The 109233-nt window shown below is 61.4% G+C and carries 122 protein-coding genes and 1 tRNA gene (2 of these 123 only partly in view); 62 read left to right on the plus strand and 61 right to left on the minus strand.

The genetic code is table 11. The features are described from left to right. Positions 1–3021, plus strand: partial view of a tetratricopeptide repeat protein gene (locus ABIE28_RS05000; RefSeq protein ID WP_354060703.1) — the 3' portion only. The gene continues 315 nt to the left of window position 1, outside the view; the window shows 3021 of its 3336 coding nt (coding positions 316–3336); the start codon falls outside the window, past its left edge; the stop codon is at positions 3019–3021. Here the strand turns inward: ABIE28_RS05000 and fliP are convergent, their stop codons facing one another. Further along, a complete protein-coding gene (gene fliP, locus ABIE28_RS05005) occupies positions 3022–3765 on the minus strand; it encodes a flagellar type III secretion system pore protein FliP (protein ID WP_502913361.1) in 744 nt (247 codons plus the stop codon). A 16-nt stretch (positions 3766–3781) separates the two neighbouring features. Beyond that, positions 3782–4456 carry a flagellar biosynthetic protein FliO gene (locus ABIE28_RS05010; protein WP_354060705.1) on the minus strand — a complete coding sequence of 225 codons (675 nt, stop codon included), beginning with the start codon at positions 4454–4456 and terminating at the stop codon, positions 3782–3784. A 181-nt stretch (positions 4457–4637) separates the two neighbouring features. Here ABIE28_RS05010 and flgB point away from each other — a divergent pair, with 181 nt between their 5' ends. The 8 genes from flgB (at position 4638) to ABIE28_RS05050 (ending at position 11295) form a co-directional block, all read left to right on the plus strand. Next, a complete protein-coding gene (gene flgB / locus ABIE28_RS05015) occupies positions 4638–5045 on the plus strand; it encodes a flagellar basal body rod protein FlgB (protein WP_354060707.1) in 408 nt (135 codons plus the stop codon). Between the two features lie 21 nt (positions 5046–5066). Beyond that, positions 5067–5477, plus strand: coding sequence for a flagellar basal body rod protein FlgC (flgC, locus tag ABIE28_RS05020; protein ID WP_354060708.1), 411 nt, complete (start codon positions 5067–5069; stop codon positions 5475–5477). 18 nt (positions 5478–5495) lie between these two features. Continuing rightward, a complete protein-coding gene (gene fliE, locus ABIE28_RS05025; protein ID WP_354060710.1) occupies positions 5496–5831 on the plus strand; it encodes a flagellar hook-basal body complex protein FliE in 336 nt (111 codons plus the stop codon). 253 nt (positions 5832–6084) lie between these two features. Next, positions 6085–6351, plus strand: coding sequence for a flagellar biosynthesis protein FliQ (gene fliQ / locus ABIE28_RS05030; protein WP_354060712.1), 267 nt, complete (start codon positions 6085–6087; stop codon positions 6349–6351). A 2-nt stretch (positions 6352–6353) separates the two neighbouring features. Continuing rightward, on the plus strand, positions 6354–7121 hold the full coding sequence (gene fliR, locus ABIE28_RS05035; protein ID WP_354060714.1) for a flagellar biosynthetic protein FliR: 768 nt from the start codon (positions 6354–6356) through the stop codon (positions 7119–7121). Further along, complete coding sequence (gene flhB, locus ABIE28_RS05040) at positions 7122–8204, plus strand: flagellar biosynthesis protein FlhB (RefSeq protein WP_354060716.1); 1083 nt, start codon at positions 7122–7124, stop codon at positions 8202–8204. It begins immediately after the preceding gene. 125 nt (positions 8205–8329) lie between these two features. Continuing rightward, the gene (gene cckA / locus ABIE28_RS05045) at positions 8330–10903 is read left to right on the plus strand and encodes a cell cycle histidine kinase CckA (protein WP_354060718.1); all 2574 of its coding nucleotides are present in this window, start codon (positions 8330–8332) and stop codon (positions 10901–10903) included. Next, positions 10900–11295 carry a DUF2237 family protein gene (locus ABIE28_RS05050; RefSeq protein ID WP_354060720.1) on the plus strand — a complete coding sequence of 132 codons (396 nt, stop codon included), beginning with the start codon at positions 10900–10902 and terminating at the stop codon, positions 11293–11295. The genes cckA and ABIE28_RS05050 overlap by 4 nt, the downstream gene beginning before the upstream one ends. Before the next feature lie 158 nt (positions 11296–11453). Here ABIE28_RS05050 and ABIE28_RS05055 read toward each other — a convergent pair whose 3' ends face one another. Beyond that, a complete protein-coding gene (locus ABIE28_RS05055; RefSeq protein WP_354060722.1) occupies positions 11454–12473 on the minus strand; it encodes an aldo/keto reductase in 1020 nt (339 codons plus the stop codon). Positions 12474–12529: 56 nt separating this feature from the next. Beyond that, positions 12530–13525 (minus strand): AraD1 family protein, encoded by a 996-nt coding sequence (gene araD1, locus ABIE28_RS05060; protein WP_354060724.1) that lies wholly within the window; start codon positions 13523–13525, stop codon positions 12530–12532. A gap of 264 nt (positions 13526–13789) precedes the next feature. On the opposite strand from araD1, the gene recA reads away from it, so the two are divergent. Both recA and alaS read left to right on the plus strand, forming a co-directional pair. Next, positions 13790–14866 carry a recombinase RecA gene (recA, locus tag ABIE28_RS05065; protein ID WP_354060725.1) on the plus strand — a complete coding sequence of 359 codons (1077 nt, stop codon included), beginning with the start codon at positions 13790–13792 and terminating at the stop codon, positions 14864–14866. A 172-nt stretch (positions 14867–15038) separates the two neighbouring features. Next, positions 15039–17684 carry an alanine--tRNA ligase gene (gene alaS / locus ABIE28_RS05070; protein WP_354060727.1) on the plus strand — a complete coding sequence of 882 codons (2646 nt, stop codon included), beginning with the start codon at positions 15039–15041 and terminating at the stop codon, positions 17682–17684. 45 nt (positions 17685–17729) lie between these two features. On the opposite strand, the gene ABIE28_RS05075 is transcribed toward alaS, so the two are convergent. Both ABIE28_RS05075 and ABIE28_RS05080 read right to left on the minus strand, forming a co-directional pair. Then, positions 17730–18614 (minus strand): DMT family transporter, encoded by an 885-nt coding sequence (locus ABIE28_RS05075; protein ID WP_354060729.1) that lies wholly within the window; start codon positions 18612–18614, stop codon positions 17730–17732. Between the two features lie 76 nt (positions 18615–18690). Continuing rightward, complete coding sequence (locus tag ABIE28_RS05080) at positions 18691–19623, minus strand: DMT family transporter (RefSeq protein ID WP_354060731.1); 933 nt, start codon at positions 19621–19623, stop codon at positions 18691–18693. Positions 19624–19909: 286 nt separating this feature from the next. On the opposite strand from ABIE28_RS05080, the gene ABIE28_RS05085 reads away from it, so the two are divergent. Beyond that, positions 19910–21583 (plus strand): vWA domain-containing protein, encoded by a 1674-nt coding sequence (locus ABIE28_RS05085; RefSeq protein WP_354060733.1) that lies wholly within the window; start codon positions 19910–19912, stop codon positions 21581–21583. A 58-nt stretch (positions 21584–21641) separates the two neighbouring features. Here the strand turns inward: ABIE28_RS05085 and ABIE28_RS05090 are convergent, their stop codons facing one another. Next, positions 21642–22667: an aldo/keto reductase gene (locus ABIE28_RS05090; protein ID WP_354060735.1), complete on the minus strand. Its 1026-nt coding sequence runs from the start codon at positions 22665–22667 to the stop codon at positions 21642–21644. 222 nt (positions 22668–22889) lie between these two features. Continuing rightward, a complete protein-coding gene (locus ABIE28_RS05095) occupies positions 22890–24101 on the minus strand; it encodes an NADP-dependent isocitrate dehydrogenase (protein ID WP_354060737.1) in 1212 nt (403 codons plus the stop codon). 132 nt (positions 24102–24233) lie between these two features. On the opposite strand from ABIE28_RS05095, the gene ABIE28_RS05100 reads away from it, so the two are divergent. Beyond that, a complete protein-coding gene (locus tag ABIE28_RS05100) occupies positions 24234–24671 on the plus strand; it encodes a MarR family winged helix-turn-helix transcriptional regulator (protein ID WP_354060738.1) in 438 nt (145 codons plus the stop codon). 61 nt (positions 24672–24732) lie between these two features. After that, on the plus strand, positions 24733–26013 hold the full coding sequence (fabF, locus tag ABIE28_RS05105) for a beta-ketoacyl-ACP synthase II (RefSeq protein ID WP_354060740.1): 1281 nt from the start codon (positions 24733–24735) through the stop codon (positions 26011–26013). Between the two features lie 41 nt (positions 26014–26054). On the opposite strand, the gene ABIE28_RS05110 is transcribed toward fabF, so the two are convergent. Continuing rightward, the gene (locus ABIE28_RS05110; protein WP_354060742.1) at positions 26055–26390 is read right to left on the minus strand and encodes a TfoX/Sxy family protein; all 336 of its coding nucleotides are present in this window, start codon (positions 26388–26390) and stop codon (positions 26055–26057) included. Next, a complete protein-coding gene (locus ABIE28_RS05115) occupies positions 26387–26827 on the minus strand; it encodes a GFA family protein (protein WP_354060743.1) in 441 nt (146 codons plus the stop codon). The genes ABIE28_RS05110 and ABIE28_RS05115 overlap by 4 nt, the downstream gene beginning before the upstream one ends. A gap of 103 nt (positions 26828–26930) precedes the next feature. Here ABIE28_RS05115 and ABIE28_RS05120 point away from each other — a divergent pair, with 103 nt between their 5' ends. The 5 genes from ABIE28_RS05120 (at position 26931) to rpsD (ending at position 31368) form a co-directional block, all read left to right on the plus strand. Continuing rightward, complete coding sequence (locus ABIE28_RS05120; RefSeq protein WP_354060745.1) at positions 26931–27512, plus strand: GNAT family N-acetyltransferase; 582 nt, start codon at positions 26931–26933, stop codon at positions 27510–27512. 114 nt (positions 27513–27626) lie between these two features. After that, positions 27627–28223 carry a GNAT family N-acetyltransferase gene (locus ABIE28_RS05125; RefSeq protein WP_354060747.1) on the plus strand — a complete coding sequence of 199 codons (597 nt, stop codon included), beginning with the start codon at positions 27627–27629 and terminating at the stop codon, positions 28221–28223. Between the two features lie 57 nt (positions 28224–28280). Then, positions 28281–29096: an RNA methyltransferase gene (locus tag ABIE28_RS05130; RefSeq protein ID WP_354060749.1), complete on the plus strand. Its 816-nt coding sequence runs from the start codon at positions 28281–28283 to the stop codon at positions 29094–29096. 211 nt (positions 29097–29307) lie between these two features. Continuing rightward, a complete protein-coding gene (locus tag ABIE28_RS05135; protein WP_354060751.1) occupies positions 29308–30579 on the plus strand; it encodes an MFS transporter in 1272 nt (423 codons plus the stop codon). A gap of 171 nt (positions 30580–30750) precedes the next feature. After that, the gene (rpsD, locus tag ABIE28_RS05140; RefSeq protein WP_354060753.1) at positions 30751–31368 is read left to right on the plus strand and encodes a 30S ribosomal protein S4; all 618 of its coding nucleotides are present in this window, start codon (positions 30751–30753) and stop codon (positions 31366–31368) included. A 169-nt stretch (positions 31369–31537) separates the two neighbouring features. Here the strand turns inward: rpsD and sbmA are convergent, their stop codons facing one another. Further along, positions 31538–32854 (minus strand): peptide antibiotic transporter SbmA, encoded by a 1317-nt coding sequence (gene sbmA, locus ABIE28_RS05145; protein ID WP_354060755.1) that lies wholly within the window; start codon positions 32852–32854, stop codon positions 31538–31540. A gap of 180 nt (positions 32855–33034) precedes the next feature. Here sbmA and ttcA point away from each other — a divergent pair, with 180 nt between their 5' ends. From ttcA to ABIE28_RS05170, 5 genes are all read left to right on the plus strand, one after another. Then, positions 33035–33892 carry a tRNA 2-thiocytidine(32) synthetase TtcA gene (gene ttcA / locus ABIE28_RS05150; RefSeq protein ID WP_502913427.1) on the plus strand — a complete coding sequence of 286 codons (858 nt, stop codon included), beginning with the start codon at positions 33035–33037 and terminating at the stop codon, positions 33890–33892. Between the two features lie 11 nt (positions 33893–33903). After that, a complete protein-coding gene (locus ABIE28_RS05155; RefSeq protein ID WP_354066403.1) occupies positions 33904–34707 on the plus strand; it encodes an inositol monophosphatase family protein in 804 nt (267 codons plus the stop codon). Positions 34708–35439: 732 nt separating this feature from the next. Continuing rightward, entirely contained in the window at positions 35440–35754 is a 315-nt protein-coding gene (locus ABIE28_RS05160; protein WP_354060759.1) for an ArsR/SmtB family transcription factor, read from the plus strand. Next, positions 35751–36083 (plus strand): SRPBCC domain-containing protein, encoded by a 333-nt coding sequence (locus ABIE28_RS05165; protein WP_354060761.1) that lies wholly within the window; start codon positions 35751–35753, stop codon positions 36081–36083. The genes ABIE28_RS05160 and ABIE28_RS05165 overlap by 4 nt, the downstream gene beginning before the upstream one ends. A gap of 39 nt (positions 36084–36122) precedes the next feature. Next, positions 36123–36752 carry an ATP-dependent Clp protease proteolytic subunit gene (locus tag ABIE28_RS05170; RefSeq protein WP_354060764.1) on the plus strand — a complete coding sequence of 210 codons (630 nt, stop codon included), beginning with the start codon at positions 36123–36125 and terminating at the stop codon, positions 36750–36752. Here ABIE28_RS05170 and ABIE28_RS05175 read toward each other — a convergent pair. The 15 genes from ABIE28_RS05175 to purC all read right to left on the minus strand — a co-directional run bounded on the left by ABIE28_RS05175 (position 36749) and on the right by purC (position 49179). Continuing rightward, positions 36749–38002: a multidrug effflux MFS transporter gene (locus tag ABIE28_RS05175; protein WP_354060766.1), complete on the minus strand. Its 1254-nt coding sequence runs from the start codon at positions 38000–38002 to the stop codon at positions 36749–36751. The genes ABIE28_RS05170 and ABIE28_RS05175 overlap by 4 nt on opposite strands. A gap of 109 nt (positions 38003–38111) precedes the next feature. Then, positions 38112–39335: an MFS transporter gene (locus ABIE28_RS05180; RefSeq protein WP_354060768.1), complete on the minus strand. Its 1224-nt coding sequence runs from the start codon at positions 39333–39335 to the stop codon at positions 38112–38114. A gap of 138 nt (positions 39336–39473) precedes the next feature. Then, positions 39474–39809, minus strand: a complete 336-nt coding sequence (gene grxD / locus ABIE28_RS05185; protein WP_354060770.1) for a Grx4 family monothiol glutaredoxin — start codon at positions 39807–39809, stop codon at positions 39474–39476. A gap of 94 nt (positions 39810–39903) precedes the next feature. Beyond that, positions 39904–40452: a hypothetical protein gene (locus ABIE28_RS05190; protein WP_354060772.1), complete on the minus strand. Its 549-nt coding sequence runs from the start codon at positions 40450–40452 to the stop codon at positions 39904–39906. Positions 40453–40474: 22 nt separating this feature from the next. Next, complete coding sequence (locus ABIE28_RS05195; protein ID WP_354060774.1) at positions 40475–41104, minus strand: HAD family hydrolase; 630 nt, start codon at positions 41102–41104, stop codon at positions 40475–40477. Next, entirely contained in the window at positions 41101–41418 is a 318-nt protein-coding gene (locus tag ABIE28_RS05200) for a DUF6665 family protein (protein ID WP_354060776.1), read from the minus strand. Before ABIE28_RS05200 ends, ABIE28_RS05195 begins: the two co-directional genes overlap by 4 nt. A 3-nt stretch (positions 41419–41421) precedes the next feature. Further along, positions 41422–41655, minus strand: a complete 234-nt coding sequence (locus tag ABIE28_RS05205) for a BolA/IbaG family iron-sulfur metabolism protein (protein ID WP_354060778.1) — start codon at positions 41653–41655, stop codon at positions 41422–41424. 94 nt (positions 41656–41749) lie between these two features. Next, positions 41750–42355 (minus strand): hypothetical protein, encoded by a 606-nt coding sequence (locus ABIE28_RS05210; RefSeq protein ID WP_354060780.1) that lies wholly within the window; start codon positions 42353–42355, stop codon positions 41750–41752. Between the two features lie 78 nt (positions 42356–42433). Beyond that, positions 42434–44671, minus strand: coding sequence for a phosphoribosylformylglycinamidine synthase subunit PurL (gene purL, locus ABIE28_RS05215; protein WP_354060782.1), 2238 nt, complete (start codon positions 44669–44671; stop codon positions 42434–42436). Then, the gene (locus ABIE28_RS05220; protein WP_354060784.1) at positions 44671–45282 is read right to left on the minus strand and encodes a DJ-1/PfpI family protein; all 612 of its coding nucleotides are present in this window, start codon (positions 45280–45282) and stop codon (positions 44671–44673) included. The genes purL and ABIE28_RS05220 overlap by 1 nt, the downstream gene beginning before the upstream one ends. Beyond that, positions 45275–45937 (minus strand): Pr6Pr family membrane protein, encoded by a 663-nt coding sequence (locus tag ABIE28_RS05225; RefSeq protein WP_354060785.1) that lies wholly within the window; start codon positions 45935–45937, stop codon positions 45275–45277. Before ABIE28_RS05225 ends, ABIE28_RS05220 begins: the two co-directional genes overlap by 8 nt. Then, positions 45937–46605: a phosphoribosylformylglycinamidine synthase subunit PurQ gene (gene purQ / locus ABIE28_RS05230; RefSeq protein ID WP_354060787.1), complete on the minus strand. Its 669-nt coding sequence runs from the start codon at positions 46603–46605 to the stop codon at positions 45937–45939. The genes ABIE28_RS05225 and purQ overlap by 1 nt, the downstream gene beginning before the upstream one ends. Positions 46606–46745: 140 nt before the next feature. Further along, complete coding sequence (locus ABIE28_RS05235) at positions 46746–47828, minus strand: acyltransferase family protein (protein WP_354060789.1); 1083 nt, start codon at positions 47826–47828, stop codon at positions 46746–46748. Positions 47829–48151: 323 nt separating this feature from the next. Further along, the gene (gene purS / locus ABIE28_RS05240) at positions 48152–48394 is read right to left on the minus strand and encodes a phosphoribosylformylglycinamidine synthase subunit PurS (protein WP_354060791.1); all 243 of its coding nucleotides are present in this window, start codon (positions 48392–48394) and stop codon (positions 48152–48154) included. Between the two features lie 20 nt (positions 48395–48414). Further along, complete coding sequence (gene purC, locus ABIE28_RS05245; RefSeq protein ID WP_092181251.1) at positions 48415–49179, minus strand: phosphoribosylaminoimidazolesuccinocarboxamide synthase; 765 nt, start codon at positions 49177–49179, stop codon at positions 48415–48417. Positions 49180–49409: 230 nt separating this feature from the next. Here purC and ABIE28_RS05250 point away from each other — a divergent pair, with 230 nt between their 5' ends. Together ABIE28_RS05250 and ABIE28_RS05255 are read left to right on the plus strand one after the other, a co-directional pair. Further along, positions 49410–49733, plus strand: coding sequence for a DUF1476 domain-containing protein (locus tag ABIE28_RS05250; protein ID WP_354060793.1), 324 nt, complete (start codon positions 49410–49412; stop codon positions 49731–49733). A 105-nt stretch (positions 49734–49838) separates the two neighbouring features. Further along, positions 49839–50318 carry a hypothetical protein gene (locus tag ABIE28_RS05255; RefSeq protein WP_354060795.1) on the plus strand — a complete coding sequence of 160 codons (480 nt, stop codon included), beginning with the start codon at positions 49839–49841 and terminating at the stop codon, positions 50316–50318. 36 nt (positions 50319–50354) lie between these two features. On the opposite strand, the gene ABIE28_RS05260 is transcribed toward ABIE28_RS05255, so the two are convergent. From ABIE28_RS05260 to rpe, 7 genes are all read right to left on the minus strand, one after another. Beyond that, positions 50355–51668 (minus strand): O-acetylhomoserine aminocarboxypropyltransferase/cysteine synthase family protein, encoded by a 1314-nt coding sequence (locus tag ABIE28_RS05260; protein ID WP_354060797.1) that lies wholly within the window; start codon positions 51666–51668, stop codon positions 50355–50357. Positions 51669–51889: 221 nt separating this feature from the next. Beyond that, positions 51890–52198, minus strand: a complete 309-nt coding sequence (locus ABIE28_RS05265; RefSeq protein WP_354060799.1) for a DUF1344 domain-containing protein — start codon at positions 52196–52198, stop codon at positions 51890–51892. Between the two features lie 259 nt (positions 52199–52457). Further along, positions 52458–52868, minus strand: coding sequence for a GNAT family N-acetyltransferase (locus ABIE28_RS05270; RefSeq protein ID WP_354060801.1), 411 nt, complete (start codon positions 52866–52868; stop codon positions 52458–52460). Beyond that, a complete protein-coding gene (locus tag ABIE28_RS05275; RefSeq protein ID WP_354060803.1) occupies positions 52865–53416 on the minus strand; it encodes an RBBP9/YdeN family alpha/beta hydrolase in 552 nt (183 codons plus the stop codon). The genes ABIE28_RS05270 and ABIE28_RS05275 overlap by 4 nt, the downstream gene beginning before the upstream one ends. Next, the gene (locus ABIE28_RS05280) at positions 53413–53823 is read right to left on the minus strand and encodes a GNAT family N-acetyltransferase (RefSeq protein WP_354060805.1); all 411 of its coding nucleotides are present in this window, start codon (positions 53821–53823) and stop codon (positions 53413–53415) included. The genes ABIE28_RS05275 and ABIE28_RS05280 overlap by 4 nt, the downstream gene beginning before the upstream one ends. A gap of 4 nt (positions 53824–53827) precedes the next feature. Next, complete coding sequence (purB, locus tag ABIE28_RS05285; RefSeq protein ID WP_354060807.1) at positions 53828–55159, minus strand: adenylosuccinate lyase; 1332 nt, start codon at positions 55157–55159, stop codon at positions 53828–53830. A gap of 30 nt (positions 55160–55189) precedes the next feature. Further along, on the minus strand, positions 55190–55870 hold the full coding sequence (gene rpe / locus ABIE28_RS05290) for a ribulose-phosphate 3-epimerase (protein WP_354060809.1): 681 nt from the start codon (positions 55868–55870) through the stop codon (positions 55190–55192). Positions 55871–56066: 196 nt separating this feature from the next. Between rpe and ABIE28_RS05295 the strand changes: the two genes are divergently transcribed. The 3 genes from ABIE28_RS05295 to ABIE28_RS05305 all read left to right on the plus strand — a co-directional run bounded on the left by ABIE28_RS05295 (position 56067) and on the right by ABIE28_RS05305 (position 59137). Continuing rightward, positions 56067–56909 (plus strand): alpha/beta hydrolase family protein, encoded by an 843-nt coding sequence (locus ABIE28_RS05295; RefSeq protein ID WP_354060811.1) that lies wholly within the window; start codon positions 56067–56069, stop codon positions 56907–56909. Between the two features lie 140 nt (positions 56910–57049). Further along, positions 57050–57784, plus strand: coding sequence for a cytochrome c biogenesis CcdA family protein (locus tag ABIE28_RS05300; protein ID WP_354060813.1), 735 nt, complete (start codon positions 57050–57052; stop codon positions 57782–57784). Positions 57785–57901: 117 nt separating this feature from the next. Next, positions 57902–59137: a GNAT family N-acetyltransferase gene (locus ABIE28_RS05305; protein WP_354060815.1), complete on the plus strand. Its 1236-nt coding sequence runs from the start codon at positions 57902–57904 to the stop codon at positions 59135–59137. On the opposite strand, the gene radC is transcribed toward ABIE28_RS05305, so the two are convergent. Both radC and map read right to left on the minus strand, forming a co-directional pair. Beyond that, entirely contained in the window at positions 59129–59860 is a 732-nt protein-coding gene (gene radC, locus ABIE28_RS05310; protein WP_354060817.1) for a RadC family protein, read from the minus strand. The genes ABIE28_RS05305 and radC overlap by 9 nt on opposite strands. Further along, a complete protein-coding gene (gene map / locus ABIE28_RS05315) occupies positions 59860–60693 on the minus strand; it encodes a type I methionyl aminopeptidase (protein WP_502913362.1) in 834 nt (277 codons plus the stop codon). The genes radC and map overlap by 1 nt, the downstream gene beginning before the upstream one ends. Before the next feature lie 126 nt (positions 60694–60819). On the opposite strand from map, the gene ABIE28_RS05320 reads away from it, so the two are divergent. Further along, positions 60820–61593 carry a competence/damage-inducible protein A gene (locus ABIE28_RS05320; RefSeq protein WP_354060819.1) on the plus strand — a complete coding sequence of 258 codons (774 nt, stop codon included), beginning with the start codon at positions 60820–60822 and terminating at the stop codon, positions 61591–61593. Positions 61594–61701: 108 nt separating this feature from the next. Continuing rightward, positions 61702–62199 (plus strand): xanthine phosphoribosyltransferase, encoded by a 498-nt coding sequence (gene gpt, locus ABIE28_RS05325; RefSeq protein WP_354060821.1) that lies wholly within the window; start codon positions 61702–61704, stop codon positions 62197–62199. A gap of 68 nt (positions 62200–62267) precedes the next feature. Here gpt and ABIE28_RS05330 read toward each other — a convergent pair whose 3' ends face one another. The 3 genes from ABIE28_RS05330 to ABIE28_RS05340 all read right to left on the minus strand — a co-directional run bounded on the left by ABIE28_RS05330 (position 62268) and on the right by ABIE28_RS05340 (position 65064). Then, positions 62268–63149 (minus strand): bifunctional helix-turn-helix transcriptional regulator/GNAT family N-acetyltransferase, encoded by an 882-nt coding sequence (locus tag ABIE28_RS05330; protein WP_354060823.1) that lies wholly within the window; start codon positions 63147–63149, stop codon positions 62268–62270. Between the two features lie 107 nt (positions 63150–63256). Next, complete coding sequence (locus ABIE28_RS05335; protein WP_354060825.1) at positions 63257–64693, minus strand: MFS transporter; 1437 nt, start codon at positions 64691–64693, stop codon at positions 63257–63259. Positions 64694–64980: 287 nt separating this feature from the next. Next, positions 64981–65064 (minus strand) — tRNA-Leu (locus ABIE28_RS05340). 75 nt (positions 65065–65139) lie between these two features. On the opposite strand from ABIE28_RS05340, the gene ABIE28_RS05345 reads away from it, so the two are divergent. Beyond that, a complete protein-coding gene (locus ABIE28_RS05345; protein WP_354060827.1) occupies positions 65140–65520 on the plus strand; it encodes a RidA family protein in 381 nt (126 codons plus the stop codon). After that, entirely contained in the window at positions 65520–65801 is a 282-nt protein-coding gene (locus ABIE28_RS05350; RefSeq protein ID WP_354060829.1) for an ASCH domain-containing protein, read from the plus strand. The genes ABIE28_RS05345 and ABIE28_RS05350 overlap by 1 nt, the downstream gene beginning before the upstream one ends. A gap of 88 nt (positions 65802–65889) precedes the next feature. Here ABIE28_RS05350 and ABIE28_RS05355 read toward each other — a convergent pair whose 3' ends face one another. After that, positions 65890–66561, minus strand: a complete 672-nt coding sequence (locus ABIE28_RS05355) for an RluA family pseudouridine synthase (protein ID WP_354066405.1) — start codon at positions 66559–66561, stop codon at positions 65890–65892. 136 nt (positions 66562–66697) lie between these two features. Between ABIE28_RS05355 and ABIE28_RS05360 the strand changes: the two genes are divergently transcribed. Next, positions 66698–66880, plus strand: coding sequence for a CsbD family protein (locus ABIE28_RS05360; RefSeq protein WP_354060831.1), 183 nt, complete (start codon positions 66698–66700; stop codon positions 66878–66880). Positions 66881–66931: 51 nt separating this feature from the next. On the opposite strand, the gene ABIE28_RS05365 is transcribed toward ABIE28_RS05360, so the two are convergent. After that, positions 66932–67459, minus strand: a complete 528-nt coding sequence (locus tag ABIE28_RS05365) for a dihydrofolate reductase family protein (RefSeq protein ID WP_354060833.1) — start codon at positions 67457–67459, stop codon at positions 66932–66934. A gap of 124 nt (positions 67460–67583) precedes the next feature. Here ABIE28_RS05365 and ABIE28_RS05370 point away from each other — a divergent pair, with 124 nt between their 5' ends. The 4 genes from ABIE28_RS05370 to ABIE28_RS05385 all read left to right on the plus strand — a co-directional run bounded on the left by ABIE28_RS05370 (position 67584) and on the right by ABIE28_RS05385 (position 70185). Next, positions 67584–68120: a methylated-DNA--[protein]-cysteine S-methyltransferase gene (locus ABIE28_RS05370; protein ID WP_354060835.1), complete on the plus strand. Its 537-nt coding sequence runs from the start codon at positions 67584–67586 to the stop codon at positions 68118–68120. A gap of 2 nt (positions 68121–68122) precedes the next feature. After that, positions 68123–68605, plus strand: a complete 483-nt coding sequence (locus ABIE28_RS05375) for a CYTH domain-containing protein (protein WP_354060837.1) — start codon at positions 68123–68125, stop codon at positions 68603–68605. A 66-nt stretch (positions 68606–68671) separates the two neighbouring features. Further along, positions 68672–69607, plus strand: a complete 936-nt coding sequence (locus ABIE28_RS05380) for a DMT family transporter (protein ID WP_354060839.1) — start codon at positions 68672–68674, stop codon at positions 69605–69607. A gap of 2 nt (positions 69608–69609) precedes the next feature. Next, positions 69610–70185: a hypothetical protein gene (locus tag ABIE28_RS05385; protein WP_354060841.1), complete on the plus strand. Its 576-nt coding sequence runs from the start codon at positions 69610–69612 to the stop codon at positions 70183–70185. Here the strand turns inward: ABIE28_RS05385 and ABIE28_RS05390 are convergent. Both ABIE28_RS05390 and ABIE28_RS05395 read right to left on the minus strand, forming a co-directional pair. Then, positions 70169–70732: a gluconokinase gene (locus tag ABIE28_RS05390; RefSeq protein ID WP_354060843.1), complete on the minus strand. Its 564-nt coding sequence runs from the start codon at positions 70730–70732 to the stop codon at positions 70169–70171. The two genes, ABIE28_RS05385 and ABIE28_RS05390, sit on opposite strands and share 17 nt — an antisense overlap. Next, positions 70701–71471, minus strand: a complete 771-nt coding sequence (locus ABIE28_RS05395) for an SDR family oxidoreductase (RefSeq protein ID WP_354060845.1) — start codon at positions 71469–71471, stop codon at positions 70701–70703. The genes ABIE28_RS05390 and ABIE28_RS05395 overlap by 32 nt, the downstream gene beginning before the upstream one ends. A gap of 197 nt (positions 71472–71668) precedes the next feature. Here ABIE28_RS05395 and gnd point away from each other — a divergent pair, with 197 nt between their 5' ends. Beyond that, positions 71669–73087, plus strand: coding sequence for an NADP-dependent phosphogluconate dehydrogenase (gnd, locus tag ABIE28_RS05400; RefSeq protein ID WP_354060847.1), 1419 nt, complete (start codon positions 71669–71671; stop codon positions 73085–73087). Between the two features lie 197 nt (positions 73088–73284). Here the strand turns inward: gnd and ABIE28_RS05405 are convergent, their stop codons facing one another. The 4 genes from ABIE28_RS05405 to ABIE28_RS05420 form a co-directional block, all read right to left on the minus strand. Then, a complete protein-coding gene (locus tag ABIE28_RS05405) occupies positions 73285–73767 on the minus strand; it encodes a GNAT family N-acetyltransferase (protein ID WP_354066406.1) in 483 nt (160 codons plus the stop codon). Then, a complete protein-coding gene (locus tag ABIE28_RS05410; RefSeq protein ID WP_354060849.1) occupies positions 73745–75076 on the minus strand; it encodes a TCR/Tet family MFS transporter in 1332 nt (443 codons plus the stop codon). Before ABIE28_RS05410 ends, ABIE28_RS05405 begins: the two co-directional genes overlap by 23 nt. 123 nt (positions 75077–75199) lie before the next feature. Then, positions 75200–76408 (minus strand): FAD-dependent monooxygenase, encoded by a 1209-nt coding sequence (locus tag ABIE28_RS05415; protein ID WP_354060851.1) that lies wholly within the window; start codon positions 76406–76408, stop codon positions 75200–75202. An 8-nt stretch (positions 76409–76416) separates the two neighbouring features. Continuing rightward, positions 76417–76662 (minus strand): zinc-finger domain-containing protein, encoded by a 246-nt coding sequence (locus ABIE28_RS05420; protein ID WP_354060853.1) that lies wholly within the window; start codon positions 76660–76662, stop codon positions 76417–76419. A gap of 124 nt (positions 76663–76786) precedes the next feature. Between ABIE28_RS05420 and ABIE28_RS05425 the strand changes: the two genes are divergently transcribed. The 3 genes from ABIE28_RS05425 (at position 76787) to ABIE28_RS05435 (ending at position 78858) form a co-directional block, all read left to right on the plus strand. Then, the gene (locus tag ABIE28_RS05425) at positions 76787–77566 is read left to right on the plus strand and encodes an alpha/beta fold hydrolase (RefSeq protein WP_354066407.1); all 780 of its coding nucleotides are present in this window, start codon (positions 76787–76789) and stop codon (positions 77564–77566) included. 86 nt (positions 77567–77652) lie between these two features. Beyond that, the gene (gene cysE / locus ABIE28_RS05430; RefSeq protein ID WP_354060855.1) at positions 77653–78480 is read left to right on the plus strand and encodes a serine O-acetyltransferase; all 828 of its coding nucleotides are present in this window, start codon (positions 77653–77655) and stop codon (positions 78478–78480) included. Positions 78481–78639: 159 nt separating this feature from the next. Continuing rightward, positions 78640–78858: a DUF3126 family protein gene (locus tag ABIE28_RS05435; protein ID WP_354060857.1), complete on the plus strand. Its 219-nt coding sequence runs from the start codon at positions 78640–78642 to the stop codon at positions 78856–78858. A gap of 236 nt (positions 78859–79094) precedes the next feature. Here ABIE28_RS05435 and ABIE28_RS05440 read toward each other — a convergent pair whose 3' ends face one another. After that, positions 79095–79766, minus strand: coding sequence for a hypothetical protein (locus ABIE28_RS05440; protein WP_354060859.1), 672 nt, complete (start codon positions 79764–79766; stop codon positions 79095–79097). A gap of 119 nt (positions 79767–79885) precedes the next feature. Between ABIE28_RS05440 and ABIE28_RS05445 the strand changes: the two genes are divergently transcribed. Then, a complete protein-coding gene (locus ABIE28_RS05445; protein ID WP_354060861.1) occupies positions 79886–80206 on the plus strand; it encodes a DUF6949 family protein in 321 nt (106 codons plus the stop codon). Positions 80207–80346: 140 nt separating this feature from the next. Here ABIE28_RS05445 and ABIE28_RS05450 read toward each other — a convergent pair whose 3' ends face one another. The 3 genes from ABIE28_RS05450 to ABIE28_RS05460 all read right to left on the minus strand — a co-directional run bounded on the left by ABIE28_RS05450 (position 80347) and on the right by ABIE28_RS05460 (position 82666). Further along, positions 80347–80979: a transglutaminase-like cysteine peptidase gene (locus ABIE28_RS05450; protein ID WP_354060863.1), complete on the minus strand. Its 633-nt coding sequence runs from the start codon at positions 80977–80979 to the stop codon at positions 80347–80349. 270 nt (positions 80980–81249) lie between these two features. Continuing rightward, positions 81250–81882, minus strand: coding sequence for a PilZ domain-containing protein (locus ABIE28_RS05455; protein WP_354060865.1), 633 nt, complete (start codon positions 81880–81882; stop codon positions 81250–81252). Positions 81883–82012: 130 nt separating this feature from the next. Next, entirely contained in the window at positions 82013–82666 is a 654-nt protein-coding gene (locus tag ABIE28_RS05460) for a PAS domain-containing protein (protein WP_354060867.1), read from the minus strand. Between the two features lie 180 nt (positions 82667–82846). On the opposite strand from ABIE28_RS05460, the gene ABIE28_RS05465 reads away from it, so the two are divergent. Further along, positions 82847–83581, plus strand: a complete 735-nt coding sequence (locus ABIE28_RS05465; RefSeq protein ID WP_354060869.1) for a rhomboid family intramembrane serine protease — start codon at positions 82847–82849, stop codon at positions 83579–83581. 258 nt (positions 83582–83839) lie between these two features. On the opposite strand, the gene hisI is transcribed toward ABIE28_RS05465, so the two are convergent. Further along, a complete protein-coding gene (gene hisI, locus ABIE28_RS05470) occupies positions 83840–84286 on the minus strand; it encodes a phosphoribosyl-AMP cyclohydrolase (RefSeq protein WP_354060871.1) in 447 nt (148 codons plus the stop codon). Between the two features lie 178 nt (positions 84287–84464). Beyond that, positions 84465–85088 (minus strand): GTP cyclohydrolase I FolE, encoded by a 624-nt coding sequence (gene folE / locus ABIE28_RS05475; protein WP_354060873.1) that lies wholly within the window; start codon positions 85086–85088, stop codon positions 84465–84467. Between the two features lie 145 nt (positions 85089–85233). On the opposite strand from folE, the gene ABIE28_RS05480 reads away from it, so the two are divergent. Then, positions 85234–85686, plus strand: coding sequence for an iron-sulfur cluster assembly scaffold protein (locus ABIE28_RS05480; protein ID WP_354060875.1), 453 nt, complete (start codon positions 85234–85236; stop codon positions 85684–85686). Continuing rightward, positions 85686–85997 (plus strand): membrane protein insertion efficiency factor YidD, encoded by a 312-nt coding sequence (yidD, locus tag ABIE28_RS05485; RefSeq protein WP_354060877.1) that lies wholly within the window; start codon positions 85686–85688, stop codon positions 85995–85997. The genes ABIE28_RS05480 and yidD overlap by 1 nt, the downstream gene beginning before the upstream one ends. A 7-nt stretch (positions 85998–86004) precedes the next feature. On the opposite strand, the gene ABIE28_RS05490 is transcribed toward yidD, so the two are convergent. Beyond that, positions 86005–86787 carry a CPBP family intramembrane glutamic endopeptidase gene (locus ABIE28_RS05490; RefSeq protein WP_354060879.1) on the minus strand — a complete coding sequence of 261 codons (783 nt, stop codon included), beginning with the start codon at positions 86785–86787 and terminating at the stop codon, positions 86005–86007. 166 nt (positions 86788–86953) lie between these two features. Between ABIE28_RS05490 and thrS the strand changes: the two genes are divergently transcribed. The 5 genes from thrS to ABIE28_RS05515 all read left to right on the plus strand — a co-directional run bounded on the left by thrS (position 86954) and on the right by ABIE28_RS05515 (position 92229). Then, positions 86954–88933 carry a threonine--tRNA ligase gene (gene thrS, locus ABIE28_RS05495; RefSeq protein ID WP_354060881.1) on the plus strand — a complete coding sequence of 660 codons (1980 nt, stop codon included), beginning with the start codon at positions 86954–86956 and terminating at the stop codon, positions 88931–88933. Positions 88934–88935: 2 nt separating this feature from the next. Further along, positions 88936–89166 (plus strand): hypothetical protein, encoded by a 231-nt coding sequence (locus tag ABIE28_RS05500; protein ID WP_354060883.1) that lies wholly within the window; start codon positions 88936–88938, stop codon positions 89164–89166. Between the two features lie 155 nt (positions 89167–89321). Continuing rightward, positions 89322–89753: an alternative ribosome rescue aminoacyl-tRNA hydrolase ArfB gene (gene arfB, locus ABIE28_RS05505; protein ID WP_354060885.1), complete on the plus strand. Its 432-nt coding sequence runs from the start codon at positions 89322–89324 to the stop codon at positions 89751–89753. 48 nt (positions 89754–89801) lie between these two features. Next, positions 89802–90803: an NAD-dependent epimerase/dehydratase family protein gene (locus ABIE28_RS05510; RefSeq protein WP_354060887.1), complete on the plus strand. Its 1002-nt coding sequence runs from the start codon at positions 89802–89804 to the stop codon at positions 90801–90803. Beyond that, positions 90796–92229, plus strand: a complete 1434-nt coding sequence (locus ABIE28_RS05515) for a phosphohexomutase domain-containing protein (RefSeq protein WP_354066408.1) — start codon at positions 90796–90798, stop codon at positions 92227–92229. The genes ABIE28_RS05510 and ABIE28_RS05515 overlap by 8 nt, the downstream gene beginning before the upstream one ends. A gap of 5 nt (positions 92230–92234) precedes the next feature. Here the strand turns inward: ABIE28_RS05515 and ABIE28_RS05520 are convergent, their stop codons facing one another. Together ABIE28_RS05520 and ABIE28_RS05525 are read right to left on the minus strand one after the other, a co-directional pair. After that, complete coding sequence (locus ABIE28_RS05520) at positions 92235–94043, minus strand: aq_1923 C-terminal domain (RefSeq protein WP_354060889.1); 1809 nt, start codon at positions 94041–94043, stop codon at positions 92235–92237. A gap of 166 nt (positions 94044–94209) precedes the next feature. After that, positions 94210–95196 carry an RgsD C-terminal domain-containing protein gene (locus ABIE28_RS05525; protein WP_354060890.1) on the minus strand — a complete coding sequence of 329 codons (987 nt, stop codon included), beginning with the start codon at positions 95194–95196 and terminating at the stop codon, positions 94210–94212. Positions 95197–95386: 190 nt separating this feature from the next. Between ABIE28_RS05525 and ABIE28_RS05530 the strand changes: the two genes are divergently transcribed. From ABIE28_RS05530 to ABIE28_RS05545, 4 genes are all read left to right on the plus strand, one after another. Further along, positions 95387–95965, plus strand: a complete 579-nt coding sequence (locus tag ABIE28_RS05530) for a nitroreductase family protein (RefSeq protein ID WP_354060892.1) — start codon at positions 95387–95389, stop codon at positions 95963–95965. Positions 95966–96047: 82 nt separating this feature from the next. Next, a complete protein-coding gene (locus tag ABIE28_RS05535; RefSeq protein ID WP_354060894.1) occupies positions 96048–96860 on the plus strand; it encodes a transglycosylase SLT domain-containing protein in 813 nt (270 codons plus the stop codon). Positions 96861–97036: 176 nt separating this feature from the next. Further along, the gene (locus ABIE28_RS05540; RefSeq protein WP_354060896.1) at positions 97037–97195 is read left to right on the plus strand and encodes a hypothetical protein; all 159 of its coding nucleotides are present in this window, start codon (positions 97037–97039) and stop codon (positions 97193–97195) included. Between the two features lie 75 nt (positions 97196–97270). Then, positions 97271–98470 carry a DUF2336 domain-containing protein gene (locus ABIE28_RS05545; RefSeq protein ID WP_354060898.1) on the plus strand — a complete coding sequence of 400 codons (1200 nt, stop codon included), beginning with the start codon at positions 97271–97273 and terminating at the stop codon, positions 98468–98470. Here ABIE28_RS05545 and ABIE28_RS05550 read toward each other — a convergent pair. From ABIE28_RS05550 to ABIE28_RS05560, 3 genes are all read right to left on the minus strand, one after another. Continuing rightward, positions 98467–99243: an NAD kinase gene (locus tag ABIE28_RS05550; protein WP_354060900.1), complete on the minus strand. Its 777-nt coding sequence runs from the start codon at positions 99241–99243 to the stop codon at positions 98467–98469. The two genes, ABIE28_RS05545 and ABIE28_RS05550, sit on opposite strands and share 4 nt — an antisense overlap. A gap of 106 nt (positions 99244–99349) precedes the next feature. Then, on the minus strand, positions 99350–100078 hold the full coding sequence (locus ABIE28_RS05555) for a sugar transferase (RefSeq protein ID WP_354060902.1): 729 nt from the start codon (positions 100076–100078) through the stop codon (positions 99350–99352). Positions 100079–100231: 153 nt separating this feature from the next. Continuing rightward, positions 100232–102352: a GumC family protein gene (locus tag ABIE28_RS05560; protein ID WP_354060904.1), complete on the minus strand. Its 2121-nt coding sequence runs from the start codon at positions 102350–102352 to the stop codon at positions 100232–100234. Positions 102353–102530: 178 nt separating this feature from the next. On the opposite strand from ABIE28_RS05560, the gene ABIE28_RS05565 reads away from it, so the two are divergent. Genes ABIE28_RS05565 through ABIE28_RS05585 form a run of 5 tightly spaced genes read left to right on the plus strand, consistent with a single transcriptional unit; the run spans position 102531 to position 105576 of the window. Beyond that, the gene (locus tag ABIE28_RS05565) at positions 102531–102857 is read left to right on the plus strand and encodes a hypothetical protein (RefSeq protein WP_354060906.1); all 327 of its coding nucleotides are present in this window, start codon (positions 102531–102533) and stop codon (positions 102855–102857) included. A 30-nt stretch (positions 102858–102887) separates the two neighbouring features. Further along, entirely contained in the window at positions 102888–104108 is a 1221-nt protein-coding gene (locus tag ABIE28_RS05570; RefSeq protein ID WP_354060907.1) for a hypothetical protein, read from the plus strand. Positions 104109–104121: 13 nt separating this feature from the next. Beyond that, positions 104122–104709, plus strand: coding sequence for a hypothetical protein (locus ABIE28_RS05575; protein ID WP_354060908.1), 588 nt, complete (start codon positions 104122–104124; stop codon positions 104707–104709). Continuing rightward, a complete protein-coding gene (locus tag ABIE28_RS05580; protein ID WP_354060909.1) occupies positions 104678–104980 on the plus strand; it encodes a hypothetical protein in 303 nt (100 codons plus the stop codon). The genes ABIE28_RS05575 and ABIE28_RS05580 overlap by 32 nt, the downstream gene beginning before the upstream one ends. Then, positions 104977–105576, plus strand: coding sequence for an LbetaH domain-containing protein (locus ABIE28_RS05585; protein ID WP_354060910.1), 600 nt, complete (start codon positions 104977–104979; stop codon positions 105574–105576). Before ABIE28_RS05580 ends, ABIE28_RS05585 begins: the two co-directional genes overlap by 4 nt. Position 105577: 1 nt before the next feature. Here ABIE28_RS05585 and ABIE28_RS05590 read toward each other — a convergent pair whose 3' ends face one another. The 3 genes from ABIE28_RS05590 to ABIE28_RS05600 are packed head-to-tail and all read right to left on the minus strand — an operon-like array spanning position 105578 to position 107342. After that, positions 105578–106924: an SGNH/GDSL hydrolase family protein gene (locus ABIE28_RS05590; protein ID WP_354060911.1), complete on the minus strand. Its 1347-nt coding sequence runs from the start codon at positions 106922–106924 to the stop codon at positions 105578–105580. Continuing rightward, the gene (locus ABIE28_RS05595; protein WP_354060912.1) at positions 106921–107082 is read right to left on the minus strand and encodes a hypothetical protein; all 162 of its coding nucleotides are present in this window, start codon (positions 107080–107082) and stop codon (positions 106921–106923) included. Before ABIE28_RS05595 ends, ABIE28_RS05590 begins: the two co-directional genes overlap by 4 nt. Continuing rightward, complete coding sequence (locus ABIE28_RS05600; protein ID WP_354060913.1) at positions 107079–107342, minus strand: spike base protein, RCAP_Rcc01079 family; 264 nt, start codon at positions 107340–107342, stop codon at positions 107079–107081. Before ABIE28_RS05600 ends, ABIE28_RS05595 begins: the two co-directional genes overlap by 4 nt. 105 nt (positions 107343–107447) lie before the next feature. Between ABIE28_RS05600 and ABIE28_RS05605 the strand changes: the two genes are divergently transcribed. Next, the gene (locus tag ABIE28_RS05605) at positions 107448–108092 is read left to right on the plus strand and encodes an SGNH/GDSL hydrolase family protein (protein ID WP_354060914.1); all 645 of its coding nucleotides are present in this window, start codon (positions 107448–107450) and stop codon (positions 108090–108092) included. 163 nt (positions 108093–108255) lie between these two features. Then, positions 108256–109233, plus strand: the 5' portion of a protein-coding gene (locus tag ABIE28_RS05610) for an NAD-dependent epimerase/dehydratase family protein (RefSeq protein WP_354060915.1). It continues 6 nt past the right edge of the window; the window shows 978 of its 984 coding nt (coding positions 1–978); its start codon is at positions 108256–108258; its stop codon lies beyond the right edge, outside the window.

Genomic DNA, 109233 nt, shown 5'->3' on the forward strand with positions numbered 1-109233 from the left:
TTGCGCGCGTCTTTCAATTTCAACCGCACCGAAGCGGGCGAAAAGCTCTTTATCGACTTGATGCCGCCGACCTGGCAGGGCTCGCCGCCGAAGCTGCCTCAGGAAGTGGTGGACGAGCTGGCCGAGCGGGCCCGTGTCGATGCCATCGATGCCGAGCGCGAACGCAAGGCGCGGCAATTGGCCGATCTTGATCCGCGCGCCAATCTGCGCGTCGGCCGCAACCCGACTTTCCTGCGCCTGCAGTTTGACTGGACCATTCCCACCAAGGCCGAGTATGTCCAGGAAGGTGAAGCCAGCCACATCGCATTTGAGTGGCCGGTGGCAGTCGATCTGCGCGACGTCGCAATCAATCTGCCGCCCGAAATTATCTCGATGGACAATCTGGTGACGCCGGATGGCTCCATGGTCACGCTCAAGCTGGCCAAAGGCATCACGCCGCGTTTTTACCAGAACACGCCAAACCAGTATGTCGTCGATGTCGACATCGCCGGGCAGGGGCTCCCATCGCTCAACGCCGCCGATATCGCGCAAGGTGTGTCCGAGCAGTTGGCGGCTGAAGAAGTCGCCATTACTGCCGCCGAGCCAAATGTGGGTATGCTTTATCCCGAGAACGGCAGCAAGACCGTCACTCCATTCATCAGCGTGCTCGGCTCGACCGTGCGCGTGGTATTCCCATTCGAGCAGGATACGCCCGCCGCCGTGTTCCGGCGCGGCGACACCGTCTGGATGATGTTTGACACCGTGTCTGGCATTGCTGCGCCGAGCGACACGCGTGAACTCTATGCCCTCGCCAGCGATTTTGCCATCTCCACTTCCGGTGACACGCAGGTGGTTCGCCTCGATCTGACGCAGGATCGCTTGGCCACGCTTGGCTCCGAAGGCATGGCCTGGGTGCTGTCGCTGGGTGACATCATGCTAACCCCGACCGAACCGATCGAACTCACCCGTCGCCGCGATATGGAAGGCGATTTTGAGGTCGTCGCCAATGTGGTGCGGCCGGCACGCGTGCACGACTTCCGCGACCCGATCGTGGGCGACCTGCTCAAGGTTGTGACTGCGTATCCACCGGCGCGTGGCGTGACGCGGACCCTCGACTATGTCGAGTTTTCGGCCCTGCGCAGCGTCCATGGCCTGGTGATCAAGCCGGAAAGCCCTGAACTGGGCCTTGGTCTCGAAAACGAATATGCCGTGCTCTCGACGCCGGGCGGACTGACTGTGTCCAACAGCGATACGCCACGGGCGTTGGGCAATACGATGACAGATAGCCTGCGCGGAAGCTTTGTCGATCTGGCGCGGCTGGAAGAAAAAGACTTCGGTACCCTTAATAGCAATATCGATGCGCTGCAGGCGGTGGCCGCCGCTGCCGAGGGCAGGGCACGTGACAAGGCACGCCTCGATCTAGCGCAGTATTACATCGCCAATGGCTTCGCCTATGAAGCACTGGGCGTGCTCAATGTGCTGGCGGGCGATCTCAAGACCGACGACCTGACCCGCATCGTGCGCGTCACCCGCGCCATTGCCGACACGCTGGCGGCGCGTCCCGCCGATGCGCTCAGCATTCTCAACTCCTCGACCATGTCGCAGGGAGTCGATGCGCTGTTGTGGCGGACGATTGCCCGCGCCGACAATCACGACTTCAAGGGGGCGCGGCTCGATGCCGTAGAAGCCAATAGCATTGTGCCGAACTATCCTGTCTGGGTGCGCAACAAGTTCAACTTCGCAGCAGCCCGTTCCGCTGTCGAAACCGGCGAACCCGGCATGGCCGAGCGCTTCCTTAATCAGGTCGAGTTCAGCACGCTCGACAAAGAGGGCGCGAGCCTCTTCCAGTTGCTGTCTGCGCGTATCGATGAGGCTGGTGGCCGCGTCACCGAAGCCATCGACACCTATGGTCAGGTCATCGCCTCCGACGTACGTCCGACCCGGGCCGAAGCGATCTACCGCACTTTGAAACTGCTCGATGGGCAGGGCACGCTGAACCTTGAAAAGGCGGCCGAAACGCTGTCTGCCGAGGCGCTTTTGTGGCGTGGCAATTCGCTCGAAGCCTCGATGCAGACCATGCTGGCCGATTTGTATTTCCGCGATGGCGACTATCGCCGCGGTTTTGAGACCGTACAGCAGACCGTCGCCAACTACCCTGACACGCCGTCGGTCAACGCCCTCGGCGATGAGGCCCAGCGTATGTTTGGCGAGCTGTTCCTCAATGGCGTCGCGGATCAGCTTGGTCCCGTCGAAGCCTTGGGCCTCTATTACGATTTCCGCCAGCTTACCCCGCCGGGGGCGCGCGGCGACGAAATGATCCGCAATCTGGCGCGCCGTCTGGTGCGCGTCGATCTGCTGCCCCAGGCGGCGGAACTGCTGGAATACCAGCTCGACAACCGCCTGCGCGGCGTTGCCAAGTCGCAGGTCGCCACCGATCTGGCCGTTATTTATCTGGCCGACCGCAATCCGCAGAGCGCCATGCGTGTGCTCAATGCCACCCGCCTGCCAGACCTGCCGGTCTCGCTACAGCGCCAGCGCCGGATTCTGGAGGCCCGCGCGATGATCGATGGCGGTCGCGACCAGCTGGCGCTCGATCTGTTGCGTGACGTCAACGGGCAGGACGCCGATCTGCTACGCGTCGATGCGCATTGGAAGGCCCGTCGCTATGACCGGGCGGGCGAAATGCTCGAAGCCATGTATGCCGAACAGCCGACCGGTGGACGGCCGCTGCCGCAGACCACGCGCATGGGCATCATCAAGGCCGGTGTTGGTTACGTGCTGGCGGCCGACGCGCAGGGCTTGGCGCGGCTGCGCTCCAAGTTCGGCGATGCCATGTCGACGACGCCGGAATGGCCGATGTTTGACCTGGTGACCGGTCGGGCAGAGGTGACCAGCCTTGAGTTCAAGGGAGTGGCCAGCCAGGTTTCGGGCGTCGACGGTATCAACGCGTTCCTTGCGTCCTACCGTGACAAGTATGGCGGGGAGGGCTTGGCGCCGATGACTGCGTCGCCGCAAGGCGCTGGCGTCGCCAGCATTCGCTAGCTATCCGCTGACGAAACTTCGGACCAGCGATCCGGCGACGAGATACCACCCGTCGACCAGCACGAAAAAGATCAGCTTGAACGGCAAGGAAATCACCACCGGGGGCAGCATCATCATGCCCATGCTCATCAGCACCGACGCCACCACCATGTCTATGACGACAAACGGCAGGAACAACAGGAAGCCGATTTCAAAGGCGCGCCGCAGTTCCGAGATCATGAAGGCCGGGATCAGCAGCTGGAGCGGAATGGCTTCCGGTTCGTCCGGAACTGGCGCGTCCGTCAGGTCGAAGAACAGCATCAGGTCCTGTTCACGCACATTGGCGCGCATGAACCCGTGCAACGGCTGGCTGCCAAGCTCGAAGGCCTCGGCAAACTCGATCTCGCCCCGCAGGAGCGGCGCAATGCCCTGATCGTAGGACGCCTGCAAGGTGGGCTGCATGACGAACAGCGTCAGGAACAGCGCCAGCGATACCATCACTGAGTTCGGTGGCGCAGTCTGCAGACCGATCGCCGTACGCAGCAGCGACAGCACCACGACGATACGGGTAAAGCTGGTCACCATCACAAGGATGGATGGCGCCAGCGACAGCAGGGTGATGAGGCCGATGATCTGGACGGCGCGCTGGGTCAGCGTCGTGTCGTCGCCAAAATCAATCGACAGGTCTTGCCCGAAGGCCAGGCTCGGCGTCAGCGCGAGGACGGTGAGGGCCGCCACCAGCGCATAAGGCTTCAGCCGCCGCAAACGCGACGGCGCTCCCTCATTTCCGGTTTGCCTCGTTATTGTCGTCGACAAGGTCGGTGCCTTCTACGTCACGCCGCGCACCCTCTTCTTTAGCTGAGTCGGTGGCGGACAAGACGGGTGCGGCTTCGTTTTCAGGGGAAACCGGGATTTCTCTGTCGGCGACGGGCCGTAGCAGACCGGTATGGCGCAGCGAGAGGTGCGCGCGCTTGTTGGTTGGCTGGCCCAGTTCACGCAGGCGGGCGATGGCTGTGCCGGGCGCTTCGACGGCTTCTGGCTGCACAGCGGGAGCCGGTTGTGGCGTCGGGGCCGCTGCGGCAGGCTGGGCCTTGACGGCAGGGGCGACTGGCTTGCGCGCCGCAACCATTGGCACCGGACGGCGGCTTGGCTGAGCCGGCGCGTCATCGACGGGGATGCCGGTCTCAACCACCACATCATGCGGGCCACCGGTGAGGATCAGGTGTTCGACATTATCGCGGCGGATGATCAGCAGCTGCCGCTTGGGATCGAGCGCCAGCGAGTCGACCACCGACAGGCGGCGATTGCGGCCGCGCGCGACATTGCCAGAGGCGCGGAACAGCAGCTTGAGCAGCCACAGCACCAACACGATGGCTATGATGACGGCGCCAAGCGCGAAGGCGGCGGTGACAAAGGTGTTGCCCGAACCGCCAAAAAGGCTGGTGATGAACTGCATAACGGCTCCCAAACAGGTCGCGCCCGAATCCGGGCGGCATATATTGCCTACCAAAACCCCTCAATTGTGCAGAATGCGAGGCTGACACCGCCCTAAACCGCGTCGGTTAACGCTTGATTAACCATAGGTCGGCAAGAATTGCCCATCGCGCATTTTGCAGACTCGCGGGGGATTTCGGCCAATGGGCCTCTTGAATATGCCGGTTTTCGCGGCACTCACCGACAAAATGCGCTGGCACCAGACCCGTCAAGGCCTGCTCGCCGAAAACGTGGCCAATGCCGAGACCCCGGGATATCGCGGTCGCGACCTGGCGCAATACAATTTCTCCGACCAGATGGGCGCCTTTTCGTCGGCGAGCGTCACCACATCGGCCACCCAGCCGATGCATTTTTCGGTGTCGAGCAGCGAGGGCACCAGCTTTGGGGCCCAGCGCATGGCCAATTTCGAGATCACGCCCGAAGGCAATGGCGTGACGCTCGAAGACGAGATGATGAAGGTCACCACCAATATGATGGACTATCAGGCGGCGACGACGCTGTACCAGAAGTCCATCAAGATCATCAAAACCGCACTGGGCAAGTCCGCCTGATCGGGCTGAGGGAAGCGTCATATGGATTTCAATTCTTCGCTCCGCATCGCCGCAACGGGCCTGCATGCCCAGACCGCCCGCATGCGCGTCATCGCCGAAAACCTTGCCAATGCCGACTCGGCCGGTAAGGCGCCGGGCGATGAACCCTATCGCCGCCGCATCCCGACCTTTGAAACCACGTTCGACCGCGAAGTCGGTGGCCAGGTCGTCGAAGTGGGCAAGCTTGCCTATGACATGAGCGATTTCACCAGCCGCTACGAGCCTGGCCATCCGGCCGCCGATGCGACAGGCTATGTGCAGTATCCAAACGTCAATCCGCTGATCGAGGCGATGGACATGCGCGAGGCCCAGCGCACCTACGAGGCCAATCTCAATGTCGTCACCGTCACACGCCAGATGCTCGGGCGCACGCTCGACATCCTGCGCGGCTGATCGGACAGGAACCAGTAAATGGCCATCAACGCGCCTTTCAACGCCGCCACTGCCGCCTATGGCAATGCCAGTCGCCTGATCAATCAGGCTGCCAAGCCACAGACCGATCTGATGGCGCTGGCCGGGCCCACCAGCGGCCCGAACTTTGCCGACATGCTCGCCAACCAGGTGCAGGGCGTCGTCGATGCTGGCAAGACCAGCGACTCCATGGCCATGGATATGGTCAACGGCAAAGCCAATGTGGTCGATATGGTGACCGCCCTCAGCGAAACGGAAATCGCCATCGAAAGCATGGTCACCATCCGCGACCGGGTGATCTCGGCCTACGAAGAAATCATGCGGATGCCGATCTAGGTCTATTACAGGTCGGTCCCCTCTCACCTCGGCGGAGAGGGCTAGGGTGAGGGGTTCAGTGTTCGAACAACCTCATTGCCTCAGCCAGCCTCTGAACCCCTCACCCGGCGCTGCGCGCCGACCTCTCCCCCTCAGGGGCGAGGTGAAGAAAACCAATGTGCGGGCCCCGCAATCATTCCCCACGCCGCCCATCGCCGAAGCTCTGCGTTAGGATTATCTTAACCCTGCGCGATTCGTGCGGAACGAGACCAATATGACCGGCGCAGAAGTGCTCGACATTGCCAGTGATGGCATCTGGACGCTGATTATCGTTGCCGCGCCGATGATGATCGTGGGCCTTGTCGTCGGTGTGATCATCGCGCTGTTCCAGGCCCTGACCCAGATTCAGGAACAGACGCTGGTGTTTGTTCCCAAGATCATCGCCATCTTCCTCACCATGCTGCTGACCCTGCCATTCCTCGGCGCCACCATGGGCGGCTATATGAACCGCGTGGTCGATATGATCATCGTGGGCGGCTGACGGTGACGATCAGCCTCGACTGGCTGCCCAATACGGCCTTTCTCTATCTGCTGTTGTTCAGCCGGATCGGCGCCATCCTGATGCTGATGCCCGCACTGGGCGAAGACATGATCCCGGCGCGGATGCGGCTGAGCTTCGTGCTGGCCTTTACGCTGGTGGTGTTTCCGTTACTCTCGCCCAGCCTGCCGAGCATGCCAGAAGACGTGATGTCGATCATCGGGCTGATCTTTCACGAGATCGCCATTGGCCTGATCCTTGGGGCCATTGCCCGCATCACGGTGATGGCGACGCAGGTGGCAGGAGCCATCATTGCGTTCCAGACAGGGCTATCGAGCGCCATGGCGGCCGATCCGACTCAGACCGGTGTGCAGGGCGCCATTTTTGGCAGCTTCCTGAGCTTTTTGGGCATGGTGCTGATCTTTGCCACCGACCTGCATCACATGGCGCTGGCTGCGACCTATGACAGTTACATGGTCTTCCCGATCAATGCGCCGCTGATGTTTGATGACGCGGCGCAGCTGGCCATACGCACCGTCGCGGGAGCCTTCACCGTCGGCGTGCAGATGGCCGCGCCGTTTATCGTTTTCGGCCTGGTGTTCAACCTTGGCGCCGGCATTCTGGCGCGGCTGATGCCGGCGATGCAGGTGTTTTTCGTGCTGATGCCGGCCAACATCATGATCGGGCTGTCGCTGTTTGCGCTGCTCCTGATGATGATGATGGGCTGGTATCTCAGTGCCTTTGAAAACCATCTTGCGATGTGGAGGGGCTAGATGAGCAGCGAAGCCCCCGACCAGGAATCAAAAACAGAAGACCCCTCCTTTAAGAAGCTGGAGGACGCCCACAAGAAGGGCGACGTAGCCAAAAGCCAGGAGGTCGTTACCTGGTTCATGCTGTTGGGTTCGGCTGCGATCTTTGCCATGATGGCGCCCGGCACCGCGGCGCATCTGGCTGAGACGCTCAAGATGCTGATCATGAACGCCGATCAGTTCGATCTGAGCGGGGCAGGGTTCGGCGCCTTCGTCAACAATCTCGCGTTCACGCTGCTCGGCACCATTCTGATCCCGCTGGGCATCCTCTCGACCTGTGCCGTGCTGGCCAATCTGATCCAGCACAAGCCGCTGCTGTCGGTTGAACCGATCACGCCAAAGCTGTCCAAGATTTCGCCGCTGGCCGGGGCGAAACGCCTGTTCTCGGGCGAATCCCTGTTCAACTTCCTCAAGGGCGTGCTCAAAATCTCCATCGTCGGCACGGTGGTGGTGATGGTGGTGTGGCCCGAACGTGACCGGCTCGACACCATGATGACCGCGGACCCGCTGGTGATCCTGGCCGACTTCCAGGAGATTGGCATCAAGATCTTCATGGCGGTGCTGGCTGTCGTCACCCTCATCGCCTTTGCCGATTACATGTATGTCCGCCAGAAATGGTGGAAGAAGCAGATGATGACGCTTCAGGAGACGCGCGACGAATACAAACAGATGGAAGGCGACCCGCACATTAAGGGCAAGCTCCGTCAGTTGCGTCAGGAGCGGTCGCGCCGCCGCATGATGGCCGCCGTGCCCGATGCCACCGTCATCATCACCAACCCGACCCACTTTGCCGTGGCGCTCAAATATGATCGCGGCATGAAAGCCCCGCTCTGCGTGGCCAAGGGTGCCGATGCCGTCGCCTTGCGCATCCGCGAACTGGCCAAGGACAATGACGTGCCGATCGTCGAAAACCCGCCACTGGCGCGAGCCCTGTTCGCCAGCGTCGATATCGACGACACCATCCCCAACGAGCACTTCAAGGCGGTGGCAGAAGTGATCGGCTTCGTGATGCGCCTCAAGCAGGGCGGCGGGTGGAAGTCCGGATAAGGCACACTGCCGGGCTGATCCGTGTTGAAAACCCGGTTCACCCTCCCGCAGCGGCTGGCCATTTGCTAGACCATAGCGACGTGCCTGATTCGGCCCGACTCACCGGTTACGGAGCACCCTGAACCATGGCAGTTACGCCGCGCGGCGAGGACAGTTACCCCGATCCACTCGTAGCGGCCGGGCGCGGAAGCGCCGGGCTGTGGCGCGTATTGGTACTTGGCCTCGTACTGGTCGCAATTGCGGTCGTGGTTTCCTTTTTCAGCCACCTGATCCCGCCCGATCTCATCATGACCATGGTCGGCGTGCTGGCGGTTGTCGGGGTGTTTTGCCTGTTCGGTCTGGCGGCGGGCCTGTTCCGCATTGCCAATGGCGAAGAGCGCCGCACCATTTCCAATGCCGTGGTCGATAGCCTGACCTTTGGCGCAGTGGTGTCGGACCGCGATGGCAAGATTTCCTACGTCAATTCGCACTACGGCAATTTCAGCGGCGCCATGACCAATGGCGTGCCCGTTGGCGTGCCGCGTCTGTTTGCGGGCCAGTCCGACGCCAGCGAAGCAATTTATCGCCTGTCGCGCGCCGCCAAGGATGGCCGGTCGGCAGTGGAAGACATTCGCATCATCGGCGGTCTGGGCGGTTCGGTGGCCGATAGCGCCAAGGCCTTCTGGTATCGTGTCTCGGTGCGTCCGTTGCCCGAGTCCGACGAAGCCAACAAGCCGCTCGTCATCTGGTCCGTCGAAGACACGACCCGGGACAAGGACAATAACGAAAGCGCCTTCCGCGACCTGCAGCGCGCCATTGACTATCTCGATCATTCGCCAGCGGGTTTTTTCTCCGCCGACGCGCAGGGCCGCATTCAGTATCTCAACTCTACGCTGACCGACTGGCTGGGCTATGACTTGGCCGAGTTCAATTCCGGCCATCTGGGTCTGTCGGACCTGGTGCGCGGCGATGGCGCTAGCCTTTTGATGCGCGGCCGCAGCGATGGCGAAATCCGCACCGAGATTATCGACATCGACCTCGTCCGCCGCAACGGCACCAGCTTTCCGGTGCGCCTGCTGCACCGCGCTGCGCGCCTTGCCGATGGTGAGCTGGGCGAAACCCGCACGCTGGTGCTCGACAAGTCCAATGCACCCGACACCGAGGAAGAACTGCGCGCTGCCGAAGTGCGCTTCTCGCGTTTCTTCAACGACACGCCATTCGCCATTGCGACGCTCGATGGGGAAGGTCGGATCATCCGCACCAACGCTCCGTTCGGTCGCATTTTCAAATGGTCGGGCGAACAGAAAAGCCTTGAGCTGCAGCCGCTGGCCGAACTGATCGGCGAGGGCAGCCGCGAAAAGTTTGGCCGCGCCATCGCCGATGCCGCAGCACATCGTTCCGAGGTCGAGCCTGTCGATGCGCTATTGAGCGCCGAAGGCGATCACGCGGTTCGCCTCTATCTGTCGTCGTCCGAGATGAGCGCCGGTTCGCCCGAGCAGGTCAATGTCTATGCGCTCGACATGACCGACCAGCGCAAGCTCGAAGCCCAGTTCGCCCAGAGCCAGAAAATGCAGGCCGTTGGCCAGCTTGCCGGCGGCGTGGCGCACGATTTCAACAACCTGCTGACCGCTATCATCGGCTTCTCCGATCTCTTGTTGCTCAAGCACAAGCCCGGTGATCCATCGTTCAGCGAACTGATGCAGATCAAGCAGAACGCCAATCGTGCGGCGGGGCTCACCCGCCAGCTATTGGCCTTCTCTCGCCGTCAGACCCTGCGTCCGCAGGTGCTGGAGCTGCCGCTGATCGTTGACGATTTGACTGTGCTGCTCAAGCGCATGATCGGCGAAAAGAACACGCTGGGCGTCGAACACGGCCGCAATATCTGGCCCGTCCGCGCCGACGTCGTGCAGCTCGAACAGGTGATCATCAATCTGGTCGTCAACGCCCGCGACGCCATGCCGGAAGGTGGCTCGATCACTATCCGCACCCACAATGTCGAGCGCTCCGAAGCCGAGCGTTTCAGCTTTGAAGGTATGGCGCCGGCCGATTACGTGCTGATCGAAGTGCAGGATACCGGTACCGGCATGAGCCAGGAGATCATCGAGAAGATCTTCGAGCCGTTCTTCACCACCAAGGAATTGGGCAAGGGCACTGGCCTCGGCCTGTCCACCGTTTACGGCATCGTCAAGCAGACCGAGGGCTTTATCTACCCCGTCTCCACCGTCGGTGTCGGCACCACCTTCAAGATATTCCTGCCGCGCCACGTCGCCAATGCATCGGAAGTCGCGGCCAAGGTCGCCGCTGCCGCCGCGCCCGTACGCGATCTGACCGGCCATGAACGTATCTTGCTGGTCGATGACGAGGAAAGCGTCCGCGCATTCTCGGCCCAGGCGCTGCGCGCCACCGGCTATGAGGTGTTCGAGGCTGACGGCGGCGAAGAGGCGCTGGAAGTGCTGGAGGATGAAAACTTCAAGATCGACCTGATGATTTCCGACGTTGCCATGCCGGAAATGGACGGGCCAACGCTGCTCAAGCATGTCCGCCATAGTATGCCCAATCTAAAGGTCATCTTTGTCTCAGGCTATGCCGAGGAAAGCGTGCGCCGCGACATTGAGGACGACAAGTCGGTCGAATTCCTTCCCAAACCCTATTCGCTCGACCAGATCAATTCCAAGGTCAAGGAAGTGCTGCAGATGCTGGGCAAGGATGAGGTGAATTGAACGAGCAGGGGCGCTTTCCCGGCCCCAGCGAACTCAATGTTCTGGGTGAGCCGCTGCAGCCCTGTTCGTCCGATCCGCTGACCGGCTTTTTCCGCACGGGGTTCTGTGCGGCTGGGCCCGAAAGCGCTGCGATGCATCTGGTCTGCATCGAGGCGACGGACAAATTCCTCGCCTATTCCAAATCGGTCGGAAACGACCTCTCGACCCCCATGCCACAGTTCGCGTTTCCGGGTCTCATCGAAGGCAACCGCTGGTGTCTGGTGGCCCTGCGCTGGCTACAGGCGCATGAAACGGGCCAAGCGCCACGGATATTCCTCCGCTCCACCAATCAGGCCGTCCTCGGCCTCGTCCCCCTCGAAATCCTCAAGCCCTATGCGCTGGATCTGAACTGATTTCTTCCTTCACCTCTCCCTCTGGGGGAGAGGTCGGCGCAACGCGCCGGGTGAGGGGCCTTCAGAAGCCAGATCATCGCGAAGCTGAGTTCAAACACACATAGGCATTGCAGCTTCCGCGGGAACGCCTCTGTGTGTTTTGCAACTCCTAGAGTGACCTAAGCCACGCCACCCGGAATTGGCGTACCCTTCGCCAGCAGCCCCTTGGCGGCCAGCGTCGTCCACAGCTCGTCCGGAACCGTCACGTCCCACCACTGCAGGATGCCGTCGAGTTCTGCTGGCGAACGCGGGCCGGGCAATACGTTGCACACGGCAGGATGCGTTAGCGGGAACTGCAGCGCTGCGGCCGGCAGAGGCACGTTGAACTCCTGGCACACGGCATTGATCGCCTTGACCTTGGTGACGATCTCCTCTGGCGCCTTGGCATAGTTGAACGTATCGCCGCCCACCAGAATGCCCGAATTGAACGGTCCACCGACCACAACCGACGAACCTCGCTCGACGCAGGTGGTGAGGAATGGATCAAGCGAGGTCTGCTCGAGCAGGGTGTAGCGCCCGGCCAGCAGGAAAATGTCCCAGTCGCCCAGTGCGAAGGCGTCCATCAGGACTTCCCATTCGTTGACGCCGAGGCCAATGGCCTTGACCGCTCCCGAGTCGCGCAGTTCGCGCAGCGCCTTGTAGCCGCCGTCGGCCAGTTGCTGCCAAAGCGGCTTGTTGGCCTCGGCGCCGTGTGTCGCGACACCGATGTCGTGCACATAAAGGATATCGATACGGCTCAGGCCCAGCCGCTGCTGGCTGTCCTCATAAGAGCGCATGACGCCGTCATAAGAATAGTCATAGAGCTGGTTGAACGGCAGCGGATCGACCCAGTTTCCCTTGTCCTGCTGAGCCGGGTTCACGGGCTTGAGCAGTCGGCCGACCTTGCTGGACAGCACATAGTCGACCTTGCTCTCGCGCAGCGCGTCGCCCATCACGTGCTCGGACCGGCCGAGGCCATATTGGGGCGCCGTGTCGATGTAATTGATGCCCATATCGAGGGCGTGGCTCACGGTTGCGCGGGCCTGATCGGCCGGAACACCGTTAAAAATGCCGGCGAGGGAAGCGCCACCCAGCCCTAGAGTCGTCACCTCCAGATCGGTGCGACCAACCCGGCGTTTTTCGAAAGTACGCGCAGCCATATTATCCCTCCACAGAGCGGAGGGATAACTGACATGTTAGTGCGTCGGCTTCAAGATCAATAGAGATTGCCGACGATGACAGGATGCTCATTTTCCTGCCGGATCAGATTGCGCAGCGCCGCGCCGAACTGGGTCTCTTCGATTTCGAAGATATCGTTGGGCTCGGTCTTGATGCCATCGGCAAAGCTCAGCGTTGCCGTACCGAACATGTGGATGTGCACATCGCCCGGATTGCGAAACAGCTCATACTTGAAGTGATGGTATTCGAGGTTGGCGATGGTGTGGCTCATATTGTCCTCGCCGGACAGGAATGGCTTTTCCCAGATCACCTGGCCATCGCGCTTGATGCGCGACATGCCCTCGATATGGGCTGGCAGATCGCCAACCCGCAGTTCTGGCCCGAACGAGCAGGCACGCAGCTTGGAATGGGCGAGGTAGAGGTAGTTCACCCGCTCGGTCACGTGGTCAGAAAATTCATTGGCCAATGCAAAGCCAAGGCGGCGCGGCTGACCGTTGTGATCGATCAGATAAATGCCCGCGATTTCAGGCTCTTCGCCAGCGTCGAGCGCAAAGCCGGGCGAGGGGATGGGATGGCCCGGATTGACCACCGAATAGCCGTTGCCCTTGTAGAACCATTCCGGCTGCACGCCCTTTTGCCCGTCGGTCGGCTTGCCGCCTTCAAGGCCCATGCGGAACATCTTCATGGTATCGGTCAGGCCGGTTTCGGTCGTGCCGGTATTGGCCGTGTGCATGGCGTCGCGGGTGGCGGCCGAGCCGAGATGGGTGAGGCCGGTGCCGGTGACATAGAGGTGTGCCGGATCGGGGTGGCTGATTGGCGCCAGCATGCGGCCTTCGGCCAGAATGGCGTCGCGATCGACGGTTTCGCCGAGGCCATGTTCGGCCACGATTGCGGCGAGCCCGCCTTGGCCGGAAAGGGCGCTCATGGCGAGGTCGTAGACACTGGTGGCGCCGATGACGACGCGGGCGACACCGTTGTCGACGGCGGCCACGGCGCGCTCGCCATTGCGGTCAAAAAACTGGATGAGATTCATGGCAAGGCTCCTCTGCTGGCCCGCTGGGCGCAATTGCAGGCATAAAGCGCAACATGCCGCAGACTGGCAAGTCAAAAAATCATACTTATTGGAAGGTGCGTGGGGTGGTGTTGGCCGATTCTCCGTGGATTACTGAATGTTCTCATTTTGTCCCTTGACATGGCGAGAACAAGATGAGAACAAATAGCGCACATTCAATGCATGGCCACCAGCGGTGTCGGCGCGTTGCGCAGCCTCCAAGAGCGTGGAATAAGGAGAGACTAAATGGCTAACGCGCCGCTTCGTGTAGTTGAAGGTGGATCTATGGATAAAGACAAGGCACTCGCCGCGGCGCTCAGCCAGATTGAGCGCAATTTCGGCAAGGGCTCGATCATGCGTCTCGGTGAGGCGTCCTCGATTGAAGTCGAATCGATCTCCACCGGTTCGCTTGGTCTCGACATTGCTCTCGGTATTGGCGGCCTGCCGAAGGGACGTATCGTCGAAATTTTCGGGCCCGAAAGCTCGGGCAAGACCACGCTGGCGCTGCACGTTATTGCCGAGGCCCAAAAGGCTGGTGGCATCTGTGCCTTCGTCGACGCGGAACATGCTCTTGATCCCATCTATGCCCGCAAACTTGGCGTTAATGTTGACGACCTGCTGATCTCCCAGCCAGATGCTGGCGAGCAGGCTCTCGAAATCACCGACACTCTGGTCCGCTCCGGCGCCATCGACGTGCTGGTGGTCGACTCGGTCGCCGCTTTGACGCCACGCGCCGAACTTGAAGGCGAAATGGGTGATTCCCTCCCAGGTCTGCAAGCTCGCCTGATGAGCCAGGCCATGCGCAAGCTGACCTCGTCGATTTCCAAGTCGAAGTGCCTGGTCATCTTCATCAACCAGATCCGCATGAAGATCGGCGTGATGTATGGTTCGCCAGAAACCACGACGGGCGGCAACGCGCTCAAGTTCTACGCTTCGGTTCGTCTCGACATTCGCCGTATCGGTGCGCTCAAGGATCGCGAAGAGATCGTGGGCAACCAGACCCGGGTGAAGGTCGTCAAGAACAAGCTGGCGCCGCCATTCCGCCAGGTCGAATTCGACATCATGTATGGCGAAGGCATCTCCAAAACCGGCGAACTGCTGGATCTGGGCGTCAAGTCGGGCATTGTCGAGAAATCCGGCGCCTGGTTCTCCTGGGATAGCCAACGTCTGGGGCAGGGCCGTGAAAACGCCCGCCAGTTCCTCAAGGACAATCCGGATGCAGCGGCCACGATCGAGCGCGGTGTTCGCGAAAGCTCGGGTCTGCTAGGCGAAGTCCTGCTGGTCTCTGGCGGTGAAGACGAAGCCGCTGGCGACGACGAATAATCACTCCTCCCATGCAGGGATTCTATGAGGCATCGCGTAAGCGGTGCCTCTTTTTGTTTTGCTGTGCCAGATCTCCGCAGCAATGCTGGACATTTCGACAAGGCACACGATAGAAAGCCTGCCAAACTCGTCTGCGGCGCACCGCGCCATTTTCCGCAATGAAAGCCTTGTGATGACCAGCGTAAACGATCTCCGTTCGAGCTTTGTCGACTACTTTGCCCGCAATGGTCACGAGGCGGTGCCGTCGAGCCCATTGGTGCCGCGTAACGATCCGACGCTGATGTTCACCAATGCGGGCATGGTGCAGTTCAAGAACGTCTTCACCGGCCTTGAGAAGCGTCCCTATTCGCGCGCAACAACCGCGCAGAAATGCGTACGCGCCGGCGGCAAGCATAACGACCTCGACAATGTCGGTTTCACCGCGCGTCACCACACGTTCTTTGAAATGCTCGGCAATTTCTCGTTCGGCGATTATTTCAAGGACCACGCGATCGAACTCGCCTGGAACCTGCTGACCAAGGACTGGGGTCTGTCCAAGGACAAGCTGATGGTCACCGTCTATGAAGACGATGACGAGGCGCTTGAGCTCTGGAAGAAGATTGCCGGCATCGGTGAAGACCGCATTGTCCGCCTCGGTGCCAAGTCCAACTTCTGGCAGATGGGCGATACCGGTCCATGCGGTCCATGCTCGGAAATCTTCTACGACCACGGCGAACATGTCTGGGGTGGCCCTCCAGGTTCGCCCGAGGAAGATGGCGATCGCTGGATCGAGATCTGGAACCTGGTGTTCATGCAGTATGAGCAGCATGCCGATGGTTCGCGCACGGCACTGCCACGTCCATCGATCGACACCGGCATGGGCCTCGAGCGCGTTGCCGCCGTCATGCAGGGCGTGCACGACAATTACGACATCGACCTGTTTAAGGCCCTGATCGGCGCTGCCGCCAATGCAACCGGCGCTGACGTCAACGGCGAAGGCAATCGTAGCCTGCGCGTGATCGCGGACCATTTGCGGTCGATGAGTTTCCTGATCGCCGAAGGCGTGCTTCCATCCAATGAAGGCCGTGGCTACGTGCTGCGCCGCATCATGCGCCGTGCCATGCGTCACGCAACGCTCCTCGGCAGCAATGAGCCGGTCATCTACAAGCTCGTCCCAACCCTCGTTCGCGAGATGGGGCAGGCCTATCCAGAACTCAGCCGTGGCGAAGCGCTGATCGCCGAGACCGTTCGTCTCGAAGAAGGTCGCTTCCTCAAGACGCTTGGTCGTGGCCTGCAGATCCTGGCCGACGAAACCCGCGAGATGGGCGAGGGCGCTGTTCTCAATGGCGCCAGCGCGTTCAAGCTCTATGACACCTATGGTTTTCCGCTCGATCTGACGCAGGACGCCCTGCGTCTGCGCGGCATCACCGTAGATCAGCCTGGCTTCGACACCGCTATGGCCGCCCAGAAGGCCGAAGCCCGCAAGAGCTGGTCCGGTTCAGGCGAAGCTGCCACCGATACCATCTGGTACGGCCTGCTCGACAAGGTCGGCCCGACCGAGTTCCTTGGCTACGAAACCGAGACCGCCGAAGGCGAGATCAAGGCCCTGCTCAAGAACGGCGCTGAAGTTGCCTCGCTCGAGAAGGGCGACGAAGGCTTCGTCGTGGTCAACCAGACGCCATTCTACGGCGAAAGCGGCGGCCAGGTTGGCGATACCGGTCTGCTCAAGGGCGACCATGTTGCCGCGACCGTGCTCGACACCCAGAAGTTCCACGGCGTGTTCGCGCACAAGGTTAGCATCACCGAAGGTAGCCTCAAGGTCGGTCAGCCCATCGCGCTTCTCGTCGATCACGACCGCCGTTCGTCCATCCGTGCTAATCACTCGGCAACCCATCTGCTGCATGAAGCGCTGCGCATCGTGCTTGGCGATCACGTCGCCCAGAAGGGTTCGATGGTGTCCCAGGATCGTCTGCGCTTCGATTTCGTCCACACCAAGCCTGTCAGCGAACAGGAAATGGCTGAGGTCGAGGATATCGCCAATGCCATTATTCTGCAGAACACCCCGGTGGAAACACGCCTGATGGGCGTTGAGGAAGCCAAGGAATCGGGGGCGCGCGCGCTGTTCGGCGAAAAGTACGGCGACGAAGTTCGCGTCGTTGCCATGGGTGAGCCCACCGGCAATGGCCTGGGCTGGTCGGTGGAGCTTTGCGGCGGCACCCATGTACGCCGCACCGGCGATATTGGCCTTGTCTCCATCGTCGCCGAAAGTGCCGTTGGTGCTGGCGTGCGTCGTATCGAGGCGCTGACCGGCAAGGCTGCGCGTCATCGCGGCAATACCAACGTCAACATCGTCAACTCGGCGGCTGGTCTGCTGCGTGCCGGTAGCCATGAAGTGCTCGACCGGATTGGCGCGCTGCAGGACAATATCAAAAAGATCGAACGCGAACTGACCGACGCGCGCAAGAAGCTGGCGCTTGGTGGTAGCGGCGCCGGCGCTGTGGCCGGTGGCGATGAAGCCGTCAACGGGGTGACCTTTGTGGGTCGCTCGGTCGAAGGCATTGCCGCGCGTGACGTCAAGGCTCTGGTCGATAGCGAGAAGAAGCGCATCGGCTCGGGTGTCGTAACCGTCGTGCTCAAGGGCGAAGACGGCAAGGGCACCGTGGCGATTGGCGTGACGCAGGACCTGACCGAGCGCTTTGCTGCCGGTGACCTGATCAAGCTAGCCACAGTGGCGCTGGGTGGGCAGGGCGGCGGCGGCCGTCCGGATATGGCCCAGGGCGGCGGGCCAGACGGGTCCAAGGCGGCCGAGGCCATCGCAGCTGTCCGCGCTGCGCTCTAAACCAAACACAAAAATCCCCGCGAAAGCGGGGATTTTCTTTTTGGGCTACTGCCCGGTGCGGAAGAAGAACAGCCGCGGCTTCCAGACGATCTTGAGCTTTTCGCTCATGACATTGGCCAACCCTGCGCTGAGCACGATGATCAGCCCGATCACGGCGACATAGTCGGGATACTCGCCAAAGAATGCCGCGCCAAAGATAATGGCCCAGATTAGCTGGCTATATTGCACCGGCGCCACGAGGTTTGCTGGAGTGCGCTTGGCCGCGGCGATGATCAGCAGGCCGCCCGTGCCCCCCAGAACGCCGATGCCGAGGAACACGGCCAGTTGTTCGAGCGATGGCATGATGAAGAACGGGATCATCACCAGCCCGTTGACCAGGCCCGAATAGAATACCTGCAAACCCACGAGGCTCACGCGCCGTTCGCGCGGTGCGACGTGACGCAACACGATGGTGGTGATCCCGCCAAAGAACACGCTGCAGAGGATTGCCAGATGCCCCAGCTGCAGGTCGCGCACGCCCGGGCGGATCACCAGTATGACGCCCAAAAAGCTGATCAGCAGCAACAGCCAGCGGTGCACCGCGACATGCTCCTTGAGCACCAGCACGCCCAGCACGGTCACCACCACCGGCGTCAAAAAACCGATGGCATAGACGTCGGCAAAGGGGATGTGGGTGAAGGCATACATGACGCATGCAGTGCCCGAAATGGCGGTTGCGCAGCGCAGGTGCACCAGCCAGGGATGGCGTAGCTTATAGAGGTCGCGCCAGCGCTCGCCGCGCTTGGTCAGCATGGCCGGAATGATCGAAAAACTGGTCGTAAAAAAAGCGACCTCGAACACCGACATTGTCGGGCCGGTCGCTTTGATCAGCGCGTCGCTCATGGAAAAGCTGGCATAGGCCAAGAAAGCCAGGATCACCCCGACTGGCATCGCAAAACCCGATAACTGGAGGAAGACTCAGAAAATCTCGCTTCCATACAAGCGCGTTCTGCGCGCCAATGCCAGCCTAGATTTCCGGTCCCTGTACTTCTGTGATGTTGGTTGGCGGGCCAGGGCGGCTGGCGCGATATTCGGCGAAACGCCCGGCAATGCGGGTCTTGGCGCCGTCCATGAAGACGTTGACCAGGCCCGACAGCACGACGACGCCGAGGCCGACATAGGCGAGCAGATCCGGATATTCGAAATAGAAGAATGCGCCCAGCCCGATGGCCCAGACGATCTGCACATACTGGATCGGCGCCACTTGGCTGGCTGGCGCGTTGCGGGTGGCGGCGATCAGCAAGAGATGGCCGATGCCCACCATGCTACCCGACGCGGCGAGCAGCGCCAGCTGCTGGATATTGGGCACGACGAAAGTCGGAATCATCACCACGGCGTTGATGACGATGAGATAGATGGCGGGCAGGGCGATCAGGCTGACACGCTTTTCGCTCGGCGCCACGACGCGGAGAACTGTCGTGGTGATGGCGCCAAAGAAGGCGCAGCACAAAGCGGCCAGATGGCCCAGTTGCAGGTCGCGGAAGCCGGGACGGACTACCAGCATGACGCCGATAAAGCCCAGCGCCAGCATCGCCCAGCGCATGCCGTCGACCCGTTCGCGCAGCAGCAACACCGACATGATGGTGATGAACATCGGCATCAAAAAGACCAGCGAATAGGTCTCGGCAAAGGGGATGGTCACGAAGGCATAGGTGATCAGTGTCGATGAGGCGACGCCGCTGAATGAGCGCAGATGCACCAGCCCCGGATGCTTGAGGCGGAAGCTGTGGCGCCAGCGTTCGCCCTTGGGTTTTACGAAAAGGGCCGGGATCAGCGAGAACAGCGCGATGAAGAAGTTGATCTCAAAGACCGACAGGCCTTGCCCGAATCCCTTGATGATCGCGTCACCGCAGGAATAGACCGAGTAGGCGACAATCGCGTAAAACACGCCGACCGGCATGGCAAATCCACAAAAACGGGGTTGGAGGCAATCTCGCCAGCCTAGTGTGCAATGGCATTGCCGTCGATGGGGCGCAAGCATTGTTCGGCGCTATTGCTTGGGCTTGCGGAGGTTTTTCTCTGGCTTGTGAACAATTTGCTGAAAACTGATGTCTCCAGCCGTCCGCAAAGTTGATCGGCAGGCTGAATGAAGCATTCATGCCCGCGTCATCGGCCCCATGATTTGAGTTGTGCTCTGTTCTGCGGCGCTCGATAATCGAGGCCGCGATTGCTGGAGGGCAATACTCATGAGGGTTATTCGCAAGTTGGTATTGGGCGCCATAGTGGCGCTCAGTCTGGCGCTGCCGGCGGTTGCGGCCGAGCGCGCCATTATTGTTTTGGACGGGTCTGGCTCGATGTGGGCGCAGATCGATGGCAAGGCGCGCATCACCATCGCGCGCGAAACGCTGGCCTCGGTGCTGTCTACCCTGCCAAAAGACCTCGAACTCGGCTTCATGACCTATGGTCATCGCGAGAAGGGCAATTGCGCCGATATCGAGATGCTGGTCGAGCCGGCGGCGGGCACCGGGCCGGCCATTATCGCGGCCGCCAAGGGCATCAATCCCAAGGGAATGACGCCGATTTCCGACGCGGTGCGGCTGGCCGCCGAAGACCTTCGTTTCACCGAAGAAAAGGCCACCGTGATCCTGATCACCGATGGGCTGGAAACCTGCGAGGTCGATCCGTGCGCGCTGGCGTCCGACCTTGAGGCACAGGGCGTCGATTTCACCACCCATGTGCTTGGCTTCGGGCTGTCCGACGAGGAAGGCCAGAAGGTCGCGTGCCTCGCCGAAAACACCGGCGGTCAGTACCTGTCGGCGGCCGATGGTGCCGCCTTGGTCGATGCATTGACGACGACGGTGGCCCAGGTGGTGCAGGCCGCACCCGCGCCAAAGCCCGCCCCGGCGCCCGCTGTGCTTGATTACAATATCCTGCCCACCGCATCGTTCAGCGAAGGCGGACCTGATCTGAAGGACGATCGCGCCGATCTGATCTGGAGCATTCACGAAATTGGCCCCGATGGAAAAGCCGGGGTCTGGGTCAAGAACGAATACAATTCTGGCGCCAAGCTCAGCGTTGAGCCGGGCGACTACATCATGCGGGCCGAATACGGCAAGGCAAGCGTCGACCAGACCATCACCGTGGTCGAAGGCAAGCTGCTTGAGCCCCATTTCGTGCTCAATGCCGGCATCGTAACCGTCCGCGCCTTTGCGGCCGAGGGCCAGCCGGTCAATACCGACGCGCAGATCCAGATGACCTATCCGGGCGGCAGCACGTCGGGCTGGGGCGAAGAGACGTTCCGCCTGCCCGCCGGTGAGCAGACCCTGACCATCGATCTGGGCAAGGCCCATTACGAGGAGACGTTCACGCTGGCTGCCGGTGAATCGCTAACGCGAGACATCGTCGTCGGTACCGGCGTTGCGGTTGTCGACGCGGTCTATGTCGAAGGCATGGACGTGACCGACGGTGATCTCAGCATCCACATCTATGGCGCCAAAAAAGCCATCGACGGTTCGCGTGAAGAGTTCGGCTATGGCTTTGGCCCCGGCTCAAGCTACGACCTGCCAGCAGGCGATTATGTGGCCCATGTCGAGATGGATGCGGCGGTCGCCGAAGTGCCGTTCAGCGTCAAGGTCGGCGAGCGTGTCGAGGTTGTCGTTGTGCTCAATGCTGGTGTTGCCGCCTTCACCACGCCGGGTCTTGAGATCGCCCGCATCTATGGCGCCAAGCCTGGCATTGACGGCACGCGGCCCGAGTTCGGCTATGAGTTCGCGACCGAATGGCAGACGACGCTCACCGAGGGCGACTATGTGCTGGCCGCCGAGTTCAAGACCGGCGCCACCAAGGAAGTCCCGTTCTCCGTTGTTGCCGGTGAACGGGTCGAGGTGACTGCAGCCCCCGGCAGCGGCAAGGTCAAATAGACCTGTCGCAACCGCGCAAAAGCAAAGGGCCGAAGCAATGCTTCGGCCCTTACTTCATTCAGTCGTCCGGATTGGCCTTGCGCATCTGGCGCTCGATCATCCAGCCGGGATATTCGGTGGGCAGGGCGCTGACAGCGTCGAGGCGCTTGAGCTCGTCGTCGCTCAGGGTCACATCGACCGCCGCCAGATTGTCGTCGAGCTGTTCGACCGATTTGGCGCCGATGATCACCGACATCACGTGCTTTTGGTGCAGCAACCAGGCCAGCGCGATGCGGGCCACCGACACGCCCTTGGCGTCGCCGATTTCGCGCATCATGTCGATGCTGTCAAAGGCGCGGTCCTTGTTGACTGGTGGGAAGTCGAAATTGGCCCGGCGCGAGCCGTCCGGTGATGTGCCGTCGCGGTTATATTTGCCGCTCAGCAGGCCGCCGGCCAGTGGGCTCCACACCATCAGGCCAAGCTTTTCTTGGCTGATCATCGGCACGATCTCGCGTTCGAGGTCTCGCCCGGCGATGGTGTAATAGGCCTGTAGCGTTGAAAAACGGGCCCAACTGTTGTTGTCGGCCACGCCCAGCGCCTTGGAGATGCGCCAGGCAGCCCAGTTGGAGACGCCGACATAGCGGACATGGCCCTGACGGACCAGGTCTTCCAGCGCCCGCATGATTTCCTCGACCGGGGTCAGGTTGTCCTGCGCATGGATCTGGTAGAGGTCGATATAGTCGGTGTTCAGACGCTTCAGGCTGGCCTTGACGGCGTCCATGATGTGGCCACGCGAGGAGCCGCGATCATTGGGGCCGGGGCCCATCTGGCCGTTGAGTTTGGTCGCCAGCACCACATCGGTGCGCTTGCGGCCCGAATTGACGATGGCGCGGCCGGTGATTTCTTCGCTGAGGCCTTCGGAATAGACGTCGGCGGTATCAATGAAGTTGACGCCGGCATCGAGCGCGCGAGCCACGATGCTGTCGGCCACGCCCTGATCGAGCTGGCCGATTGCGGTCCAGAAACCGGCACCGCCGAATGTCATGGTGCCAAGGCAAATTTCGGAGACGAGCAAGCCCGATCCCCCAAGGGATTTGTAACGCATGGAAGCGTCCTCGATGAAATAATGACAATGCGTCGACGCCTGAAAGGGCGGGGCAAGACTTCAAATAAGGTGAAGCGCCGGGCAGGAACGGTGTGCCGACAAACAAACATTAGCACGAAACCGGTATTTCCGCGAAACGAAAACTGCTTCTGCTGGTTGAGCGCAAACAAAAAGGCCGGATCAAATGATCCGGCCTTTTCCAATTCATTGGGCTGGCGTTGGTTACGCCATGGCCTTCTGCAGGTTCTGGTCGATGGCGTCGAGGAAGCCGATGGTCGAGAGCCACTTCTGGTCTGGACCGACGAGCAGGGACAGGTCCTTGGTCATCTTGCCTTCTTCGATGGTGTCGACGGTGACCTTTTCGAGCGTCAGGGCGAACTGAGCCAGTGCTTCGTTGTCGTCCAGCTTGGCGCGGTGCGCGAGGCCACGGGTCCAGGCGAAGATCGACGCGGTCGAGTTGGTCGAGGTTTCCTTGCCCTGCTGGTGCTGGCGGTAGTGACGGGTCACGGTGCCGTGGGCAGCTTCGGACTCGACGATCTTGCCATCTGGCGTCGCCAGAACCGAAGTCATCAGGCCCAGCGAGCCAAAGCCCTGTGCCACGATGTCGGACTGCACGTCGCCGTCATAGTTCTTGCAAGCCCAGACATAGCCGCCGGACCACTTGAGGGCGGACGCGACCATGTCGTCGATCAGGCGGTGCTCGTACCAGATCTTCTTGGCTTCGAACTGTTCCTTGAATTCGCGGTCGTAGATTTCCTGGAAGATGTCCTTGAAGCGACCGTCATAGACCTTGAGGATGGTGTTCTTGGTCGAGAGGTAGCACGGCACGCCACGAGCCAGCGCGTAGTTGAAGCTCGAATAGGCGAAATCGCGGATCGAGTCGTCGAGGTTGTACATGGCCATGGCCACGCCAGCGCCCGGAGCCTGATAGACTTCGTGCTCGATGACCTTGCCATCTTCGCCGGTGAACTTGATGGTCAGTGTGCCCTTGCCGGGGAAGGTGAAGTCGGTGGCGCGGTACTGATCGCCGAAAGCATGACGGCCGACGATGATAGGCTGGGTCCAGCCGGGCACCAGGCGCGGCACGTTCTTGCAGATGATCGGCTCGCGGAAAATCACGCCGCCCAGGATGTTGCGGATGGTGCCGTTTGGCGACTTCCACATCTTCTTGAGCTTGAATTCTTCAACGCGCTGCTCATCAGGGGTGATGGTGGCGCATTTGATGCCGACGCCGTGCTTCTGGATGGCATGGGCTGCGTCCACGGTGATCTGGTCGTTGGTCGCGTCGCGGCTTTCAACCGACAGGTCGTAGTATTCGATCGGCAGATCGAGGTAGGGATGGATGAGCTTGTCCTTGATCGCCTGCCAGATGATCCGGGTCATCTCATCGCCGTCGAGATCCACCACCGGGTTGGCGACTTTGATTTTGCTCATCGTATGGGCTCCCTTGCCATTGGATATTGGCACGGGAAAAAGCCCGCGCCGCTTGGTGTGCCCCTATATCATCGGCGCAGTCGACCGCAAAGCTGCGTTACGGCATGGGGGCTTGCCGTTGACGCCGTGTATATGCACGACTATATGGCGCTCATGCAGGACGATTTCAGCCAATGCATGGTGCTCAATACGCGGATGGCGGCGCGCGCGGTAACGCGGCATGCCGACCACCGCTTGCGCCCTTTTGGCGTGACCGCCGCGCAGTTCAATATCCTGACGACGCTCAACGACCATCCCGATCGCTCAGTCACCGAAATGGCCAGCAGCATCGCCATGGAGCGCAGCACCCTGTCGCGCAATCTCGACTTGCTCGAGCGCAAGGGCCTTGTTGCCAAGCAGGCCGCCGAACACGGCAATCGCCGCATTGTGGCGCTGACCGAGGCGGGGGCCGTGCTGGTCGAAAAAATGCTGCCCGAATGGCGCAAATGGCAGGCCGAACTGCGCGACAGCCTCACCAACCCAGATTTCGCGGGCGTCATCGCTGGCTTGCAACAATTGGCCAAGCTTTAACGCGGCCATGGCTTTGCCACACACCACCTTATAACGTGCATATACACACTTGGAGACTTTCATGCTGAAGCCTGATCCCGCCGATCCCATCGTTGTCACCGGCATGGGCGTCGTTTCGCCCCTCGGCGTGGGCGTCGCCACCAATTGGGACCGCCTGATCGCTGGCCGCAGCGGCATCGTCCATAATGATCGCTTCGACACTACCGGCTACACCGCCTCCATTGCGGGCCTGGTGCCCGGCAAGGACAAGGATGCCGAGGGTTTTGACCCGCTGGTGGCGATTGACGCCAAGGACATCAAGAAGATGGACCTGTTCATCCAATACGGTCTGGTTGCAGCGGCCGAAGCCATCGCTCAGTCGGGCTGGGAGCCGGTGAGCGAAGAAGACCAGCGGGCCACCGCAACCATCATTGGTTCGGGCGTTGGCGGTTCGCCGGTCATGGCCAAGGCTGCGCAGTTGATCGCCGAAAAAGGCCCACGTCGCCTATCGCCGTTCACCGTGCCGTCCTTTCTTGCCAATCTGGCCGCCGGCTGGATTTCCATTCGCTATGGCTTCAAGGGCCCGATTGGCGCACCGGTGACCGCTTGCGCCGCCTCGGCCCAGGCCATTGGCGATGGCATGCGCATGATCATGACCGGTGAAGCCGAAGTGGCCATTGTTGGCGGTGCTGAAGGCTCAGTCGATCCGATTTCGCTGGGCGGCTTTGGCGCCGCACGCGCGCTGTCGACGGCTTACAATGACGATCCGACCAAGGCCTCGCGGCCATTTGATTCCAAGCGCGACGGTTTCGTGCTGTCCGAAGGCGCGGCCATCCTCGTCATCGAAAAGCTCAGTCACGCCAAGGCACGCGGCGCAACGCCACTGGCCATTCTGGGCGGCTACGGCACCTCGGCCGATGCTTACCACCTCACCTCTGGCTCGCCGGATGGGGCAGGCGCACAGGTCGCCATGCGTAATGCGCTGGCCATGGCTCGCGTCACGCCTGCCGAAGTCGATTACGTCAACGCCCACAGCACCTCCACCGAAGTCGGCGATGCGGCCGAGATCGCGGGTATCGGCGCCGTGTTTGCCGGTCGTGGCAAGGACCTGGCCGTCAGCGCCACCAAGTCGGCCACCGGCCACCTGCTCGGCGCTGCCGGTGCACTCGCTGCGATCATCTCCATCGAAGCGATCCGCCACGGCACGCTGCCAGCCACGCTTAATCTGGACGAGCCCGACGAAGCTGCCAATGTGTTTGACCTTGTGCCCAACACGGCCAAGCCAAAGGACATCAAGCATGTCCTCGCCAACGCCTTCGGCTTTGGCGGCGTCAACGCATCGCTGGTGTTCAGCAAGATCTAGACTTGCGACCGCTCGGCTGGGACCATCTCAGCCGAGCGCCATCATTTCGGCGGCAGTGTCGAGACGAACACCCGCGCCCGCTCGACCCATTCCTGCAGCACGTCATCGTCCTCCAGCACATCGCCGCTGACTTCGACAAAGCCGCTCATGGTCTTGCTGCCCATGTTCATCGCGCTCGCGCCGGGCAGGGACAAGATTTCCTCGTAGCCACCCTTGCCGACACGCACCAGCAGACCGCCTTCCTTGAGCGGACACACCACCATATTGCCGTCGATCATGAAGCAGCGCCCGCCGAACATCTTCTTTTCGGTGATCGACCGGTGCCGCGCCAGAAGGTCGCGCACGCGGTCGGAGAGTTCTTCCGATGCCAGGCTCATGTTTGGGCTTTCCGATAGGTGTCGTGCTGGGGCAGGTGGTCGTCTATCAGGTCCCAGGCCTGATGGCTGCGCGCAAAAATCAGCTGATTGGGCGCATACCAGTCATTTTGCACGGCAAAGAACCCGACCAGAAACATTCGCAAATCCGGCGCACGCGACGATTGCCCGTATAGTCCGGTGCCGCATTGCGGGCAGAAGTGCCGGGTGAACGTTGCCCCCGAGTCGCTTGGCCGGTCGAAGGATTTTGTCGGACCCGTCACCGTCAACGCCGATGTGCGCACCGTCGCCACAGTGGCGTGGCCGCTCCCGGTCGAGCGCTGGCAATCAAGGCATGAGCACATCAGCATCGACACCACTTCGCCGCGCACCGCCATGGAAATGGCGCCACAGGCGCAGCGGGCGGCAATGTCGATATTGGGTCGGTTGGGGCTGTTCATCGCAAAAGGCTGTCATGTCGCCAAGGCCTGGGCAAGGCCCTCGCACTTGCCTTTGCATCCAACACTGGCAAGAGTGCGCGCCGCCAGATATGGGGGGGATGGCATGGCTCTTTATCCAGACTACCCAATTCGCACGTCCCGACTTCTCCTGCGCCCGTTTACGCGCGGCGATGTCGAGGCCGTCTATTCCTATCGTCGCCGCGAAGATGTGGCGCGCTACCTGTTCGATGTGCCGCTGAGCAAAGAAGAGTGCGCTCTGGCGGTGCAGCAGCGCATCAGCCAGGTCGGCCTCGAGCGGCTCGACGACAAGATCGTGCTCGCCGTCGAGTTGGCCGCCAACAGCGCGGTAATTGGCGAAGTGTCGCTGATCTGGCGCAGCGTCGATGCCCGGCAGGGCGAAATCGGCTGGATTTTTGATCCTGCCTATCAGGGCCATGGTTATGCCACTGAAGCAGCCGATGCGCTGCTCGACCTTGGCTTTGGTCCCGGCGACATGCACCGGATCGCCGCGCGCTGCGATGTGCGCAATTCGTCCTCGTGGCGGCTGATGGAGCGTTTACAGATGCGTCGCGAGGCCCATTTCCGCCAGCACGCGATCTTTAAGGGTGAGTGGGACGAGGAATTTGTCTACGCCATCCTCTGGCAGGAGTGGCAATCGCTTCGGGCGCAAATGCCTGAAGCCTAACGGCTATTTCCAATGTTTCTGCCGGGATACAATTTTTCTTCGGCGTGACAGGAACTTCCCTGAATCGGATGACGTTGTGCCCACAGGGCTAAGGCGGATCAGGGAGAGGAAGACATGTCGTCATTGACATTGCCAATTGAGACGGAGCGGCTCGTGCTGCGCACTTTCGAGCGCGGGGACGTGGAGAGTCTGAGCGCGTATCACTCGCTGCCTTCGATGCAGCGTTATGTGTTTACCAAGACGCGCGACAAGAGAGATGTGGCTGGCGCCCTCAGCATTTTGCGCCATCATGTCAGTCTGCAGCGTCCGGGTGACACGCTCACTCTGGCCATGGTGCGCCGGGGCGACCACGCGCTGATTGGCCATGTCTCGCTGCACTGGTCGGATGCCACTGCCGGGCAGGGCGAGATTCGGTTCCTCATCAACCCGACCTTCGCGGGTCAGGGCTTCACTCGTGAAGCGGTCAGCGCCATGTTCGATCTGGCTTTCGATCATTTCCACATTCACCGCGTTTCAGCGCGCAGCGATGGCCGCAACCATCACTCCATCAAATTGATGCAGGAACTGGGCATGCGGCTTGAGGCGCATTATCGCGAACACGCGCTGTTCCAGGGCGAATGGGACGAGGAAATGCAGTTCGCAATCCTTGACCGTGAGTGGCAGCGCTCGACCAAAGTTCAGGACTTCCCCTTTCGTCACCGCGTCGCCTGAATTGCCCTAAGTGGTCAAAAGGGGCTATGAGCGCCTGATCTTACAGGATTGGGCGACATGGCCGGCACAGACACCTCCATCAAAATTGAATTTCTGCCATCTCCGGCGGTGATCCTGTGTGAGCCGCAGCTGGGCGAAAACATCGGCACAGCCGCGCGCGCCATGGCCAATTTCGGGCTATGGGACCTGCGCCTGGTTCGCCCCCGCGACGGTTGGCCCAATGAACGCGCCATCGCCGCCGCCTCGCGCGCCGACCACGTCATCGAACGCGTCCGCGTTTTCGAAACGCTCGAAGAAGCTGTTTCCGACCTCAATCTGGTGCTGGCTACCACCGCCCGTTCGCGTGACCTGCAAAAGGAAGTCATCGGCCCGGACGAAGCCGCGATCCGCATGTCTGCGACGATTGCCGCCGGGCAGGGCGTCGGCCTGCTGTTCGGCCGCGAGAAATGGGGCCTGCTCAACGAGGAAGTCGCCCTCGCCAACACCATCGTCACCCTGCCGGTGGAACCAGCCTTTGCCTCGCTCAATATCGCGCAGGCCGTGCTGATCCTCGCCTACGAATGGCGCCGCCACGCCGGACTCTCCCAAAAGCTGCCCTTCGATAGCGGCCTGCTCGACGCCGCGCCCAAAAGCGAACTTGTGGGCCTGTTCGAACATCTCGAAGGCGTGCTGGACCAGTCCGGCTTTTTCACCACCCCTGAGAAAAAGCCGGGAATGGTCGACAACCTCCGCACAGCCCTTTCGCGCGGCAACTTCTCTTCGCAGGAAATCCGCACCCTCCGCGGCGTCATCTCCTCCATAGACCGCCGGCATCTGCGACCAAACCCAAACCGGCAGAAACCTGCGGTGAAGAAGGACGTGGGCGAAGAGTAGCCGGCTCTTCACCCTCTCCCTTGGGGGAGAGAGCCTGCCCTCGGGCTTGACCCGAGGGTCGGCGTGCAGCGCCGGGTGAGGGGGCCTTGGCTGGTTGAGGTGGTCGGAAAACCCCCTCCCTCCGCAACACCACCATCACAATCGTCACCACCGAACGCTTCCGCCTGATTCCGCCTTTGACTGCGACAATCTGTCGTGTCACAGCCCGGATATGAGCACCGCCGCCCCCGCCGACACATCCCGCCTTGCCTTCACCTATATTGGCTTCCGCTTTTTCTGGCTGACCACTTTGCTGGTGAGCTTTGCGGTCCAGATTATGTCGGTGTCGATCGCCTATCAGATTTACGAGGTCACCCGCGAACCGCTGCTGGTTGGTCTCGTGGGCCTCTGCCTCTTCGCACCGGCGCTCGTGCTCATCCTCATTACCGGCCTCACCGCCGACCGGTTCAACCGCCGCCGCATCATGGCGATATGCCTCAGCGTCGAACTGCTGTGCGCCATTGGCTTCCTGCTGTTCACCGAAGCGCAGGCGCATGAAATCTGGCCGCTGTTCGGCATTCTCGTCGTGCTCGGCACCGCACGCGCCTTTTGGGGCCCCGCAGCTCAATCGCTCGCACCCAATCTGGTGCCCGCCGAAGCGTTGAGCAACGCGATCACCGTTAATGCCTCGGCCTGGCAGTTCGCCTCCATCGCCGGCCCGGCTTTGGGCGGCGTTCTCTATGCCTTTGCGCCTGCCATTCCATTCGGTACCGGTGCGGCGCTCCTTGTCTGCGCGGTTGTGACGGTGTTGATGATCCCCAAACCCGTGCAGCGCGAGGCGGCGCAGACCACCAGCATGGAGACGCTGTTGGGCGGTTTCCGCTATATTTTCAGCAATAAGGTTGTGCTCGGCGCCATCTCGCTCGACATGTTCGCGGTGCTGATGGGCGGTGCCGTGGCCATGCTGCCGATCTATGCCACCGACATTCTGCATGGCGGCTCCATCGCCAATGGCCTGCTGCGTGCCGCGCCGGGAATCGGAGCCATCGCCATGGCTTTGTTCCTCACGCGATTCCCCATTCGCAACTTCGCCGGGCGCATCCTCTTCGTCTTCGTCGCGCTATTCGGGGCCTTCACCGTCGTCTTTGGTTTCTCGACCTCGATCTGGTTGTCGATCCCCGCGCTTGCCATGGTGGGCGCGTCCGACATGGTCAGCGTGACCATCCGCGAAACCATCATGCAGCTCTGGACGCCTGAGGAGGTCCGTGGCCGCGTCAATGCCGTGAACTCGGTGTTTATTGGCGCCTCAAACGAATTGGGCGAGTTCCGTGCCGGTACCGTGGCGCACTTCATTGGGCCGGTGGCGGCGGTAGTGATCGGTGGATTCGGGGCCATGGCGGTGGCTGGTGTGTGGAGCCTGATCTTCCCGGGCCTGCGCGAACAGCGCTCGCTCGACCACAAAATGGTCGCCGATGGCGTCGCCGAGCCCTTGGCCAAGCCATAATCAGGCGTCGTGCTTGACTCCTTGGCACGCCCTCGGTATCACGCGGCCACCTATTCGGGCCTCTGGCCCATAGGCGCACCCGGGATCTCCTAATCTATTTGGGGTCTGTCGGTCATCCGCAAGGGTGGCAGAGGAGGGCGCGATCCATTCAACTGTTAAGAAGGATACGCGATGTCGAAGCGTCATTCAGCCAAGTACAAGATCGATCGCCGTCTTGGCGAAAACATCTGGGGCCGTCCGAAGTCCCCACTCAATGCCCGTGCATATGGCCCCGGCCAGCATGGTCAGCGCCGCAAGGGCAAGCTTTCGGACTACGGTCTGCAGCTCCGCGCCAAGCAGAAGCTCAAGGGCTATTACGGTTCGGTCACCGAAAAGGCGTTCAAGCGTCTTTACACCGAAGCTGCCCGCGTTAAGGGCGACACCGGCGAGAACCTGATCGGCCTGCTCGAGTCGCGTCTCGACGCGATCGTCTATCGTGCGAAGTTCGTTGCTACCGTGTTTGCTGCGCGCCAGTTCGTGTCGCACGGCCACATCCTGGTCAACGGCCAGCGCGTGAACATCCCATCCTATCAGGTCAAGGTCGGCGACAAGATTGAAGTGCGCGAGCGCTCCAAGCAGCTGACCGTCCTGATCGAAGCAACCCAGCTGGCCGAGCGCGACGTTCCTGATTACGTCGATGCCGACCACAACAAGATGACCGCGGTCTTCGTGCGCGTTCCGGCTCTGTCGGATGTGCCATACCCGGTTCAGATGGAACCAAACCTGGTCGTCGAATTCTACTCGCGTTAATCGCAGTACAATTACAGAATTGGAAAGGGCCGCTCCTCGGAGCGGCCCTTTTTGTTTGTGCTTGTCCCTGCGCCATTAGTCGTCCCCTCTCCCCTGAGGGGAGAGGGTCGGGGTGAGGGGGCGGCGACCGGTCGATCGCAGTGGCGGAACAGCCCCCGATCCAGTCACTTCAGGTCCCAATAGGTGGCTGAATTGGCATGCCATCTTCGCGGAGATCGAGTGGCGGGAAGCCCGCTTCGGTCGCGAGGAACCGCGGATCGTTGTAGTCCACGCCCGAGATCGCATCGCCTGGAATGTGGGACTCAAACGCCCGCAGACGTTTGTAGACCGAGATCAGCGAGATGATCGTGGTCCACGAATTGGCAAGGAAGCGGAACGAGTCCTCCACCTGTCCGAAGGCGTTGCTGACCTGCTGGAACAGACCAAACGTCAGAGTACCCGCAACGATTGACGGCGCCATCGCGATCAGCGGCACGAAATTGGCGCCCTGCAGGTAAACGTAGCGTGCGACGTTGAAGTAGAGATAGTGCCCATAGAGGGTGAAGTAGTTGCGCTGGACGCCGAGGAACAATTCCCGCGCCGTCACCGGCCGGGCGCGTCCGGCATTGTCTTCGCCATAGACCAGTTCCTTGCGGAACGCTGCCTCGACCCTTTGGTTCTGGAACTCGAGCCCCGGTAGCTTCACGCCGACAAGGCCAAGCAACACGGTGCCGAAAATGGCCGACATCAGCGCCACCCAGACCAGGCTACCATTCACCGCGCCCACTAGCGGCAGCTCGGTGATGTGTGTCGACAGCTCCCATAGCAGCGGCAGGAAAACCAGCAACGTCATGATGGACGACACGAAGGCGACCGCCAGGCCTTCCACGATATTGGCGAAGCGCTGCGCGTCCTCCTGAATACGCTGGGACGAGCCTTCTATGTGGCGCAGGCTCTGCCAGTGGGTGAGGTAGAAGAACGTCATGGCCCGGCGCCAGCGGAACAGATAGTGCGCGATGAAGAACGCGTTGAGCACCAATACCGCGATGCGCGGCAGCAAAACGTAGAGCACCGTTGTCAACTCGCCATACATGGTGTCGAGCGAGACACTACCGGGCGTGGTCATCGCGCCCTGGATGAGGTTGAAGAACGCGCCATACCAGTCGTTCATCCAGGCGCCGATCTGGACGTCGAAATAGACCACTTCGATGATGGTCACGGTCCCGACCACGGACCACCAGTACCAACGCTTGTTGTCGTTGAGGAAATACCAGGGCACGCAGAACAGATAGCCCGACATCAGGATGAACTGGTACAGCCAGACCTTGTCGGGGCTGAAGAACGGGTCGGGATTGGCTTCGCTGGGCACAATGCCGAGCCACGGACCAAGGCTCAGGAAGCGCTGCAGGGTCGAGCCGAGGCCGAACCACAGCGCCATGCACAACACCGTCCAGGCGACGGCTGATGTGAAGAAATATTTGGGATTGGGGAAGAAGGACCGAAACACCACGAGTCTCCAGGGTGCCGAGTGAATGAGGTCAACTAGCTGCCGTAATTTGGCCTAAAGCAAGAGTGCGGAATTAATCTTTGGTAAGGTTTGCACCGCCCGGTTTTGCTTCCCCTCAAGGGCAGGGGGCGCTATCAGCTACGCCATGACAGCAAAGAGAGTTTCGCCATGAGTGAGGTCATGGAAGCCGCGCCAGATGCGGCTGACGACATCGAGAGCGGCGGGCACCCGATCTATGGCAATGCCCCGCGCAGCGGCGAGTTCAACAAGCTGCGCAAGCGCCTGATCCGGAACACGCGCGAGGCGCTCGAAAAGTTCGCCATGGTGCGGCCGGGCGAGAAGTGGCTCGTCGCCCTTTCGGGTGGCAAGGACAGCTATGGCCTGATGGCGCTGCTGCTCGATCTGAAATGGCGCGGCATGCTGCCGGTGGAATTGCTCGCCTGCAATCTTGATCAGGGCCAGCCCAATTTCCCCAAGCACATTCTGCCCGAATTTTTGACCGGGCTGGGGATCGCGCACCGCATCGAATACAAGGACACCTATTCGATCGTCACCAGTAAGCTGCCGGCCGGGGCGACCTATTGCTCGCTCTGCTCCCGCCTGCGCCGTGGCAATCTCTATCGCATCGCGCGCGAAGAAGGCTGCACCGCGCTGGTGCTGGGTCATCATCGCGACGACAGCCTCGAAACGTTCTTCATGAACATGTTCCATGGCGGCAAGCTCGCCGCCATGCCGCCGCGCCTGCTCAATGACGAGGGCGACATCGAGGTGCTGCGCCCGCTGATCTACTGCGCCGAGGAAGACCTGCAGCGCTTCTCCGACGCCATGGCCTTCCCGATCATCCCCTGCGATCTCTGCGGCAGCCAGGATGGGCTTGAGCGCAACGCCATGAAGGCCATGCTCGGCGATATCGAAAAGCGCATGCCGGGCCGCAAGGACGTCATGATCCGCGCGCTGGGCAATATCAATGCCAGCCACATGCTCGATACCAAGCTGTTCGACTTCAATGCCCTGTTCGACAAAAGGACTGCCTCGTGACGTTTGATGTGATGGACCTCGCCAATATCCTGCGCGACGCGGCGCGGGCCGAAGCCCTGCCGCGCTTCCGCCGTCTCGATGGCTCGATGGTCCACATCAAGACCGAAGCCATCGATCTTGTCACCGAGGCCGATATCGCCACCGAAAACGTCATCAAGGCCCGTATCGCCAAGTGGATGCCCGACGCCCTGTTCGTCGGCGAGGAATCGGTGGCTGCAGATCCGGCTCTGTTGCCCAGGCTCGCCCATGCCGATCTGGCGGTGGTGGTCGATCCGATTGATGGCACTGCCAACTACGCCGCCGGCCTGCCGTTGTTTGCCACAATGGCCTCGGTCGTCTCCAAGGGCGAAACTGTCGCCGGCATCATCTATGACCCGATGGGCGATGACTGGATCATGGCCGAAAAGGGCGCCGGCGCCTGGCTGCGCCGCCCCAATGGCGAAGCCGTGCGTCTGCATGTCGCCGCGCCCCTGCCACTGGCCGAAATGGTCGGCTGCGCCTCGGTATCCTACATTCCTGCTGATGTTCGACCGACCGTTCTGGCAAATCTCGCCAAGGTCCGCGTCGTCTCCAATTTCCGCTGTGCCGGCCACGAATACCGCACCTTCGCCTCCGGCCACGCCCAGTTCGGCTGCTGGAACAAGCTGATGCCCTGGGACCACCTCGCCGGCGTCCTCATCAGCCAGGAAGCCGGCGCCTATGCCGCGCGGCTTGACGGCACGGCCTATCTCCCCAGCCACGTCGATGGTGGCCTGCTGGTCACGACAGATCGCGACAGCTGGGATGTGCTGCGGCGTGAGGTGTTTACGTTCTGAGGGGTGGGTCGGTAGGGCACCGGTAAGAAAAGTATTCCCCCACCCAACCTCCCCCTGAAAAGGGGGAAGAGCCTATCCAGTTTGCGGCGAACCCAGCGGCAATCACCGCACGTATTCCTCCCCCTGAAAAGGGGGGGGGCTAGGTGGGGGTATTCCGATCCCACCGTTGCCCACTCAATCCCGTTCGTCCCGCACCAAGCAGGGGAGTCCACTCCGGCTTTAGACTGGAGTGGAGTTCACCCTCCCCCTTGAGGGGAGGGAAGTGAGATAGGACTTAGCGTTTGCTAAGTCCGTCCATCGAGCAGGGTGGGGGTATCTATCCGCAAACTCGGTGCCCGTGACTCACCCCCTCCCTTGATCCCTCCCCTCAAGGGGGAGGGTGTCGACTGAAGCCATCTGACCCTAAATCTTATCCCCACCCCAAATTCCTCCCGTATCCTTGCTCCACCTTCACGCCAGAGCCGGTCATGACGAGTGAATGAGCGTGAAGGCAGCCGGGGATGGGAGGTCGCTCCTGTCACGCGGGGGAAATGTGTGCTGCCGAGGTCTGCGAAATGGCCCGCCATGCCCGACCCGTGAAAAGCCCCGGCGTGATGGCGAGACCTTGGTCTCACATTTTACTACTCCATTCGGGATCAAGGTCTCGCCATTGCAGCTCATGACAACCGCATTTCAGGCGGCGCTTGCGCATGGCCCTTGCAATGACACATAAGTCCGTGCTTATGTCTCTGCATGAGCGAAGTCGATATTTTCAAAGTGCTGTCCGATCCAACCCGCCGTGCCGTGCTCGAACGGCTGGCGAGTGGCGAGATGACCGCGACCGATCTGCGCGAGGGCTTTGCCATCAGCCAGCCGGCGATGAGCCAGCATCTGGCGGTGCTGCGCTGCGCCGGGCTGATCAGCGAGCGCCGCGAGGGGCGCTACGTCAACTATCGCGTCGCGCCCGAGGGGATGGCGCCGCTGCATGATTGGTTGGCCCGTTACCGTGCCTTCTGGCCGAGCCGCATCGATGGCCTCAAAGACCTGCTCAAGGAGATGGATCAATGACCGATACCGAAGCGCTGGTGTTTGAATGTGAGCTCGATGCGCCGCCGGAAAAGGTCTGGCGGGCGCTGACCATCCCCGAATATCTGGCGCGCTGGATCAAGCCTGACCAGAATATCGATCTGGCGGTGGTGACGTCGGAAGAAAATCGCAGCCTCACCTATAGCTGGCGCGAGGCCGGGCAGGGCGCCATTGTCGGTGCCGAGGATAGTCTCGTCACCTTCGAACTGACGCCCACCAATGACGGCGGCACCTGGTTCAGGCTCACCCACGAACCGGTCACCGTCCCGTCCGCCGCCAACAGCAATCAAACCATGCTGCTGGTCGCCTAACCCCCAAGTTTCAAATCAGTCCCTGAACGGAGATCGCCGATGCGCGACATGATGCAACTCGTCCCTATGGTCGTCGAACAATCCTCACGCGGGGAACGCTCGTTCGACATCTACTCGCGGCTGCTGCGCGAGCGGATCATCTTCATCAATGGCGAGATCGAGGAGGGCATGTCGTCGCTGGTCTGCGCCCAGCTGCTGTTCCTTGAGTCGGAGAATCCGAAAAAGGAGATAAGCCTTTATATCAACTCACCCGGCGGCGTCGTGACAGCGGCGCTGGCCATGTATGACACGATGCAGTTCATCCGCTCGCCGGTGGGCACTCTATGCATGGGCATGGCGATGTCGGCGGGGTCGTTCCTGCTGATGGCGGGCGAAAAGGGCAGCCGCATCTGCCTGCCCAATGCCTCGATCATGCTGCATCAGCCCAGTGGCGGCTTTCAGGGCAAGGTCACCGATATTATGCTGCATGCCGAAGAAAGCATGCGCCTCAAGCGGCGCATGAACATGCTCTACGCCAAGCACTGCGGCCGCACCTATGAAGAGGTCGAAACGGCGCTCGAGCGCGACAACTTCATGACGCCCGAACAGGCCCGCGACTGGGGTCTGATCGATCAGGTGGTCAGCGACCGCGGCCAGTTCGAAGGGCAGGCCGCACCCAAACCGGATTAGTGGCCTGGGTCCTGGGCGAGCGTTGGGTGGGCATATTGCTCGCCCACGCCAAACAGCCGGCCGCGTTCCGCGACGAGAATGCAGACCAGTGCCAGCACGCCCATCAGGAAGTAGCCTGTCGCGGCGGGAACGGTGGTGCCGTTGAACATCTGGCCGGTATAGCCACCGATCAGCGCGCCACCAACGGTCTGGATGAAGCCGAACACGGCCGCCGCCGTCCCTGCGACGGCGCCCAGTGGCTCCATCGACAGCGAGTTCATATTGGATGCCGACCAGCCGAAGCAAAACATGATGACGGCGAGCAGGCACAGGAACAGCCAGAGCGGCATGAAGCCGATCAGCGCCAGGATCAACCAGATGCCGCTGAAGGCGGTAAAGACCAGCATGGCGCCATGCGACAGCCGCCGCATGCCGAAGCGGCGCACGATCTTGGAATTGGTGAAGGACGAGATGCCCATCAGGCCTGCCATGCCGGCAAAGGCGATGGGGAAGTAAACGCCCAGCCCATAGATATCGACATAGATCTGCTGACTGGAGCTGATGAAGCCAAACAGCGCGCCAAACAGGAACGTCCCGGCAAGGCCATAGGAGAAGGCGACGCGGTTGCCAAAGACCAGCGCAAAGCCATGTACTACGGCCTTAAAGCTCAGCGGACGGCGATTGGCCAGCGGCAGCGTTTCGGGCAGGCGGAAAAAGGTCCAGGCCCAGAAAGCGGCAGCCAGCAGGCCCATGAAGATGAAAATATTGTGCCAGTCGCCGACCAGCAGGATCACCTGGCCGATGCCAGGCGCAATGATCGGAATAGCCATGAACACCATGAAGACCAGCGACATGACCTCGGCCATGGCGCGGCCCTCGTACCGGTCGCGGATCACGGCGGTGGAGATGACGCGCACGCTGGCTGCGCCCATGCCCTGAACAACGCGCAGGGCAAGCAGGGCGCCAAAGCTCGGGGCGAAAATGGCGGTCAGCGCGGCAACGACATAAATACCCATGCCGAACAGCAGTGGCGCGCGGCGCCCGAAGCGGTCGGTCAGCGGTCCGAAGGCCAGCTGCGCCACGCCCATGCCGAGCATGTAGGACGAAATCACGAACTGGCGTTCGTTCTCGCTCGTCACGCCAAGCGATTCACCCATGTAGGGCAGCGCCGGCAACATGACGTCGATCGCCAGTGCATTCAGCGCCATCAAGGCAGCCATAAGGGCAATGAATTCGTGGCGGGGAAGCACCCGCGTAAAATGATCGGACATCAATGGGACCTGGAATTAATCGCCGCGAGAGCATGGGCGCAGGAATAATGCGCGGACCATGACCTCGCGGGTCAACATTTGCAAGACTTTATCGGCGGTAACCGATGGATCAGGCGGCGGCGGTCTTGGGCGTAAAGTGTGGCGCCTTGCGCTCGTTGATCGGGATATGGACAGCTGCAGAAGCCAGGCCCAGCACGATGCTCAGATACCAGACGAGGCTATAGGAGCCGGTCACGTCATAGACGTAGCCGCCGAGCCAGACGCCGACGAACGAGCCGAGCTGATGGCTGAAGAAGGCGAGGCCATAGAACATGCCGAGATAGCGTGCGCCAAAGAACAGGCTGACCAAACCGGCCGTCAGTGGCACAGTCGACAGCCAGAGCAGACCCATCGACGCCGCAAAGGCATAGGCGGTGGTCTCGCTGACCGGGATCAAAAGGAACGCCCCGATGGCCACAGCGCGCAGCAGGTAGATCGAGGCCAGCAGCAACTGCTTGGGCAGGCGACCGCCGAGATAGCCGGCCAGCAGCGAACCAACGATATTGAACAGGCCGATGACCGCGATGGTCCAACTGCCGACTTCAGGCGACAGGCCACACTGCACCAGATAGGCGGGCAGGTGGACGTTGATGAAGGCCAGGTGGAAACCGCAGACGAAAAAGCCGATGACCAGCAGGCGGTAAGAGCCGTAGCCCCAGGCCTTGGATAGCGCTTCCATGAACGGCAGGTCGGCCTCGCCGGTAGTATTCTCGGTGCGGCCGCGCAGGGCATAGCTGAGCGGAATGATCAGCAACAGCGCGAAGGCCAGGTAGATCAGGGCAGACTGCCAGCCAAAGGCATTGATGAAGCCCTGGCTGATCGGGGCGAAAGCAAACTGGCCGAAGGACGACGCAGCGGTGGCAACGCCAAAAATCAGCGAGCGCTTCTCGGCCGGAACAGAGCGACCAAAGGCGGCCATCACGACCGAGAAGGAACAGATGGCAATGCCGACGCCGGTGACGATACCGGCCGTCAGGGTCATGATGCCCGCGTCTGGCGAAAACGCCATGCCGAACACCCCGAGCGCGTAGATCGCAGCGCCGGCAGCGATAGTCCGGCCAGTGCCGACTCGGTCGGCAAACGCCCCGGCGAATGGCTGCGCGATGCCCCATGCCAGGTTCTGGATCGCCATCGCCATGGCCCAGCCCTCGCGGGTCAGGCCCAGATCGGTCGTCATCGGGAGGGTGAATAGGCCGAAGCTGGTGCGAACACCGTTACCGATGGCGGCAATGGCGCAGCCGGCGATGATCAGCACAATCAGGGGGACTGCGGGGCGAAGGGCGGTCGCGTTCATGAGATTTGTCCAGGTGGGACATTCTATTTACGCCCGGCCCACCATTCCGACTAGTGATATTGCGGAATGGCAGTATCAATTTCAGTGATGAGGCAGCAAAAAGCCCGGTCACTGACCGGGCTTTGAAATGCGCTGAAATCAGGCGGTCTGCTTGACTTCGATACCGGCGCCCTGGAGATGCGTCTGCAGCTCACCGGCCTGGAACATTTCGCGAATGATATCGGCGCCGCCGATGAATTCACCCTTCACGTAGAGCTGGGGAATAGTTGGCCAGTTGGTGTAGGCCTTGATGCCGTCGCGCAGTTCAGCGCTGTCGAGCACATTGGCGCTACCATATTCAACGCCAAGATAGTTCAGAATCTGGACGACCTGACCGGAGAACCCGCACTGCGGAAAATCTGGCGACCCCTTCATGAACAGGAAGATGTCGTTGTTCTTTACCTTGTCGTCGATGAAGGCGTTGATATCGGTCATGGGAAAAACCTTTCGATGGGCGGGGTCAAGGCCCGCTTGCTGCTGCCTTTAAATAGGGTAGCAAACATGCGCTGTCGAGATGCTTGCGCCATGCTCACTGTGTCGTGCTGCAGTGGCTTTGTCCTGTGGCATGGACGTCGCCCGTGGCAATATCGAGCACCACTTCATTGGCAATCACGGTGCCCCATCCATTTGCAACAGCGTCTGCATATCCGGGGCAATTTTCCGCGGTCCCTTCGACGCCTCGGGCCCAATAGGTGACTGAATCATTGTCTATTGTGATCTCGTCGTCCGCCGGGACCTCGATGTAAGGCGTCACAGGATCGCCATTCGCCAGGTCGTAGATCACCACGTCGCCATCAGGCCCGGTGGAGCGGGTGAGAACAAGATAGCGTCCGGCCAGCCCCTCATACCAAAACGCATCATCGGGGCCGCCGATGGCCAGATCGCCGGGCTGTTGCTCAAAGATGCAGGCGATCTTGCCCTTGGCCGGCGCCCGAATGAGGAAATCGGTGCCCACTTCGTCAAGGCGTTCCTGGCCTATGACCAGAAACTGATCGTTCTGAAAACATTGCGCCTCCTGCGCCAAGGCAGGGGTGGCGATAATACCGAGCAGGGCGGTCAGCAAAATGGTGCGCTTCATAGGTGCGGTGTCTCCAGGTAAATCAGGTCAGTCGTGCAGCGATCCAGGGATGATTGACGCAGTCGTCGATAGTGTCGAATTGGACTGCGTCCCAGCCGTATCGGCGCGCGCCGTCGACCACCTTGCGTGTGTCGTCGAAAAACAATGGCGGCTCGCTTTGCGGGCCGATCCGCTGCTCGATGAAATCGAAATAGGCCGGTTCGGGCTTCCGGACGCCGATACGGGCCGAGTAAAAGATATCCTCGAACAGCTCGCCAAGGCCTAAAGTTTGCCAGAGCCACAGGGCGCGCATGTGGTCCTGGTTGGTGGCAATGAACAGGCGGATGTCGTTTTTCTGTTTTAGGCGTCGGATGAGATCGAGGAGGGGAAGGTTGAGCTTGCTGTCGTGCGTCAGCCAATAGTGGGCGAACGCCATCGACGAGCCTTTGTATCCGAGCAAGGGCAGGACGCGGTCAAGTGCGGTGATCAGCGCCATCTGGCCGACGACGACCTTTTTGATGAAGACGCCGTAGATGAATTCGGCGCGGAAGCGTTCAGGGTCGACACCAAGGTCGGCCAGCAGGTTTTCGTCCCAGCGCTGCTGCAGGTCGGGCCGCGCGTGATAGCCGTGGACCAGCACGCCATCGACGTCGAAAAAGACCGCGCGTGTCACTTCGGCTTGGTCATTGCGCCAAGCCCGACAAGCACTTCGCCGGGAATGCTGAGTTCCTGAATCACATCGGTATGCTTGCGGAAGCCGACCAGTTCGCGTTGCACGAAATAGGCCCAGACCACATTACGGGCCTCGCCGAGCTTATCGTCACGGTCACCCGTTGCAGTCGACAGCGCGGCAATCGCGTCGATGACCTTGCGTTCGGCAGCGCCGAGCGAGGAGGCGCGCTCCGCGAGTATCTCATGCTCAATCGCCGCAGTGCCCGCCTCGGGGCGGACCATGCGGATCAGATCGAGCGACTCGCGGAGCGTCATGGATCAGTCGGGCAAAACAGTCTGGAGGGCCAGGGCATGCAAAGCGCCGCCCATATCGCCCTGCAGTGCATCGTAAACCAGCTTGTGCTGCTGCACGCGGGTCTTGCCGCGGAACTGTTCGGATTTGACCGTGGCGGCCCAATGGTCGCCATCCCCGGCCAGATCGCGGATATCGATATCCGCATCGGGGAGAGCCGTCTTGATCCGGCGTTCGATTTCGCTCGCATCCATGGGCATGGCTCAACTCCTTACCTGCGTCGGCGACGTGCCGACCGTTCCCCATGATATGGCATGAGGGGGTGGTGCCTTCAATACGAAGGGCGCAATCGCTTTAGGGCGTAGCGGGTGCCGGCGCGGTCTCGGAAGGGTCGACTTCCACGCCTACGCAGCACTCTGCGTCCGAACGGGTCGAAAAATTAGCGATGATAAAATCAACGATTGGCCGGGCGCGTTCGGCCACATCGGTCGCGTAAATGCAGTCGAGCGCATAGCCGCGACCCGAATCGACGGTCTCGGTGTGGACGATGGTCAGGGGAATACCCTGCGGCGAGTCGGTCGAGGTGCCGTCGTAAAGCAGAGCCGGGCCACTCTGGTAAGCCGTGGTCGTCTTGATGCCGAGCGTGAAGCCAGGGAACTGCTGGCTCCAGCCGGAGGTGACATTTGCGTCGTTGAGATCGTCCAGCGCGCTCTGCGGCGTCCAGTTGGTATCTTCGACCGGCACGATCTCAAGAGTGCATTGTAGCGGCGCGTTGGGATTGTTCAGCGTCAGCGGTTCGCCCGCGCCGCCGGTGGCGGTCATCTCTTCTGGATAGATGACCGTATAGGGCTCATTGTTCAGAATCGAACGGGTGACGTTGACACTCTGAGCAAAGGCGGTCGCCGGCAGCAGGCTCATAGATAGGGCCGCAAGGCAGCCGATTGCCGGTCTGAGGTTCATTGTAGTCTCCACAAAATGACGCCGCCCTTGGGTGCCAAAGCACTCCAAAGAGCGGCTATCATAAGCCAGATACGACTATTATGCAGCCTGTTCGTCCATGAAGCGGGGGAACCAGCCTTCGTGAGCAGCCTTGAGCGCCGCAACCGAAACCGGCTTGGCCGCGCCGAGCACGAGGTCGGTGCCGCCGGTCGTGCCGATCCAGGGCGCGAAAATGCCCAGTTCCTTGGCCTCGTTCCACAGCGCCATCAGTTCCTCGCCCTGCGGGTCGAGATTGACGGTCAAAAGGTAACGGCCCTGATCTTCGCCGAAATACTGCAGGATCGGATCGTGATCGTTGATGTCGACGACAGTCGCGCCAATGCCAGACGCGATGGACATTTCGGCCAGGCCAACGCCAAGGCCACCATCGCTGAGGTCGTGGCAGGCGGTGACGATACCCGAGCGGATCAGCTTGCGCACGAAGTCGCCGGTGCGGCGCTCATGGGCCAGATCGACATGGGGTGCCGAACCATCGCGGCGACCAAACAGGTCACGCAGATAAATCGACTGGCCAAGATGGGTGCCGCGATTGCCCGGTGCGCCTACGAGGAGGATCACCTGATCTGCAGCGGCAAAGCCGATGCGGGCCATCTGGCTCCAGTCGGGCAACAGGCCAACGCCGCCAATGGTCGGTGTCGGCAGAATGCCGCGACCGTTGGTTTCGTTGTAGAGCGACACGTTGCCCGAAACGATCGGGAAATCCAGAGCCGTGCAGGCTTCGCCGATGCCCTTGATGGCATGAACCAGCTGGCTCATGATTTCAGGACGCTCGGGATTGCCGAAGTTGAGGTTGTCGGTGGCGGCGAGGGGCTCGGCGCCGGTTGCGGTCAGGTTGCGCCACGCTTCGGCCACAGCCTGCTTGCCACCCTCATAGGGGTCGGCTTCGCAATAGCGTGGGGTGACGTCCGAGGTGAAGGCGAGGCCTTTGGTCTCGTGGCCTTCGACGCGGATCACGCCGGCGTCGCCACCGGGGCGCTGCAGGGAATTGCCCTGAATGAGCGTGTCATATTGCTCGAACACCCAGCGGCGCGAGGCGGTCTGGTGACCACCAACCAGCTTGAGCAGGGCGTCGGCCACGTCCATCTGCGGCACGTCATCGGCGGCAAGCGCTGCAGCCGGTGCGGCTGGCGTCCATGGGCGATCATATTCGGGGGCTTCGTCGCCCAGTTCCTTGATCGGCAGATTGGCGACTTCCTCGCCCTGCCACTTCACGCGGAAACGGAGGTCGTCGGTGGTGAAGCCTACAGTGGCGAAATCGAGTTCCCACTTGACGAAGACGGCGCGGGCTTCTGCTTCCTTCTCGGGATGCAGCACCATGAGCATGCGCTCCTGGCTCTCGCTCAGCATCATCTCATAGGGCGTCATCTGCGCTTCGCGCACCGGCACCTTGTCGAGGTCCAGCTCAATGCCGAGGTCGCCCTTGGCGCCCATTTCGACGGCCGAGCAGGTCAGGCCCGCTGCACCCATGTCCTGAATGGCGATGACGGCGCCCGTAGCCATCAGCTCGAGGCACGCTTCGAGCAGTCGCTTCTCGGTGAAGGGGTCGCCAACCTGAACGGTGGGGCGCTTCTCTTCTATATCGTCACCGAATTCCGCCGATGCCATGGTCGCGCCACCAACGCCATCGCGGCCAGTCTTGGCGCCGAGATAGACGACCGGCAGGCCAACACCTTCGGCCTTGGAGTAGAAAATTTTGTCGGTGTCAGCCAGACCCGCCGCGAAAGCGTTGACCAGGATATTGCCGTTGTAGCGCTCGTCGAATTCGACTTCGCCGCCCACGGTCGGAACACCGAACGCATTGCCGTAGCCGCCGATGCCGGCAACGACGCCGGAAACGAGGTGTTTGGTCTTCTCGTGCTCAGGCGCGCCGAACCGCAGCGCGTTCATCGCTGCGACCGGGCGGGCGCCCATGGTGAAGACGTCGCGCAGAATGCCGCCCATGCCGGTGCCCGCGCCCTGATAGGGCTCGATGAAGCTCGGATGGTTGTGCGATTCCATCTTGAAGACGATCGCCTGACCGTCGCCGATATCGACCACACCAGCATTCTCGCCGGGGCCCTGAATGACACGCGGACCAGTGGTCGGCAGCGTCTTGAGCCACTTCTTGGACGACTTGTAGGAGCAGTGCTCGTTCCACATCGCCGAGAAAATACCGAGCTCGGTATAGGTCGGCTGGCGGCCGATCAGGGCAACGATCTTTTCGAACTCATCGGGCTTGAGACCGTGGTCCGCAACGAGCTTTGGGGTGATGGCGATGTTGTTCTGATAGGGGGTCATCAAGAAGCGTTTCCGTAGGGAGGCTCTGGAAAATATTCCATGAAAGTCTGGGTGGAGCGGGCGACGTCGTCGCCAAACAGATGGCCAACGAGCCATAGCGCCATGTCGATACCGGCGGAGACGCCGGCGCCAGTCAGCACATGGCCGTCGCGGACATAGCGCAGTTGTTCTTCGAGAATGGCGTTGGGGGCGGCGGCGCGGAAGAAATCGAAGGCATTGCGATTGGTGGTGGCGTGCTTGCCATCAAGGATCCCGGCCTTGCCGAGCAGGGCTGCGCCCGTGCAGACCGATGTCTGCCAGGTGGCCTGCGCCAGGTAGGGCTTGAGCGCAGCGATGAAGTTCTCGTTCTCGGCCAAGGCACGCGTGCCTCTGCCGCCGGGGATCAGCACGACGTCGGTCTTGGGAACATTGCCAAAGGCGTGGTCGGCGACGACGTAAAGGCCCTTGGCGCAGCGGATGGCGGGTTCGGGCCAGCCGACGGTGAACACCTCAAGCGGCGCGCCGATCTGCTTGGCCATGGTGAAGACTTCCCATGGACCCACGAAATCGAGTTCCTCGACGCCGTCGAAGATCACGATGCCGACGCTGACGGGTTGCGCGAGTTCAGCCATCGATCAAAGGCCGCCGCGGTTTGCCGAGAACATGATCGAGCGCGATCACGCAGGCGCTGAGCACGGCCAGAGCCACGGCCATATAGACCGCGCTGAGCAGCACTTCGCCATAGCCGAGCTTGATGGCGTTCATGAAGGGGTAGGGGTATTCCATCACCCAGGCGCCGCGGGCCATTGCATAGGCAAAATAGACCAGTGTCGGCACCAGCATGATCGGCAGATTGGACCACCTCAGCCCGCCATGCGGCTGTCGCACGATCCACCACAGCAGATACAGCACCGGGCAGAGATAATGCAGGATGCGGTCGGCCAGATCGAACAGGCCATCGAGCTCTGTCAGGTGACGCAGCACCAGATAGACGTAGATGGTGACCAGCGCGATACACGCCGCCATCATGCCGCGAAACACCGGGCCACGGAAAATGTCGAGCCAGCGGAACGTGGTCACTTCGGACAGGTAGATCAGCACCAAGATGCAGTTGGTCAGGATCGTGTAATAGGCAAAGAACGCGCCGAGCGCGCCGGGAATATCCCGACCGTCAGTCAGGTAGACCTGCATCGAGATGACGAACTGCAGCACAAGGCCACTGGCGCCGAAAGTCAGACCGAGCCAGGTCAAAAGCGTGCGCGGATTGACCGGCGCGCGTACCGACATCAGGCGGCCTTACCCAAGAGGCCAGAGAACAGAGCGCGTCCGTCGTCGCCGCCATGGGCCGCTTCGATCAGATTTTCGGGGTGCGGCATCAGGCCGAGCACGTTCTTCTGCTCATTGAAAATGCCGGCGATGTCGTTGATCGAGCCGTTCGGATTGGTGCTTTCGGCATAGCGGAACGCCACGCGGTCATCGCCTTCGAGACGCGCGATGGTGTCGGCGTCAGCGAAGTAGTTGCCGTCATGGTGCGCCACGGGGCAGCGGAACACCTGGCCCTTGGAATAGCCACGCGTGAAGTCGGTCTCAGCGTTGACGACCTCGAGCTTGACCTCGCGGCAGACGAATTTGAGGCTCATATTGCGCATCAGCGCGCCGGGCAACAGGCCTGCCTCGATGAGGATCTGGAAGCCGTTGCAAACGCCGAGAACCTTGACGCCCTTGGCGGCGCGTTCGCGCACCTTGTCCATGATCGGCGAGCGCGCAGCGATAGCGCCACAACGAAGATAGTCGCCGTAGGAAAAGCCGCCCGGAATGACGATCAGGTCGACGTCAGGCAAGTCGGCATCTTGATGCCAGACTGTCGCTGGGGCGGTGCCCGATACCTTGGTCAACGCCGCGATCATGTCGCGGTCGCGATTCAAACCGGGAAAGACGATGACTGCTGATTTCATCGACTGGTCCTCGCTATGTCAGGGGTTAGCGAGGCCCTTGTGATGAGTCTTGGCGCAAAAGGCAAGGGGATATGGCGCCTCTTCCCCTCCGGTGTGGCGAGGGAGATTGAAAACACTAATCCCCCTCGATTGCGGTCGGGCTATTCTGCGGGCGTGACCGATGCCGTGTCACGCTTTATGCGAGCGCCTTTTGTACCGGGCAGGTGGGCCCAGGCCGGCCGTTCGAACAGGAATTGACCAAAACCGACACGCTGCACGATCCAGTAGAGCGCCAGAGGCGAGACGATGGCGATGGCCATGATGGTCAGGCTCAGAATGGTTGGCTCGACCACGCCAAGTTTGATCAGCACCGTGCGGGCAATGCCCATTGGCAGCACAAAGGCCACATAGATGATCAGCGACTTGCTGCCCATCCAGCGCAGCCAGTTCATCAAGGGCAGGCGGGTCAGCAGCGCGGCGATGACGCAGAGCACTGAGGTGCCGACAAGCGCCAGGATCAGGTGCACGCCCGGCAAGCCGGCAAAACCCATGACGGGATGGATCGGATGCATTTCAAAGCCGGGCGAGAAAACCAGCGCCGCATTGATCACGGCCCAGGCGGCGATGCCGCCGAGGGCAGGGCCAACATTGTCCGCCGCCCAATCGGCCAGCCGGAACAGCTGGGGCGCCAGCACGTAGCCAGCATAGAAGAAGACGAAATAGTCGGCGAACTGGTCGACCAGATAGCTGCCGGTATGGATCGGCGCCATCTGCATGACCGCCGCTACGGCAAACACCGCCCAGACCGGCACTTTGATATCATGCAGCAGCTTGGTGACGGCGCTGACAACGGCCAGCATGTAGATGAACCATAACACGCCATAGGGCTGCACAACGGCCCAGGCCAGTTGCTGGACAGCACCAACGGGGTCGGTCGACAGCAGGCCTACCTTGAAGATGATGTGGATCAGCGCCCAGAGCACGTAGAAATAGAGATAGTGGACCACGCGGCGATCGGCATAGGCGCGCCAGGGGCGGTCGATGACCTGCGATAGGAACAGGCCGGAGATCAGGAAGAATTCGGGCATGCGGAACGGCGTGGCAAAGGCGATGGCCCAATGCAGCACGCCGACGCCGCCGGTATCCTCGCCGACGCTGGACGCCGCATACATCATGACAACGAGAAAGATCGACAGGCCCTTGGCCATGTCCACCCAATCAAGGCGCTTGCTATCAGCCGACATCTTCAGTCTCCGCATCTTTGCGGTGACAATAAAGAGCAACTCGTTCCGCACCCGATAACAGGGTCGAAACAAGGTGATGCAAAATGCGGAATTGGTAAGAAATCAGCTAAAGCCCGTGCTGACGCCACTCGAATGCGTCAATTCATGAGCTCAGCGCGGCCAGGTTGCCCGGCCGCTGATCTACTTAGACTGGCACTGACGCATAAGCTGCGAAAAGCAGGCCCATGGTGGCGAAAAACATAACGGAAAGCGAAATGGTTTTGAGCATGACAATATGGTCCTGCGCCATAGAGCGGCGCGACAGTAGCTATCGCCGGAAGGCGTTAAAGAGTGATTTCGACCGAGTAGTTTTCGATCACAGTATTGGCCAGCAGCTTCTCGCACATGCTGTTAAGGGCAGAACGTGCAGCTGTCTCGTCAGTTCCGTCGAGGGTAAGGTCAAAGACCTTACCCTGTCGCACCGATGCAACACCATCGAAGCCGAGGCTCTTGAGCGAGCCTTCGATAGCCTGACCCTGGGGATCGAGGACGCCGGCCTTGAGGGTGACGGTTACGCGCGCTTTCATCTCAATACCTGCCGATAAGACTACTGGACCAGACGCGGACCGGTGGTCAGCGCATTGTCGGTTTCAACCAGGATGCCAAGACGCTGTGCGACTTCGCGGTAGCTTTCGATCAGACCGCCAAGGTTCTCGCGGAAGCGATCCTTGTCCATCTTGTTGCGGGTCTTGATGTCCCACAGACGGCAATTGTCGGGGCTGATTTCGTCGGCCAGAACGATGCGCATCAGGTCGCCTTCATAAAGGCGACCGCATTCGATCTTGAAGTCGACGAGCTGGATGCCGACGCCCATGAACAGGCCGGTCAGGAAGTCGTTAACGCGGATGGCGAGGCTCATGATGTCGTCGAGCTCGGCAGGGGTGGCCCAGCCGAAAGCGGTGATGTGTTCTTCGGAGACCATTGGGTCACCTAAAGCGTCATCCTTGTAGCAGAACTCGATGATCGAGCGTGGCAGCTGGGTGCCGGGTTCGAGACCGAGGCGCTTGACGAGCGAACCGGCCGCATAGTTGCGGACGATGATCTCGAGCGGGATGATCTCGACTTCCTTGATCAGCTGCTCGCGCATGTTGATGCGGCGCAGGAAGTGAGTCGGGATGCCAAGGCCGTTCAGCTTGGTGAAGATGAACTCGGAAATCCGGTTGTTCAGCACGCCCTTGCCATCGATGACTTCATGGCGCGCACCGTTGCCGGCGGTGGCATCGTCCTTGAAATACTGGACCAGAGTGCCTGGCTCGGGACCCTCAAACAGGATCTTGGCCTTGCCCTCGTAGATTTTGCGACGACGGTTCATGGGGAATCCGGACCATTCGAAAGGTAGGGGAATTTGGCCGCTTCATGCGCCAGAAAGGGTCAAATATGCAAGCTCTTTCACAGAATTCTGTCCGGCGCGGGCAATGGATATGTGGGTAATTGCATAAAGTCGCACTACGGTCGCACCTGTTGATTTGGCGGGCTGAACGCCCTATCTCGGTTTATGGGCGCCTCAGAGGCGGCATTACACTATCGAAGCGGGAGAGTTGCATGAGCCAGTTCGACGATCGGCAAAAGGGCCAGGAAGCCAAGTTTGCCTTCGACGCCGAAAAGAAATTCAAGGCTGAGGCCCGCCGTAACAAGCTGTTGGGGATCTGGGCTGCCGAACTGCTCGGCCTGACAGGCGACGAAGCCAATGCCTACGCTGCCGAAGTTGTGGCCGCCGATTTCACCAGCGCCGGCGACGGCGATGTGCTGGACAAGGTTGCCGGCGATCTCAAGGCCAAGGGCGTTGCCGTTGACGAAGCCACTGTGCGCCAGAAAATGGACGCACTGGTTCATATCGCCAATGAGCAGGTCGCGTCCGAAGGCTGATCTCAGCTTGATGTGATTTTGAAGGGGAGCTGGCCGCTAGGTCGGCTCCCCTTTGCATTGCGCTGAATATAGGTTTATTGTCCTAGTTCGTGATGGGAGGAACCTATGCACCGCATTGTTCGCTACTTCAGTCTCGTCTTCGCCGTTTTGAGTGGTTTGCTGCTGGGCGGCAGCGCCTTTGCCCAGGGCAATGAAACAAGGGTCATCGTACCCGATCTGCCCGGGGGCGCGATTGTGTCGGGGTGCTATCGCAGCACGGGCCGCATCTATGGAAAATACCGCATTGAGTTTTGCCTGCAGCAGCGCGGCACCTACTTCGTCTCGGGCGGTGGTGTGCTGTGTGATGGTCGGCTGGATTGGACCGGGCGCGGGGCCGAGGTTCGCGTGCAACTGCGGCGCACGTCCTGTGGCAATGGCGTGGCATGGAGTGCTGACACCATGACGTGCCGGCCGAATCTGCTGCTGGGCCTGCTTGGGCTCATTGTCAGCCCGGACCGGCCGTTTCTGTCGAGCCTGACCTGCAACTACACGCCCGTTGCCGGGCGTGACGGGCCAACGCGCTTTACGGCGCGCCGCACCAATTAGAAGTAAGGGCCGCCCCGAGGGACGGCCCTATTTTGATTATTCGGCAGCCTGAGCGCGCTGGCCAGCGGCGTTCAGCGCCTGATCGAGATCGGCGAGGATGTCGTCGATGTGCTCGATGCCGATCGAGAGACGCACATAACCGGGCGTTACGCCTGCGGACAGCTGTTCTGCGGGCGACAACTGGGAGTGAGTCGTGGTTGCTGGATGGATCGCCAGCGAGCGGGCGTCGCCGATATTGGCTGCGTGGTAGAGCAGCTTGAGCGAATCCACAAAGCGGGCACCAGCCTCGCGGCCATTGGCCAGCTCAAAGCCGATCAGCGCACCGAAGCCGCGCGTCAGGTACTTGTCGGCATTGACCTTCTGCGCGCCGGTCTGCAGCGATGGGTGAACCACCGAGGTGATTTCCGGACGCTTGCTGAGCCAAGCGGCAACCTTCTCGGCATTTTCAAAGTGGCGGTCGACACGCAGCGCCAGGGTTTCGATGCCCTGTATGGTGAGGAAGGCGTTGAAGGGCGACAGCGCCGCGCCGTGCGTGCGGAGCAGGGTGGTGCGAGCCTTGAGGATATACGCAATCGGGCCGAGTGGCTTTGCAGCCTCAACCCAGACAGCGCCGTGATAGGCCTGATCTGGCTTGTTCAGCAGCGGCTGGCGCTCTGGATGGGCAGCCCAGTCGAAGTTGCCGCCATCAACGATCAGACCACCGATGGATGTGCCGTGACCACCGAGATACTTGGTCGAGGAATAGACCACGACGGCTGCGCCATGCTCGAATGGACGCGCGGTAAGCGGGGCCGCAGTGTTGTCGACGATCAGTGGAATGCCGAATTCACGACCGATGGCGGCGACTTCAGCGATTGGCAGGACCGACAGCTTGGGGTTCGGCAACGTCTCGGCATAGTAGGCGCGGGTCTTGTCGTCGGTGGCGCGACGGAAGTTTTCCGGATCGGACGGATCAACGAAGCGCACTTCGATGCCGGCTTCGCGGAAGGTGTTCTTGAAGAGGTTGTAGGTGCCGCCATAGAGGTCGGTGGACGCAACGATATTGTCACCGACGATCGCTAGGTTCTGCACGGCATAGGCCGAAGCGGTCTGGCCGGATGCAACAGCGAGGGCGGCAGCGCCGCCTTCGAGAGCCGCAACGCGCTTTTCCAGCACGTCGGTCGTCGGGTTGCCGAGGCGGGTATAGATGTTGCCGAGTTTGCGCAGCGCGAACAGGTCTGCCGCGTGTTCGCTATCCTCGAACTGATACGACGTGGTCTGGTAAATTGGCACCGCCACAGCACCGGTGGTCGGGTCGGAGCGCCAACCGGCATGCAAGCCGATGGTCTCTGGATTCTTGGAATTGGACATTGCGGACTTCCTCTCGCTAGGAACCGAAATCTTAGCCCGCTACCGTTGGTGTCAGCGAGGCGCAATCTACCAATTAAGTCAGGTAAGGGCGAAATTCGATGCGATTTTGCACGATAAAGCGCAATTTCAACGGTGTGTGGGGGCGAAGCGCTTTGCGGTTCGAGGCATCAACTCGAATGGAAACGGGAGCTGGCCGCGAAGCCAACTCCCGTTTTGTGAGGCTAGCCGAGCGTCACTTTGGTCGCGTCATAGGCTTTACCATTCATCTGCCACTGTACGGTGACCTTGTCGCCGACCTTGAGGCCAGGGTCTTTGAACGTGGCTGGCAGGACATAAGCGATGCCATTGGCCAGGGTCAGTGTGTGGGTCGACAGGTCAATCGCCTTCACAGTGCTGGAAATTGACTGTGCTGCGGCCATTGGGGTGGTTACGGGTGCCGTGACTGCGGGTGCTGCAGTGGACGCTGCGAAGGCCATGCCGGAGCTACCGGCAATCAGGGCGATGGCTACTGGGATTAGGATTTTGCGCATTTTAATGTCTCCATGAGACAACCGAACCGAGTTCGGATCAGCGGGCTTTCGGATCGCGTCGTGTCGCATATCAGGGGACATGCCGGCGCGGTTCAAACCCGCCGCTGACAATTATTGCCAGGGCCAGCCAACAGCAAGTTAAGGTAATTTAATTGTGCCCGACAGCAATTGGGACGCAATTTGCGCGTCCCAATTGCACTGTGGCGGTATGGTGGTTGGGTTGCCTTGAGCGCGGCAAATCCGTGGCGGAGGCTCAGTGTCAGCCGATCCTCATGGCCATGCCTATTGACGCGGGGGCGACGTCGATAAATCCATATTTGGCATAGAGATGCCTGGCATCACCATCGGCGATCAGGCTGACATATGCGCTCGCCGGAGCATTGGCCTTGAGGCGTTCAACCAGCGCGGCAACGATCAATTTGCCCAATCCCTTGCCTTGATGTTCGGGTTCAACGGCAATATCGACGATCTGGAACGCAGTGCCGCCGTCGCCAATGGTGCGTCCCATGCCCACGATTTTCCCGCCGAGATGGATCGTTACCGCATGCCACGTATTGGGCAGGCCGGCTTCGGCTGACGCCTGTGTCTTCTCGCTAAGGCCTGCCACTTTGCGCAGACGGCGAAAATCATCGACACTCGGGGTGCCGTGGATCAGTTGGTAATCCGTCACTTGAGGCGCTGCATCAATCGCGTGAACATCAGCAGGCCTTCCGGCCAGGGGCCGTGCCCCGAGTCGATGTCGATGTGCCCAGCTTCGCCAGCCTGATGGAAATCTGACCCCCAGCAGGTGGCAAACTCCACGGCCCGGTCAATGGTGCAGAGCGGGTCGTTGTTGGAGGCAACCAGCATGGATGGGAAGGGCAGTGGATCGCGCGGGATGGGCCGGAACGGCTCAACTTCCGGCGGCACGAAAGAACTCAGTTCGACATCGGGCGGCGCCACTAGGAACGCGCCGCGCACATTGTCGGGTAGGCGCGGAGCGGCATGGGCGACAGCCATGCAGGCCAGCGAATGAGCCACCAGTACGACGGGGCGTGTGGTCAGGCGTGTCGCCTGATCGATGGTCGCGACCCAGTCATCAAGGTCAGGCTCGAACCAGTCAGCCTGCTCAACAATAGCTGCGCTCGACATACGCTCGGCCCAGCGCAGCTGCCAGTGGCCAGGGCCGGAACCGCCCAGGCCTGGCAGAATGAGGATGTCGCATTCAGAGAGTTTCATGTGCGGTCCGTCCTTGGGCGCATGAAGGCCGCCATGGGCTCAATCATGCCGATATGGCGATAAAAGCCCTCGGCGTTGGGCTTGGAGAGCAGCACGATGCCGACCTTGGGGCCAAGCAGTTCTGTCGCCGTGTCGAGGAGCGTCTGGCCGATATGCTTGCCCTGCTGCCCTTCGACGACGGCGAGATCAATGCAATAGCAGACCCAATGCCAGTCGGTGACGGCGCGGAACAGGCCGAGCAGGGCGCCGGTCTCGTCGCGGGCAGTCACCAGAAGATCGGAGTGATCCAGCATGGCCTGCACCCGGTCTTGGTTGGCCAGAGGACGCCCCTGGCCAAGCGTGGTGGCACCGACGCAGGCGATGTAATCGGCAGCACTGAGGCCGGTTTCGCGTGCGTAGGTGATCACGGCGTCAGTCCTTGAAGACGCGAGCGAAGATCGTGTCGACGTGCTTGAGATGGTAGGCATCATCGAACATGTCGTCGATTTGCGCATCACTCAGAGTCACTTCGGGGTCGGCCTTGAGGTTGGCAGCGAACTGGCCGGCGCGGTCGCCCTGCATGGCCCAGACCTTCATAGCGTTGCGCTGGACGGCGGCGTAGCTGTCCTCGCGGGAATAGCCAGCCTGGGTCAGCGCCAGCAGAACGCGCTGCGAGTTGTGCAGGCCACCGAGCAGGTCGATATTCTTGCGCATGTTTTCGGGATAGACGACCAGCTTGTCGATGACGCCGGTCAGGCGAGCCAGCGCGAAGTCCAGCGTAACGGTCGCGTCCGGGCCGATCATGCGCTCAACGGACGAGTGCGAAATATCGCGCTCGTGCCAGAGGGCGACGTTTTCCAGCGCCGGAACCACCATGCCGCGCACCAAGCGGGCAAGGCCGGTGAGGTTTTCGGTCAGCACTGGATTTCGCTTGTGCGGCATGGCCGACGAGCCCTTCTGACCGGGGGAGAAGAACTCCTCGGCTTCGAGCACTTCGGTGCGTTGCAGATGGCGGATCTCGATGGCGACGCGCTCGATGGAGCTGGCGACAACGCCGAGCGTCGCAAAGAACATGGCGTGACGGTCGCGTGGTATGACCTGGGTTGAGACGGGCTCGATGGCAAGGCCCAGCTTTTCAGCTACGTATTCTTCGACCTGTGGGTCGATATTGGCGAAGGATCCAATGGCGCCAGAAATGGCGGCGGTAGCGATCTCTTCGCGAGCCGCGACGAGGCGGGCGCGGTTGCGGCTGAACTCGGCATAGGCTTCGGCCAGCTTCACGCCAAAGGTGGTTGGCTCGGCATGGATACCGTGGCTACGGCCGATAGTGATGGTGTCCTTGTGCTCATAGGCACGGCGCTTGAGCGCGGCGAGCAGAGCATCGACATCGGCGATCAGCAGGTCGGAGGCGCGGGCCATCTGCACCGACAGGGTCGTGTCCAGAATGTCCGAGCTGGTCATTCCCTGATGCACAAAGCGCGCGTCGGGGCCGACGATCTCGCTGAGATGGGTCAGGAAGGCGATGACGTCGTGCTTGGTGGTGCGCTCGATCTCGTCGATGCGCGCAACGTCAAAGCCATAGTCGCCGGTCTCTGCCTTGCGGGCGTTCATCACGTCCCAGATGTTCTGGGCCGATTCCTTTGGCACCACGCCCAGCTCGGCGAGCTTGGTGGTGGCGTGGGCTTCGATCTCGAACCAGATGGCGAACCGGGTTTCGGCCGACCAGATGGAGACCATTTCGGGGCGGGAGTAACGCGGAATCATGGGCTTAGGCTTTCTGGTTCAGATTGTGATTCAGGCGAGGCGCGTGGAGGCGGCCTGCCGGATGGCAGCGATACGTGGAGCGTAGGTCGTGGGGTCATTGCCACCATAGACCGATGATCCGGCGACGAAAACATTGACGCCAGCTTCGGCGACAGCGCGGGCATTGCCGGGCGTGATGCCGCCATCGACTTCAAGGTCGATGTTGCGGCTGCCGATCAGCGCCTTGGCCTGGCGGATCTTGGCGATGGACTGAGCAATGAACGTCTGGCCACCAAAGCCGGGGTTCACCGACATCACCAGCAGCAGGTCGATATCGTCGATGATGTTTTCCAACGCAGACACGGGCGTCGCGGGGTTGATCGCCACACCGGCCTTCTTGCCCTCGGCGCGGATGGCCTGCAGCGTCCGATGCAAGTGTGGACCGGCTTCGGCGTGGACGGTGATGATGTCGGCGCCAGCCTTGGCAAAGGCTGAGATGGAATAGTCTACCGGCGAGATCATCAGGTGGACGTCAAAGGGCTTCTTGGTGATCTTGCGCACCGAAGCCATCACCACCGGGCCGAAGGTGATGTTGGGCACGAAGTGGCCGTCCATGATGTCGACGTGGATATAGTCAGCGCCCGCTGCGTCGATTGCCGCAACTTCTTCGCCAAGGCGGGAAAAGTCAGCAGACAGAATGGACGGAGCGATGCGGATGGGTCGGTTTGTCATGGAGCCAAAACCTCTGCCGGCAGGGATCAGGCTGCTATAGGGCGGGAGCGGGCCAAAGGGCAAGGGCAAGGAGCGCAAGCCAGCCCTTCAAACCAGCTTCATCCGCCTAAATGTGTACTGATGCCGCCCATTGCGCGGCCGGTGGGCTGGGATATGGTTTGCATATCCACAGGTTGACGTTTGGGAGATGATCTCGATGAAAATGCTCTGGGCCCTCTCGCTGGCTCTGCTAACTTTGCCGACAATTGCGCAGGCTGCGGATCAGGATGTGGTGATCAAGGGCACGCAGCGCCCGATTCCCGCGACGATCACTTTGCCGGAGGGCGGGGGGCCGTTTCCGTTCGTTGTGATGTTCCACGGCACTGGTTCCAATCGGCATGAGGCGGGCGGCGGTTATGATCTGTTGGCGCCAAAGCTGGCCGAGGCTGGCATTGCCAGCGCCCGGTTCGACTTTGCGGGCAATGGCGACAGCACGGTGGACTATCTCGAATACACCCTGACCAGCGGCATGCAGGATGGCCTTGATGTCATTGCCTATATGCGCGGGCTTGATCAGGTCGATGATGCGCGTGTCGGTGTGCTCGGATGGAGCCAGGGCGGCACCGTTGCCCTGCTGACCGCTAGCCGAAACCCGGACATCAAAAGCGTTGTGACCTGGGCCGGGGCGGTTGATCTCAGCGGCGTCGCTGGCGATGCGGAATATGCGGAAGCGCAGAAGAACGGCTTTGTGACCCTTGAGTTTGACTGGCGGCCGCCCCTCAAGCTCTCGCTCGATTGGTTCAATGAGGTGCGGCAGATCAACATTGTCGCTGAACTCGCCAACTACACCGGCGCGATCCTCACCATTGCCGGCTCCAAAGATGACGTCGTGCCACCTATCGTGACCGACACGATTCTGGCGGCTGCAACTGCATCGACCAACAAGAAGAAAGAGATCATCGAGGGCGCCGACCACACCTTCAATATCTTCTCAGGCGATCTCAGCGCCTATGAGAGCTTGTCAAAGCTGACCGTCGACTGGTTTGCCAGCACGCTCTAGGGGAGCGCTGCCTCGGTTCAGCTCTTTGAGCTGAGCCGAGACCTCTGGGAAAGTTATCACAAAACGGCGATGCGACACCCCGCGCATTGCTTTGCCGACACGACGCGCTAGAACAGCCTCGCAAAAGGAGCGTCGGCCTCTTGGAATTTTCTCTGCCATTGGTGTTCGGTGCGGGTGTACTGAGCTTTTTGTCCCCCTGCGTGTTGCCGCTGGTGCCGCCCTATCTCACCTATATGAGTGGCGCGAGCTTCGATCAGTTGCGCGATGATGGCACCAGCGCGGGCGCCTTGCAGCGCCGCGTGGCCTTCACTTCGCTGTTCTTCATTCTCGGCTTTTCGGTGGTTTTCGTCACGCTCGGCGCGACGGCGACGGCTTTCGGCCAGGCCTTCCGGCAGGCGCTGCCTATCCTGACGCCGGTTGCCGGCGTGATGATAATTGCGATGGGGCTCCACTTTATCGGCGTCTATCGCATCGCGCTGCTCGACCGGCAGATCAGGCATCAAGGGCCGGGCGTGGCCAGCGGGCCATTGGGTGGATTTCTGCTCGGCCTGTCCTTCGCCATTGGTTGGACGCCGTGCATAGGCCCGGTTCTGGCTGCCGTGCTTTCGGTTTCCGCCAGCCGGGACACTGCTTGGGAAGGCGCTGCATTGCTTGGGCTTTATTCGCTCGGGCTCGGCGTGCCGTTCTTCCTGGCGGGTATCGCTATCGGGCCATTCCTCGCGTTTTTCCAGGGCTTCAAGAAGCATCTGCACACGGTGGAACGCGTCATGGGCGTGTTCCTCGTCATCACCGGTGTGCTGTTCCTGACCGGCGATTTTACCCGGCTGTCCTACTGGTTCCTTGAGACATTTCCTGTGCTGGCCAACTTCGGCTGAGGCTTAAGTCGCGTTTAACCGTGCACAAAATATGTGCGGCACCACCGGATTGAAGCGGCAAAGTTCAGCTCTGGTTTACCGCAAGCGCGCAATGTGAGGCCCGATAAGAGCGGGTCCATGCTGACAATCAATACTGCCCTCGACGAGAGCAACACACCTGACGCCACGGTCGCGTCGGTGTTGTCGCGCGCCGATATCAGCGTGATGGTGAGTAGCCGCATTGAGGATGTGGAGACGGTGTGGCGTGAGCTGACCGCGAAATCTGTCGAGTCACCCGGCCAGAATTACGATTTCATTCGACTCTGGGCGGCAAACCGACAGATCCCACAAACGCATCAGCGTTACGTTGTGGCACGGATCGGCGACGACCCGATTGCCCTGTTGCCACTCCATCGCAAGCGCCTCGACGGACTGCGCGTGTTCACCTGGTTCCCGGGAGCCAATGCGGGCTGCTATGCCCCGGTCGCTGATCATGACCGGTTGGCGGCGCTGGGTCCGGAAGGCCGCAAGACGCTTTGGGCGGCGATGACGCATGAGCTTAATGACGCCGATGTCGTGTATCTGCGCTCGATCCCCGTCGATGTGGGCGGGCATGCGGGTCTGTTCGATGAGCTGGGCGCGACGCTCGAGGTCGAAACACTTTATCGCTCCGAGTATACGAGCTGGGCAGAATGCGACCAGCTGCAGCGCAGCAAGTCTCGCCGCAAGCATGACCGCCAGCAGGGTGACCGTCTTGCCGCGATGGGCGAGGTGGGTTTCGAAGAATTGCGCAACGGGCCCGATGCTTATTGCGCCATCGAGATCATGTTCAAGCAGCGCTCGGCGCGGTTCCGCGCGATGGGCATTCGCGACACCTTCGTCAAAGACAAGCTGATCAGCTTCTATCAGGACGCGGCGAAGTCCGAATCCGGCATCGATGTGCGGCTCCACGTATTGCGCCTCAACGGCGATATCGTCGCCGTGCGCTATAATATCGTCCACAATGACCGCATGTTCTGCCTGATCTCGTCGATGAGCGACGATCCTGCCATTCAGAACGGTTCGCCTGGCAAGCAGTGTCTGCTTCGCGTGATGCAGTTGGTGTTCGATCAGGGCATCACGGTGTTCGACATGGGTGCCGGCTTTACCGATGAAAAACGTCACTGGTGCAATGTGCAGACGCCACTGCGCCAGCACTATATCGGGCTGACGCCACAGGGCGCGTTGATTGTGCGGGCGCATCAGGCCTTCCAGAAGACCCGTGCGGCGATCAAGGCCAATCCGCAGCTCAAGGCCAGCATGCGGGCGGTGCGTCAGGTGTTTGATCGCGTGACCGGTTCTCGCACGACGACAGAGACTGACAAGTCAGAGTAGCTTGAGGCCGCGTAGCGAGGCGTGGCCGGATTTCCCAACAATAATATGATCGTGCACCGTTATGCCGAGCGGCTTGGCGATGTCCGATATTTCCTTGGTCATGCGCACGTCGGCTGACGACGGGGCAGGGTCACCCGATGGGTGATTGTGGACCAGGATCAACGCCGTGGCCGATAGCTCCAGTGTGCGCTTGATGACTTCGCGCGGATAAACGGGGGTGTGGTCGACGGTGCCCGTTTGCTGCACCTCGTCCGCGATCAGGCGGTTTTTCTTGTCGAGGAACAGGATGCGGAACTGTTCGATCGACTCATATGCCATCTGGCTGCGGCAATAGTCGATCAACTGGCTCCATGAGGAGAGGATCGGCTTTTCGTTGTCGATGCGGTCGCGGCCAAAGCGGGCGGCGACGGCCTGAATTACCTTGATATGCGCCACCGACGTTGCGCCGAGCCCTTCGACTTTTTCCAGCCGGGCCTGGCTGGCATTGAACACGCCGGAGAAAGAACCGAACTCGCGCAGCAGGGTCTTGGCAAGCGCCTTGGTGTCTTTGCGCGGAATGGCGAGCTGGAGGGCCAACTCGAGCAGTTCGTAATCTTCCAGCGCATCGCCGCCGACCTTGAGGAAACGCTCGCGGACGCGCTGGCGGTGGCCTGCATGATCATCGGCCTCCGAACGGGGAGGCTGATAGGGGGCTTCTCCGAGTTCGTCCGGCCTCTCGCTCATTAAGCGGCTTTCGCGGCCATGGGATTGAACAGCCCGCCCGGCGACAGGGTGAATACCTCGTTGCCGGTTTCGGTGATGCCGATGGAGTGCTCGCACTGGGCGGACAGGGTCCGGTCGCGGGTCACCGCGGTCCAGCCGTCGGACAGTATTTTGACGTGCGGGCGGCCCAGATTAATCATCGGTTCAATGGTGAAGATCATGCCGGGCTTAAGCGGCACGCCGGTGCCGGGTGTGCCGAAATGCATGATGTTTGGCTCATCGTGGAAAAGCTTGCCGAGGCCGTGGCCGACAAAGTCCCGCACCACGCTCATGCGCTCTGCTTCGGCAAGCGCCTGAATGGCCGCACCGATGTCGCCGGTGGTGTTACCGGGCTTGGCGGCTGCAATGCCGGCCTCAAGGCTCGCATAGGTGATTTCGATCAGCCGCTCAGCCTTGCGGGAAATCTCGCCGACCGGATACATGCGGCTCGAATCGCCGTGCCAACCGTCCACCACCAGCGTCAGGTCGATATTGACGATGTCGCCGTCGCGTAGTGGGCGCTCATCGGGAATGCCGTGGCAGACGACGTGGTTGATCGAGGTGCAAAGCGAGTGGCGGTAGCCCTTATAAAAGATGGTGGCAGGCACCGCGCCGTTATCGCGCGCAAACTCGTAGGCCACCTTGTCAATGGTCGAGGTGGGAACGCCGGCTTCGACATATTCGGTGATGATGTCGAGCGCCTGCGCCGTTAGCGCCCCGGCCTTGCGCATGCCTTCGAAGCCTTCGCTGCCATGGAGCGGAATAACGCCCGGGGTGCGGCGGGCTTTGTCAGTGGCTTCGACGAAGGTAATCATAAAGGACTCCGGGACATTGCAGTCAAAATAGTCGTTTGCCCGGATGATTGGAAGGGCGACGCGTTTGCTTGACGCGGTAATCGCACAGGGGCATTGCTGAAGGACATCCAGCCACGGAAAACCGCAATGTCGACCCCAGACACAGTCACTGCCGCCCTCATCGTGATCGGGGACGAAATCCTTTCGGGACGCACCAAGGACGTCAATATCGGCGCCACCGCCGAGTTTTGCACCGAGCTGGGGATCGACCTCAAGGAAGTGCGGGTGGTGAGCGACGAGACCGACGACATCGTCGATGCGGTCAATGCGCTGCGAGCCCGCTACACCTATGTGTTCACCACCGGCGGCATCGGGCCAACGCATGACGACATCACCGCCGATGCGGTGGCCAAGGCTTTTGGAGTGGCTTTGCCGATAAATGCGCAGGCGCGGGCCATGCTTGAGTCGCGCTGGAAGGAAACGGGCACAGTCGTCAACGAAGCGCGCCTGCGGATGGCGCGGATCCCTGAGGGCGCCGACCTGATCGTCAATTCGGTCAGTGCCGCGCCGGGTTTCCGCATCGGCAATGTGCATGTCATGGCCGGGGTGCCGATCATCATGCGCGCCATGCTCGAAGCGATCTTGCCGACGCTCAAGGGCGGCAAGAAAGTGATGTCGGTTACCGTCAAGGCGGCGGTGGGCGAGGGGACTGTGGGCGGGCCGCTGGGCGTGTTGCAGGAACAATACCCGGATGTGAAGATGGGCAGCTATCCGCAGATGGGCAACAAACGGGTGATGACCGAGCTTGTGCTGCGCTCGTCCGATCCGGTTCGGCTGGAAGAAGCCGCCGACAAAGTGCGTGCCATGGTTGCCGAAGCGCACCGTGTCGCCGGGGTCGAGCCGCCTGACGAGCCTTACTGATCAATCGGACAGAATTTTCGTTGGGAGATTGGCGCGGCGGCCTTGGTTTGCTAAGGACGACCTCCATTTATTTCCGGCGCGGTGCGACGTCGGTCCAGGAGAGATGATTTGAGCAATCCGAACCAGAAGTCGTTTCCCGTAACCTGGGACCAGTTTCACCGCGATAGCCGCGCTCTCGCATGGCGCCTTGCAGGCATGGGCACGTTCGACGCCGTGGTCGCAATCGCTCGTGGCGGGCTGGTTCCGGCCGCCATCGTGGCGCGCGAGCTTAACATCCGCACCGTCGAGACTGTTGCCATCAAGAGCTACGACCATCAGAACCAGAGCGGCATCAAGGTTCTCAAGGAAATCAGCCAGCAGGTGCTCGATATCGCCAAGAATGGCGGCAAGGTGCTGATCGTGGACGATCTGGTCGACACCGGTTCGACCGCCCGCGTGGTGCGCGAAATGCTGCCCGGCGCGCACTTTGCCACCGTCTACGCCAAGCCAAAGGGCCGCGAACTGGTCGACACCTTCATCACCGAAGTCAGCCAGGACACCTGGATTTTCTTCCCATGGGATCTCGATGTGGCCTATGTCGCGCCAATCTCGGGCGGCACGGACTGAGATCGTAAGGGTCAGTCTAAGGATTTTGCGGCGAGGCACTTCGGTGTCTCGCCGTTTTGTTATGCGCGTCAGGCCGACAACCGCTTCTCGAAAAAGTAGTCGGGATAGGGATCGTCGTTGAAGCGGTTGATTTCAGTCCAGCCCGTCTTGCGGTAGAGCGCCAGTGCCTCCGGGAGCGCCTTGTTGGTGTCTAACCGGAGGACGTTGATGCCCAGATCGGCGGCGATGCGTTCGAGTTCGGCCATCAGGCGGTGGGACATGCCGAGGCCACGGGCGGCCGGGGCGATCCAGAGGCGTTTGACTTCGGCATAGCCCTTGTCGGTGCCCTTGAGCCCAACACAGCCCAGCGGCTGCCCGTCGGACAGGGCTATGATGAAGCTACCGCGAGGACGAAGCATATCGGCGGCGTCGGGATCGGCGGAGCGTGTCACGTCGAAGCCTTGCTTAAAGCGGGCGGCGAGTTCGGCGTAGTAAGCTTGCAGGCACGATATGGCGCGCTCGTCGCGCGGATCGACTTCCTCAAATGTGATGCGATCCTTGCCCATGGCCGAGGCGATCAGGTCCATTGCCGCCAGAAGTTGCTCGGGTTTGGGGTGCTTGCTTAGCAATGCTGACGCCTGATCGTTCGAGAGCGTTTCATAGGCCGCGTATTCGGCTTCGCCAGTTGCGGTCAGCTTGACGCTGCGGCGGCGGCTATCGTCGGCACCGGCTTCGATTTCGATCAGGTTCTCGCTCTCAAGGCCGCGCAACATGCGGCTCATCAGGCCGGAATCGAGCTGGAGATAGGCGCGTAGCTCGCTGACTTCGGTCCGGCCGCCGCCGATGGCGTTGAGCAGGCGGGCAGGGCCAAGCGGACGGCCACGGCCCAGAAAGGACTCGTCCAGCACACCGATTTCGCTGGTGACGGCGCGTTGGAAGCGGCGAATTCTGGAAATGTCGTCGGTCGTCATGATGAGTCTCGCAACATGTCTGACTTAAGTCAGATATGTTGCGAGGAAAATCAAGCCCTATGTCGGAGGGAGATGCAGGCCGGAGCGAACCGGCCTGCATGATAGCGTTAGTGGACGCCCACAGGCGCGTGGTCGGAGCCGGATTGCTTGGCAATGTTGCGCGGTAGGACGACGAACGCGAGGATGGCCGTGCCGAGCATCATCAGGCATGAGATCCAGAACACCGCAGCGTGGCTGGCGACGAGATCGCTGGCGGTGTTGCCGCCAGCGGCGGCGATGGAGGCGAGCGAGGTGAAGATGGCAAGGCCAACCGAGCCGCCAACCTGGCTTGCAGCGTTGAGCACGGCACCAGCTACGCCAGCATCTTCGGCCGATACGCCGCGCATAGCGACGTTCTGCAGAGGCATGAAGACCAGCCCCATGCCGATGCCAGAGATGATCAGCGCCGGAAGGACCTGTGCTGCATAGCTGCCATCTGCCGTGATTTGCGACAGGTGCAGCAAGGCCAGCCCGGTGAGAACCAGGCCGCCGACGAGGAAGGGCTTGGGACCAAACCGATCAAGGAACCGCACGCCCACACCAGCGACGATCAAGGTCGCCAGCGTCTGTGGCATGGTCGCTAGACCGGCGAGGAATGGTGGCATGCCGAGAACCAGCTGCAGGTGGAACGCCAGATACAGCATGGTGCCGATCATCATCGCACCGGCAATGGCCTGAACGAAAATTGCAGTGCCACGCACGCGGTCAGTGACCACACGCAGCGGCAGAAGTGGAAAGGCAACGCGGCCTTCGACGACAATGAATGCCACGATCAGCGCGATACCGACCGCGAGGAACGCCAATGTCTCAGGCGCGGTCCAGCCATGTTCGGCCAGTGTCAGGCCGTAAACCAGTGCGGCAAGACCGGCGACGATCAGGGCAACGCCCGGGAAATCGATGGGCTTGGCTGTCATCGGGGACGACTTGGGCAGGGTGAAGTAGCCCATGATAACGATCGCAGCGACGATTGGAACGTTGATCAGCAGCGTCCAGCGCCAGCTGACGAACTCGGTGAGAACACCACCGAGCAGCAAGCCGATGGCCGCGCCGATACCGGCGCAGGTGCCAAACACCGCGAAGGCGATATTGCGGCCGGGGCCGGAGGAGAAGGACGTGGTGAGAATAGCCAGCGCAGCGGGCGCCATAAGGGCGGCGAATATGCCCTGCAGACCACGGGCCGCGATCAGCTCACCACCATTGCGGACAAGACCACCAAAGGCGGAGCTGGCGGCAAAGCCGACAAGGCCGATCATCAGGGCACGCTTCATGCCCAGACGCCCGACAAGCAGGCCGCCGAGCAGCAGCAGGCTGCCAAAGGTCAGGGCATAGATGGTGATGGCCCAGGAGCGGGTGGCGTTGCTGAGCCCAAGGTCAAGCTGGGCCTGCGGCAAAGCGATGGCCACGATGGTGCCGTCGAGCACCACGATTAGCTGCACGAGGGCGACCGTGACGAGGATCAGCCATTCCTTCGCGCCGGGCATGGTTTGGGTGGATGTATTCTGCAAAAATCGAACTCCGCACAGGCAGGCGAAGATCGTTGGAAAAAACGATCCCGCGCCTCGCCACTGACCAAAAGGGTCACATGAAATGGCGCCATGGGATCGCTAAACAGCGACAAAGCTCGTCGGAACGAGTGCTGGACTAACCAACCAGCAATTACTCTTTTTCGGCAATTATTGCGTCGGGCCGGCTGTCACCGCGCTCCAACGTTGGTGTCCTCTAGCGCGCCGCGCCGGTCTGGGGAACTGATTTCTGAGGCGGTGCGGCAAATAGCTTGGGAGCTCGGAGCCGGTGGTGCGGGCGGCGGGGCTCGAACCCGCACGGCTATCGCCGAGGGATTTTAAGTCCCTTGTGTCTACCATTTCACCACGCCCGCTTGGCCCGGTCGCCTGTGTTTGTCACAAGGTGATCGACAAGACAATTGCAGTAACCGATTCTGGCTGGAGGCCACATGATTGAACGGATCGAAACCGGGATTGCGCCATCGTCGGCGCCCATCAATGATGCGGTGCGGGCCGGAAAACATGTGTGGCTGGTGGCCATCGCCGAAGATCCGGTGACCGGCGACATCGTCGACGGCGGTATCGAGGCGCAGGCGCGGCGCTGCATTCAGAACATCGAAATCGCCGTCAAGGCAGCCGGTGGAACGCTGGCAAACCTCGTGATGGTGCAGGTTTTTCTGGTCGATAGCGCCGATGCTGCGGGTATGAATGCGGTTTATCGTGAGTTCTTCACCCAGCAACCGTTCCCGGTTCGGGCGACGGTGGTGGTCAAGGAATTGCTGGCCAAGGGCGTGCGGATCGAAATCACAGCACAGGCGGTGTTGAACTAATGTTGCTCAAGCTTGCACTGCTCGAAGATATAAAGGCCGGCAAGGTCGATCTGGTATTCCGGCGCTGGAGCCGCCCCAGCGTCAAGGCTGGTGGCACGCTCAAGACCAAGGTGGGACTGCTGTCGATTGGCGCCATCACTGATATGGAGCCGTCGGACGTGACCGAGGCCGACGCCAAACGTGCGGGCTTCAAGGACGTTGCTGATTTCCACAAGTGGCTCGATACGATGAAGCCGGGGCATTTGTTCCAGCGCATCGAGGTTGGGTATATCGGGGAGTAGCCTCATCCCGAGCTTGTCGAAGGACGAGGCGTGGCACTGCCTCGTGGTTCGACAGACTCACCATGAGGTCTAGCGGTGTTGCGGGGGCTTAGAACGGGTTCGGCGCTACGAAGGTCATGAACTCGTCGCGGGTGGGGTGGGTGAAGCCCAGTTCGGCGGCGTGCAGTTGCAGGCGGTCGGCGGCGGCCAGTGTCTCGGCATCGCCATAAAACACATCACCTAGAATCACATGGCCGATGGCCTTCATGTGAACACGTAACTGATGCGTACGCCCGGTAAGCGGGTGTAGCCGCACGCGGGTGGCGTTGGCTTCGCGTTCAAGCACGGTCCATTCGGTCTGCGAAGGGCGGCCGTTTTCATAGTCGACGCGCTGGCGTGGCTTGTTTTCCCAATCGGTGGCGAGGGGCAGGTCGATCAGGCCTGTGTCCTGCTCGATGATGCCGGCGACGCGGGCAATGTAGGACTTGGTGGTTTTGCGGTGCTCGAACTGGCTGCCGATGCGGCCATGCGCGCGCTTGTTGAGCGCCAGCACCAGAACGCCGGAGGTGTCCTTATCGAGCCGATGGCACATGCCGGCGGTCGGCCAGGTCTGGCGCGCGCGATATTCAATGCAGTCCCAAAGCGATGGGTCCTTGCCCGGCACGCTGAGCAGGCCGCTTTGCTTGTCGACCACGAGGATATCGTCGTCGACGTGCAGCACGTTCAGATAGGGATCAAGCGCAGGATGATAGTCGAGCAGTGTGGGCATGGGTCCGGACATGGGCGCGGTGTAGCAGAGCGCGCGCCGCCGACCAACCGCCTCGTGCGTATCGAACTTCATCAATAAGATTGCAGTTTCGCGGAACCGTCCTCCGGATTGCACGTTCTTATGACGACAAAACACTCAGGAGGTTGTCATGAACAAGGATCAAGTCGACGGCGTTGGCAAGCAAGTCAAAGGCGCTGTGAAGGATGCTGTTGGTGGCCTGACCGGCAACAACAAGATGCAGGCAGAAGGCAAGGTCGACAAGGCTACTGGCAAGGTTCAGCAGAAGGTCGGCGATGCCAAGGAATCTGTTCGTGACGCGCTAAAGAGATAATCTTGCAAGTGACACGCAAGAGCCGCCCCAAGGGGCGGCTTTTTTGTTAGCTCAGGTGAAGCTGTAGTGCAGGCGGGCGCATTCGGGGCCGAGCTTTTTGGCCGACAGCAATTTTGGCGTGGCGCGCAGACCGGTCGGCGGGAAGAGCGGAATACCGCCGCCGATGATTTCGGACATCACATAGACCTCGATTTCATCGAGTGCGCCGTGTTCCATGAAGGTCATCTGCAGGCGGCCACCGCCGAGCATCCAGACATTGCCATCGTCGAGCGCACGCAATTCGGTGATGAGGGCGTCGATATCGGACCGCGTTTCGAGCGGGCCCTTGGGATTTTCGATGGGGCGGGAGGTGACGACGATGACGCGCTTGCCGGCATATTCCCAATCGCCGGGGAATTTGGCGACCCAATCATAGGTGGAGCGGCCCATGACGACGGTTTCGATAGTGCCGATGAAGTTGTGGTAGTCGTGTTCGCCGAGGTCTAGACCGGGTTGATTGGTCAGCCAGTCGAGATTTTCATCGGCGGTGGCGATGAAACCATCGAGACTGGATGCGATGTAGCCGACGATCTTGGCCATGAATGTGCTCCTTTACCAGCAATTGATTGTGCCTAGTGAGGCAGGACGCTGACAGGATTTGTCAGCAGTGAACACAAAGCTTTGAGCTCTGGCGTGAACAGCCCGACAACCCTATGGTCAGCGCATGAATACTACGACCTTCGATACGGCTCTGGGCGTGTTCGGCATCGGTTGGACTGAGGCTGGATTGGCACGCCTGCAATTGCCCGGGCTGGACAGTGCGGCGCTGGCGCAGCGGATCAATCGTGACGGTGCGCAGCCGGGCGAGCCGACGCGAGCCATCGAGGCGCTGATCAATCTGATCGAAGACTATGCCGAGGGCGAGGACGTCGATTTTTCGGCGGTGCCGCTGGACCTTAACGGCGTGACAGAATTCAACCAGCGAGCCTATGGGTTGCTGCTGACCATCGGTCGGGGCGAGACGACAACCTATGGCGCGATGGCGCGTCAGCTGGGTGACGTGAACCTGTCTCGCGCCGTTGGGGCGGCAATGGGCGCCAATCCCATTCCTCTGGTTATTCCATGCCACCGGGTGCTGGCCAGCGATGGCAAGACGGGCGGATTTTCGGCACCGGGCGGCGCATTGTCCAAAGTGAAAATGCTGGCGCTGGAGGGTGTCATCGTGGGCACGCCGGCCGGCCAAATGACATTTGGATTTTAGTTATGGCCGTCGAGATCGAGCGCAAGTTTTTGGTGGTGTCGGACGATTGGCGACCGCTTGTTGAGTCCAGCGCACAGCTGCGGCAGGGCTATCTGTCGTCGAACGCCAAGGCCACGGTGCGGGTGCGCAGCATGGACGACACGACTGCGGTGCTGACCCTCAAGGGGCGGGTGTCGGGGCTGTCGCGTACCGAGTTCGAATATCCGATCCCCATTGAGGATGCGCGGCAGATGCTGGCCATGGCGGTGCCGCATGTGATCGAAAAACGGCGTTATATCGTGCCATTCGGCGGCTTGATCTGGGAGATTGACGTCTTTGAGGGGCGGCATGTCGGGCTGGTTATTGCCGAGGTTGAACTAACCCACGAAGGGCAGGCGGTGGAAATGCCGAGTTGGATCGGTACGGAAGTCAGCCGCGACAACCGCTATGCCAATGCGAGCCTGTCGCGGAATGGGCTGCCGGTGACGGACGTGTCAGACGCGTAGTCGCCACATGTAGACTGCACCAATTCATTGCGGTGACAAGGCGAAACGGCCCGGCTAGAAGCGGGCATGACCTCTGCCCATATTTCGACGCGTGGCGTCAATCCAGCGGCTGCGCTTTGGCTCGCGACGTTTGCGCTGTTCACTATGACGGCGATGAACGCGATTATCCATGAGGCGGCCAAGGTGGCGCCGGTGGGGCAGTTGGTGTTCTGGCGCAGCTTTGTAGCGTTGGGCCCGATCCTGATTTACCTGCTGGTTCGCCGGGAGTTGGGCATGTCGCTGCGGACGAAATATCCGCACAAGCACCTTATTCGCGGGGTGCTCGGCGCGGGCGTGATGATGTTCAACTTTATCGCGCTGGCTTATCTGTCGGTGGGTCTTGCGACGGCCATCAGTTACCTCACGCCCATCCTGTCGATCTGTGCGGCAATGGTATTCCTGCGCGAGCGGCCGGGGGCAGCGGTGATCACCGGCGTGGTGATCGGGCTGGTCGGTATTGTGCTGATGCTGTTTCCGGCGCTGGTGGGCACTGAAGTGCGGCAGGGTACGCTGATTGGTGTCGCCGCGGGGCTTGCGATGGCGGCGACCAATGCGCTGTCCCGGGTGCAGGTGAAGGACCTGACGCGCACCGATCCACCGGCCAGTATTGCGCTGTCTTTTGCTGTGGTCAGCAGCCTCGTTGGTTTGGCGACTTTGGCGTTTGGCTGGGCAGAGCTGGATAGCCAGACTTTGATGCTTTTGATCGGCGCGGGGCTATTGGGCGGCATGGGGCATATCCTGATGACCGAGGCCGTCGCGCGGGCGCCGGTGTCGCTGCTGGCGGGCTATGAATATACTGGCATCATCTGGGCATTTCTGTTCGACGTGGCGCTCTTGGGCGTGGTGCTGGACGTCTGGTCAGTGGCCGGCGCGCTGGTTGTCGTTGCGGCTGCGGCACTTGTGGCTTATGGGCAAGGCCGGTTTTCGCGCCAGTCGGCGTCGCCAGTCCGAACGGAGAGATGACCATGTTGATCAATGCAGAAGATTTCGAGGCGATTGCCTCCGGGCGGTTCGACACCGCGTTTCGCCGCTGGGTGCGTCCGACGGTCAAGGCTGGTGGGACATTGACGACGGCGGCGGGCGTATTGGCGATTGACGCTGTGGACGTCGTTGGCCTCAATGCCGTGACCCCTGAAGACCTCAAGCGCGCTGGTTTTGAAACGCGCAGCGATCTCGACGCGATGCTGGGCAGTCGTGAAGGCACGCTCTATCGCATCCGTCTGCGCTATCTGGGCGAAGACCCACGGGCGGCGCTGCGCGAAAGCGCTGAGATTTCCGATGCTGATGCCGATGCCATCGCGGAGACGCTGAGCCGGATGGATGGCTCGACCCCTTGGGTGCGCCGGACGCTGGAGCTGATCGCCAACGAGCCGGGTCAGTCGGCGCATGAACTCGCCAAGGCGCTGGATGTGCCGCAGGTCAAGTTCAAGGGCAATGTGCGGCGGCTCAAGGCGCTCGGGCTGACCGAGAGCCTGTCGGTGGGATATCGCCTGTCCGCGCGCGGGCAAGCGTGGCTCGCACGGCCTATTGCCAGCGCTTGAAGCTCTTGAGGTGGTCGAGGCCTTTGACCACTGACATGGTCAGCTTTTCGACGCCGTCGGTGACGGGCAGGAGCTGCACATTCTCGGTCTCCGGATCGGGCACTTCGAGCGTGGCAAACTGGCTGTCGAGCAGGCTTTGCGGCATGTATTCGTGCTGCCGCTTGGCCATGCGGTCGGCAATGGTCTGACGGTCGCCGTGCAGGTAGACGAAAAGGATCGGCTCACCGGCCTTTTCGACAAGGTAGTCGCGATAGGCGCGCTTGAGCGCCGAACAGGCGCCGACGGAGGCGCCTTTGCGGTCGGCGGCTTCATGCAAAGCTTGAGACAGACGTTCCAGCCATGGCCAGCGGTCATCGTCGGTCAGCGGCGTACCAGTGCGCATCTTTTCGACATTGGTCTCGGGGTGGTAGTCGTCGCCATCGAGAAACGGGACGTGTAGCCGCCGCGCCACGGACTGGCCGATGGTCGATTTTCCCGATGAGCTGACGCCCATGACGATGATGATCCGCGCGGCTTCAAACCGTCGCGGTGAAGGCGCCGTCGACATAGAGAATGTGTCCATTTACAAAGCGTGATGCCTCGGAGGCGAGGAAGACGGCTGCGCCGCCAAGTTCTTCTGGCTGGCCCCAACGGCCCATGGGCGTGCGGCTTTCGATCCAGGAATTGAACTTGTCGTCCTTGAGCAGGGCGTCGTTGAGTTCGGTGGCGAAGTAGCCTGGTGCGATGCCGTTGACGTTGAGGCCATGCTTGGCCCAGTCCACGGCCATGCCGCGTGTGATATTGGCGACGGCTGCCTTGGTGGCGGCATAGGGCGCTACCGATGGGCGCGACAGTTCGGACAGCAGCGAGCAGATATTGATGATCTTGCCTGTGCCGCGCGCGATCATATAGCGCGCTACGGGCTGACTGACATTGAACACCGAGGTGAGGTTCGTCGCGATGACCTGGTCGAATTTTTCGGGAGGAAAGGCTTCCAGGCTCGAGCGAAACTGCATACCGGCATTGTTGAGCAGAATGTCGATGGGGCCGATTTCGTCTTCGATATAGCTGATCGCATCATTGATGCTCTCGCGGCTGGTCACGTCGAAGGCGACGGCGTTGACCGTCGCGCCGGTGGCGGCAAGATCATGGGCCGCGGCGCCCAAAGCGACGTTGTCGCGGGCGTTCAGGACCACCGATGCACCGGCGTCGGCAAGGGCTTTGGCCATGGCATAACCCAAGCCACGGCTTGAGCCAGTGACGAGGGCGCGCTTGCCTGACAGATCAAATGGATTGGGTGAAGCCAACGGCAGTCTCCAGTTTGCGCGACCCTAAGCAAGCGGGCGAGCGGAAACAAGTCGCCCTACCATACAAGTCGGTGATTTTGGCCCAAATTTCCTTAAATACGACTTCCGTATCAAACGGGTTTGTGGTCAGTTCCCCCGCAACGAGCCATGCGCTGCGAGCATGGATGTGACCTGATAGTTCTGGAAGGACGTTTTGTATGTCGACAGCGGATATCGGCCTGATCGGCCTAGCGGTGATGGGCTCCAACCTCGCGCTCAATATCGCCGAAAAGGGCTATACAGTCGCTGTTCATAACCGTACGGCGTCGCGCATCGACGACTTCGTCGTGACGGCCAAGGAGCAGGGCCTCGACGGCAAGGTCATTCCCAAAGCCGATCTCACCGAATTCATCCAGGCAATCAAGGCGCCGCGTTCGATCATTATCATGGTCAAGGCTGGCAAGCCGGTCGACGACATGATCGAGCAGCTGCTGCCGCATCTGGACCAGGGCGATGCCATCATCGAGTGCGGCAATTCGCTGTTCACCGACACGCAGCGCCGCTTCGACTACCTCAAGCCAAAGGGCATCGGCTATCTCGGCGTCGGTGTTTCGGGCGGTGAAGAGGGCGCGCGCCACGGCCCATCCATCATGGTCGGTGGCTCCAAGGAACAGTGGCACAATGCCGAGCCTGTCCTGACGGCCATTGCTGCCAAGTTCAATGGCGAAAGCTGCTGCGCCTATTTGGGCGAGGGCGGCGCTGGCCACTTCGTCAAGACCATCCACAACGGCATCGAATATGGCGACATGCAGATGATCGCCGAAGTCTATGGCGTGATGCGCGACGGTCTGGGCATGAACCCAACGGCATGCGCCGAAGTGTTCAAGGAATGGAACAAGGGTCCCCTCAATTCCTACCTGATCGAAATCACCGGCCACGTGCTGGCCGCCACTGACGATCAGACTGGCAAGCCCCTGGTTGAGCTGATCCTCGACAAGGCTGGCCAGAAGGGAACAGGCGTCTGGTCGGCGATTGCCGCGCAACAGATGGGCGTCCCCGCGACAGCCATCGAGGGTGCCGTGGCCGCGCGTTCGATCTCGTCGCGCAAGGACGAGCGCGTTGCGGCTGAAGCCATCTATGGCAAGCCAAACCGCGCCAAAACCGACGTGACGCTGGCCGACCTCGAAAAGGCGCTGCTGGCTGGCAAGATCGTCAGCTATGCGCAGGGCTTTGCCGTGATCGCCAAGGCTTCGGAAGAAAATGGCTGGGCACTGCCGCTGGCCACCATCGCCAAGATCTGGCGCGCGGGCTGTATCATCCGTTCGCGCTTCCTCGACCAGATGAGCTCGGCCTATGAGAAGGGTGGCAACACCAACCTGCTGGTTGTGCCGGACTTCGTGGCGATCATGAAGGACGCGCATCCGAGCCTGCGCAAGGTCGTGGCCGCATCGGCAGTCGGTGAGTTCCCGATGATCTGTCTGTCGGCAGCACTGAGCTATTTCGACAGCTACCGTCAGGCACAGGGCACTGCCAACCTTATCCAAGGCCAGCGCGATTTCTTCGGTGCGCATGGGTTCGAGATTGTTGGGCGTGGGACCGACCTGCATGGAACCTGGCCGAGCACGCTGGGCAAGTAAGGCTTGGTCGGTTCGAGGTTTTGGGGCTCCGCGTTTTGCGGGGCCCTTTTTGTTTGGGGAGCACCGTGTCACGCCCTCGTGGTTCGAGGCTCGTGAAGAACTCGCACCTCACCATGAGGGCTACTCTTGGTGCGGTGTTTTAGGAGCCCTCATGGTGTGGTGGGAGCAACGCGACCCTCGAACCACGAGGGCGGTTTTCAGAGCGCGCGGAACATTACGTAGCTGTCTACGTAGCCCTGCGTAGGGTGTTTGAACGCTTGGGGCAGGGTGCCGACGATGGCGAAGCCCAGCTTTTGCCAGAGGGCGACGGCGCGGGCATTTGTCGAGACGACGTGGTTGAACTGCATGGCGCGGAAGCCGCGTTCCTTGGCGCGAACCAGGGAGTGTTCGCACATGGTGCGCGCGATGCCTTTGCCCTGCGCAGCGGCTGAGGTCATGTAACCGCAATTGGCGACATGGGCGCCGCCGCCCTGCTGATTGGCCATCAGGTAGTAGGTGCCCAGTACTACTCCGTCCAGTTCTGCGACAAACACCTCGTGGGTCGGGCCGAACCAATAATTGGCTACGCCTTCAGCATCGAGGTCGGTTGCGACGGCATAGGTTTCGCCGGCCGCCAGGACTGGCGAAACGATGGCTAGAACGGCGGCGTGGTCTGCCTCAACGGCGGGGCGGATTATCAGTGTCATCTTCAATCGGGGCTATGCGTACCTGACCCGGTGGTGGGGTTCCTGGCACATGGGGATGATTGGCAACGCTAGGGCGGTGACTGAGCTCGAAGCGCCAGGCGGCAATACCAAAAATGATCAAAGCGGCCAGAACGCTGACGCTCGCGGCGATGAATGGCGCGCCGGGAAAGTATGCCGGGGTGCCTGGAGCGGCGCTGTAATAAGAGAAAATCTGGGTCGCAAACAGCGGACCGATAATGGTCGCGAGCGAGCTGGCGGCGTTGACCGCGCCCTGCAATTCGCCCTGACCGTTATCGGGCACCTGACGCGACAGCACGCTGTTGATTGCAGGCGGGGCGAGGCCGCTGACGGTGCCGACCATGATAAAGAGGTAGAGGTAAAACACGTCGCTGGCAAAGGCCACGCCGGCAAAGGCGGTGATTGCGGCGAGCAGGCCGATCATGGCGACAGCGGGTTCACCCATGCCACGGGCGAGTGGCGCTGCCAGCAGCGCCTGGCTGATGGCAAAGCCGATGCCGAAGGCGCCGAGCGTGCGACCGATAGTGGAGGAGGTGAACTGGAAGACTTCCACCGTGAAATAGCTGAACACGGTTGGCAGCGACTGGGCGGCCATCTGGAAGAAGAACAGCACAGCCAGCAGCCACAAGACCGATGGATATTTGCGCAGGGCAGCGACGGCGCCGAAGGGATTGGCACGACGGATGTCGAACTTGCGCCGCGAGTGCTTGGGCAGGCTTTCGGGCAAGACGAAAAGGCCGAACAGGAAGTTGGCAAACGCCAGGCCGGCTGCGGCATAAAATGGAACGCGGGGGCCGAGTTCCCCCAGTTCGCCACCGATGACGGGGCCGATGATAAAGCCCAGACCGAAGGCCGCGCCGATCAGGCCGAAGCGATGCGTGCGCTTATGGGGCGGGGTGATGTCGGCCATATACGCGGTCGCTGTCGCCAGTGCGGCGCCAGCAATACCGGCGATGATGCGGCCGATAAACAGATACCAGACCACCGGGGCAATCGACATCATCAGGTAGTCAAAGGTCAGGCCGAGCAGCGAACACAGCAGGACCGGACGACGACCGAAGCGGTCGGAAAGGTTGCCCAGAACGGGGGAAAACACGAACTGCATGAAGGCATAAGCAAAGACCAGATAGCCACCGATGACGGCCGCATTGGCGACGCTGCCGCCGGTCAGGTCTTCCAAAAGCTCGGGCAGAACCGGCACGATGATGCCAACACCGATCATATCCAGCAGGATCGTCACCAGAATACAGGTGAGGGTCAGGCGTGAGCGAGTCGCTGCTTGCATGCTTGAGTGCTAACTTTCTTGAATTCGCCGCGCGCTCGGTGTTGTCGCGCAGTTGACACAGGCCAGACTGTCAACGCAAGACCGAAGCATGCTTGTGGGTTCCAAACCCGATGCACCTTGCCCTCAATTATTTATCCCGGGCGGAGCATACACCGGTTGGGTATCGTGGGCATAAAGCCAGTCCAGCCGCCGCAGATGGCCGCGGCTGCCTTGCAGGGCGATGACGCTGTTGCGGGCGACGCTGAGCGGCCATGCCATATGGAAAATGCGACCATTCATCGCTGAGGTCTTGGCGACCCTGGCGACGCGCTGCTGGCGAATCTGTTGGTAATTTTCAAAGGCTTGGGCGGCGCTGTTCTCGGAAATCAGCAGCGGCGCGAGCACTGCCGCGTCCTCGATGCCCATGGCGGCGCCCTGCGCCTGGAACGGCACCATGGCGTGCGCGGCATCGCCGATGAGTCCGACATTGCCCTGGTGCCAGACTGGCGTCTCGACGGTGTAAAGCGGCCAGTGGGTCCAGCTTTCGCCTGCGGCGGCCAGGATTGCGTCGATGCCGGGGCTGGGGCGGCGTGGCTTGCGCAGGATCGGGTGGGTGCCGAGATCGCCGTGGGTCTGGGCCACTTGAGCGAAGAGGGCGACGTTGACCTGACGGCGATGCGGCAGGGGATAACACACCATGTGATAGCCCGGCCCGAACAGCACCGAGACGCGATCGAGGGCGATCTGGCCGGAGACAGAATCAAACGGCAGCAGTGTGCGCCAGGCGACTCGGCCGCCATAGGCGGCAGCGGGGCCGTCGAGGAAGCTGGTGCGGGTGCGGGAGTAGACGCCATCGGCGCCGATTAGTGCCAAGCCCCGTGCAATGCGAGTTTTGGCGGAAGCCTCGTTGATATTGAGGGTGACGCCTTGCTCGCTGGTTTCGGCGTGCTGGACGCTGACGCCGAAGCGAATGTCGATATTTCCAAAGCGGCGGCAGGCAAGATAAAGCGCCTCGGCGAGGTCGGCGCGGTGCATCACCGCATAGGGTGCGCCGAACTTTTCCCGCATGATCGCGCCTAGTTCAAGCGTCACCAGTGGGGTGGCGCGGCGATGGGGATAAATGTCGATGCCGGCGGGTTCGAGGCTGGTCGCCGTGATCGCTTCATCGAGCCCGAGGCGGTTGAGAATGCGCCGCGCATTGGGGCTGATCTGGAGGCCGGCGCCGAATTCGGAGATGGCCAGACTGCGCTCGAGAACGGTGACCGTGGCGCCGAATTTTGCCAAGGCGAGGGCTAGAGTCAGCCCCGCTATTCCCGCGCCAGCGATATAGAAACTACGGCCCGTGCCGGGCATGATCGCGCTCAGGCGGCAGCGTCGTGGTAAATGGCGGAAGGCGGATTGGACGCGCCGGGCGCAAGACGCGAATTAAACACGTAGTGCGTTGAACAATAAGGACAAACGATCTCGTTATCCTTGCCCATGTCGAGATAGACGTGGGGGTGATCAAACGGAGGCAAAGCGCCGATGCACTGGAATTCCTTGGAGCCGACCTCGATTTGACGAAGGCCTTCGGTATTGTGAAAGTGGGGCGTAGTGCCGTGTGCCATGGCGATAAACCTGTTTGATTTGGCCGGACCATATGCCAAGCACGGATTGAAGGAAAGGGTTCAGCCCCTTTCGATTTTGCCTTAGCAGATTGCCCGAATTCGTTAGCACATTGCTAGCATTGAGATCAGGACGCGTGACTTGCCCAAATTTGAATCCGACGGTTTGACCCTGGCCTACGAATCCGCTGGCGACGGTCCGCCGGTATTGTGCATCCATGGTTTTGCATCGAGCGGCAAGGTCAACTGGATCGATACCGGCTGGGTGGAAACGCTGACCACCGCCGGCTATCGCGCCATCACGCTCGACAATCGCGGGCATGGCGCTTCCGACAAACCGTACGATCCGGAACAATACTATCCGCGCGACATGGCACAGGACGCCGTGGCGCTGCTCGACCATCTTGGAATCGAGCGGGCGGCAGTGCTGGGCTATTCAATGGGCGCGCGGATCGCTGCCTTCATGGCGTTTGAGCACGAGGAGCGGGTCGCCTGCGCCATCTTCGGCGGCATGGGCATGAACCTGATCAATGGGCTGAGCGACGGTAATGACATCATCTCGGGACTGCTGGCGCCATCGCTGGATGGTCTGACGCATCCGACGGCGCGGCAGTTCCGGATTTTTGCCGAGCATACCGGGGCCGACCGCGAGGCGCTGGCCGCCTGCATGGAAACTTCGCGCCAGCCGATGGCGCGGGCCGATGTGCGGCGGATCAATGTGCCGGTGCTGGTGGCAGTGGGTGAGGCGGATGTGATGGCCGGGGCGCCGGAGCCTTTGGCCGAGATGCTGCCGCAGGGCGAGGCGTTCACTATTCCCAAGCGCGATCACATGCGGGCGACCGGCGACAAGGCGTTCAAGACCGCAGCGCTGGCGTTTTTAGGCAGGACGTTCGCCGTCGACAGCTAAACGTGAACCAATTTGCCCGTGTGGGCTTTGTTTTGGGGCATCAAATAGCTTATATCGTTGACTCTCGATGAAGTGGAGACGCGCCAATGTCCAGCAGCGCCAACAAGACAGCAAATATCAAATCGGTTGATCCGGTTTGGGAAGCTGTGCGTGCCGGTGCGCGACAGATCGTGGCGAGCGAGCCTTCGCTGGCCAATATGGCGATGTCTTCGATTCTCAACCACGACTCGTTCGAGCAGGCGCTGGCGCATCGACTGGCTGCACGGCTCGATCATGACGACGTGTCGGCTGATTTGATCCGTCAGGCTTTTGCCGAGACGCTGACGGATTCGCCCGGTATTGCCGAGAGCGCGCGCGTCGATCTGGCGGCAACGATGGAGCGCGATCCGGCGTGCCATCGCGCCATCGAGCCGCTGCTGTATTTCAAGGGCTATCAGGCCATTCAGACGCACCGCTTTGCTCATGCCATGTTTGTGGCCGGGCGCCGTGATTTTGCGCTCTATCTCCAGAGCCGGGCCAGCCAGGTGTTCCAGGTGGATATCAATCCCGCCGTGCGGATGGGCAAGGGCATCATGCTCGACCATGGCACGGGTCTCGTGATCGGCGAAACGGCAGTGGTGGGCGACAATGTTTCCATGCTGCAGAATGTGACGCTGGGCGGCACTGGCAAGTCGGATCAGGATCGCCATCCCAAGATCGGCAATGGCGTGCTGATTGGGGCAGGGGCGACCGTTTTGGGCAATATCCAGATCGGCGATTGCTCGCGCATTGGCGCCGGTTCGGTTGTGCTCAAGGAAGTGCCGCCGCGCGTGACGGTTGCCGGTGTTCCGGCCAAGGTGATCGGCGAAGCGGGCTGTGCACAGCCGGCGCTGGTGATGGATCAGGTTGTGCTGGTGCACGACCTCAACGGCTAGTCCCGTCGATTTGGGCTGGTCACTTCCGGCTTGATGCGGCGACTGCCGCGCAAGCCGACTGCTCAGGTTGTCACCGCTAAAATGCCACGCTTGAGGGGTTGTGTGCGTTGAAAGGGTGACTAGATTGCCGCCTCAACGCAAATCAGCAGGACAGACCCCGTGAACCATCCCGAGATCATCAAGCTGCAGAAGTTCCTGCAGATGAAATTCAACAACACCAATATCGACGTGCGTCCGCGCCCAAAGCTCAATGACTCGGTCGAAGTGTTCATCGGCGATGAATCGATCGGCCTGATCCACGCCGACGACGAAGACGGCGACAAGTCCTACATCTTCAACATGTCGATCCTCGATATCGATCTGGATGAAGTCAGCTAAGGCTGAGTTGATTGAGATGATGCATTGGTCCCCGCGCGAGCGGGGATTTTTGTTTTTGGGGGATTTTTTAGGGTTTTTCTACGGGATACCCCCAGCTGCCATTCGACCATAGGTCTCATGGCCTTCTCACCTAAAATCACGCCACTGGCGTGATTTTGCCTTCGGCCGGATCGAAGTCCCCCTGATAGGGGGAGGAATCCGCTTAGTGGGTGACCACCTATCGATGTCTTACCGGCTCACCACGCGCCGATGGGGGTTAGCCATTTTTGGGCCTGGGTGTCGAAGGCGCGCCAGGATTGCAGCAGGGATGCGTCGAAGGTGTAGACGGCGGCGATGCCGCTGGGGAGGTACACCGTGCGGACGCATTGAGAGGCGCCGTCGGGGGTGACGGGGGCGAGGCATTTGGCGACGAAGGGGTTGGGCGAGAGAGCGTCGTACCAGACGCTTTCGTTGGCAAAGCCCGAATTGCCGAACATTGGCTTGCCGACGAGGCCGGGGACGCCGCTCAGCGTCTGGTCGCCGAACTGGTGCAGATAGACGGCGTCGAGCAGGCTGGCGCTGGCACGGGCGCGGCTGCGGGGCAGGAGCGTTATGTCGATAGGGCGGGCGGCATCGGCGTCGCCGAACATGACGCGCAGGTCGATCTGATTGGTAAAGCCATCCTTGATCTGTTCGCCGTAGCGGAACCAGCTGGTGGGGATGGATAGCTCGGTGCCCGAAATAGTCTGGATGATCGGATCGCCGTCATTGAGGCGGGGAACCCGGTGTTCGCCGACCGCGCCCATTTCGTCCACCAGATAGGCGGCGCCGACCGCGAGCAGCAGCACCATCACCGCGATGCCGGCCATGTTGAAGGCCAGCGATGAGCCGCCAGAACTGCGCTCAGCGGGCGCCGATTGAGAACTCATGACCAGCGTTAACCATTTTTGGCGAGAGGGCGTGACACTTCAACTGGGGGTCAATATGCTTAATGAAGGGTTAACAGTGACGTTAAATGCGTCACGAACGGCTACGGGGACATACCGGCATGTCGACAGAACTTATGCTTGCCGCGTTCCTGATTGGCGTTGGTCTGTGTATCGCGGGTGCGGGGACGCATTTGTACCAGGGTTTCGCCAAGCAACAGGCCATGCTGCGCTATGACGGCAAGAGCTACGTGTCGGCCATGGGCAATGTGCTGATGAGCTTTGTGTGCGGGCCCTACATCATGCTGCAGATGGGCTGGCGGCATGAAGAGGGCGGCACGATGTCGATGACGTCGGCGCTCGTGTCGGCCGTGGTCGCCTTTGGCTGGGCCTTCATTACCGGCCTGCTCTTTATGGGCATGTACGTCGCTATTCGGTTTTAGGCGCGCTTGCTGCCGGACGTCACCCGGCAGTGCTCATGCGCCAATACAATGAGGCCAGCTTCGTTTTCGCGAAGCTGGCCTCATTCTTCAGACCTCTATCAGGGTTAGGCTTTGGGCGAGGTCCGGAAACTTTTTAAGCGTTACTTGATGGCGGCGGTGATGGTGACGATGTCACGATCATCAAACATATCGACCCACTTGCCGGCATCGGCCTGCGACTGGCGCTTGATGAACTTGTAGGGCGTGTTGCTCCACAGCTCGATCGAGCCAACCTGATTGTCGAGAACGAGATCGCCACGATCGGTGCGCACGACCAGCACGGCATGGCCTTCGCCATTGGTCTGCTTGACCACAGTCATCAGCAGGGTGCTGGCTGGCCAGCCGGCATTGATCAGGTCGCGGCGCTTGGCCAGCGCGTAGTCTTCACAATCGCCATAGCCGTTCGGGTAGGTCCAGAATTCTTCAACGCCATAGAGGTCCATGTCCGAGACAGGGACGATGGCCTGGTTGTTGTAGGCGTTGACGTTGATCAGTTCCTGCCACAGGCGCTCGTCCAGCGAGACGGCGCTGACGGGATTGGAGTGAGGGCGGCATTCATCGGCGCGGGACTTGCAGAACTCAGCGTGGCCAACTGGAATGCTGGTTGGGCCCTTGGAGGTCTGAATGAAAGCGACGTTGGTCAGATCCAAAGCCTGGACGGGGGCCAGCGAAGCGGCGAGTGCGAGCAGTGCACCCATCAACGCGGTCAGCAGTCCCTTTTTGTTCGATGCCATATGAATGATCTCCCTGATGGAGACCACGCTAAGGGGCCCGGATTTCGGCGATCCGAAAACTATTACGCAGTTTTTATGCGTGTTTTATCGATTGGATTCAGGGGCGATTAACCATGCACTTCAAGGGCTTGGTTGGTGCGGCTCAGGATCGGAGTCCGAATGGCGCTTGCGCCCCGCCGTTTGCGATGTGGCGGCAGGAGAACGGCAAAAAAATGGCGCCCGGATACTGGATCGGGGCGCGCATGATCTTTGGAGGGCGGCGTTTGGTGGTCAGTTCATCCGCAGATTTTGCTGGATGACCGACATCATTTCCTGCGCCGAGGCAAACTCGACGGCAACACCGTTCTGGAAATGGCGGACGACGCGGGCGCGCATACGGCCCAGGGTAACCGGGGTACCCATGGCAGGACGCACATCGAGTTCGATGCCGGCGCCCGATAGCGAGATGTCGATGATCTTGCAATTGTAGCGGCGGCCATCGTCGAGCACGACGGTGGAGTGGCGAATGTCGGGCACGACGCGTTCGTGGCGACGATCTTCGGGCAGATTGAGAATGTCTTTGTTGGACAGCCAGGTCAGCTGGGCCGCCATCTTGTCGCGCTTGCGCGGCGAAGCGGCGATATCCATGACGAAGCCGCCATCGATCTGGGACTGGATGGTGCCCTCGATGCGGCCGATGTGATCGACATAGGCGACGATGCGCTCGCCGGGAATGCCGGGAACGGGCGCGATGATGACAGCATCGCCGGGCGACATTTCAAGAATTTGGCAGGGAAATTCGCGGCGGTCGGCCAGCATATAGCGGCCGAGGACCGAGACTTTGACGCGCTGAAATTTGGTGGATTCGGCGCGCGTGCGTGCGGGGGCGATGAATTGGGGGGAGGGGAGATCGTCGCTGAGCATTCGCCGCACCGCTTTGAGCCGATGTTTTTCAACAGCAGGCTATACGGTCTTGGTTAACGGAAAGTGTTGGCCTTGGTAGATCTGCGGAGGCAAAGACAGCAGAAATTGCTGCCTTTTCAGTGAGAAATACTTACTGACGTCCACCATCAATTACAGCGAGATGGGCATAACGGCGCGCGCTGCGACCATAGACAACAGCAGGCATGGCCGAAGGGGCGCCGGCATTGGCGTAACCGAAGTCGTTGACGACCTTGGTTTCGACTTCGCGGGCGGAGTCTTCAAACGAGACATCGTCTGGCCAGATCAGGCGCAGGCCGGTGATGCGCTGTTCCATGATGGGCTGCACGCCGAGCCAATAGGGCTCGTCGAGCGCGGTCATGGCGCCGAGCAGGCGGGTGTGGGTCGAGCCGTTGTGACGCAGCGGCATCAGGATGGTTTCGAAGGTCACCTTGGTGTGCAGCGCGGTGGTGCCCTGGAAGGTGACCAATGCGACGGCGTGATCTTCGGTGACGGCGCGGAGCAGGGTTTCCATCGCGTCGGTATCGCGCTCATGCCAGAGCGCAGAGAAGGAGCGGCCCTTCAGTTCGCGGCAATAGCTGGTGCAGAGGTGCGAACCGGCGAGGCGGAACGAGAACTTTTCGCTCTCGTCGAGTTCGAGAATGAAAGTGTTGGCGAGGGCTTCGCGAATACGAGTCGGATCGATATCTTTGCGGTCGGGCGCGCTGCGCGCACCACGAATGGCATTCCAGTATTCATAGAGCGTCTTGGTGCTCGTCTTCTGCATGATATCCGATCCGCAAACCCATTGGCAGGCGCTCGCGCTTGGAACGCCACCACCACGGGCCGATATTAGGAAACCCGCGCGCCAAAAGCGCTCTTAAAGAAGAGTTAAGGTTAACGCGGCCGTCGCAATGTGGAAAAGAAGAGCGGAAGGCGCAGGGCGCCAGCGAGTCGGAGCTAAGTGATGAGTGAACAAGGTCAGCCGCCCGAAACTTCAGCCACGCCCGCGCGCGAGCCGGTTTTCCTGCTGCCGGGGTCGGTTACGGCGGTCGTCGGGGTTTTCATCGCTGTTCACCTTGCGTCAACCCTGGTGCTTAACCAGCAGGGCTATCTGGAACTGATCTTCTGGTTTGCGTTCCAGCCGCTGCGGATCATTGCGGCGAGCAGCGATCTGTCGCTGGCGGTGCCGCTGATCTGGACGCCGTTCAGCCACGCGCTGCTGCATGGCGGGTGGGAGCATCTGATCGTTAATACGGCGTGGTTTGCGATTTTCGCGACGCCGGTGGCGCGCCGCTATGGGGCAGGGCCGATGCTGGCGATCTTTTTCGTTTCGGCAGCGGCAGGGGCGGCGCTGTTTGCGGCGACGACGCTCTATAGCGGGTCGTATCTGATCGGGGCCTCGGGGGGTATTTCCGGGCTGACCGGGGCGGCGGTGCGGTTCATTTTCCAGCCGGTGATCGTGGCGCAGCATCCTGAAACGGGCGAGCGAGTCGTGCTGGGGCGGCGGCTGGCGTCGTTTGGCGATCTGATGCGGGATAACCGGGCGCGGTTTTTCGTACTGATCTGGGTGGTGCTCAATGCCGCCGTGCCACTGGTGCCGCTGCTGACAGGCGAGCAGCTGTCGGTGGCTTGGCAGGCGCATCTGGGCGGGTTTTTTGCCGGGATTTTGATGGTGGGGCTGTTCGAGCGGAAGAGCTGAGGGGCGGTTTCGCAGTAGCCCTCATCCTGAGCTTGTCGAACCACGAGGGCTTGGCGGGATTGGGATGCCCGACCTCGTGGTTCGACGGGCTCACCATGCGGTCTCAGGGCATCGGCCGCTGCCGAAAACGCTGCGCTGTCCTCGGACTTGATCCGAGGACCATTCAGAGCTCATGCAGCGTCGGGAGTGGCCCTCGGATCAAGTCCGAGGGACGAGGTGGTGGGCGTGGGGGCATTAGGGGCCAGCTTTGGGCCTGCCTCAGTACACATCCTTAGGATCAAACAGCTTTGGAAGGCCGGTGTCTTGCAGGGTGACGGCGCTGCCGGCGACTACCGCGCGGCGGTAGAAGCAGCTCTTTCGGCCGGTGTGGCAGGCGGCGCCGCGGCCGGTTTGGTGGACGGTCATGACGATGGCGTCCTGATCGCAATCGGTGCGGAGTTCGACCACTTCCTGCAGCTCGCCGGAGGTTTCGCCCTTTTTCCAGAGTTTGGCGCGCGAGCGGGACCAGTAGTGCGCGATGCCTGTCTCAAGCGTAAGCGAGAGGGCTTCGGCGTTCATATGCGCGAGCATCAAGACATCGTTGGTGCCGGCTTCGATGGTGACGACGGTCACGAGCCCAGACGCGTCGAAGCGTGGGGCGAAGGCGGTGCCTTCCTCAAGCTCGGCATGGGGGAGGGGCGCTGGGTCGGTGAAGGCGATGGTCATGATGGCCTTGGGCGGCGAAGGTGAGTTGTTCAGAGGATACCGACCACCGCCATTCGGGCATAGCCCTCATGGCCTTCGCACCTAAAATCACGCCACTGGCGTGATTTTGCCTCCGGCCGGCTTGAAGTCCCCCTGATAGGAGGAGGAATCCGCGCTGTGGATTTGGCAGGATCATGCGTTAGCGCTTGATCATCGCGAAGAAGCGGTCTTGTTCGGTGCGGTCTTCGGCGAAGACGCCGGTGAAGCGATGCGTGATGGTGGAGGCGCCGTGGGCGCGCACGCCGCGCATCGACATGCACATATGTTCGGCTTCCATCATGACCGCCGCGCCGCGCGGGCCGAGGTGTTCGTTGATGGCGTCGATGATCTGTGCGGTCAGGTTTTCCTGGGTCTGCAGGCGCTTGGCGAAAACTTCCACGAGACGCGCCAGCTTGGACAGGCCGACCACGCCATCATGCGGCAGGTAAGCGATATGTGCCTTGCCGACGAATGGGACCATGTGGTGTTCGCAATGGGAGCTGAACGGAATATCGCGCACCAGCACGATATCGTCATAGCCGCCGACTTCGCGGAAGGTCTTTGAGAGGACTGTCTTGGCGTCCTGGCCGTAGCCGGCGAAGAACTCGCCATAGGCGCGGGCAACGCGGCCGGGCGTTTCGATCAGGCCCTCGCGGGTCGGATCATCGCCGGCCCAGGCGAGCAGCGTGCGCACGGCGGCTTCCGCTTCTTCCTGGGTTGGGCGGACAGCTGGCGTGGTGGACGGGGGAAAGGCAGTCCCGACGGGCTTGGTGCGGGCATCCATTTCGATCGGCTCCTTTGCGCGAGCCACTGATACGCGGCACCGGCGATTTTGGACCAGTCGGCGGGTGTTTACCCTGACAGTCCGTCCAGAACGCCCTATATAAGGCGCAGCGCGCGAGGCGACAAGAAACAGAATTGTTGGTTTGATGGAACTAAGCGATCTCTATTCCCAGAAGATCCTTGACCTGGCAGGCAACGCCCTGCAGCCGGGCCGTTTGCCGCACCCCGATGCCAGCGCCCGCAAGGTGAGCCGGGTGTGTGGTTCGGTGGTCGAAGTCGATGTGGTGGTGCGCGATGGCGTGATCGTTGAATATGGCCACGAGGTTTCGGCCTGTGCACTGGGCCAGACCTCGGCGGCTGTGGTGGCGCGCGAGATCGTCGGGACGCCGACTGGGGAGTTCCGGCTGCTGCGCGATCAGATGCACGCGATGCTGAAACAGGATGGGCAGCCGCCTACCGGCAAGTGGAGCGATCTGCGTTATTTGGAACCAGTGCGCGACTATCGGGCGCGGCATATGTCGACGCTGCTGGTGTTTGATGCGGTGGTTGAAGCGCTGGAAAAAATCGAATCCACAGAATCGGTTGCGGCGGTCGGCTAATGGATCGAGTCATTGCGATATTCTGGCAGGTGGTGGACCTGCCGTTCAAATTTGCGGCTGTGCTGCTGATCACCATCTACCGCTATACGCTGTCGATGTTCATGGGGCGGACCTGCCGACATCTGCCAAGCTGCTCGGAATATACCCGCGACGCGATCTGGCAATATGGCTTCTGGCCGGGTGGCTGGATGGGACTGGCGCGGTTTGTGCGCTGCCGTCCCGGCGGCACGCATGGCTATGATCCGGTGCCGGAAGCGGTGCCCTCCGCAGCGCGATGGTATGTGCCGTGGACCTATGGGCGGTGGAAGTAGGGCGGCTTTATGCGGCCACAGGGTCGGGTGTGATCGGGCGTCCGACGTGTCGCAGCAGATACAGCGCATAGATCAGTGTCGGTAGCTGGACCAGCACGGGCACGAGCAGCAGTCTCGGATCAACCGGGGCATGGTCTGCGGTGGTGACGAGATTGGCTGTGCCCAGCAGATTGGAAAAATCCCACAGCGCGTGGATGAGCATCGCCGGGAGGATTGAGCCGGTCCGCAGCACGATGGCGAGAAACAGCAGGCCGCTGATGGCGGCGGTAACCGACTGGGCGATGGCGGCAGGTAGATCGCCGGTGGTCAGCGCATTGAACGAGTGGACCGCGCCAAATAGCAGCGTCGTCACAATGATGGCCGGCCAGATCGGCAGGCGTGTGAGCAGGCCCCGGAACAGCACGCCGCGAAAAGCCATTTCCTCGGAAAAGCCAACAAGCACCGTGTTGATGGCGAGGAAGGCGATAACGTGCGGTTCGGGTAAGCCGCTGACCGATGTGAAGCTGAAGAAGGCGAGAACATAGAGCAGCGGCAGCCAGAGCAGCCGAAGCTCGCTTGGACGTTCGGGCCATTTGAAGGCGACATCGGACCAGCGAAACGCGATGACACAGGCAGCGATGAACAGCGAGGCAACCAGCAGGTTGGGTGAGATATTGTTGGTCACTTCATCGGCGATGGGGTGATGGGCAGGACCGATTTGCGGGAGCCAGGCGTCCCAGAACACGGTGATGCCGACCCAGATCAGCGTGACGACAATGGCAATTGGCAGACGTAATGTGTCGGCGCGCATGCGGAGGCCCCCCTTGCCGCAGTATTTGCGTGACCTAACTATGCCCGCAGGGCTTGCAAGTGTCGATTGGGAGACGCGCAACGGGCTGGCATGGCGCAAAAACCGTGCTAGACAGGCCGCCTTGTAGCAATTTCTGCTACATCAATCCTATTTCTGGAGACCTATTATGACGATCAAGGTGACGTTCCCCGACGGTGCAGCTCGCGATTTTCCGCGTGGCACCACCGGGACCACCGTCGTCGAGGGCATCTCCAAGAGCCTCGCCAAGAAGACTGTGGCCATGCGCTGGAACGGCGTGCTCAGCGATCTGAGTGATCCGCTGGAAGCCGATGGCCGCATTGAATTTGTGACGCGCGATAGCGGCTCCAAGGATGTGCTGGAGCTGATCCGGCACGATGCTGCGCACGTGCTGGCAGAAGCGGTGCAGGAGCTGTGGCCGACGACGCAGGTGACGATCGGTCCCGTGATCGAGAACGGCTTTTATTACGACTTCAAGCGTGACGAGCCGTTCTCGGAAGAGGATTTCCCGGCCATCGAAAAGAAGATGGCCGAGATCATCGACCGGGGCGCTGCGTTCACCAAGGAAATCTGGACGCGCGATCAGGCCAAGGCGTTTTTCGATGCGCGTGGCGAGAACTTCAAGGTCGAGCTTGTCGACGCCATTCCGGCTGACCAGTCGCTCAAGATGTACAAGCAGGGTCAGTGGATCGACCTCTGCCGTGGCCCGCATATGCGTTCGGTCAAGGACGTTGGGCTAGCCTTCAAGCTAACCAAGGTGGCCGGCGCCTATTGGCGTGGCGACAGCAATAACCCGGTGCTGAGCCGCATTTACGGCACGGCGTTTGCGACCAAGGAAGAGCTGGAAGCCTATCTCCACATGGTGGAAGAGGCCGAAAAGCGCGATCACCGCAAGATCGGCCAGGAAATGGACCTCTATCACTTCCAGCCGGAAGCGCAGGGGTCGGTGTTCTGGCATCCCAAGGGCTATGTGCTGTACAATCAGATGGAGGCGTATATCCGCCGCCGTCTGAACTCGTCGGGCTATGTGGAAGTCAAAACGCCACAGCTGATGAGCTCCAAATTCTGGGAGCAGTCGGGCCACTGGGGCAAGTATCGCGAAAACATGTTTGTGGTGCCTGACGAAGTGCCGGGCACGGAAGAAGAAGGCCCAGTGCTGAGCGGCAAGGGCGACCTGATGGCGCTCAAGCCGATGAACTGCCCGGCACACGTGCAGATTTTCAATCAAGGCATCAAGAGCTATCGCGACCTGCCGCTGCGTATGGCCGAGTTCGGCTGCTGTCACCGCAACGAGGCGCATGGTGCTTTGCACGGGCTGATGCGCGTGCGCCAGATGACCCAGGACGACGCGCATATTTTCTGCCGCGAAGACCAGATCCAGGCCGAAACCGAGCATTTCGTGCATCTGCTCTATTCGGTCTATGGCCATATGGGCTTCGAGAATGTCGTCATCAAGCTGGCGACGCGGCCGGAAAAGTATGGCGGCACGATCGAGCGTTGGGACGCAGCCGAAAAGGCGTTGGGCGATGCCCTGCGCGCGACTGGCTATGACTTCGAAATCGCGGAAGGCGAGGGCGCGTTCTATGCACCCAAGCTGGAATTCCACCTCAAGGACGCTATCGGGCGTTCGTGGCAGGTGGGGACGCTGCAGCTTGATTATGTGCTGCCCGAGCGGCTTGACGCGACCTACATCGCCGAAGACGGTTCGCGCCAGTATGCCGTGATGCTGCACCGCGCGATCCTTGGGTCGCTCGAGCGGTTCATCGGCATGATGATCGAGAACTATGCCGGCAAGATGCCGATGTGGCTGGCGCCGACGCAGGTTGTCGTCGCGACCATCGTGTCCGAGGCGGATGATTATGCGGTCAAGCTGGTGAACCAGCTCAAGGCGGCGGGGATCCGGGTCGAACTCGACGTGCGCAACGAAAAGATCAACTACAAGGTGCGTGAGCACTCGGTCGGCAAGGTGCCACTGATGTTTGTGGTGGGTCGTCGCGAGGCCGAGGAGGGCACCGTTTCGGTGCGTCGTCTGGGGACCGAAGGTCAGAAGGTCGAGCCGTTCATGGACGCGCTGGTGTCCCTGATGGCCGACGCGACCGCGCCGGACCTCAAGGCAAAGGCTGCCTGATCGTGCCGCAACGTCCGTCCAACCGCGAGATCAAGGCGCTTACTCACCTCGGTGAAGAAAACGCGCTTGGCCCCGATGATTTCAAGGATATCGGCGAAAAGGTTTTCGCCGGTATGCTCAAGAAGGGCTGGGTGATCGAGGCCGAGGGGCTGCCTGGGAAGTACCGGGCGACCATCAAGGGGCTGACGATCCATGAGGGTGAGATCATCTTTGCTGGGCGTTACAGGAACTAGAGCACGTTTCTGGCCCGCCGAGGCGGCCATCTAGCGTGGTTTTCTGCGCTTCCGGTGCTCACGTACTCAATGTACGCTGCGCTCCGGTTCTCGAAAACCGCGCTACCTGACTCGCCTGGGCGGGCCATAAACGCACTCTAGCGCCCGAAACGACCATGCCAGACCTGATCCCTATCACCCGCACCATTTCCATCGATCCAGCCGAGATCGAGGAGACGTTTGTGCGCGCGTCGGGGCCGGGCGGGCAGAACGTCAATAAGGTGTCGAGCGCGGTGCAGCTGCGGTTTGACCTGACCAATTCGCCCAATATTCCCGAGCCGATGAAACGCCGCGTCGCCGTGTTGGCGGGCAAGCGGCTGACCAAAGACGGCATCATTGTCATCACCGCCAATTCACACCGTGACCAGCCAATGAACCGGACGGATGCGCAGGCGCGGCTGGTGGAATTGCTGGTGGCAGGCTCGCATGTGCCCAAGCCGCGGGTCGCGACGCGGCCGACACTGGCCTCTAAGCGGCGGCGACTGGATGGCAAGTCGATCCGGTCGGACGTCAAAAACATGCGCCGCAATCCTATTGACGGGCAGTGACCGACGTCGTTCAGTTGCGCCGTTGCCTAAGCGCGAATTGAGGGCCTTGTGAGGTTTTTTGTTACCGGGACTGCCGGGTTTATCGGTTTTCATCTGGCGCGCCGGCTTTTATCCGAGGGACATAGCGTTGTCGGCTTTGATGGGGTGACCGACTATTACGAGCCTTCGCTCAAACGGGCGCGTCTGGCGGTTCTGGCTGGCGAAGATGGCTTCAGCGCTGTCGAAGGCATGCTGGAAAACGCTGAGTTGTTGAGCGACAGCCTGTCGGCCAGTGCGGCAGATGTTGTGGTGCATCTCGCGGCGCAGGCGGGGGTTCGGTACGGTCTTGAGCATCCTCAGAGCTATGTTCAATCGAACCTGGTGGGAACCGCCAATCTGATCGAGGCCCTGCGGATCGCGCCCCCGCAGCACTTTGTGTTTGGCTCGTCCAGTTCGGTCTATGGCGGCAATACCGACCTGCCATTTGCCGAGAATGATCGGACGGACACTCAGCTTTCGCTCTATGCGGCGACCAAGAAGGCGGGCGAGGCGATGGTGCATTCCTATGCCCATCTGTTTGGCATTCCGTCGACCTGTTTGCGGTTTTTTACGGTCTATGGCCCGTGGGGACGGCCGGACATGGCGCTGTTCAAATTCGTCTCGGCGATCCTCGATGGGCAGTCGATCGATGTTTACGGGCATGGGCAGATGCAGCGCGACTTCACCTATGTCGATGATCTGGTTGAGGCCATTGTCCGGCTGACCAAACTGCCGCCGCTCAGCGGCTCGGCGGTGGCGCATGACAGTCTTTCGGCGGTGGCGCCATATCGGGTGGTCAATATTGCCGGTGGCAGGCCGACGGAGCTTCTGCGGTTTATTGAACTGGTGGAACAGGCGCTGGGCAAGACGGCTGTGCTCAATATGTTGCCGATGCAGCCGGGCGATGTGGTGGCAACGCAGACCGATACGGCGCTCCTGCATGCGCTGATCGGGGATTTGCCGGTGACGCCAATCGAGACCGGGGTCGAGCGGTTCGTTGAGTGGTTCAAGAGCTACTACCGCCGTGCCTGATACAAGCAGCCTCCGGTTTGGGACTTCGGGCCTTCGGGGGTCGGCGGTGGCGTTGGAGGGGCAGGCGGCGCGGGCGTATGTGGCAGCGTTCCTGCGGCATGGTGAGGTGCTTGGGCAGCTTGGCGGTGGACGGGTGTTTGTCGGGCGGGATTTTCGGGAGTCCAGTCCGGGGATACTGCGCGATTGCGTGGCGGCCGTTGAGGCGGCGGGGCTTGCTGCGGTGGATTGTGGGGCGCTTCCGACGCCGGCTTTGGCGCTGCATGCGATGGCGGCGGGCTGTGCGGCGGTGATGGTGACGGGGAGCCATATTCCGGAGGATCGGAATGGGCTGAAGTTCTATTTGCCGACTGGAGAGATCAGTAAGGCCGATGAGGCGGGCATTGTTGCGGCTCTGCGCGATGCGGTGATTGGCGATGCGTTAGGGCCGGTCGTCGATGAGAGGCATGCCGCGATGGAGCGGTATTTTTCTCGGTATTCTGGGCTGCTCGCGGATGGCGCGCTTGTTGGGCTGCGGGTTGGGGTGTTTGAGCATTCGAGCGTTGCGCGGGATGTTCTGGTGCGGGTGTTGGAGTGTTTCGGGGCGACCGTGATGCGGCTGGGGCGGGCCGAGCGCTTCGTGGCGGTTGATACCGAGGCGGTGGGGGATGCGGTGTTTCTGCCGGTGCCCGCATGGGTCGCGGAGCATGGGCTCGATGCGCTGGTTTCGGCGGATGGGGACGGGGACCGGCCACTGCTGGTTGATGCGCAAGGGCAGTTTGTGCGCGGCGATGTGCTGGGGCTGTTGACGGCGTGGTATCTGGGGGCGCGGACGGTGGTGACGCCGGTGACGTCCAGTTCGGGGATTGAGAAGGCCGGAGCGTTCGAGGTGGTGCGGACGCGGGTTGGCTCGCCTTATGTGATCGCGGCGATGGAGGCGGCGGCCGGGCCGGTGGTTGGGTTCGAGGCCAATGGCGGGACGTTTGTTGGCGAGGGGATCGTTGCCCATGGCAGGCCATTGGCGGCATTGGCGACCCGGGATGCGGTATTGCCGATCTTGAGCGTGCTGGGGATGGCGGCTGAGAGGAAGATCGGCGTTGCTCAGCTGGTGGCGGAGCTGGCGCTGCCATGGGCATTGGCGGACCGGCTTCAGCACGTATCGGCCGAGCGCAGTGCGAGGTTTCTAGAGAGGCTGGTGGCCAACGGGGATTATGCCCGGGCGTCGTTTGGCGCTTATGGGATTGGCCGGATTTCAACCGTCGATGGCGTGCAAATTTTTACTGCGGCCGGCGACGTGGTGCATTTTCGGGCGTCGGGGAATGCGCCGGAATTGCGCTGCTATGTCGAGGGGCGGACGCCTGAGATTGCGGCGGAGCTGCTGGCATTTGGCCTGCGGGTGGCGGCAAGCGAGACGGCACAAGAAAAAGGGCCGCCTTTCGGCGACCCTTGAGATTGTTACTTGGCGACTGCCTCGATGGTGACCTTGTCGATCAGGGTTTTTGGATCGGTTTCGGCGGCCATGAAGTCGAAGAAGCCGACGCCAGCGCCGTCCTTGGCGGTGAGGTCGATGGACAGGTGTGCAGCCTTGCCGCTGACGAAGGCGTTGATGGCCGAGCCCAGCTTTTGGGCTTCGGCGGCACCGGCCATGGCGCCGATGATGGTGCCTTCGGCCAGACCGGCAAAGACCGGACGGAGCGTTGCAGCATCGGTGCCCTGTTCGGCGGCGATGCTGGCAAAGATCAGGTCGGTGAGACCTTCATCCTTGATATCGAGCTTGAGGTGGTTGATCGCCAGCTGCATGGCAGCAGCCATGGTGACGTTCTCGTCGAGGCTGAACAGCGCTTCGGTGGCGTTGAGCAGGGAGCCGTTGAGCACGAAACGGGCGAGATCGGCGCCGGTGAGCGAGACCTCGTTGATTGCGATGCGGTCTTCGGCTTCATTCCAGGCTAGATCGATCTTGAAACCGGCATCAACCTTGGTCACGCCCAGATCGATGAGCTTTTGCAGCTGTTCGTCGCCGCTATCGGTGGGCAGGTCGACGACGATGTTGTTGGCATTGACCAGAATGGCGGTGGGGATGCCCTGGAAGTAGTTGGACAGACCGAGGTCAAAGCCGCCGACGCTGGCCTTGATGCGTTCGCCATCGCTCTGCTCGTCTGGAACATCGACAACGACATCCGAGAAGGAGAAGCCGCCAAAGGCGGGGATCAAAGAGCGGGCATTGGCTTCGAGCCAGGCTTCGTCGATGAGTTCGGGGGCGGCTTCCACCGTGGCGATGGCGCTGGTGAAATCGAGCGCCTTCATGGTGAAGTTGCCAATCTGGACGACGCCGTCGTCTTCGACGGTGACATCAAAGCCGTCCATCGAAATGGATGGGTAGATGCCGGGCGTCATGGCGCCCATGGTGATGCCGGCGATACTGAAATCAATGGCGCGATCGCTGTCATCGACGCCTGAGCAGTCAATGCCATCAAAGGTCATTGGAGAGGTTTCGATGGCGGTGAACATGTCGGCATACATGCGCATGATCTTGCCGATCAGTTCGGGAGGCGGTGCATCGGCGCCTTCCAGCGATTGGGCGAGGCTCATGATTTCGGCGAACGAGTATTTGAACGGCCGCGCTTTGACTTCTGCAGCCGCCATGGCGCCGATGTTGCAGGAGATCTCGGTGCTTTCCAGCGAGCCGCCCTCAAAACTGAGGTCGGTATAGATGGTCTTGAGTTCGGTAGAGGCCGGGGCGTCGACCAGACCATAGATGCCGAGAATGGCGTTGATGTCAAAATTGCTGGCTTCGAGCAGGCCGAAGGTCGCGGTGCCTTCGTCGCCGCCATTCACGGAGATTTCGCCAACAGAAATGCTGGTGGCCAGGCCATTGTCGACACTATCGAGGACGATGTCGGAAAGGGTGATGAGCGCGCCACTCGTTTTGCCGTTCACCGTGCTGCTGGCTTCGACGGTGATTTCGGGAATGGTGATACTGGTGGCAGTCAGGCCAGCCAGAGCGTCGGCGTTATCGACGACATTGCCGCTGAAAATGGCGCGCAACGTATCGTCGTCGACATTGGAGTCGATCGCGTCGATTTCGGGGATTTCCACATTGATCGACGTTTCGGGGGCAGCGGCTGGCGCGGTCTGTTCAACCTGCGACGTGCCCTTATCTTTGATCTTCTGGGCCCAGGCGGGACCGGAAGGGAGCGCAACGCTGATCATGCAGGCGGTGGCGAAAATACCCAATCGTTGCCGGGTCGAGGGGCTGAGCGGCATGGAGTTTCTCCCGTTTCATATTGAGGGCAATTTGTGACATTGGCGGCGGGGCAGCAATAGCCAAAGCATAGGTGAGGCGCTGTCAGAGCTGACCGCTGGCCGTTTCGACGGCTTTATCGCGCGGCAGCTTTGACAGTGTTGTGTCGGTGAGCGGCAGTTTCGCCGATCAATAGACCGTGGTCAAAACTTCGATTTCGCGGGGTGACCCGGGCTGGACCTGGAACTCGCGGTTGAAGACCTGCGTGCCCTGCTTTGCTAGCACCAGATATTCGCCTTCGCCCAGAACGGTTGCCGGGAAGGCGCCGAGTTCGGTGAAGACGGTGGCGCCATCCGAGGTTTTGACGGTCCAGTCGACGTCGGCAATGGCCTCGCCGCCTTCTTCGGACACCAGCTTGAACGATATCTGGCTGGCGTGGTGATAGAGCGTGGCGTCGGTCAGTTGGCCGGGTTCGACGCGCAGATCGGCGCGGACGATGGCGTTGATGCTGCCGAAATAAGAGACGATGTGGTAGGTGCCGGCATTGAGGGTGACGATCTCGTTGGGCGACAGGCCCTCGGCCACCATGGCCCGGTCGTTTTCTTCGCCGGCCGTGTAGATGTCGAATTTCAGCAGGTTAGCCGGAATGGGAATGTCGCCGGTGACAGCGGAATTGAGGCGTAGGGCGCCGGCTTCGAGCACGATGGTTTTTTGATTGGCGCCGGGCACGACCGAGAGCGCGTCGCTGGACTGCGCGCGCCCATAGGCGACGTGCACGACATATTCGCCGGGCGGCAGTTCGACGGTCGGCGCGCCGAGATCGGACTTGGCGACGAGCGCCAGTTCGCCGCTGGCGTCAGGCTTGGTGTCAAACACGCGCCAGACGAGGCCATCGGGAATGGGGGCGCCATCGGCGGTGATGCGGGCGCTGAGTTCGACGGGCTGCGGCGCGGAGGTGAGCGCGCTGATCGCGTCGGCGGCCGGATTGGACGCGGCAGGGGCAGAGGGCGCGGGAGGCGGCGTTGCGGGCTCATCGCCCGGATTGGGGCGTGGGCGCGGCATGGGCGGCATTTCGCCAGAGGCTTCCTGCGCGAATACGGTCGTGGTGGCCACGGGGAGGGTCGGCACGGCGGCAGCCAGTACAAGCAAAATGGCGAGTAGTGGTCGCAAACGCATCTGGTTACCCTGGCCTTGTGCCGCGAACGGCTGAATCGGTGGCATCGTCCTAGGCGACGATTGGGGAAAAGCTGTGTCACAGTCGTGCGCCGATGAAAACAGGTCAGTGCGCGCAGTGGAGCAAATTGTCCCACCTTCTAGCGCAAAACCTGTCTTGCCGCTAAAGCTGAGCGCAATCGGAGACTTTGCCATGCCTGCCAATTCCGCCATTCGTGACTATCTGCTGAGCCGTCGTTCCGTGGGGGCCGCCTTTCTGCGCGAGCCGGGGCCAAATGCCGAGGAACTCAAGCAGATTCTGACCATCGGCACGCGCGTGCCGGACCATGGCAAACTGACGCCGTGGCGGTTGATCGTCATCCAGGGCGACGCGCGGCAGGCGGCGGGCGAAAGGCTGGCCGAGATCGCGGCGCGCAACAATCCGGGGCTGGACGAGGCGAGCCTTGATATCGAGCGGGGTCGGTTTCTGCCGTCGCCGCTGACCATTGGTGTGCTGTCATCGCCCAAGGATCATCCCAAGGTGCCCGAGTTCGAGCAGTTGTTGTCGGCGGGCAATGTGGCGTTCAACCTCGAGCACGCGGCGTTTGCGCTGGGCTTTGGCGCGTCGTGGGTGACGCGGTGGTATTCGGTGGATGCCGAAGCCGGGGCGGCGCTTGGGGCGCGCGAGGGCGAGCGGTTTGTGGGCTTTATCCATATTGGTACGCCCACGGCGGTGATCGAGGATCGGCCGCGTCCGGCGCTTGAGGATGTGGTCAGCTACTGGGGCGAGTAGGGCACGTCAGTATGGTTAACGAGGGGTTAACCACTGATGGGCTTCTATAGCAGCACACCGATTCTGCAGGACCAGCCTTGCTATGGGCGTACAGCCAATTTCCGTTCCCCAGAGCCTGGCCTATGTGCTGACGGCCGCCGGCGACCGGAATGGCGTGGACTTCGACTATCTGCTGCAGACGGCGATGCGCGAAAGCAGCCTTAACCCGCAGGCCAAGGCACAGACCTCGTCTGCGGTGGGGCTGTTCCAGTTTCTGGAAGGCACCTGGTTGCAGGTGATGAAGGAAGAGGGGCCGCGACTGGGCTATGGCGAGATCGCCAGCAAAATCCAGCGCTCGTCGCAGGGCGACTATTATGTAAGCGATCCTGCTACTAAGGCGGAAATCCTCAAGCTGCGCGAGAACCCGCAGATTGCGGCCGACCTGGCGGCGGCTTTCACCAAATCCAATGGTGACTACCTGTCGGCGCGGTTCGGGCGGCAGCCGAGCGCGGGTGAGCTTTACATCGCCCATTTCCTGGGAGCGCAGGGCGCCGAGCGGATGTTTACCGCCGGGCTGAGCAATCCCGATCAGATCGCGGCAAACCTCTTTCCCCGGCAGGCGGCGGCGAACAAGGCGATCTTTTATTCCAACGGCCAGCCGAGGACGATCCGCGATGTCTATCGCGTGCTGGTGTCCAAGCATGAGGGCGGCGGGGTGAATGCGCCGTTCGCGACCCAGCAGATGGCCAACCAGCCAGCGGCGCCTGCTGCGCCAGTGGTGGCGTCGCGCTTTTCGCCGGCCAATATGTCGTTTACGGGGCTGTTCAAGAACGAAATCGACGAGCTGCCGGCGGTTGGTGCCGACACGGGCGGTGAGGCCGGGAGCGCGTTCTTTACGCAGCTTTACGGACGCTAGTTGTCGTGGCGCGAAATATTGCGTTAACTATTTGAGTTGAATTGGCCGATTCTCCAGTGAACTGCGTAGTTCTGCGTAAATGCTGGAGTGGCCAATGGATGAACTGTTAACGAATTGGTCTTTCTAGTGTCGGAGCTGATCACAGCATGCCGGAACGGGATTTCAGGGGGACTGATATGCGTCAGACAAGCGTCGCCAACACCAATGCTGCCGCTATCGGCCTGCCGCGCGGCTGGGTGATCCTGGGCTCTGCACTGGCCAGCTGGGCCATTCTTGCCAGCGTGTGGTTTGGCGCCACGCAGATGTTTTCGTTCCTGATGGCAAGTATCGGCTGACACGAATTTGTTATGGTGAACCGTTCCTTAAATCTTCGGGCCTAGGTTGAACTCCGCCGATCTGCGGAGTCCGGAATGGTTGCGTATCAAGAGTTCGTTTCGATGTCCCGTTCGCCTGACAGCGACAAGAGGGGCAATGCCGCCCATCTGATGGCGCTGGCTTATCTCAATCACTCAGGACCCGCTGATGAACAGGCTGCGCTTTACGCGGCGCTGATCGGATTTCTGGACGACCCCTCGGTAAAGGTGCGCGCGGCGCTCGCCTATGGCCTGCTGCATTCGACGGCTGCGCCGCGTCCGATTATGCTAGCATTGCTGCACGATAGCGCCGTGATCGCGCGTGCGGTGATGCAGTATTCGCCAGTACTGATCGAGGCTGACCTGATGGGTCTGGTACCGGCCATGGACCTGTCCATGTTGGTTGCGGTTGGGCAGCGCACCACGATCAGCGCGCGATTGGCCGGGGCCGTTCTGGCGCGTGGCCATGATGCGGTGACGCTGCGGATTTTGCGCCGACATGACATTTCGCTCGATGCGGCGCGGCTCAATGAACTGACGGTGTTGCTGGCCGACCGGCCGGAGATGCGCGGGGCGCTGTTGAGCCGCAAGGACTTGCCGGCGGCGGCGCGGTTGCTGCTGGTGCAGAAGGTTTCGGATGCGCTGCGCGGGGCGAGGATCGTCAAGGGCGCGCTGGCCCAAGATCGGCTATGCCGCCTGCTGCGCGATAGCTGCGACACGGCGCTATCGGCGATTGGCGAGCGCGAAGCGGCGCGGGCCGGGGCGGACTATGTGTCGGACCTGATCGTGACCGACCGGGTCAATACGCGCGTGCTGTTGCATGCTGTTGTCACCGGTCATGTGATGTTTTTTGCCGATTGCCTGGCCGAACTGGCGCAGACGCCCAAAGCCAAGGTTTTTGCGCTGCTGGAGCGCGGCAGCCGGGCAGGGCTTAATGCGCTGCTGGCGCGATGCGGCATGAGCGAGGGTGTGCGCAACCTTCTGGCGCGGCTGGTGATGCATGCGCGGGCCAGCGATCTGGCCGATGATGCGGCGGCGCGGCACTATGTGGTGACGGCACTGACCGAAGAGCTGATCGCCGAGCATGGCGGGGAAATCCCGCATGATCTGGAAGATGCGTTTGCCTATCTGAGCGAGCAGAATATTCTGCTGGCCCGCAAGGCGGCGCGTGGCGTGATGGCGGCGTTTGCCGACGAAGTGGCGGTGGGCAAGACCCTGCCAGTGCCAGAAGCGCGACTGGCGCTGCCAGCCGCCTAAAAGCGGAACTGCTCGCTGAGGACGCGTTCTTCAAGGCTGGTGCCTGGATCAAACAGCAGCGTGACGCCGTGCGTGCGATCTTCGCGGACGGTGACTTCCTGCACGTTCTGGAATTCGACATTGTCGGCCACGGCGCTGACCGGGCGCTTGGCGATTTCACGCGTGATGAAGCGCACCACGGCGCGGTTCGACAGGATTGCGCCACGCCAGCGGCGCGGGCGGAACGGCGAAATTGGGGTGAGCGCCAACAGTGGCGCTTCGATCGGCAGGATCGGGCCGTGGGCCGAGAGGTTATAGGCTGTCGAGCCGGCGGGCGTTGCAAGTAGGACGCCGTCGCAGACCAGCTCTTCAAGCCGCACGTCGCCATCGACGACGATCTGGATCTTGGCCGCCTGATAGGTCGAGCGGAACAGCGATACTTCGTTGAGCGCGAGTGCGGTCTGGATATTGCCGGACTCGTCCTTGACCTGCATTGAGAGCGGATAGATGCGCGTGCGCTGCACGACGCCGAGGCGGGCGACCAGGTCGTCTTCGGAAAAGGCATTCATCATGAAGCCGACCGAGCCGAAATTCATGCCATAGACCGGAACGCCGGTGCGCATGACCCGGTGCAGGGTTTGCAGCATGAGGCCATCGCCGCCCAAAGCGACAACGACATCGGCATCGTCAATATTGTGATCGCCATAGCGCGCACGCAGCCGGGCCGCGGCGGTGTCGGCATCCGGCGTGCCATTGGTCACAAAGCAGATGCGCTCGGCGGTTTGAGTGGTCAAGACCGGTCTCCAGACAGGAATGGGCGCTTGCCTAACACGGGAAGGGGGTGGGGGCCAGCACTGGCGCAGGGGGCGGGGCGACGGCAGTTCGTCGCAAGGGGCGCGGCTAGACGGCGTTGCCGCCGATGAACTCATTGCGCAGGGTTAGCCAGATGCATTTGAGATCGAGCCAGACGCTGTAGTTCTGGATGTAGGCAATGTCGTGCTCGACGCGGGCAATAGCGTGTTCGCGGGAGGCGACTTCGCCGCGCAAGCGATTGATTTGGGCCCAGCCGGTGACGCCGGGCGGCATGGCAGTGCGCATGGCATAATAGGGCACAAGTTCAGCATAGGGCGTGCCGTTGACCAGCATGCCGGGGACGTGTGGGCGCGGGCCGACCATGGCCATATCGCCACGCAAGACGTTGAACAGCTGCGGCAGCTCATCAATGCTGGTGCGGCGTAGCAGGCGGCCGATCGGGGTGACGCGGTCATCGCCGGCGGTGGTGTGCTGAATGCCGGTGGTGTCGCTGCGGTCGGCATACATCGAGCGGAATTTATAGATGTGAAACGTGCCGCCGCCGACGCCGGTACGGGCCTGGCGGAACAGGACGGGGCCACGGCTGCTGAGCTTGATGGCGAGGGCGACGAGGATCAGGAGCGGCGCAAGCGCGATGATGCCGAGGAGCGACAGCAGGATGTCGCTGGCGCGTTTAGCGAGCAGGGCGGACCGACGGTTTTCCAAAGACAAGGGTGCGGCGCCGGCCCAGGACAGCGGCAAGCCACTGTGCAAGGTCTGCGGTGCATCCGGGGCGGACGCATAGGGTAGCTTTGGGTGCCAGTTTTCTACGGTCACTTGTGTCTTTTCCAGCCGCGGACACGGAAGAATCTGCGGCAGCTCGATGGGAACTTATCGGCTTGGTAGTGGGCCGACCAAGAGCGCTGTTAATATGTGGTTAACGACGTTGGGTCGGTTGCATTTGATTAAAATACGCCCGGTTTGCGGGCGTTACGCGGTAGTCTGGTCTTGCTCGCCATAGGCGGCCCGGTACGATCCCTGATTGAGCTCCTGCTGGTTGAGAATGGCGATGGTGGGCACGCTGCGCCCCCCCGCATCGAACAGTGCGGCGAGGGCTGTGCGTACCGATGACTGGGAGGTTCTGGACCACTTTACGACGAACGCGATGAGGTCGGCCTGATGAGCGACATAGAGCGCGTCGGCGATGGTGCCGGCCGGGGGCGTGTCGAGGATGATGATCTCGAAATTCTGGCGGGCCTGAGCGATCAGTTCGGCGAAGGTTTTGCCGCTGAGCAGTTGATCAGTGGGAAACTCGCTTTGGCGCGCCCCGAGCAGAATAGTGGCGTCGGAGAGGGTGTCCTTGGCGACGATGCCAGCGAGGGCGGGGCCGCTGGCGCCGACGGTCAGATATTCAAGGAGGCCGCGATTGGGTTCGAGGCCGAGCTGATGATGGAGACTTGGTTTGCGCAGGTCGCCGTCAACGACGAGCGTAGAGCGCCCGGAGAGGGCGTAGGAGCGCGCGAGGGCGAGAGCGAGGCTAGATTTGCCCTCTTCGGCGGTTGCGGATGTGACCATGATCAGCTTGCCCTGAGCGGTGGTTTGGCTCGGTTCGCGCAGGACCTGATCGACCATTGCGCGCAGGCGGCGGACGGACTCTGCGAACAACGACAGCTGGGAATGGACCATGAAATCGGCGACGCTGAGCTGATCGTCTTCGATCGGACGCCTGGGCACAGCGAGCGCGCGTTGTACTGGCAAGGCGCCGCTGAGCTGCTGCTCATTGGTGAAGCCGCCGACATAGCTGTCGTAGAGCAGGGCGACGCCCAGACCGAGGCCGATGGCGGCGATCAGGGCGATGATGAGGATGATCGGGCGGTTGGGGGCAGTGGGCGTGATCGGGACGGTGGCGGCGGAGACAACGCGGCTGTCGGCGAGTTGCAGGTCGGCTTGGGCAGACAGTTCCTGACTGCGCTGCACTAGGGTTTGGTACTGGGCGCGGGCGAGTTCGGCGCCTTGTTGCAGGTCGAACAGATTGGTCAGCACATCGGCCGGGAGCGGGCTGGCGAGAGCGGCCTGCCGAACCTGCTGTAGCAGGGCGGTTTCGATGCTTTTGTCGTGCCGGACGAGGGCGTTGAGCGTGTCGATTTGCGTGGTGGCTTCGGTGCGGAATTCGGTTTCGATCTGGGAGAGGGTGCCGCGCAGCGCGGTGGCGGCCGGGCTGGCGTCGTCTGCGTTGGCGAGGGCTGCTGCGGTTTCGGCGCGGCGGCGTTCGATATCCGCGAGAGTGGCGGTCTGGAGGGTGGCGGCGACGGCGGCGAAGTTGCTGGTCTGGAGGCTCGACTGGGCGGCTACCGACGCCTGTTCGTTGGCGGTGCGGCTGGCGAGGACCTGGCGGATCTGGATGCGGAGGGCAGCGATGGTGCCGCCGTCATCTTCGTTGGCAATGCGGGTGATGGTGTCGTCGACAAAACTGTCGAGGGCGCGCTCGGTGGATTGGAGTTCGGCGCGGGCCTGGGCGACGCGGGCATTGATGGTTTCGCCGCCGGCGAGGACGCTATCGACCTTGGCCTCGATCTGGGCGGCGACATAGGCCGTGGTGATCGCGTTGGCGAGGCGGGCAGCATCGTCGGGTGACGGCGAGCGGACGGCGACATCGATGAGGAATGTCGCATTGCGGCGGTGGACGGTGACGGCGGCGCGAAGGTCGTTCAGCGCTTGGGCGGTGCGGATGTCTTCAGACGCGGCGATGGAAGGGGTGAGGCGCAGGGCATCGGTGAACTGGCGAAGCGTGCTGGGATTGGCGTCCTGCGCGCGCGTCAGGTTTTGCGCATCGACCACGCGGCGCAGCACATTGTCGGAGGCGATGATTTCGACTTCGCTGTCGATGCGGGCATTGTCGCTACTGGAACTGGTGGGATCGGTCGCGGCCGAAAGCAGGTTCTTGGTGGCGGGGTCGACCATGACCAGCGCGCTGGCCGTGTAGGTCGGCGGCAGGGAGAAGGCGATGATGATCGCCAGCAGGAAAATGCCCAGTGCCGTCGCCAGGATCAAGCGCAGCTGGCGGCGAACCAGATTGAACAGAGCATGGAGTTCCAGTCCCGCGTCCTGCATCGCGCCCCCTGTTTTGCGGCCGTGCCCGGCCCCCAACCTGGTTAATATGCGTATGAAAATTATCCTATTACAAGAGGGCTCGTTTTCAGGGGCGGGATTGACGAGACGGCAATCTGCAGGCTGAATTCACCGCGGTTGTCGCGCCGCTGCCGGCCGACATGCCGCAGGGGAAGAGCAGATGGCCTTTCAAACCCGATCTCGAGAGCGTGACCAGACGACCGACATCAACCGCTATCGCACGCTGCTGCTGGCGGTGGAGCGGTCGGTGGACGAGGTGCGCAAGGAACGCGAGGGGCTGCAGCGGCGGCTGGACGAACACCTGCTGCGGGCATCGTCGATTGTCGATAATTCGGGTGCGTTCGGCTCGCGCGATCCACAGGATGAGAAGGACATCGAGGAGTCCGAACGGCAGATCCAGTGGGTGCGGCAGCGGCTGGGTGAGCTTGAGCGGCAGAGTAGTGAACTTGATGGCGTGCGGGCGCAGGTGTCGGGCCTGCTGGGCTAAACGCGATGTCGTGTGGGGGCGCACGGGAGAATGGCGGCGGACGAGGGCAGCGGTGAGGGTTCGGCGGTGCTCGTGAGGGCGTTCGGCGCGCTGCTGTTTGTGCTGATCTTTCTGCAGAAGTTTGCGGTGAGTATGGGCGGCGCGCAGATCAGCGTGATCGTCCCGTGCGTTCTGGTTTTCCTGATTGTGGCAGCGCGTGTGAGGGGGCTGCAGCTGCGGCCGCTGCGGCTGGTGGCCTATCTCGGTTTTCTGGGGCTGGGCGCGCTGAGCCAGCTTTGGGTGGCGCGGGATATCTCACTGATGAGCTTTTTGGCGCTGCTGGTTCTGTATCTGCCGCTGGTGTTTCAGCTGAGACTGGACGAGCAGGAGTGGCGCGGTGTGTTGGGGATTTTCCAGCGCATGATGGCGGTGGTGGCTGGCGTGGTGCTGTTGCAGGTGGGCTGGCAGTTGGCGTTTGGGTGGACGTTGAGCCTTGAGCGGGTGGTGCCGGCGGGGCTGTTGCAGCAGGGCTTTGTCTATGAGCCGGTGGTAGCGGACGGCGCCTATATGCGGCCCAATGGGCTGTTCTTTCTCGAGACCTCGTTTGTGTCGATGTTTCTGGCTTTGGCGCTGATCATCGAGATTGCGCAGGACCGGAAGGCGTGGCGGCTGGCTTTGCTGGCGGTGGCGCTGGGGGCGAGTTTTGGCGGGACTGGCTATGTGATGCTGGCCGTTGCGGTGCCGTTCTTGGTGGCGAAGGTGCCTGCGAGGACGGCATTGTGGCTGCTGGCGTTAGGGGCGGCGGGCCTCGCTGTGGCCTATTCGCTTGGGGCGCTGGATGCTGTTCTGGCGCGCGGTGATGAGTTTTCGCGCAGCGATAGCAGCGGCTATGCGCGGGTGGTGCTGCCGTTTCTGCAATTGGTTGAGGCGTTGCAAGGGGCGGTCAATCCGTTCAGTGCCTATGGGGCGGGCAATGCGCCGACAGCGCAATCGAGCGCCTGGCCAGTGGTGAAACTGACATTTGAATATGGCGTGTTGGCGACCACCTGCCTGATGGCGCTGATCTGGGGCGCCAGTTATCGGCGCGACCGGCTCTATCTCTGCGTGCCGCTGTTGACCGCGTTCAACTTCACCGGTGGCTATCTGCACAACCCGGTGGTGACGGGGCTGTTGTTCGCGCTGTGCGCGCTACCGGCGGTGGGGGTGCGTGGGAATATTTACTCCAAATCAACCATGACACCTCGACAGAACTGGGCCGCTGCGCTCTCTTAGAGATGGGGGCGCGATGTCGGTCATAATCGTGACGGCGGCAGATGATGCGTATTTTGGGCTAGCCTGGGCGATGATTGCGTCCGTGCGGGCGGCGGGTGGTCGTTCGGTGTCTTTCGGACTGATGGACCTGGGCCTCAAGTCTGAACAGCGGGCGTCGCTGGCCGAGAACAACGTGCAGGTGGTGACGCAGACGACGGGGCTGGCGCGGGCGGACGGGCTGCGGTTTCCAGCAGCTGAGATGGGCTATCTGGCGCGGCCGTTTTTGCGCGAGAATTTCCCCGGCCACGAGGTCTATGTGTGGCTCGATGCCGATAGCTGGGTGCAGGACGCCGAGGGCTATGAGGGATTGGCCCAGGCGGCGCGGCAGGTGGGCGCGGCGGTGGTGGCCGAGACCGCGCATGAATATCGCTTCTGGCCATGGCTGCTGGGGTGGCGGGCCAAGCACTATGTTTTTGGCTACGGGCTGACGCGTGGCATCAGGCTGTGGCTGCGACCGCAGATCAATAATGGGGCGTTTGCGCTGACGGCGGGGGCGCCGCATTGGGCGGTGTGGCAACACTATTATCAGGATGCACTGGACCGGGCGCGCTGCGCCGCATGACCAGTTTGCGCTCAATGCGGCGATCCATCTTGAGAACCTGCCGACGCGGTTTATGGAGCCGACCTATAACTGGATCTGCGATCTGGCGACGCCGAAGTGGGACGCGGAGCTGGGGCGGTTTGTGCGGCCGGTGGCGCCGCATCGGCCCATTCATGTGATGCATCTGGCGGGGCCTGCGAAGGCGCGCGAGTTCGATGTGGATGTGATCGGCGGCGGGGGGCGGCGGGGCAAGTTGCTGTTTGGCGCGACCTATAGCGAGACTGCGCCATGAGTCAGGTGCTGGAGGCCAGCAGGACCAATCCGCGGGAGGGCGGGGCGAGCTTTCCGCTGCGGCATCGGGCGTTTCGGGCGCTGTGGAATGTGACCTGGGCGCTGCTGGCATCGTGGACGCCGCCGCCGCTGCATGGGTGGCGTCGGTTTTTGCTGCGGCTGTTTGGGGCGAAGCTGGCGCCGACGGCGCGGGTCTATGGCGGGGCTAGGGTGTGGTATCCACCCAATCTGGAGATGGGCGCGCATAGCGTGCTGGCGGCGCGGGCCAATTGCTACTGCATGGATAGGGTGAGCATCGGCGCCTACGCGGTGGTCTCGCAGGGGGCGCAGTTGTGTGGTGGCACGCATCTGATCGACGATGCGCACTTCCAGCTCATCACCAAGCCGATTGTGATCGGGGCTAATGCCTGGATCGCGGCCGAGGCCTTTGTTGGGCCGGGCGTGGTGGTTGGCGAGGGGGCGGTGCTGGGCGCGCGTGGGGTGGCGTTCAGCGATCTGGAGGCGTGGGGCGTTTATGCAGGTAACCCCGCGAAGTGGCTGCGAAAGCGTAACGATACGGTGACGGGTGGGGCGGGGGCTTTCGCCCCCGAACCTTAGATCAATAGACGTTTGCGCGGCGGATGGCCGGTCGTCCGAGGCGCACGGTCAGTGACACGCTCGATGACGGCTTGCAGGTGATGCGCCAGCCGCAGACGAGGCCCCAGCTGTTTGGCGGCACACGGCAATCGGGGGTGATGGCGAAGAGGGCATTGGCCCCGGTATAGTCGCCAGCGGGGAGTTCGCCGCCAGAGCCGAACTCGATGAGCCCATCATCGCCGCCATTGGGCGAGCCGGCGCCGCAATGGAAATCGAAGTTCTCGATGCCGGTAAAACCGGGGGCGATCTCGGCCAGGGCGATGAGTTGGATGAGGTCGCCGCCAGCGCTGCCGAGGGGGGCGTGGTCTTGTGGTGGGCGGATCTGGACGATCTGGCTACCGGTGGACGTGGTGCCGGAGAGGGTCAGCTGCACCCAGCGGGTGCCCTCGGCATCGGTGACGATGGAAAGGATCTGGTTGATGCCAGACATGCCGTAGGACTCGATGGTCCAGCCGGTGGGCAGGGTGCCGGCATAGCCTGCCGGGACGGTGCCATCGCTACCGGTGGCGAGGGCATTGGAGGAGAGGTTGCCGGCCGGGTTGTTGGTGGCGTGGTAAGTGTCGCTGGCGCCTACAGCGGTGCGATAGCGTGGTGAGCCAAGCCAAGGTTCGAGTTCGGCTGCGATCTGGCCGCTGACGTCATGCCAGAATTTGGCGTTCAAATGGAGGCCATCGACGGTGTAGCCTGGGTTCATATCGCCCTCTGCCGAATTGGGCATGGCCGATTGGGCGAAGAGGTCGACCACCCGGACGCCGGGGAGCAGGCCGACATGGCTGACGAGCCAATGGTTGTAGTCATGCCAGAGCGACAGGCTGGCGCCCGTCAGCCGTACGCCGGTGAAATAGGTCGTGCCGCGGGCGGTGCCGGTCAAAACCAGAACCTGCCAGCCGGCTGCCAGTAGGTCTTTGATGCCCGAGAGCAGCGCAGCCTTGTCGGCGGCTTGCGTCGTCGCGTTGGTCCAGCCGCTGGCATTGTTGGTGCCGATCATCAGCATGACCACGCGAGTCTGGAGGGCTTTTTGGCGGGACTGCAGCAGCGCCGGAATCTGGCTGGTGACCAGATTAGCGATGGTTGCGCCGTTTTGGGCAAAGCACAGATCGGCCGAAAAACGGGCGCGGCCGCGCAGGCGCGATTGCACATGCGAAGCGGGGCCGGCCCCCTGCATGAAGGTGTTTTGCCCGACCGCACCATTGGGCGCGAGGGTGAACATGGCGCGGAAGTTGCTATCGCCGATGGTGGCGATTTCCACCGGGCCGTAGCCGGGCAGGGCTTCGTTGAGAGCGACGCCGGGCATTGAAATTGTGCTCATGGGCGCACCGCCTTAATGGCCGAGAGCGTGGTGCCACGGGCGTGATGGACCAGTTCATTGCGCCCGTTTCGGGGCACGAACAGGTAGCCGAAGTCGGCCTTGGGGCGCGGTGGGCCGATGAGTGTTTGGCGCGAGATATTGAGGCTGATCCACATCATACCAGTCCGATCATGTTGGTGGCGGTGGTGCCGGTGGCCAGCACGCGGGTGGCGCGGATCGGCAGGACCTGGCCAGTGGCGAGGCCGATGAAAATGACCGTTGCGCCCGAGGTTAGGGTGGCGGCAATATCGCCGCCAGCGCCGCAATAGATGGCGCGCGTGGTTTCGCTGAGATCGGTTGCGTCGCTGGGCGCAATGGGGAAGGCGTGCGAAGCTGGCGCATCAAAGCCCGCTGCTGTTGATTGAAATCTGTCCTGCATGGTTCTCTTCCAAAGATGGGATTGGGAAATATGCGGCCAGGGGTCGGCGGCAGGGATAAGCGGGACAAATCGGGTTTGGGTCGGCGGTGGGGCGGCGGACTGGCGATGAAGCGTAGGGATTTTCTGCTGGGCGGTGCGACTGCTGCGATGCTGTCGACGGGGCAGGCGCGGGGCAGCCAGCCGTTCGGGATTTCATGCTTTGGCGACAGCCTGACCGAGGGCGGCGTTCTCGAGAACTGGGTGACGGATCGCTATCCGAGCCAGTTGCAGAGCTATTATCCGGATCGCGTGGTCAGCAATTTCGGCATGGCGGGGCAGCCGTCGCAGGTCGTTCTCGGGCGGTTTCGGGCCGAGTTTGCGCGCCACTCGCTGGATACGCATGTGATCTGGTCGGGCATCAACAATTTCTGGCAGCCCGATGCAGTGATGGCCGATCTCGACGCCATGGTGGAGGCGCTCGGGCTGTCCGGTTTCGGTCATGGTCGGGTGGTTGTTCTGACGGTACTGAACAGCGCTCGGCAGGGAGTTGGCACGGCTGAGTATGAGCAGGTGGTGGCGCTCAATACCAGTATTGCGGCGCGTTTTGGCGATCATGTGCTGGATATTCGTAACCTGTTGGTTGCGGCTTCAGGTGGCGAAAACGACGCGATCAACCCGACCTGGACATCGGATGGACTGCATCCGACCGGCGAGGCAAATGCCTTTATTGCCGGGCAGGTGCGCGACTTTATCGACCGCCGGGGCTGGTAGGCTTTTCGGCCGCCTGCGCAAAGTGCTTGCAAAAGTTACCGCGAAATTAATTATAGGAGCTGCGGGAAAATACGTACCCTTGGGTTCGATCCCGTTTGGCTTGGGGGGAAGCCGGCCAACCGAACGACGTAGTACGTTTTTTAGCGTTTTATGTGAGGTGTCGGTGCGCAGTGTTCTGGTGCTGGGGGCGGGGGGCTTCATCGGCAGTCATCTGGTCAGGCGGCTCAAAACCGAGGGGTTTTGGGTGCGCGGGGTTGATCTGAAGTTTCCGGACTTCAGCGCGACCGAGGCCGATGACTTCGTGATTGGAGACCTGCGCGATGGGGCGGTTGTCGACAGGGTGATCGACCGCCGATTTGATGAAATCTATCAACTGGCGGCCGACATGGGCGGCGCCGGCTATGTTTTTAGCGGCGAGCATGACGCCGAAATCATGCACAATTCGGCCAGCATCAATCTCAATGTGGTCGACCGGGCGCAGAAACGGAACATCCGGCAGGTGTTCTATTCGTCGTCGGCCTGCATGTATCCGGCCTATAATCAGGCCGATCCGGACAATCCCAATTGTGCCGAGTCTTCGGCTTATCCGGCCGCGCCGGACAGCGAATATGGTTGGGAGAAGCTGTTCTCGGAGCGGCTGTATCTTGCCTATAACCGTAACCACGGCATGACCAATCGGGTGGCCCGGTATCACAATATTTTCGGGCCGGAAGGCACCTGGCAGGGCGGCAAGGAGAAGGCGCCGGCCGCTGTGTGCCGCAAGGTGGCGATGGCGGCCCATGATGGCGAGATCGAAATCTGGGGCGATGGCAGCCAGACGCGGTCATTTCTCTATATCGATGAATGCCTTGAAGGCACGTTGCGGCTGACGCGGTCGGGATTTGAGGGGCCGGTCAATGTCGGGTCGGACGAGATGGTCAGCATCAATCAGCTGGTCGATCTGGTGGCCGATATCGCGGGCAAACGGCTGCACAAGAAGCATGTGCCGGGGCCGATCGGCGTGCGGGGGCGCAATTCGGACAATCGGCTGATCGAGCGCGAGCTGGGCTGGCGACCGTCGCAATCGCTGCGGGTTGGGCTGGAGGCCACCTATGGCTGGATCGAGGCACAGGTGCGGAGCAATAGCGCGCCGCCGGTGTCG

Origin of the sequence: Devosia sp. 2618 (assembly GCF_040546815.1) — a bacterium.
In the GTDB taxonomy this organism is placed as follows: domain Bacteria; phylum Pseudomonadota; class Alphaproteobacteria; order Rhizobiales; family Devosiaceae; genus Devosia.

Excerpts from the sequence above, each read along its gene's own strand:
- map (WP_502913362.1), bottom strand. The coding sequence starts at position 60,693 with ATGATTACCTTCGTCGAAGCCACTGACAAAGCCCGCCGCACCCCGGGC.
- ABIE28_RS05010 (WP_354060705.1), bottom strand. The coding sequence starts at position 4,456 with ATGCAGTTCATCACCAGCCTTTTTGGCGGTTCGGGCAACACCTTTGTC.
- rpe (WP_354060809.1), bottom strand. The coding sequence starts at position 55,870 with ATGACAAACCGACCCATCCGCATCGCTCCGTCCATTCTGTCTGCTGAC.
- radC (WP_354060817.1), bottom strand. The coding sequence starts at position 59,860 with ATGAGCGAGAGGCCGGACGAACTCGGAGAAGCCCCCTATCAGCCTCCC.
- ABIE28_RS05570 (WP_354060907.1), top strand. The coding sequence starts at position 102,888 with ATGGCGGCGGACGAGGGCAGCGGTGAGGGTTCGGCGGTGCTCGTGAGG.
- thrS (WP_354060881.1), top strand. The coding sequence starts at position 86,954 with ATGACGATCAAGGTGACGTTCCCCGACGGTGCAGCTCGCGATTTTCCG.
- ABIE28_RS05125 (WP_354060747.1), top strand. The coding sequence starts at position 27,627 with ATGTCGTCATTGACATTGCCAATTGAGACGGAGCGGCTCGTGCTGCGC.
- ABIE28_RS05275 (WP_354060803.1), bottom strand. The coding sequence starts at position 53,416 with ATGAAACTCTCTGAATGCGACATCCTCATTCTGCCAGGCCTGGGCGGT.
- ABIE28_RS05455 (WP_354060865.1), bottom strand. The coding sequence starts at position 81,882 with ATGCTCAGCGACGATCTCCCCTCCCCCCAATTCATCGCCCCCGCACGC.
- arfB (WP_354060885.1), top strand. The coding sequence starts at position 89,322 with ATGCCAGACCTGATCCCTATCACCCGCACCATTTCCATCGATCCAGCC.
- ABIE28_RS05525 (WP_354060890.1), bottom strand. The coding sequence starts at position 95,196 with ATGCGTTTGCGACCACTACTCGCCATTTTGCTTGTACTGGCTGCCGCC.
- cysE (WP_354060855.1), top strand. The coding sequence starts at position 77,653 with ATGTCCAGCAGCGCCAACAAGACAGCAAATATCAAATCGGTTGATCCG.
- purC (WP_092181251.1), bottom strand. The coding sequence starts at position 49,179 with ATGAACCGTCGTCGCAAAATCTACGAGGGCAAGGCCAAGATCCTGTTT.
- ABIE28_RS05520 (WP_354060889.1), bottom strand. The coding sequence starts at position 94,043 with ATGCCGCTCAGCCCCTCGACCCGGCAACGATTGGGTATTTTCGCCACC.
- recA (WP_354060725.1), top strand. The coding sequence starts at position 13,790 with ATGGCTAACGCGCCGCTTCGTGTAGTTGAAGGTGGATCTATGGATAAA.
- ABIE28_RS05490 (WP_354060879.1), bottom strand. The coding sequence starts at position 86,787 with ATGCGCGCCGACACATTACGTCTGCCAATTGCCATTGTCGTCACGCTG.
- ABIE28_RS05155 (WP_354066403.1), top strand. The coding sequence starts at position 33,904 with ATGGACCTCGCCAATATCCTGCGCGACGCGGCGCGGGCCGAAGCCCTG.
- ABIE28_RS05095 (WP_354060737.1), bottom strand. The coding sequence starts at position 24,101 with ATGAGCAAAATCAAAGTCGCCAACCCGGTGGTGGATCTCGACGGCGAT.
- ABIE28_RS05080 (WP_354060731.1), bottom strand. The coding sequence starts at position 19,623 with ATGCCGGTCGGCGTGTTTTACGCGATTGTCGCCTACTCGGTCTATTCC.
- purL (WP_354060782.1), bottom strand. The coding sequence starts at position 44,671 with ATGACCCCCTATCAGAACAACATCGCCATCACCCCAAAGCTCGTTGCG.
- fabF (WP_354060740.1), top strand. The coding sequence starts at position 24,733 with ATGCTGAAGCCTGATCCCGCCGATCCCATCGTTGTCACCGGCATGGGC.
- ABIE28_RS05345 (WP_354060827.1), top strand. The coding sequence starts at position 65,140 with ATGATTGAACGGATCGAAACCGGGATTGCGCCATCGTCGGCGCCCATC.
- ABIE28_RS05115 (WP_354060743.1), bottom strand. The coding sequence starts at position 26,827 with ATGAACAGCCCCAACCGACCCAATATCGACATTGCCGCCCGCTGCGCC.
- folE (WP_354060873.1), bottom strand. The coding sequence starts at position 85,088 with ATGGATGCCCGCACCAAGCCCGTCGGGACTGCCTTTCCCCCGTCCACC.
- ABIE28_RS05175 (WP_354060766.1), bottom strand. The coding sequence starts at position 38,002 with ATGTCCGATCATTTTACGCGGGTGCTTCCCCGCCACGAATTCATTGCC.
- ABIE28_RS05200 (WP_354060776.1), bottom strand. The coding sequence starts at position 41,418 with ATGACGCTCCGCGAGTCGCTCGATCTGATCCGCATGGTCCGCCCCGAG.
- ttcA (WP_502913427.1), top strand. The coding sequence starts at position 33,035 with ATGGAAGCCGCGCCAGATGCGGCTGACGACATCGAGAGCGGCGGGCAC.
- ABIE28_RS05580 (WP_354060909.1), top strand. The coding sequence starts at position 104,678 with ATGCACTGGACCGGGCGCGCTGCGCCGCATGACCAGTTTGCGCTCAAT.
- ABIE28_RS05320 (WP_354060819.1), top strand. The coding sequence starts at position 60,820 with ATGTCGACCCCAGACACAGTCACTGCCGCCCTCATCGTGATCGGGGAC.
- ABIE28_RS05540 (WP_354060896.1), top strand. The coding sequence starts at position 97,037 with ATGCGTCAGACAAGCGTCGCCAACACCAATGCTGCCGCTATCGGCCTG.
- ABIE28_RS05100 (WP_354060738.1), top strand. The coding sequence starts at position 24,234 with ATGCACGACTATATGGCGCTCATGCAGGACGATTTCAGCCAATGCATG.
- ABIE28_RS05480 (WP_354060875.1), top strand. The coding sequence starts at position 85,234 with ATGGAACTAAGCGATCTCTATTCCCAGAAGATCCTTGACCTGGCAGGC.
- ABIE28_RS05575 (WP_354060908.1), top strand. The coding sequence starts at position 104,122 with ATGTCGGTCATAATCGTGACGGCGGCAGATGATGCGTATTTTGGGCTA.
- ABIE28_RS05190 (WP_354060772.1), bottom strand. The coding sequence starts at position 40,452 with ATGAAGCGCACCATTTTGCTGACCGCCCTGCTCGGTATTATCGCCACC.
- ABIE28_RS05365 (WP_354060833.1), bottom strand. The coding sequence starts at position 67,459 with ATGGCCAAGATCGTCGGCTACATCGCATCCAGTCTCGATGGTTTCATC.
- flhB (WP_354060716.1), top strand. The coding sequence starts at position 7,122 with ATGAGCAGCGAAGCCCCCGACCAGGAATCAAAAACAGAAGACCCCTCC.
- ABIE28_RS05595 (WP_354060912.1), bottom strand. The coding sequence starts at position 107,082 with ATGATGTGGATCAGCCTCAATATCTCGCGCCAAACACTCATCGGCCCA.
- purB (WP_354060807.1), bottom strand. The coding sequence starts at position 55,159 with ATGATTCCGCGTTACTCCCGCCCCGAAATGGTCTCCATCTGGTCGGCC.
- ABIE28_RS05585 (WP_354060910.1), top strand. The coding sequence starts at position 104,977 with ATGAGTCAGGTGCTGGAGGCCAGCAGGACCAATCCGCGGGAGGGCGGG.
- ABIE28_RS05375 (WP_354060837.1), top strand. The coding sequence starts at position 68,123 with ATGGCCGTCGAGATCGAGCGCAAGTTTTTGGTGGTGTCGGACGATTGG.
- ABIE28_RS05410 (WP_354060849.1), bottom strand. The coding sequence starts at position 75,076 with ATGCAAGCAGCGACTCGCTCACGCCTGACCCTCACCTGTATTCTGGTG.
- ABIE28_RS05420 (WP_354060853.1), bottom strand. The coding sequence starts at position 76,662 with ATGGCACACGGCACTACGCCCCACTTTCACAATACCGAAGGCCTTCGT.
- ABIE28_RS05255 (WP_354060795.1), top strand. The coding sequence starts at position 49,839 with ATGCACCGCATTGTTCGCTACTTCAGTCTCGTCTTCGCCGTTTTGAGT.
- ABIE28_RS05305 (WP_354060815.1), top strand. The coding sequence starts at position 57,902 with ATGCTGACAATCAATACTGCCCTCGACGAGAGCAACACACCTGACGCC.
- gnd (WP_354060847.1), top strand. The coding sequence starts at position 71,669 with ATGTCGACAGCGGATATCGGCCTGATCGGCCTAGCGGTGATGGGCTCC.
- ABIE28_RS05110 (WP_354060742.1), bottom strand. The coding sequence starts at position 26,390 with ATGAGCCTGGCATCGGAAGAACTCTCCGACCGCGTGCGCGACCTTCTG.
- ABIE28_RS05530 (WP_354060892.1), top strand. The coding sequence starts at position 95,387 with ATGCCTGCCAATTCCGCCATTCGTGACTATCTGCTGAGCCGTCGTTCC.
- ABIE28_RS05085 (WP_354060733.1), top strand. The coding sequence starts at position 19,910 with ATGAGGGTTATTCGCAAGTTGGTATTGGGCGCCATAGTGGCGCTCAGT.
- cckA (WP_354060718.1), top strand. The coding sequence starts at position 8,330 with ATGGCAGTTACGCCGCGCGGCGAGGACAGTTACCCCGATCCACTCGTA.
- ABIE28_RS05260 (WP_354060797.1), bottom strand. The coding sequence starts at position 51,668 with ATGTCCAATTCCAAGAATCCAGAGACCATCGGCTTGCATGCCGGTTGG.
- ABIE28_RS05415 (WP_354060851.1), bottom strand. The coding sequence starts at position 76,408 with ATGCCCGGCACGGGCCGTAGTTTCTATATCGCTGGCGCGGGAATAGCG.
- ABIE28_RS05370 (WP_354060835.1), top strand. The coding sequence starts at position 67,584 with ATGAATACTACGACCTTCGATACGGCTCTGGGCGTGTTCGGCATCGGT.
- fliE (WP_354060710.1), top strand. The coding sequence starts at position 5,496 with ATGGCCATCAACGCGCCTTTCAACGCCGCCACTGCCGCCTATGGCAAT.
- ABIE28_RS05380 (WP_354060839.1), top strand. The coding sequence starts at position 68,672 with ATGACCTCTGCCCATATTTCGACGCGTGGCGTCAATCCAGCGGCTGCG.
- ABIE28_RS05220 (WP_354060784.1), bottom strand. The coding sequence starts at position 45,282 with ATGGCTGAACTCGCGCAACCCGTCAGCGTCGGCATCGTGATCTTCGAC.
- rpsD (WP_354060753.1), top strand. The coding sequence starts at position 30,751 with ATGTCGAAGCGTCATTCAGCCAAGTACAAGATCGATCGCCGTCTTGGC.
- ABIE28_RS05180 (WP_354060768.1), bottom strand. The coding sequence starts at position 39,335 with ATGAACGCGACCGCCCTTCGCCCCGCAGTCCCCCTGATTGTGCTGATC.
- yidD (WP_354060877.1), top strand. The coding sequence starts at position 85,686 with ATGGATCGAGTCATTGCGATATTCTGGCAGGTGGTGGACCTGCCGTTC.
- ABIE28_RS05265 (WP_354060799.1), bottom strand. The coding sequence starts at position 52,198 with ATGCGCAAAATCCTAATCCCAGTAGCCATCGCCCTGATTGCCGGTAGC.
- ABIE28_RS05225 (WP_354060785.1), bottom strand. The coding sequence starts at position 45,937 with ATGTCGGTACGCGCGCCGGTCAATCCGCGCACGCTTTTGACCTGGCTC.
- ABIE28_RS05205 (WP_354060778.1), bottom strand. The coding sequence starts at position 41,655 with ATGCCCATGGATGCGAGCGAAATCGAACGCCGGATCAAGACGGCTCTC.
- ABIE28_RS05445 (WP_354060861.1), top strand. The coding sequence starts at position 79,886 with ATGTCGACAGAACTTATGCTTGCCGCGTTCCTGATTGGCGTTGGTCTG.
- ABIE28_RS05165 (WP_354060761.1), top strand. The coding sequence starts at position 35,751 with ATGACCGATACCGAAGCGCTGGTGTTTGAATGTGAGCTCGATGCGCCG.
- alaS (WP_354060727.1), top strand. The coding sequence starts at position 15,039 with ATGACCAGCGTAAACGATCTCCGTTCGAGCTTTGTCGACTACTTTGCC.
- ABIE28_RS05055 (WP_354060722.1), bottom strand. The coding sequence starts at position 12,473 with ATGGCTGCGCGTACTTTCGAAAAACGCCGGGTTGGTCGCACCGATCTG.
- ABIE28_RS05090 (WP_354060735.1), bottom strand. The coding sequence starts at position 22,667 with ATGCGTTACAAATCCCTTGGGGGATCGGGCTTGCTCGTCTCCGAAATT.
- ABIE28_RS05600 (WP_354060913.1), bottom strand. The coding sequence starts at position 107,342 with ATGCAGGACAGATTTCAATCAACAGCAGCGGGCTTTGATGCGCCAGCT.
- ABIE28_RS05440 (WP_354060859.1), bottom strand. The coding sequence starts at position 79,766 with ATGAGTTCTCAATCGGCGCCCGCTGAGCGCAGTTCTGGCGGCTCATCG.
- ABIE28_RS05160 (WP_354060759.1), top strand. The coding sequence starts at position 35,440 with ATGAGCGAAGTCGATATTTTCAAAGTGCTGTCCGATCCAACCCGCCGT.
- ABIE28_RS05075 (WP_354060729.1), bottom strand. The coding sequence starts at position 18,614 with ATGCCAGTCGGGGTGATCCTGGCTTTCTTGGCCTATGCCAGCTTTTCC.
- ABIE28_RS05535 (WP_354060894.1), top strand. The coding sequence starts at position 96,048 with ATGGGCGTACAGCCAATTTCCGTTCCCCAGAGCCTGGCCTATGTGCTG.
- ABIE28_RS05135 (WP_354060751.1), top strand. The coding sequence starts at position 29,308 with ATGAGCACCGCCGCCCCCGCCGACACATCCCGCCTTGCCTTCACCTAT.
- ABIE28_RS05560 (WP_354060904.1), bottom strand. The coding sequence starts at position 102,352 with ATGCAGGACGCGGGACTGGAACTCCATGCTCTGTTCAATCTGGTTCGC.
- ABIE28_RS05350 (WP_354060829.1), top strand. The coding sequence starts at position 65,520 with ATGTTGCTCAAGCTTGCACTGCTCGAAGATATAAAGGCCGGCAAGGTC.
- ABIE28_RS05450 (WP_354060863.1), bottom strand. The coding sequence starts at position 80,979 with ATGGCATCGAACAAAAAGGGACTGCTGACCGCGTTGATGGGTGCACTG.
- grxD (WP_354060770.1), bottom strand. The coding sequence starts at position 39,809 with ATGACCGATATCAACGCCTTCATCGACGACAAGGTAAAGAACAACGAC.
- ABIE28_RS05545 (WP_354060898.1), top strand. The coding sequence starts at position 97,271 with ATGGTTGCGTATCAAGAGTTCGTTTCGATGTCCCGTTCGCCTGACAGC.
- purQ (WP_354060787.1), bottom strand. The coding sequence starts at position 46,605 with ATGAAATCAGCAGTCATCGTCTTTCCCGGTTTGAATCGCGACCGCGAC.
- ABIE28_RS05170 (WP_354060764.1), top strand. The coding sequence starts at position 36,123 with ATGCGCGACATGATGCAACTCGTCCCTATGGTCGTCGAACAATCCTCA.
- ABIE28_RS05355 (WP_354066405.1), bottom strand. The coding sequence starts at position 66,561 with ATGTCCGGACCCATGCCCACACTGCTCGACTATCATCCTGCGCTTGAT.
- ABIE28_RS05360 (WP_354060831.1), top strand. The coding sequence starts at position 66,698 with ATGAACAAGGATCAAGTCGACGGCGTTGGCAAGCAAGTCAAAGGCGCT.
- ABIE28_RS05605 (WP_354060914.1), top strand. The coding sequence starts at position 107,448 with ATGAAGCGTAGGGATTTTCTGCTGGGCGGTGCGACTGCTGCGATGCTG.
- ABIE28_RS05460 (WP_354060867.1), bottom strand. The coding sequence starts at position 82,666 with ATGCAGAAGACGAGCACCAAGACGCTCTATGAATACTGGAATGCCATT.
- ABIE28_RS05130 (WP_354060749.1), top strand. The coding sequence starts at position 28,281 with ATGGCCGGCACAGACACCTCCATCAAAATTGAATTTCTGCCATCTCCG.
- flgC (WP_354060708.1), top strand. The coding sequence starts at position 5,067 with ATGGATTTCAATTCTTCGCTCCGCATCGCCGCAACGGGCCTGCATGCC.
- ABIE28_RS05385 (WP_354060841.1), top strand. The coding sequence starts at position 69,610 with ATGTTGATCAATGCAGAAGATTTCGAGGCGATTGCCTCCGGGCGGTTC.
- araD1 (WP_354060724.1), bottom strand. The coding sequence starts at position 13,525 with ATGAATCTCATCCAGTTTTTTGACCGCAATGGCGAGCGCGCCGTGGCC.
- ABIE28_RS05390 (WP_354060843.1), bottom strand. The coding sequence starts at position 70,732 with ATGTCGACGGCGCCTTCACCGCGACGGTTTGAAGCCGCGCGGATCATC.
- ABIE28_RS05295 (WP_354060811.1), top strand. The coding sequence starts at position 56,067 with ATGAAAATGCTCTGGGCCCTCTCGCTGGCTCTGCTAACTTTGCCGACA.
- hisI (WP_354060871.1), bottom strand. The coding sequence starts at position 84,286 with ATGACCATCGCCTTCACCGACCCAGCGCCCCTCCCCCATGCCGAGCTT.
- ABIE28_RS05250 (WP_354060793.1), top strand. The coding sequence starts at position 49,410 with ATGAGCCAGTTCGACGATCGGCAAAAGGGCCAGGAAGCCAAGTTTGCC.
- ABIE28_RS05330 (WP_354060823.1), bottom strand. The coding sequence starts at position 63,149 with ATGACGACCGACGACATTTCCAGAATTCGCCGCTTCCAACGCGCCGTC.
- purS (WP_354060791.1), bottom strand. The coding sequence starts at position 48,394 with ATGAAAGCGCGCGTAACCGTCACCCTCAAGGCCGGCGTCCTCGATCCC.
- ABIE28_RS05120 (WP_354060745.1), top strand. The coding sequence starts at position 26,931 with ATGGCTCTTTATCCAGACTACCCAATTCGCACGTCCCGACTTCTCCTG.
- ABIE28_RS05590 (WP_354060911.1), bottom strand. The coding sequence starts at position 106,924 with ATGAGCACAATTTCAATGCCCGGCGTCGCTCTCAACGAAGCCCTGCCC.
- fliQ (WP_354060712.1), top strand. The coding sequence starts at position 6,085 with ATGACCGGCGCAGAAGTGCTCGACATTGCCAGTGATGGCATCTGGACG.
- ABIE28_RS05210 (WP_354060780.1), bottom strand. The coding sequence starts at position 42,355 with ATGAACCTCAGACCGGCAATCGGCTGCCTTGCGGCCCTATCTATGAGC.
- ABIE28_RS05235 (WP_354060789.1), bottom strand. The coding sequence starts at position 47,828 with ATGTCGGCTGATAGCAAGCGCCTTGATTGGGTGGACATGGCCAAGGGC.
- ABIE28_RS05565 (WP_354060906.1), top strand. The coding sequence starts at position 102,531 with ATGGCCTTTCAAACCCGATCTCGAGAGCGTGACCAGACGACCGACATC.
- flgB (WP_354060707.1), top strand. The coding sequence starts at position 4,638 with ATGGGCCTCTTGAATATGCCGGTTTTCGCGGCACTCACCGACAAAATG.
- ABIE28_RS05465 (WP_354060869.1), top strand. The coding sequence starts at position 82,847 with ATGAGTGAACAAGGTCAGCCGCCCGAAACTTCAGCCACGCCCGCGCGC.